This is a genomic window from Sphingobacterium pedocola (genome assembly GCF_015209965.1).
In the GTDB taxonomy this organism is placed as follows: Bacteria; Bacteroidota; Bacteroidia; order Sphingobacteriales; family Sphingobacteriaceae; genus Sphingobacterium; species Sphingobacterium pedocola.
Genome location: NZ_MU158689.1, coordinates 2142037 through 2257379 on the forward strand (window position 1 = coordinate 2142037; position 115343 = coordinate 2257379).

General features: G+C 45.1%; 91 protein-coding genes (2 of these 91 only partly in view). 40 read left to right on the forward strand and 51 right to left on the reverse strand.

The window, feature by feature from the left end; genetic code table 11:
- Positions 1 to 419 carry the beginning of a signal peptide peptidase SppA gene (sppA, locus tag C4F40_RS09080; protein ID WP_196939001.1) on the reverse strand. It extends 1345 nt beyond the left edge of the window, so only the first 419 of its 1764 coding nucleotides appear in the window; the start codon lies at positions 417 to 419; the stop codon falls past the left edge of the window.
- Between the two features lie 85 nt (positions 420 to 504).
- Here sppA and folK point away from each other — a divergent pair, with 85 nt between their 5' ends.
- Positions 505 to 984, forward strand: a complete 480-nt coding sequence (gene folK, locus C4F40_RS09085; RefSeq protein WP_196939002.1) for a 2-amino-4-hydroxy-6-hydroxymethyldihydropteridine diphosphokinase — start codon at positions 505 to 507, stop codon at positions 982 to 984.
- A gap of 2 nt (positions 985 to 986) precedes the next feature.
- Positions 987 to 1340 (forward strand): hypothetical protein, encoded by a 354-nt coding sequence (locus C4F40_RS09090; protein WP_196939003.1) that lies wholly within the window; start codon positions 987 to 989, stop codon positions 1338 to 1340.
- Between the two features lie 152 nt (positions 1341 to 1492).
- Here C4F40_RS09090 and C4F40_RS09095 read toward each other — a convergent pair whose 3' ends face one another.
- Positions 1493 to 1729 carry a hypothetical protein gene (locus C4F40_RS09095; protein ID WP_196939004.1) on the reverse strand — a complete coding sequence of 79 codons (237 nt, stop codon included), beginning with the start codon at positions 1727 to 1729 and terminating at the stop codon, positions 1493 to 1495.
- 50 nt (positions 1730 to 1779) lie between these two features.
- Between C4F40_RS09095 and C4F40_RS09100 the strand changes: the two genes are divergently transcribed.
- Positions 1780 to 1968 carry a hypothetical protein gene (locus C4F40_RS09100; protein WP_196939005.1) on the forward strand — a complete coding sequence of 63 codons (189 nt, stop codon included), beginning with the start codon at positions 1780 to 1782 and terminating at the stop codon, positions 1966 to 1968.
- Between the two features lie 90 nt (positions 1969 to 2058).
- Here C4F40_RS09100 and C4F40_RS09105 read toward each other — a convergent pair whose 3' ends face one another.
- Entirely contained in the window at positions 2059 to 2640 is a 582-nt protein-coding gene (locus C4F40_RS09105) for a helix-turn-helix domain-containing protein (protein WP_196939006.1), read from the reverse strand.
- Between the two features lie 292 nt (positions 2641 to 2932).
- On the opposite strand from C4F40_RS09105, the gene C4F40_RS09110 reads away from it, so the two are divergent.
- Positions 2933 to 3598 carry a phosphonatase-like hydrolase gene (locus tag C4F40_RS09110; protein ID WP_231389976.1) on the forward strand — a complete coding sequence of 222 codons (666 nt, stop codon included), beginning with the start codon at positions 2933 to 2935 and terminating at the stop codon, positions 3596 to 3598.
- 33 nt (positions 3599 to 3631) lie between these two features.
- The gene (locus C4F40_RS09115; protein ID WP_196939008.1) at positions 3632 to 4792 is read left to right on the forward strand and encodes a TIGR03364 family FAD-dependent oxidoreductase; all 1161 of its coding nucleotides are present in this window, start codon (positions 3632 to 3634) and stop codon (positions 4790 to 4792) included.
- Positions 4793 to 4872: 80 nt separating this feature from the next.
- Here the strand turns inward: C4F40_RS09115 and C4F40_RS09120 are convergent, their stop codons facing one another.
- From C4F40_RS09120 to C4F40_RS09225, 22 genes are all read right to left on the reverse strand, one after another.
- Positions 4873 to 6183: a DUF5690 family protein gene (locus tag C4F40_RS09120; protein WP_196939009.1), complete on the reverse strand. Its 1311-nt coding sequence runs from the start codon at positions 6181 to 6183 to the stop codon at positions 4873 to 4875.
- Between the two features lie 2 nt (positions 6184 to 6185).
- Complete coding sequence (pbfA, locus tag C4F40_RS09125; RefSeq protein ID WP_196939010.1) at positions 6186 to 7559, reverse strand: (R)-1-hydroxy-2-aminoethylphosphonate ammonia-lyase; 1374 nt, start codon at positions 7557 to 7559, stop codon at positions 6186 to 6188.
- Positions 7560 to 7718: 159 nt separating this feature from the next.
- Positions 7719 to 8888: a purple acid phosphatase family protein gene (locus C4F40_RS09130; protein WP_196939011.1), complete on the reverse strand. Its 1170-nt coding sequence runs from the start codon at positions 8886 to 8888 to the stop codon at positions 7719 to 7721.
- A 26-nt stretch (positions 8889 to 8914) separates the two neighbouring features.
- Complete coding sequence (locus C4F40_RS09135) at positions 8915 to 9379, reverse strand: hypothetical protein (protein WP_196939012.1); 465 nt, start codon at positions 9377 to 9379, stop codon at positions 8915 to 8917.
- Positions 9380 to 9406: 27 nt separating this feature from the next.
- Entirely contained in the window at positions 9407 to 11035 is a 1629-nt protein-coding gene (locus C4F40_RS09140; protein WP_196939013.1) for a LamG-like jellyroll fold domain-containing protein, read from the reverse strand.
- Positions 11036 to 11040: 5 nt separating this feature from the next.
- Positions 11041 to 11892 (reverse strand): DUF5007 domain-containing protein, encoded by an 852-nt coding sequence (locus C4F40_RS09145; RefSeq protein ID WP_196939014.1) that lies wholly within the window; start codon positions 11890 to 11892, stop codon positions 11041 to 11043.
- 22 nt (positions 11893 to 11914) lie between these two features.
- The gene (locus tag C4F40_RS09150) at positions 11915 to 12547 is read right to left on the reverse strand and encodes a fasciclin domain-containing protein (RefSeq protein WP_196939015.1); all 633 of its coding nucleotides are present in this window, start codon (positions 12545 to 12547) and stop codon (positions 11915 to 11917) included.
- Positions 12548 to 12564: 17 nt separating this feature from the next.
- Entirely contained in the window at positions 12565 to 14094 is a 1530-nt protein-coding gene (locus tag C4F40_RS09155) for a RagB/SusD family nutrient uptake outer membrane protein (protein ID WP_196939016.1), read from the reverse strand.
- 38 nt (positions 14095 to 14132) lie between these two features.
- Positions 14133 to 17201 (reverse strand): SusC/RagA family TonB-linked outer membrane protein, encoded by a 3069-nt coding sequence (locus C4F40_RS09160; protein ID WP_196939017.1) that lies wholly within the window; start codon positions 17199 to 17201, stop codon positions 14133 to 14135.
- A gap of 43 nt (positions 17202 to 17244) precedes the next feature.
- The gene (locus C4F40_RS09165; RefSeq protein ID WP_196939018.1) at positions 17245 to 18546 is read right to left on the reverse strand and encodes a RagB/SusD family nutrient uptake outer membrane protein; all 1302 of its coding nucleotides are present in this window, start codon (positions 18544 to 18546) and stop codon (positions 17245 to 17247) included.
- Positions 18547 to 18632: 86 nt separating this feature from the next.
- Positions 18633 to 21041: a TonB-dependent receptor plug domain-containing protein gene (locus C4F40_RS09170; RefSeq protein ID WP_196939019.1), complete on the reverse strand. Its 2409-nt coding sequence runs from the start codon at positions 21039 to 21041 to the stop codon at positions 18633 to 18635.
- Positions 21042 to 21471: 430 nt separating this feature from the next.
- Positions 21472 to 22632, reverse strand: coding sequence for an AGE family epimerase/isomerase (locus tag C4F40_RS09175; RefSeq protein ID WP_196939020.1), 1161 nt, complete (start codon positions 22630 to 22632; stop codon positions 21472 to 21474).
- Positions 22633 to 22662: 30 nt separating this feature from the next.
- Positions 22663 to 24060 carry an MFS transporter gene (locus tag C4F40_RS09180; protein ID WP_196939021.1) on the reverse strand — a complete coding sequence of 466 codons (1398 nt, stop codon included), beginning with the start codon at positions 24058 to 24060 and terminating at the stop codon, positions 22663 to 22665.
- A 25-nt stretch (positions 24061 to 24085) separates the two neighbouring features.
- The gene (locus C4F40_RS09185; RefSeq protein ID WP_196939022.1) at positions 24086 to 25255 is read right to left on the reverse strand and encodes a glycoside hydrolase family 130 protein; all 1170 of its coding nucleotides are present in this window, start codon (positions 25253 to 25255) and stop codon (positions 24086 to 24088) included.
- Positions 25256 to 25305: 50 nt separating this feature from the next.
- Complete coding sequence (locus C4F40_RS09190; RefSeq protein ID WP_196939023.1) at positions 25306 to 26460, reverse strand: esterase; 1155 nt, start codon at positions 26458 to 26460, stop codon at positions 25306 to 25308.
- Between the two features lie 10 nt (positions 26461 to 26470).
- A complete protein-coding gene (locus C4F40_RS09195) occupies positions 26471 to 27958 on the reverse strand; it encodes a glycoside hydrolase family 30 protein (RefSeq protein ID WP_196939024.1) in 1488 nt (495 codons plus the stop codon).
- Between the two features lie 477 nt (positions 27959 to 28435).
- A complete protein-coding gene (locus C4F40_RS09200) occupies positions 28436 to 29500 on the reverse strand; it encodes a glycoside hydrolase family 26 protein (protein ID WP_196939025.1) in 1065 nt (354 codons plus the stop codon).
- Positions 29501 to 29526: 26 nt separating this feature from the next.
- Positions 29527 to 30717 carry a glycoside hydrolase family 26 protein gene (locus C4F40_RS09205; protein ID WP_196939026.1) on the reverse strand — a complete coding sequence of 397 codons (1191 nt, stop codon included), beginning with the start codon at positions 30715 to 30717 and terminating at the stop codon, positions 29527 to 29529.
- A gap of 10 nt (positions 30718 to 30727) precedes the next feature.
- Positions 30728 to 31666, reverse strand: coding sequence for a hypothetical protein (locus tag C4F40_RS09210; protein WP_196939027.1), 939 nt, complete (start codon positions 31664 to 31666; stop codon positions 30728 to 30730).
- 11 nt (positions 31667 to 31677) lie between these two features.
- Entirely contained in the window at positions 31678 to 33204 is a 1527-nt protein-coding gene (locus C4F40_RS09215; RefSeq protein ID WP_196939028.1) for a RagB/SusD family nutrient uptake outer membrane protein, read from the reverse strand.
- A gap of 24 nt (positions 33205 to 33228) precedes the next feature.
- The gene (locus tag C4F40_RS09220; protein ID WP_196939029.1) at positions 33229 to 36291 is read right to left on the reverse strand and encodes a SusC/RagA family TonB-linked outer membrane protein; all 3063 of its coding nucleotides are present in this window, start codon (positions 36289 to 36291) and stop codon (positions 33229 to 33231) included.
- A gap of 226 nt (positions 36292 to 36517) precedes the next feature.
- Positions 36518 to 37396, reverse strand: coding sequence for an AraC family transcriptional regulator (locus C4F40_RS09225; RefSeq protein ID WP_196939030.1), 879 nt, complete (start codon positions 37394 to 37396; stop codon positions 36518 to 36520).
- Between the two features lie 273 nt (positions 37397 to 37669).
- Between C4F40_RS09225 and C4F40_RS09230 the strand changes: the two genes are divergently transcribed.
- The 9 genes from C4F40_RS09230 (at position 37670) to C4F40_RS09270 (ending at position 53691) form a co-directional block, all read left to right on the forward strand.
- Positions 37670 to 38260, forward strand: coding sequence for an RNA polymerase sigma factor (locus tag C4F40_RS09230; protein WP_196939031.1), 591 nt, complete (start codon positions 37670 to 37672; stop codon positions 38258 to 38260).
- A 113-nt stretch (positions 38261 to 38373) separates the two neighbouring features.
- On the forward strand, positions 38374 to 39603 hold the full coding sequence (locus tag C4F40_RS09235; RefSeq protein WP_196939032.1) for a FecR family protein: 1230 nt from the start codon (positions 38374 to 38376) through the stop codon (positions 39601 to 39603).
- Positions 39604 to 39853: 250 nt separating this feature from the next.
- A complete protein-coding gene (locus C4F40_RS09240) occupies positions 39854 to 43399 on the forward strand; it encodes a SusC/RagA family TonB-linked outer membrane protein (protein WP_196939033.1) in 3546 nt (1181 codons plus the stop codon).
- Positions 43400 to 43411: 12 nt separating this feature from the next.
- Positions 43412 to 44788: a RagB/SusD family nutrient uptake outer membrane protein gene (locus C4F40_RS09245; protein ID WP_196939034.1), complete on the forward strand. Its 1377-nt coding sequence runs from the start codon at positions 43412 to 43414 to the stop codon at positions 44786 to 44788.
- A 123-nt stretch (positions 44789 to 44911) separates the two neighbouring features.
- Positions 44912 to 45856, forward strand: a complete 945-nt coding sequence (locus tag C4F40_RS09250) for an ABC transporter ATP-binding protein (RefSeq protein WP_196939035.1) — start codon at positions 44912 to 44914, stop codon at positions 45854 to 45856.
- Between the two features lie 16 nt (positions 45857 to 45872).
- A complete protein-coding gene (locus tag C4F40_RS09255) occupies positions 45873 to 48170 on the forward strand; it encodes a Gldg family protein (RefSeq protein WP_196939036.1) in 2298 nt (765 codons plus the stop codon).
- Between the two features lie 2 nt (positions 48171 to 48172).
- On the forward strand, positions 48173 to 49513 hold the full coding sequence (locus C4F40_RS09260; protein WP_196939037.1) for a MutS-related protein: 1341 nt from the start codon (positions 48173 to 48175) through the stop codon (positions 49511 to 49513).
- On the forward strand, positions 49510 to 50856 hold the full coding sequence (locus C4F40_RS09265; RefSeq protein ID WP_196939038.1) for a MutS-related protein: 1347 nt from the start codon (positions 49510 to 49512) through the stop codon (positions 50854 to 50856). The genes C4F40_RS09260 and C4F40_RS09265 overlap by 4 nt, the downstream gene beginning before the upstream one ends.
- A gap of 3 nt (positions 50857 to 50859) precedes the next feature.
- Positions 50860 to 53691 carry a M16 family metallopeptidase gene (locus C4F40_RS09270; protein ID WP_196939039.1) on the forward strand — a complete coding sequence of 944 codons (2832 nt, stop codon included), beginning with the start codon at positions 50860 to 50862 and terminating at the stop codon, positions 53689 to 53691.
- Between the two features lie 59 nt (positions 53692 to 53750).
- Here C4F40_RS09270 and C4F40_RS09275 read toward each other — a convergent pair whose 3' ends face one another.
- The 4 genes from C4F40_RS09275 to C4F40_RS09290 form a co-directional block, all read right to left on the reverse strand.
- Positions 53751 to 55067, reverse strand: coding sequence for an acetylxylan esterase (locus tag C4F40_RS09275; protein WP_196939040.1), 1317 nt, complete (start codon positions 55065 to 55067; stop codon positions 53751 to 53753).
- Between the two features lie 68 nt (positions 55068 to 55135).
- The gene (locus C4F40_RS09280; RefSeq protein ID WP_196939041.1) at positions 55136 to 56140 is read right to left on the reverse strand and encodes an ABC transporter permease; all 1005 of its coding nucleotides are present in this window, start codon (positions 56138 to 56140) and stop codon (positions 55136 to 55138) included.
- Complete coding sequence (locus C4F40_RS09285; protein ID WP_231389978.1) at positions 56079 to 57107, reverse strand: ABC transporter ATP-binding protein; 1029 nt, start codon at positions 57105 to 57107, stop codon at positions 56079 to 56081. The genes C4F40_RS09280 and C4F40_RS09285 overlap by 62 nt, the downstream gene beginning before the upstream one ends.
- Positions 57108 to 57115: 8 nt before the next feature.
- Positions 57116 to 57973: a COG1470 family protein gene (locus tag C4F40_RS09290; RefSeq protein ID WP_196939042.1), complete on the reverse strand. Its 858-nt coding sequence runs from the start codon at positions 57971 to 57973 to the stop codon at positions 57116 to 57118.
- Positions 57974 to 58388: 415 nt separating this feature from the next.
- On the opposite strand from C4F40_RS09290, the gene C4F40_RS09295 reads away from it, so the two are divergent.
- Positions 58389 to 59144 carry an MBL fold metallo-hydrolase gene (locus C4F40_RS09295; protein WP_196939043.1) on the forward strand — a complete coding sequence of 252 codons (756 nt, stop codon included), beginning with the start codon at positions 58389 to 58391 and terminating at the stop codon, positions 59142 to 59144.
- A gap of 54 nt (positions 59145 to 59198) precedes the next feature.
- On the opposite strand, the gene C4F40_RS09300 is transcribed toward C4F40_RS09295, so the two are convergent.
- Positions 59199 to 59600, reverse strand: a complete 402-nt coding sequence (locus C4F40_RS09300; RefSeq protein ID WP_196939044.1) for a winged helix-turn-helix transcriptional regulator — start codon at positions 59598 to 59600, stop codon at positions 59199 to 59201.
- Positions 59601 to 59708: 108 nt separating this feature from the next.
- Between C4F40_RS09300 and C4F40_RS09305 the strand changes: the two genes are divergently transcribed.
- Positions 59709 to 60338 carry a nitroreductase family protein gene (locus C4F40_RS09305; RefSeq protein ID WP_196939045.1) on the forward strand — a complete coding sequence of 210 codons (630 nt, stop codon included), beginning with the start codon at positions 59709 to 59711 and terminating at the stop codon, positions 60336 to 60338.
- 347 nt (positions 60339 to 60685) lie between these two features.
- On the opposite strand, the gene C4F40_RS09310 is transcribed toward C4F40_RS09305, so the two are convergent.
- The 4 genes from C4F40_RS09310 to C4F40_RS09325 form a co-directional block, all read right to left on the reverse strand.
- The gene (locus C4F40_RS09310; protein ID WP_196939046.1) at positions 60686 to 61576 is read right to left on the reverse strand and encodes a PorP/SprF family type IX secretion system membrane protein; all 891 of its coding nucleotides are present in this window, start codon (positions 61574 to 61576) and stop codon (positions 60686 to 60688) included.
- Positions 61577 to 61601: 25 nt separating this feature from the next.
- Positions 61602 to 66920, reverse strand: coding sequence for a BspA family leucine-rich repeat surface protein (locus C4F40_RS09315; protein WP_196939047.1), 5319 nt, complete (start codon positions 66918 to 66920; stop codon positions 61602 to 61604).
- A 74-nt stretch (positions 66921 to 66994) separates the two neighbouring features.
- Positions 66995 to 67615 (reverse strand): response regulator transcription factor, encoded by a 621-nt coding sequence (locus C4F40_RS09320; protein ID WP_196939048.1) that lies wholly within the window; start codon positions 67613 to 67615, stop codon positions 66995 to 66997.
- A gap of 69 nt (positions 67616 to 67684) precedes the next feature.
- Positions 67685 to 70669 carry a ligand-binding sensor domain-containing protein gene (locus C4F40_RS09325; RefSeq protein WP_196939049.1) on the reverse strand — a complete coding sequence of 995 codons (2985 nt, stop codon included), beginning with the start codon at positions 70667 to 70669 and terminating at the stop codon, positions 67685 to 67687.
- A gap of 167 nt (positions 70670 to 70836) precedes the next feature.
- Here C4F40_RS09325 and C4F40_RS09330 point away from each other — a divergent pair, with 167 nt between their 5' ends.
- From C4F40_RS09330 to C4F40_RS09350, 5 genes are all read left to right on the forward strand, one after another.
- Complete coding sequence (locus C4F40_RS09330; RefSeq protein ID WP_196939050.1) at positions 70837 to 71493, forward strand: hypothetical protein; 657 nt, start codon at positions 70837 to 70839, stop codon at positions 71491 to 71493.
- Positions 71494 to 71520: 27 nt separating this feature from the next.
- Entirely contained in the window at positions 71521 to 72492 is a 972-nt protein-coding gene (locus tag C4F40_RS09335; protein WP_196939051.1) for a TolB family protein, read from the forward strand.
- 21 nt (positions 72493 to 72513) lie between these two features.
- Positions 72514 to 73125 carry a hypothetical protein gene (locus C4F40_RS09340; protein WP_196939052.1) on the forward strand — a complete coding sequence of 204 codons (612 nt, stop codon included), beginning with the start codon at positions 72514 to 72516 and terminating at the stop codon, positions 73123 to 73125.
- A gap of 373 nt (positions 73126 to 73498) precedes the next feature.
- Positions 73499 to 75202 carry a tetratricopeptide repeat-containing sensor histidine kinase gene (locus C4F40_RS09345; RefSeq protein ID WP_196939053.1) on the forward strand — a complete coding sequence of 568 codons (1704 nt, stop codon included), beginning with the start codon at positions 73499 to 73501 and terminating at the stop codon, positions 75200 to 75202.
- Between the two features lies 1 nt (position 75203).
- Positions 75204 to 75815 (forward strand): response regulator transcription factor, encoded by a 612-nt coding sequence (locus C4F40_RS09350; RefSeq protein WP_196939054.1) that lies wholly within the window; start codon positions 75204 to 75206, stop codon positions 75813 to 75815.
- 84 nt (positions 75816 to 75899) lie between these two features.
- On the opposite strand, the gene C4F40_RS09355 is transcribed toward C4F40_RS09350, so the two are convergent.
- Positions 75900 to 76823, reverse strand: coding sequence for a LysR family transcriptional regulator (locus tag C4F40_RS09355; RefSeq protein ID WP_196939055.1), 924 nt, complete (start codon positions 76821 to 76823; stop codon positions 75900 to 75902).
- Between the two features lie 98 nt (positions 76824 to 76921).
- Here C4F40_RS09355 and C4F40_RS09360 point away from each other — a divergent pair, with 98 nt between their 5' ends.
- Complete coding sequence (locus C4F40_RS09360; protein WP_196939056.1) at positions 76922 to 77536, forward strand: NAD(P)H-dependent oxidoreductase; 615 nt, start codon at positions 76922 to 76924, stop codon at positions 77534 to 77536.
- Between the two features lie 80 nt (positions 77537 to 77616).
- Here the strand turns inward: C4F40_RS09360 and C4F40_RS09365 are convergent, their stop codons facing one another.
- From C4F40_RS09365 to C4F40_RS09380, 4 genes are all read right to left on the reverse strand, one after another.
- Positions 77617 to 80241, reverse strand: coding sequence for a TonB-dependent receptor (locus tag C4F40_RS09365; RefSeq protein WP_196939057.1), 2625 nt, complete (start codon positions 80239 to 80241; stop codon positions 77617 to 77619).
- Between the two features lie 168 nt (positions 80242 to 80409).
- Entirely contained in the window at positions 80410 to 81351 is a 942-nt protein-coding gene (locus C4F40_RS09370; protein WP_196939058.1) for a FecR family protein, read from the reverse strand.
- A gap of 61 nt (positions 81352 to 81412) precedes the next feature.
- Positions 81413 to 81982, reverse strand: a complete 570-nt coding sequence (locus C4F40_RS09375; RefSeq protein WP_196939059.1) for an RNA polymerase sigma factor — start codon at positions 81980 to 81982, stop codon at positions 81413 to 81415.
- A 143-nt stretch (positions 81983 to 82125) separates the two neighbouring features.
- Positions 82126 to 83118, reverse strand: a complete 993-nt coding sequence (locus tag C4F40_RS09380) for an alpha/beta fold hydrolase (protein ID WP_196939060.1) — start codon at positions 83116 to 83118, stop codon at positions 82126 to 82128.
- A 528-nt stretch (positions 83119 to 83646) separates the two neighbouring features.
- Between C4F40_RS09380 and C4F40_RS09385 the strand changes: the two genes are divergently transcribed.
- Together C4F40_RS09385 and C4F40_RS09390 are read left to right on the forward strand one after the other, a co-directional pair.
- Positions 83647 to 83937 (forward strand): hypothetical protein, encoded by a 291-nt coding sequence (locus C4F40_RS09385; protein WP_196939061.1) that lies wholly within the window; start codon positions 83647 to 83649, stop codon positions 83935 to 83937.
- Positions 83934 to 85511 carry a PepSY-associated TM helix domain-containing protein gene (locus C4F40_RS09390; protein WP_196939062.1) on the forward strand — a complete coding sequence of 526 codons (1578 nt, stop codon included), beginning with the start codon at positions 83934 to 83936 and terminating at the stop codon, positions 85509 to 85511. The genes C4F40_RS09385 and C4F40_RS09390 overlap by 4 nt, the downstream gene beginning before the upstream one ends.
- Positions 85512 to 85521: 10 nt before the next feature.
- On the opposite strand, the gene C4F40_RS09395 is transcribed toward C4F40_RS09390, so the two are convergent.
- Positions 85522 to 86511, reverse strand: a complete 990-nt coding sequence (locus C4F40_RS09395) for a helix-turn-helix transcriptional regulator (protein WP_196939063.1) — start codon at positions 86509 to 86511, stop codon at positions 85522 to 85524.
- A gap of 151 nt (positions 86512 to 86662) precedes the next feature.
- Between C4F40_RS09395 and C4F40_RS09400 the strand changes: the two genes are divergently transcribed.
- The 3 genes from C4F40_RS09400 to C4F40_RS09410 all read left to right on the forward strand — a co-directional run bounded on the left by C4F40_RS09400 (position 86663) and on the right by C4F40_RS09410 (position 91807).
- The gene (locus tag C4F40_RS09400) at positions 86663 to 89038 is read left to right on the forward strand and encodes a TonB-dependent receptor (protein WP_196939064.1); all 2376 of its coding nucleotides are present in this window, start codon (positions 86663 to 86665) and stop codon (positions 89036 to 89038) included.
- A gap of 22 nt (positions 89039 to 89060) precedes the next feature.
- Positions 89061 to 90338, forward strand: coding sequence for a DUF4374 domain-containing protein (locus tag C4F40_RS09405; protein WP_196939065.1), 1278 nt, complete (start codon positions 89061 to 89063; stop codon positions 90336 to 90338).
- 329 nt (positions 90339 to 90667) lie between these two features.
- Positions 90668 to 91807 (forward strand): WG repeat-containing protein, encoded by a 1140-nt coding sequence (locus C4F40_RS09410; RefSeq protein ID WP_196939066.1) that lies wholly within the window; start codon positions 90668 to 90670, stop codon positions 91805 to 91807.
- A gap of 186 nt (positions 91808 to 91993) precedes the next feature.
- Here C4F40_RS09410 and C4F40_RS09415 read toward each other — a convergent pair whose 3' ends face one another.
- The 3 genes from C4F40_RS09415 to C4F40_RS09425 are packed head-to-tail and all read right to left on the reverse strand — an operon-like array spanning position 91994 to position 93425.
- The gene (locus tag C4F40_RS09415; RefSeq protein ID WP_196939067.1) at positions 91994 to 92650 is read right to left on the reverse strand and encodes a M949_RS01915 family surface polysaccharide biosynthesis protein; all 657 of its coding nucleotides are present in this window, start codon (positions 92648 to 92650) and stop codon (positions 91994 to 91996) included.
- A gap of 31 nt (positions 92651 to 92681) precedes the next feature.
- Positions 92682 to 93092: a DUF6157 family protein gene (locus C4F40_RS09420; RefSeq protein ID WP_196939068.1), complete on the reverse strand. Its 411-nt coding sequence runs from the start codon at positions 93090 to 93092 to the stop codon at positions 92682 to 92684.
- 12 nt (positions 93093 to 93104) lie between these two features.
- Complete coding sequence (locus C4F40_RS09425; protein WP_196939069.1) at positions 93105 to 93425, reverse strand: DUF4870 domain-containing protein; 321 nt, start codon at positions 93423 to 93425, stop codon at positions 93105 to 93107.
- 127 nt (positions 93426 to 93552) lie between these two features.
- Between C4F40_RS09425 and C4F40_RS09430 the strand changes: the two genes are divergently transcribed.
- The 5 genes from C4F40_RS09430 (at position 93553) to C4F40_RS09450 (ending at position 100429) form a co-directional block, all read left to right on the forward strand.
- Positions 93553 to 94161 carry a hypothetical protein gene (locus C4F40_RS09430; protein WP_196939070.1) on the forward strand — a complete coding sequence of 203 codons (609 nt, stop codon included), beginning with the start codon at positions 93553 to 93555 and terminating at the stop codon, positions 94159 to 94161.
- 11 nt (positions 94162 to 94172) lie between these two features.
- Positions 94173 to 94832: a hypothetical protein gene (locus tag C4F40_RS09435; protein ID WP_196939071.1), complete on the forward strand. Its 660-nt coding sequence runs from the start codon at positions 94173 to 94175 to the stop codon at positions 94830 to 94832.
- 481 nt (positions 94833 to 95313) lie between these two features.
- Positions 95314 to 97017: a hypothetical protein gene (locus C4F40_RS09440; RefSeq protein WP_196939072.1), complete on the forward strand. Its 1704-nt coding sequence runs from the start codon at positions 95314 to 95316 to the stop codon at positions 97015 to 97017.
- A 5-nt stretch (positions 97018 to 97022) separates the two neighbouring features.
- On the forward strand, positions 97023 to 98735 hold the full coding sequence (locus C4F40_RS09445; protein ID WP_196939073.1) for a hypothetical protein: 1713 nt from the start codon (positions 97023 to 97025) through the stop codon (positions 98733 to 98735).
- Between the two features lie 71 nt (positions 98736 to 98806).
- Positions 98807 to 100429 (forward strand): IPT/TIG domain-containing protein, encoded by a 1623-nt coding sequence (locus C4F40_RS09450; protein WP_196939074.1) that lies wholly within the window; start codon positions 98807 to 98809, stop codon positions 100427 to 100429.
- A gap of 59 nt (positions 100430 to 100488) precedes the next feature.
- Here the strand turns inward: C4F40_RS09450 and C4F40_RS09455 are convergent, their stop codons facing one another.
- From C4F40_RS09455 to C4F40_RS09470, 4 genes are all read right to left on the reverse strand, one after another.
- The gene (locus C4F40_RS09455; protein WP_196939075.1) at positions 100489 to 100665 is read right to left on the reverse strand and encodes a hypothetical protein; all 177 of its coding nucleotides are present in this window, start codon (positions 100663 to 100665) and stop codon (positions 100489 to 100491) included.
- Positions 100649 to 100987: a hypothetical protein gene (locus C4F40_RS09460; RefSeq protein WP_196939076.1), complete on the reverse strand. Its 339-nt coding sequence runs from the start codon at positions 100985 to 100987 to the stop codon at positions 100649 to 100651. Before C4F40_RS09460 ends, C4F40_RS09455 begins: the two co-directional genes overlap by 17 nt.
- Positions 100988 to 100989: 2 nt before the next feature.
- Complete coding sequence (locus C4F40_RS09465; protein ID WP_196939077.1) at positions 100990 to 101427, reverse strand: DUF5675 family protein; 438 nt, start codon at positions 101425 to 101427, stop codon at positions 100990 to 100992.
- Positions 101428 to 101750: 323 nt separating this feature from the next.
- The gene (locus C4F40_RS09470; protein ID WP_196939078.1) at positions 101751 to 102512 is read right to left on the reverse strand and encodes a hypothetical protein; all 762 of its coding nucleotides are present in this window, start codon (positions 102510 to 102512) and stop codon (positions 101751 to 101753) included.
- Positions 102513 to 102884: 372 nt separating this feature from the next.
- Between C4F40_RS09470 and C4F40_RS09475 the strand changes: the two genes are divergently transcribed.
- Positions 102885 to 103082 (forward strand): hypothetical protein, encoded by a 198-nt coding sequence (locus C4F40_RS09475; protein ID WP_196939079.1) that lies wholly within the window; start codon positions 102885 to 102887, stop codon positions 103080 to 103082.
- A gap of 99 nt (positions 103083 to 103181) precedes the next feature.
- Here the strand turns inward: C4F40_RS09475 and C4F40_RS09480 are convergent, their stop codons facing one another.
- Positions 103182 to 104093: a hypothetical protein gene (locus C4F40_RS09480; protein ID WP_196939080.1), complete on the reverse strand. Its 912-nt coding sequence runs from the start codon at positions 104091 to 104093 to the stop codon at positions 103182 to 103184.
- Between the two features lie 176 nt (positions 104094 to 104269).
- Between C4F40_RS09480 and C4F40_RS09485 the strand changes: the two genes are divergently transcribed.
- The 4 genes from C4F40_RS09485 to C4F40_RS09500 all read left to right on the forward strand — a co-directional run bounded on the left by C4F40_RS09485 (position 104270) and on the right by C4F40_RS09500 (position 105890).
- A complete protein-coding gene (locus C4F40_RS09485) occupies positions 104270 to 104644 on the forward strand; it encodes a hypothetical protein (protein WP_196939081.1) in 375 nt (124 codons plus the stop codon).
- A gap of 9 nt (positions 104645 to 104653) precedes the next feature.
- Positions 104654 to 105193 carry a cyclic nucleotide-binding domain-containing protein gene (locus tag C4F40_RS09490; RefSeq protein ID WP_196939082.1) on the forward strand — a complete coding sequence of 180 codons (540 nt, stop codon included), beginning with the start codon at positions 104654 to 104656 and terminating at the stop codon, positions 105191 to 105193.
- Positions 105194 to 105321: 128 nt separating this feature from the next.
- Positions 105322 to 105561: a hypothetical protein gene (locus tag C4F40_RS09495; RefSeq protein WP_196939083.1), complete on the forward strand. Its 240-nt coding sequence runs from the start codon at positions 105322 to 105324 to the stop codon at positions 105559 to 105561.
- Positions 105562 to 105665: 104 nt separating this feature from the next.
- The gene (locus tag C4F40_RS09500; RefSeq protein ID WP_196939084.1) at positions 105666 to 105890 is read left to right on the forward strand and encodes a hypothetical protein; all 225 of its coding nucleotides are present in this window, start codon (positions 105666 to 105668) and stop codon (positions 105888 to 105890) included.
- Between the two features lie 63 nt (positions 105891 to 105953).
- Here the strand turns inward: C4F40_RS09500 and C4F40_RS09505 are convergent, their stop codons facing one another.
- From C4F40_RS09505 to C4F40_RS09515, 3 genes are read right to left on the reverse strand one after another with little or no spacing between them, the layout of a single operon-like run.
- Positions 105954 to 107192, reverse strand: a complete 1239-nt coding sequence (locus C4F40_RS09505) for a TlpA family protein disulfide reductase (protein WP_196939085.1) — start codon at positions 107190 to 107192, stop codon at positions 105954 to 105956.
- Between the two features lie 43 nt (positions 107193 to 107235).
- Positions 107236 to 108582, reverse strand: a complete 1347-nt coding sequence (locus tag C4F40_RS09510; protein WP_196939086.1) for a RagB/SusD family nutrient uptake outer membrane protein — start codon at positions 108580 to 108582, stop codon at positions 107236 to 107238.
- A gap of 5 nt (positions 108583 to 108587) precedes the next feature.
- Entirely contained in the window at positions 108588 to 112184 is a 3597-nt protein-coding gene (locus C4F40_RS09515) for a SusC/RagA family TonB-linked outer membrane protein (protein ID WP_196939087.1), read from the reverse strand.
- A gap of 911 nt (positions 112185 to 113095) precedes the next feature.
- On the opposite strand from C4F40_RS09515, the gene C4F40_RS09520 reads away from it, so the two are divergent.
- The 3 genes from C4F40_RS09520 to drt3a form a co-directional block, all read left to right on the forward strand.
- Complete coding sequence (locus tag C4F40_RS09520; protein WP_196939088.1) at positions 113096 to 113350, forward strand: helix-turn-helix domain-containing protein; 255 nt, start codon at positions 113096 to 113098, stop codon at positions 113348 to 113350.
- Between the two features lie 233 nt (positions 113351 to 113583).
- Positions 113584 to 114567 carry a potassium channel family protein gene (locus tag C4F40_RS09525; protein ID WP_196939089.1) on the forward strand — a complete coding sequence of 328 codons (984 nt, stop codon included), beginning with the start codon at positions 113584 to 113586 and terminating at the stop codon, positions 114565 to 114567.
- A 32-nt stretch (positions 114568 to 114599) separates the two neighbouring features.
- Positions 114600 to 115343, forward strand: partial view of an antiviral reverse transcriptase Drt3a gene (gene drt3a / locus C4F40_RS09530; RefSeq protein WP_196939090.1) — the start only. 762 nt of this gene lie beyond the right edge of the window; 744 of the gene's 1506 nt are visible here — the first part of the coding sequence; its start codon is at positions 114600 to 114602; its stop codon lies off the right edge, out of view.

Here is a 115343-nt window from a genome sequence, read left to right on the forward strand (position 1 = left end):
TACCCTTCGCTATAAGCTACGATAAATTTCTTTGAAGTCTTAAAATCGACCAACGCATCACGTATTTCTTTCAAACTTGCAAATCCCACGTTAATCGTAGAGGGATTGAGGAATATCCCTTTGATATTATCATCTTCTTTTGCCGCCTTTACTCTGGTCAATATATCATTGAGTCCTATCGATTTCGCTGCTCCATATCCCGGAATATTTAAATCACCTAGCGGGTTGGATTCGGTTTTTTCCACTATATTATGGTTTAAACTCATGTAGAGTACCGAATTATCGGGCACTGCGGCGGTCGATTGAGAAGTCGATTGTTGTACCAATGCGCCAATAAACACCAGAACAACAAAGAAAATAATTACAAAAGTGATAAGCACACCAATTATGGTGGCAAATATGTGTTTTAAAAAATCCATTTTGAAAATATATTTTAATCCTATAAATTAAAGAAATATATTTGATTTTTACAGCATTTAGTGGCATATAATCAAATAATATTCTATGAACGTCGTATTTCTTCTATTGGGAGCTAATTTAGGATCCCCCTTAAAACAACTCGAACTAGCCCAAAAAATGCTGGTAGAAAACGTAGGCAAGCTTCATTCCGAATCTGGGGTATATGAATCAGAAGCGTGGGGAGTGGAAGACCAGCCGAAATTTTTAAATAAAGTTATACATTTGAGTACCCCTTTCGATCCGCACAAAACACTCGCCATCTGCCAAAATGTAGAAGATACATTAGGACGTGTTAGAAAAGAAAAATGGGGGAGCCGCATAATCGACATTGACATACTTTATTATAATTCAGAAGTGCTCGACGAACCCTTTTTAAAAATACCCCACCCTTATTTACATCTACGTAAGTTCACCTTGGTACCCTTGGTGGAAATAGCACCACACGGAATACACCCCGTATTGAAATATACGAACGAAGAATTATTGCTTCGTTGCAGCGACCCCTTAAACGTCAATAGGATATAACAATGACATATCGAATCATAAAACCCGAGATCATACAATCCTCGATGATGAACAATACAGCAATGATCAAGCAATTTCTGGAGCTCTACATCCTTCAGACACCTGTTGATTTCAAACATATTGCTATAGCCATGTCTAACAAAAACAAGGCAGAGATCGCACAGTATGCACACCATATCAAACCCACTATGGAATATATTGGCGCTTCTGATATACGGGCCAATTTTCAAGAACTTGAAACATTAGCAAAATCTGATGCACCTCTGATAGAGCTGGAGAATAGCTTTAATACAATTGATAGTCAATTCAGACGTTTAATGTCCGAATTGGAATCATATTTAGACAGTCTCAGCTAATATTTTGCTTGCGACCTGTCATAAGTGCATTCCAAATGTTATGGCATTGTCGATTAATAAGTTTACTGGGTCAATGATCAGATGCTACTATTTACATTTACAAATTCCACCCAGATTTGTTATTTATGTACAAAAAACAAAATTGGTCGTCTCTAAACAAAGTGACCAAAACTCTGTTGGACCAACCTAGCGAGTTCTTCAACTGGAACCTGAGGTTCCGGACCATCCTCCGTAGTCCACATGCGGGTGCTCATATTAAATTTTAGGTGATATGCTTCCTGCTGTCCCGACTCGAGTACGGTAAAAAAGTGTGTCTTTGGATCGTAGGTTACGTCGAATATAATGGTCCGTCCGTCCAGGTGATGTTCAAATTTTCTATTGAAGTCCATATGCTTTATTTATACTGCGTTCTTTCTTAACCTAGAACCAAATCCATGCCATGAAATATTTTTTTACTTTATTTTTGTATCGTAATCTGGAGTATGCCGAAGGTTTGCCCTATGGTCGGTTCGAAGCATCCACTTATGGATTTATGTCTTTCGCCATCAATCAAGAACAACTGCAGGCGCAATGCATTGATCATGAGGGAAAAACCGTGTATAGCACCCGTATTCTTATTAACCCCTAGCACAAGATGAGGCCGTCTCAAAACAAATGAGACAGCTTTTTTATGCACCGTCTTTTATTTCGTTGCAGACAAACCCCCACATTCCTCCAGTTATTTTCCTTTTCCGTCGAAAAAATAAACGATAAGCATGATGGCAGGCACAGTACCCGTATTTTTTGGTGTATGCGAAATTCTGCCGTCAAAGAAAATCGAATCCCCCGCCTCCAATGCAACCGTGCGGTCCGGAAAAATATATTCCACTTTCCCCGAGACCATATATTTATATTCAAACGCTTCCGTTTCTACCATAGGTCTTGTCGCATCCGGTGCCAGCTCCAATAAGACGATATCTAATGTAGAACTGTCAATTGTCGACGCAAGAATACGTTGGTATTGAAATCCGATTGCATGTTCTTTCTCGAAATTCTCATATTCCTGTTTCTTACGGACTATGATCGGCCCCCCATCGTTGTTTGTTTTAAAATCCTGAAAAAATTCATTCAGATCAACATCCAAAGCATTTACAATATTAATCAGCACAAAAAGGGATGGTACCGTACGGTTGTTTTCAATCTGAGAGATCAGTCCCTTACTCACACCGGCCTTATCCGCCAGTTCCTGTATGGTAATGGATTTATCTTTTCGGATCTCCTTTATTTTAGCACTTATTTTAAATACCGTGTTATCTTCCATAGCCTTTTGTTTGTAAGTTAGGCAAAAATAGCTATTTGTAAGTAGAAACAGCGCAAATAAACTGCAATAAGCGTTTAGCTAAAGTAAACAAATTGTTAATTATTATTTACCCTCCTCGAAAACAAGCGCACAGGCACACAATCAGTACAGTATTCTTACGTATTGCATTACATAATATTTATAAATACTAAACAAATGTTTATATTTGCAATATATACGTTTCACTTTATAACAGCGCAAGTTGAATACACATTAAAACATGATAGCAGTAGAAAAAAACGATAAAATTAAAATGGTGGTATGCGATATGGCGGGTACCACAGTTGACGAGGATAACCTCGTATATAAAACACTACATAAGGCAATCAATCACCACGGTTACCCTGTATCGCTGGAGGATGTATTGGCAAAAGGTGCCGGAAAAGAAAAAAAGCAAGCTATTGAGGCGATTTTAACAAGCGGTGCCGAGAAAGTCGATCCATCCGTTATCGAGCTGATGTTCCAAGATTTCTTACAGTTACTCGACCAGGCCTACAAAACAGCGGCTATATCCGCACAAGCTAATGCCTCAGATTTCTTTCAAGCATTACAGAAAAAAAACATCCGTATCGTGCTGAATACGGGCTACAACAAACACACCGCCGAAACCCTGCTCCAGCAGTTGGACTGGAAAGTGGGCCGTGATATCGATGCCTTGGTCACCGCAGACGATGTAGTTCGTAATCGCCCCCACCCCGACATGATTCTGTTTGCCATGGAGCAATTCGGTATTGACTCTGGTCAGGCCGTTGCAAAGATTGGAGATTCGGCAGTAGATATCGCAGAGGGGCAAAATGCGGGCTGTAGATTCAGCATCGGAATCACGACCGGTGCACACAGCGTCGAGCAATTAAGCCAGGCCAACCCCAGCCATATCGTTGACAACCTGCTCGAAGTCTTACCGCTACTAGAACAATAAAAAGCAGGTATTCGAATAAAAATCTCATAGCTTATGCTTTCTAAAAAATATGATTTAATTGTAGTAGGTGGTGGTATCCTAGGCACCTTCCACGCCTATCATGCCCTGTTAAGAGGACTTGAAGTTCTGCAGCTCGAGAAAGACAACTTTCCAGTCGGGTCCACAGCCCGCAATTTCGGCCAGGTCGTACCCTCCGGGATGGCTGGCGAATGGTTTGACTACGGCGTACGTGGTTTGGAGATATACCAATCTATTCAGCGGGAGTTCGACATCTCGGTGAGAAACAACGGCAGCTATTACATTGCGTCCGATCACGAAGAAACGCAGGTGATGCACGAACTAGCCGCACACTATAACCGCAAAGGCTACGCCCACGCCGTCTGGAATCAAGCACAGGTATGTGCCAAATTTCCAGACCTTCGGCCAGATTACGTGAAGGAAGCGATTGTGTTCGAGCAAGAACTCAGTGTCGAACCCGAAACCATGATCCGCCGTCTTCATCAGTACCTGAAACAAAAATTTGCAAAATATACCCTGCAATACGACACCACCGTATTAGCCTGTGAGAGCCATGCGAGCGGTGCCACCATCAGCACGACGAATCAGCAGGAATTCCAAGCCGAAAAAGTCATCATCTGTAATGGCTATGAATTTAAATTGCTCTATAGGGATTTATTCGACGACAGTGGGTTACAGATCAGCAAACTGCAAATGTTACGTACACAGCCCTTGCCCCACATTAAGCTACCGGGAAATATCTTAACCGGTTTAACGATCAGGCGATACGAAAGCTTCGAAGCCTATTGCCCTTCCTTTCAGCAACTGAGCATACCCGAACATTACGAAGAGCTAAAAAAATGGGGTATCCATATCCTGTTCAAACAAGCACTCGACGGAAGCATTATCATCGGAGATTCGCACGAGTACGCCTTGGGAACACAACTCGAAGAACTTGGATTTTCGATCAGTACGCACATTAATCAACTGATGTTGGAAGAAGCTAATCGGATCTTACCCATTGATCCGCGGCAGATCGCTACTTCTTGGGCAGGATTCTATGCACAGCATCAAGACCATATCGTAGAGAAGGATATTGACAATCGCATCCATATCCGTACCGGCATCGGAGGTAAAGGGATGACCGCCAGTGCAGGGTACGCGGAGCAAAGCATCGCGAACTTATATAATATCTAGCCACAGGCATCATAAACAAATGGTTCCACACAATGGCCTGTCTATTTAAAGGTAGACAGGCCATTGTGTGGAATCCCTTATTATCGCGCAAGTTCCATATCACCTACTAACACCTCATCCCTCACTTTCTTCCGTCTGAAATAGATGATTGAGAACACAACCGATATACAACCCAGCACGGCTGCCAACAGGATGGCCTGTTCAAAAAAGCCACCCCAGCTGGTCTCGACCAATCCGAGTTCGCGCACCAGCAATACACACACGCTTCCGAGGTATCCCACAGAATCGGCTACATACATCAGGAATCCGATATTACCCTTCACCTTGAAAGATGCCAGAAAACGCTCGAAAAAAATCGCATTAAACGGTATATACACCATGTATAACCCCAATCCCGTCATGACCATCCAGGTTACCCCACCGACCGCCTGTATCCGAAAGAGATACGTGAATATACCCGCTAAAAAGCAGCCCATAAAAAGCATCACATGAATATAGGTGAAAGCCTTGATGTTATTTTTAACGCAGATCAGTAAGCCCATGAGCGCGAGTACGACTAATGCAATGAGCGAATCGGTCTGCACATAGATCAGTGTCTCTGTTACGCCGATATCCGCCCAGATCTCTACTTCGAAGTTATCGCGTATATCCCGGAGCACACTGAATATCAAATATACGAAGACCACAACAACTAGTCCCGGCAAAAACATTTTCAAAAAAGCAATGCGCTCGCCATGTGTCATGGCTTTTCGTTCGTTGCGCAGCAGCTTATCTTTGGCATCTGGCGGCGGCATGGCCTCCAGCACCAGCGTGAAAACAAGCAGCGGAATGGCAAACAACAGGCCGGTAGCAAATGGCATCCATTGCTCCGTTACATGCAATTCTTCCATAAGAAATCGAGCCAGCGACTTAACGAATCCGGAAGCAAACACCAGACTCACACTCATGATTGCCGCCAAAAATTCCGTCGCACGACGACCCTCTAGGTACGAAAACACGATACCCCATATCATCCCTAAGGGCAAACCATTAATAAACATGCAGACGATGTTATACGGCGCCGGTATAAATGCAAATCCCAACAGCGCAAGCCAGGCAACGCCAATAAGCAGGAGCAATTTCGCACCACGCCTGTTTTGTCCAAGTTCGGAGACAAATTTAATCCCGTAGAACTTACTTAACATATACCCAAATACCTGAGCAATCACGAGCCAAACCTTGTAGTCCACTCCCCAGATAGGCAGCTCCGTAAATAAGGCCGCCGTAAATGCTTTTCGATACGCGTACATGCTGGTGTAGCATCCAAATGCAGCCAGCGCCAGCAGTATCATCTGTATGGTATACGAAGCGTTACCCAATCGCTGCATCAATACCTGAAACGGATACTTCATATTTAATACAATTGATCTGTTGTAACCGCAAGCAATACACTATCCAATATGGTCAAGGCCTGATCCAGCTCCATTTTCGAAATAACCAAGGGCGGATAGAGCGACAGTACATTCCCGTCAGACACTTTTAAACTAAGGCCCCTTTCCAGGCAGGCATACAGAACCAGCTCTGCGGCTGCGTTATTTTTTTCCTTCGTCTTTCGGTCCTTTACCAGCTCCACAGCCCACAATAGCCCCACACCCCTTACATCCCCTATAATCGCATAGTTGGCTTTTAGCTCTTCCAGCCGGCTTCCGAAATAGTCGCCCATGACATTCACATGCGCTAAGACGTCCTGTTCCTCCATATAATCAAGCGCGGCCAGAGCTGCTGCAGCCCCCAGCGGACTTTTTTCATGTGTAAAATGGCCCAAGGAAATCGAAGAGGCCACATTAAGCTCTTCGCGGCAGATTACCGCAGCGAGGGGCATGATACCTGCGCCCAAGCCCTTGCCCAATACCAGTATGTCCGGCTGTATATCCGCGTGCTGGTAGGCAAACATTTTCCCGGTCCGACCCATCCCGATCGGAATCTCATCGAGTACAAGCAGTACATTATATGTATCACAGATTTCGCGCACCCGCTTCCAGTATGCTTTAGAGTGAACATGTACAACTGTACTCCGCACCGTCTCCACCACGAGTACGCCAATATCTCCCTCCTTCTGGATCACATATTCCAAGTAATCGGCGTAGGCCATATCCCCATCCGCAGCTGCCCGATCATACCACATGCCCCTGTACGCGTCAACCGGGGGCACATGTACACTTCCCGACATCAGCGGCCCCAATCCCTGCTGAAAAACATACTCACCCCCAAGGGCAATACTATCCATAGATGCGCCATGAAACGAGTCGTACATCGCCAATGTCTTATACTTTCCGGTATAAAAGCGTGCTATCTTCAAGGCCATTCCGATTGCCGACGTTCCACCCGGTGCAAAAAGCACGCGCGTAAGGACATGGTCGGTTAAAGCGATCAGTCGCTCTGCCAATGCGATAGCCGGTCGATTTGTGAAGCGTCGCGGACAAAAAGCCAAAGTATCCAGTTGCGCTTTTACTCGCTCAATCACATAGCTATTGTTGTACCCCAGCTGGTGAACATTGTTTCCGTGAAAATCCAGATAAGGCTTCCCTTGCAAATTGTGGATGTAAACCCCTTCACTATGCTCCAGTACATCTAAGCAGGGTGAAGACAGCGCCTGATGCATAAAAAACTGCGCATCTCGTTCCAGCGCGGCCTGTGTATCCTCGTCGGTAATGCGTGCCGACCACCGCTTGCGTGCATCGCTCAGGTTGATATCCCCCTCGGTTTGTAAGTATTTTGGACTGCTCATTCAATTTGATCTATACGCTAAAATGTTTAACAATACTAAACAAAGTTTATTAACTAAAAGTCCGCTCCATGTTAAGAAATTATTAAAAAAGGGCAACTGAAAACAGCTGCCCTTTACCCAACGGAATGCGCCGCTGGTATGCCCTACTTCCAAAAGCAATTACTTCTTTAATACAAATTGATCAAAAACATTACCCCGGATATCGATGCCCTGGAAATGTAATTCCCCATTTACGATACGCACATATCCGTAATGGTGATCAAGAAATAATTTGTTGGTAAACCAGGATCTCCATGACGACGGTCTTTCCAATCCGCCACCGCAGCCACCCAGGGTCATGTAAATCGTTCCATTATCTAAGTTCACTTTATTGTCTCGCAAAGGCCAAGTCCGCTCGTATGTATGCACATGACCATAGAATACAAGATCCACGTTATATTTTTCATACAAAGGTGCTAGGTGCGCCAGTTTCGGGCTACCTAAAGTTGATTTCGCTACCCGTGTATTGCCATAATCGTCGTCATCCGAAGAATAAATAGGATGGTGGTGTGAAACAATCTTCCATTTAGCGGTAGATTTTGCCAGATCGGCTTCCAATTTCTTGTAGATTTCGGTGCCTTTTGAAACATCCTGATTCGAGTCGAACATAAAAAACTCTGTATTGCCATACACGAAACTGTAGCAACGTAATCCATCCGGATGGCCGAGGTAATTATGGTAATTCGGTGCGTCATTTTCATGGTTTCCAGGTACCGCGAACATGGCATATTTGCTCATAAATTGCTGGCCCTGCGGAAAGAATTGCCCTACCCAATTGCTCCTGTCGTGTCCATTATCGACCTGGTCTCCGCTGTGGATTGCAAAATTAGGTCTTTCCTTTTCCGCTATCTTCGCCATTTCGCCCCATACCGTAGGGTTAGGTACCCCTTGGGTGTCCGAGAAAACAGCAAAAGCAAATGGAGAGTCTGCACGTACCGCTGTTTTAAACGGATAAATCGGGCTCCGTAAGGTATCACCTGCTGTACTCACGCTCACCGCACGGTAAAAATACTCCGTTTCAGGCTCCAATCCATCCAAGTTTACGGTCTGCAAAAGCACGTTGTCCTTCCCCATCGCTTTTTTCGAAAGCGAAGGAGACTTCGCGTCAAACATCGCCTTACCATATTCCACAAAACCATTGGTTGGTGCGGAAGTTTCCCATTTAACGGTCATTTGGGTCTGGGTAGACCATTGCAAATACGGCTTCACGACGAAACTAGGACGTTCGGTCGCAAAAGCAAGTTGTTGGCATAGGATAATCAATCCGATGAAGTTGAATGTGTTTTTCATGTATTATTTATTTATTTTTAGCTTACTTATTGACGTGATAAAGTGACCTGAAAGTCACCTTTTCCTGTTTCCCCTGTTTCGGTATTTTCCCATCCCATGTAAAAAGACAGCGTCATGCTGTTTGCATTGACCTTTACATCGAGCTCATCAACCGGTGTCGTTCCCGATAGCGTGATCTTTGCCTGTTCCTCCGTACCCGATACGGACCAAGTGCTTTCGGTTGCGCTAAATACGATCGGACAGTCCTTTCCCAAAAAAGCTTTTGGATTACCGGATTCATCCATGGTAAATACCAGACGCATATCGCCAAAAACTTCCGCCGGTACTTCTGTTGGGGTGATGATCTGTACCGGCTTGGCCCAGGTACCGCTGATGCGGCCCGCCAGCAATTGCTCGGGATTCCCTACTGTTCCATTTATGAGATCTTTCTCGCAGGAACTGCCCCATAGCAACACGGTCAGCAGCAGTACGCGATTTAAAATATGTTTCATATGCCTAATCGATTAAAAATTACGTAATCAGTTCACTTTAAATAAGCGGAAGGGCACATTCGACTTCAATGTACTTCCTTCCAATCCCCATGTACCATCCATACGGATACCCATATGGCTCAGCACATTGACCGCCACGTCGGTAAGACCCACGGGGTAATAAGGGCGACGCTCCGTCGCCGGACCGACCAGTTCCGCATGGTTGTTTTTTCCGCTGTAATCCGTCAACACCGTGCCTCTTGCCTCATCCAGTTTTAGATAAAGGTTCAAAAAGGGCAATTGTGGATGGCTGCTTTTTTCAATGTGCTGCAGGTACATGTGGTCTTTAATAGTCTGTTGCGATAAGGCCGTCGACCATATACGGACTTCGTTAAACGAACCCGCCCAATTCGGCCCACCGTCATTATAGCCGCCCGTACCATCCTGTGAGAGGTAGATGTAATTAAATGGTGATGCCATCAGATCGGTCTCTTTATACGTCAGCGCTGCTCCGCCAACACGTTCCCCATCCTGGTACACAATACACTCTTTGGTTTTATCAAACGTGACGGCAATGTGATGCCATAGACCATCCTCGATCGACTTCGACGATCCGATATCATAACGTGCCCGTAGATTATTGGCAAAGTTGATCTTCCAAGACGAGCCACTCCGGCAGATTACAAATCCCGGATTGCCTCCCGAGCCCCAATCCTTATCGCCCATGATGACCGGGTCACTTGAATTTGCCCCCGCTTTGATCCACATCTCGATCGTAAATTTATCCATGCCCTGCAGCCTTGTACCGGCTATAGGAATGCGTCCGTAGGTACGTTCGCCGGCCGGCGCCTTGTTTATCGTCAGGAAATTATCGGCATTTTCCTTAGCGACCATATTTGCGGTCAGCAGTTCTTTGTTATCCAGATCTGCACCCGAGAATATCAGGGGTACCTTCAGTTCCGCTGCCGTACTGTTCATGGACAGACCGGTTTCCGAACCGCCATGTGTCGACACGACAAAAATAGCCCAGTTTTCACTCCCGTACGTCGCTCTGCTTTGTATCCCATCGACCAGTTGCGCGATATACGTATCCACCTGTTGGATGGCCAATACATAATCCGCTTTGCGCAGCTGGTAGCCCTGGAGCAAGCCAACTTCCTTGGGGCTGCTAAACTGTACGAATACCGCATCCGCTGCCTGTCCCGCCAGCACCTCTTTAGCCTGTTCGAATACCTTTTCATCCGATCCGTGGTTATATTTCAGGTCGGCGTCACTGTTTAATACCGTATTAATCTCCTGCTCGCGTAAAATAGAGGCGATACGGGTAGCCGGAAGCTGGCTTTTTATACGCTTCACCATCGAGGGGTACTGATCCAGTTTATTACCTGTAAAAGAGTTCGCTTGCCGTACACCATGCTTATCAACACCTACACCGGTCAATAAGGTTGACCAGCCCGTTGTCGAGTTAGCGGGCAGCCCACCATACCCTTCCTTACTGTAGGAAGCATCGGCAATCAATCTATCCAGACCGGGTGTGGTTGCGTAGTCTAGCGCGGTGTAGATCATACCGTCCACGCCTATCACCAATATTTTCTTCGTCTTTGCCGTTTGCGCAAACGAATATCCCGTTCCGATCATATAGAGCGCTATGGCCCAAAAAATCCATCTATAATTCATAACGATTATTTAAAAAGCTTGATAACATAACTTCCCGGTCTGCCCAGCACAAAATTCATATTCTCGGTAACGTAAGTGGTATTGACCATACCCCCCACCTCTTCTATGATCTGCCAGGAGCAGTAGGTCTCGGCAGATTTCACCGGAAAATTTACTTTCCAGATTTCGCCTTCGGGGGTATCGTTTACGAACGTACCCTTAAATCCTGAAGCCCTATTGGTCGTAAAATCAATGCGGTCGCCTGGCAAGGGCATACCATTTAAGTGTGCCACAAAGCGGATCTGGTTTGGCGCATCCGCCACGCGCTCAATTTCGGGCGCCTTCGTCATTCCAGTAGACCAACGCGCCACTTCATATTCTTTAAATTCGACAACTACCGCGTCCTGTAGCAAGGTGCTGCCCGAGGAGTTGGATACGCGGATATCAAAGTGGTATTCGCCAGCCGGAATACGGTTTCCTTCCAGGATTTCAACTTTCCCTGTAAATGGGTTTAGCGATACCGCCGGCTTCATGACGGTATCCGTCTTCAGGCGTAGTTCCTCTTCCGATTCGCCACCGACGATAGGTGCTTTATAAGTAACGACCGGGATTTCCTCATTAAATGAAGTTGTTTCGTGACCATTGGTCTCCCATACGTTGACCACTTCAAAGTTCAGTGGCAGCGTCGAGCTAGAAGACAAGAAATCGCCGATGTTCTGCTCCATACCGGATATAGCGTACTGCTTTCTGTTCTTGTACCGCACGTCGGGTGCTATACTTCCCAAACCCGGCACTTCTGTACATCCTATCGGTAGTAATGCTGTACCCATGATAAAAAGGATAAAATTTAGCGTCAGCTTTTGCATTTGAAATTTCATTAGACTGTAAGTTGCTTTTTTGTTAATTAAATCCGAAAACATGCGTATCTGCGACCAGTACATGCACTGTCCCCGTAGTCGTTGCCACATCCGTGACGACAACCTTTGCGGGCGAATAAAACTCCAGGGTCGCAGGCGGATTGAGGTTCACCGAATAGATGATGTAGGCAGCACCCATATTGACATTTCCGAGGTAATCTTCCCGCACCAAATTGAAGCGTGCCTTCTTCCCACTCATCGCCGTCGAATAGGAGTACACCGTCGAAAGCTTTGACCGCATAATCTGCTCGTTCGGAATGATGTAATCGGCAATATATCCTGCCATTTCTGCCATATCTTCGGCCGGTATGGCTTCCAGTGTCTTAGGTCTATTTTCCGGATCTGGATATTTCAGTAACAGGTAATTGTATATCGAATAATTTTGCGGTGCAAAAAAGGTACTGCCTTTGCGGTTTACCAGTTCCTCCAGCTTATTCAATTTAATCAATGTCGTTAACGTGTCGAATAGCGCCGGTTGGCTTTCCAGGTAACTCATTGTTGTACCTTCGTGTACCCCTGTCTGCTCGTCCAAAAGTCCGCCGTCGTTGTAATATGCATCATCGCATCCCGATAACAGGATACCGATGCAACAACATAGGGAGAGAAATAATTTCATAGCCTTATTTTTTGTGATTATTGATTAAACTGCCAGTAGTACGTCTGTTCCATATTCGGATTGTTGGCAAAGGCCTCGTCGCTTACGGGGAAGAAGCCAGCGCCTTCCTTCTCAGCCTGCTCGCTGACGAAAGGGTTGAATTCATGCAAGCGCCCCAGGCGTACCAGATCATATACCCTGTGGTACTCGCCTATCAGTTCGCGCCGGCGTTCGGCCAGGATCTCTTCGATTAGCAACGGCTGATCTTCCCGTGTAAAGCGCGGGATATCTGCGCGCTCCCTTATCAGGTTGAGATAATTAACAGCATCGCCAAGGCGGTTCAAGCGGGCGTCCGCTTCCGCTTTAAGCAGCAACAGATCCGCATACCGGAAAATCGGTACAGGCGAATCCATCCGGTTGTAGGAACGATCCTTCGCCTTTCTAAACTTGGCAAACATAATCTGGCGTTCGCCATTTTGTAAAGGATCATCAAAGATCGGACGCAGCTCGCTTGCGCTACCCGAAAAATCAATGCTTTGAAAAAACTCGGCTACCCGTTTATCCGAACCATCACGGGCGTAATCCGGGAATATCTCCAGAATTTTTGACTTCGGCACGGCTAACGACAGGTCCGAACGGTCGGTATACGGGTTTGTCAGGTAATAGGTCAGGATATGACCGTAGTAATCTGAAAACTCGCCAAACTGATTATCGTAATATAGCTGAAATACCACCTCGTTTGATTCCCCTTTATCAAAGAGGTTTCTAAATTCCGAAATCGGGGCCAACCCAAATTGCTTAGAATCGATGATCAGTTGTAATTTATCCGATGCCATGTCGTATTCCTTCAGCCACATGTAGGCGTGGGCCTGTAAAGCCAGTGCGGCGCCCTTAGTACCTCGCGAACTAGACAACTTACGCGTCATGCCCTTATATTCCCAAGGAAGATCCGGAAGCGCCATTTCCACCTCATCCACCACCATCTTCATCACCTCGTCCAGCGGCTCGCGCCCAAGTGGAGTTACATTACGTGCCTGTAAATTGACCGGTACATCACCCCATATGCGTGCCGCATAAAAGTGCGACATGGCCCTGAGAAAACGAGTTTCTGCGAGCAGTTCTGCTTTTCTATTGTCGGCAAAGCCCTCGTTGATCTCCGGCACGCGTTCCAATACAAGGTTACACTGCTCGATGGCGCGGTAAAAAAGACGCCAATTCGTCATCGGTTCTAGCTGCGTGCGGGCAATCAAGCGGTTTTCAAAACCTGCCTGCCAATCGCCGTCGTTATTCGGCGTGATCCAGTCGCCCGAACGGGCATCGCCCCAGAAATAATAATCACCCCAGGCCCCGTTGCGTGTGGTGGATGGGGTATCGTCTTTAGTCAGACCAGACAGTCCACGCCGGAAGATAGAGAATGCTGCTGCAACCGCTCCTTCCGCATCGCTGGCCTTTTGCCAGGCCTGGTCTTCGGTAACCGTATTAATTGGAAGCTCGTCTAGCCAGTCCTTACAGCTTGAAAGCGACAGGATCAAAACAGCTAGCGTTGCTAAAAGAATATTGTTCTTCATACCTGTATTGTTATTTGTATACATAAACCATCAATTTTTTAAAGTCCCAGGGAAAGGCCGAATAATACCATGCGCCGCATCGGGTAGCCACCCGAGTTATCAAACCCGTCGAGCGTAACCAATTCAGCATCCGGACCGCTGTAACGCTGGAAAGTCACCAGATTATCTACAGTGCAGTACAGGCGTACCCTATCAAACGGAATCCGTTTCAGCAGTGGTTTTGGCAACGTATAGGCCAAGGTTGCCGATTTGATCTTGAAATAAGATCCATCTTCCACATATTCCGAGTCGTAATCCACGATCTGAGAAGCATCACTCCATGGGTTTAGGGTCGGATAGCGGGCCTGGTCACCGCTTTTTTCCCAGATCGAATAGCGGTCGAAATCAGGTAGCGAAGTCGTTCCGGCGAAGTCCTTTCCAAATCGTAACCTATCCAGAAGTTCGGTATTGACAATGTCGCGGCCAATGACAAACGTAGACACCACATTAAACGAGAAGCCCTTATAATAAAAGTCGTTTGTCCAGCCCCCGGTCCATTTTGGGTTAGGGTCTCCCGCCAATACCCGGTCGTCCACGTCGATGCTAAAGTCATTGTTCTGATCTTTGAAATTTCGGTCACCGACGGCAAGCTTTTTGTTCTGCAGACCGATTAGGCGTCTGCCGGTTTTGGCATCGACCGGAATTTCGTTTTCACTTTGATAGATCCCTTGGGATTCGTAGAAAAAGAATCCGTTAAGCGGTGCACCGGAGCGCACGATCGAACCAAAATCCTGACCCGATGTACTGATCTTGATGATATCCGCATTTCCATCAGGAAGGGCTACCACGCGGTTTTTGTTGTATGCAAAATTAAGTCCCATATTCCAACTGAAATCCCTCATCGACCTCATGTTCGTGTTTAAGGTGAATTCCACCCCGCGATTCAGCACATCTGCCGCATTGCGATACACCTCATTATATCCCGACGTCGTCGGCAATGCGGTTGTCAACAGAAGCCCTTTCGTCAACTTCTCGTACACATCCACCACTACTTCTACCTTGTTATTAAAGAGGGACAGGTCCATTCCGATGTTGCCCATTTGGCTTTTCACCCAGGTGAGGTCTTCATTCTTAAAACCGTCATACCAGGTCGGTGTAAAACCGGCAATACCGCCGTATGTAATCTGCAAGAGGGATTGATACTGATCCAGCGAGCCGCCGTTCATGACGCCCAAGGCCAGGTAATTCTCATCCCAAGTGGTACCCGACAGACCGTAACTACCCCGTATCTTACCGTTGTTCAACCATTCCCAATCCGCAAATAAGCTTTCTTTGTTGAAGTTCCAACCTGCCGATACCGACGGGAAAAGCCCCCAGCGGTTAGCCTGTCCAAATTTTGAGGATCCATCCGTCCGGATAGAAGCCCCCAATAGGTATTTCTGATTAAAGGAATAATCCACCCGGCTGAAATACGACAGCAAGGTATTTGCGCCGTAGTTGCTCGTTCCGATATCGTTTTCTCCGGGCCATTTCACGTTGTTGGATAACAAGGGCGCACTGGCTACGCTGCTCACGTTGGTCACCTTTGATTCCATCTTTTCGGCACTCTGCCCTACCAAGATGCTTAGGCTATGGCCATCGCCAAAGCGGGGCGTATAATTAAGGGTATTTTGAAACAGCAGGTTTCGGTTCTCCCCTACACCGCTCTCATTCGTACCCCATAAGGTGCGGCGGGATTGGCTGAATGCGTCTCTCATGGCCCGCGTATATTCCAGGCTCAAACTCACCTTATACATCAGGTCGTTTAAAATCTTCCAAGATACGTCCGAACTGAAGCGGATACGGTCGTTTACGTTGGCATTCTTACCCAGTCCATACACTTCTGTACCGGCCACCATCGGATTGGTGGGCAAAGGCATTAAGGACGAAAAATTAGTAGACAGATTTCCAGGATTCCGTGTTTGATCCGTACGCGAAAGCGCTAAGGTATTGTTGATCACCAGTGCGTTGTTTAACGCGTTAAAGGTGGTATTGGTCATTGTACTATACCGTTTAAAGCCCGTATTAAATAAAATCCCTTCGTTATCCAGGTAGCCTAGACTTACGCTATACTGGCCAAAATCACCCGCACCGCGTACCGAGGCATTGTAATCCTGCGTTACGGCCGTATTGTACAGGTAATCCTGCCAATCGGATGAATTGTTGTAAAATGGATTGGTTACATCGGTGTACATGCTCGGCATGGCCACACCATAAGGTGCATAAAGCGCATAGAGGTGGGCCACTTGCTCCCGCTCCTTCTGCCCCCCTGCTACATCCAGCAAGCGCGGCACAAAATTAATACCTGTACGGCTGTTGATATTGATCTGCGGTTTGCCCCTTTTCCCTTTCTTGGTCGTAATTAAGATCACCCCGTTGGCCGCCCGTGAACCATATATGGCCGCAGCATAGGCATCCTTCAGTACCGTTACCTCCTCGATGTCGCTTGGGTTAAGATCCGCAAGTACATTGGTGCTGGTCACCGCAAATTCATCGCTCGTACGGGAAATGATTGGCACACCGTCTACCACATACAAGGGCTCCGATATGGCCGAGCCGTCGTCGCGGCTTACCGCAGCCAACCCACGGATTATCACATTGGGCGTAGCTCCCGGTTCACCGGAATTCAGCTGGATATTCACCCCCGCCACGCGGCCCTGCATCATCGATTCAAACGACTCGGCCACCTGGTTCTCCGTTATCTCTTCCATTTTAAGCGTGGACACCGCTCCCGTTAGTTCCTTTCGCGTCTGCGAACCGTAGCCAACCACCACGACATCGTCGATTCGGGATTGGTTTTCCTCCAGTTCGATCAGCAGCCTGTCCGTGGACGCATATACGCGTTCCGTAGCTTTAAAGCCCACCGAGCTCGTGACGATGATATCGCCTTGCTGAAGTCTCAGGGTAAACACCCCTGCATCATCTGTTTTCGCACTGCGCGTCGTACCTTTTACCTTGACGGTAACGCCCGCAATGGCGTTCCCCTGCTGATCCACGACCTTCCCTGACTTTACACCTTGCGCCATGAGGAGTACGGGAATTGTCATCATCAAGAAAAGAAAATACGTACCTTTTATTATTGCCTTCATTTGCATCTCTATTACATTCGTGTTTAACACCGTTGGTTATCTGTTATTTAGACCAGTACTTATTTTGTTCGAGTCCGTTCGTTCGTATGCTCTGTGCCGATAAGGGCCAGTAGGCCGCTCCTAGCGTTATATCGCTTTCCGTATAAGAAGGGAGAAACTGTCTGATCTTATCGAATCGGATCAGGTCAAAGAAACGCTGCCCCGACCCCATCAGTATTCGCTGCCGCTCACGCAGCAGGGCATCGGCGAATGTACCCGCAGTTAACAGCGCATAGTTTTCCGTAGCACCTATAGCCGCTGTCGTCAGATGCGATTTGGCTGTCTCCAGCTGTCCGGCGCGCCACGCCGCTTCCGCCATCAACAGGCTGATCTCCTTGGTCGAGTAGAGCAGCAGCATGTTCTGTTCTTCAATAATTAAGGAAGCCGTCGTTCCCGCTTCCGGGATGGTAAACATCGACCGTCGCGTATCCCCTACGGGATAGATAGCATCCAGCTTTTCCTTGGTTATAGTTATGGGGTTGCCCGTGTAGGGCTGCTGCGTGATATCGGGATCGCTATCCTTTCCCAGAGACAGGCCCAAGTTGGAAAGGCTGTCTGCACCTTGACCTTCAAAAACAGCGGTCAATCCGTCATACGCTTCCTGGCCTTTGCCCAACCACAGCTGTTGATGGGCCAGTAATAAACATACCGCCGTCTTGTTAAACCGCACCTCCGTTAAGGCTGTACTCACTATACCATCGTCGTTTAACAGGAGACGTGGCAATAAAGGTTTTGCTTCTGCCGCCCACTGTACACAGCGTGTCAGCACCTCTTGCTGGGTCAGCAACTTACCGCGATCCGTGGCCTCCGCAGAAGGCACCGTTCCCCAGATACGGGTCAGGTAGAAGTATGCCATGGACTTCAGTGCCAGCGCTTCGCCACGGTACAGGTTATATTGGTAGCTGCTCAACATTTCCCCTTTTGCGGAGCCTAATTTTTCCAGCAAATAATTCGCATCCTGTATGGCATCATAAAAGTAGCCCCAGTCTGTGAGCTGCCTCAATGGTAAGGTACCGTTCGTTAATCGCTGTGCCGCCATATCATCCATAAAATCTACTTCTAGGGTCAAATCACCGGCACGGCCTTCGCCGTACATCAACCAGGCATGGTTATGCAGCAGCGCCCGTCGCATATCCACATAGATGCCGACTACGGCCTGCTCGAGTTTCTGTGGCGAGTCGTAATAGTCAGTCGCTATGGTTCTATTCTCCACTTCGTCAATGGTGAGGTAATCCTCACAGGAAGAGAATATGAACAGTAACAAGGCTACGAGCGCACACCATGTTATAGGCTTTATTTTATTCATCACCGTATTTTTTATGTCGTTTATCTGGAGGAGGACCGTATTCCGGATACCGCAATCTCCTATTAAATTGATTCTCATATCGTGTATTAAAAAGTAAGTTTGATGCCCAAAACCACCGACGCCGGCAAGGCTGTGCCCGTGTAGCCGAGGTCGGCTTTACGGATACCCGTTATATTTTCCGCTGGGTTAAGTCCAGAGTAGCTAGAAAGCGTCCATAAGTTTTCGCCTGTCAAGGTCAGTGCGGCATCCCTAATTTTCCATTTCTGCAGGTAATCGCCAAATTGGTAGGAAACACCAACTCTGCCCAAGCGCACAAAATCAACGGATTCTATGTGCTGGATTCCCTGGTAACCGAAACCCGCGTTGCCGAGGTCGTTCCTAAAATAAAACGCCGTTTCACCGCTCGCCATGGGAAATCCGGCCTGTAACTGCTCTGCCACATACGCACTTTCGTATGATTCCAGCACCGCATCGGCACCCAGGCTATAGGTCAGCGTAAAACCGACGGCGATCTTTCCAAAACGCAAATCATTTGTAAAGCCACCAAACAGCTCCGGTTGGCTATTGCCTATGATGCGACTTTGGCTACCTTCATAAGCCATGAGCGAACTGATCCGATCTCCGGTCGTTAAAGCCGAAAGGTGGGCTAAGCTGGTTTGCTGCAGGTCCGCAGGAAGCTCCGTTACGCTATTTCGGTAGGCTGCAATATTCAGATTGCTGCCCCAGGAAAATGCACGACTACGTACCCACTGCCCCTGCACGTTCATTTCCAGTCCATGCAACTGCAGTGCCGCACCCGTTTCAAAGGTGTAGTCTAACCCCTGGATGTTCGGTAGGTAGCGCATGTAGGTAAAATCGCGGTACCGCTTATTGAAATACCCCAGGTCCATGCGCAGGTAAGACTGTATATCCACATCAACCTTTGCATTAAATTGATAAATCTCCACACTTTTTGCATCGGTAAAAGGTGCATAACGCTGCGTAATGCCAAGCTTATTGCCGCCGTAGTAATCTCCCAGACCTATGAGCTCTCCGCGATATTGTTCCGGTCCCGACCGTTGCCCGGTCTTACCGTATCCGACTTTAAGTCGAGCCGGCAGATCCGTATCTTCGCGCAGGTCGTAGGCGAGGCTTAGTGCGGGATAAAATGCCCACTTATCTTGGTACAGCGAGCTGCCATCTGCACGGGCGACCATATGTAGAAAGAGCTTCTGTTTATAATCCCAGTTGAGTGTACCGTAGAAGGAAAGCAACTTCTCCCGTTCGCTGTCGGAATAGGCCCTGGCCTGATTCGCGTTGTATCCTGTAACCACCTTCACATAGTCTGACCCGCCACTTTCCAAACCTTTCATGCCGTCCACGGCGGTTATGCGGTGGTCGGAATTAATAAACTGATTTCCGACGGTGACCTTTAGGTTCAGTATGTCTGAAAAACGATGCTGATAGTTCAGGCTCGTGTTTACGCTCACTATCTGCCGTTTGAAGGCCTCGCTACCTGCCATCACTTGTCCATCCAAGATATTAGACGGAATATACAGGTTCCTGCCGGCGGTTTCGTAAGATAGGCCAGCCACCGAGCGTACATCAAACCTAGGCGAAAAACGATAGTGGAGATCCATTGATGAAAGCAGGCCGACATTTTTATTATCGTCCATGAAAAAACTTTCGTCTGCTACTTCCGTACCCGATAGGTCGCGGTTGTACTGCCCTGCATACCGTCCGTTTCTATCGGCAAGCGCGAGGTTACTGTAAAACTGTATGGAAAACGGTTCGGCAATGTTATATTTCGCATTCACGAACAAATTCTGCCGCTGGAAACCCGCGTCCTTTATTGCGCCAGAAGCCATATAGTTATTCATTCCGAACAGGTATGACCCGTAATCGCCACCGCCATCCACCGAAATATGCTGCCGCTGAATGAGCGACTGTTTTGCATATACTGCAGCACGCGACGCCGAATGGTAATTGTAGAAGGCATCCTTTTCGGCATCGAACCCGGGTACATAATCTACCCCTGCAGCAGCTTGGGCGCGCACATGAAGTGGACCCGAAGTACCTTGTTTAATAATGAGGTTGATCGCACCATTCGGCGCCTGTACACCCAATGCAGCCAGCTGATCGATGTCTTTGATGATCTCTACGCGCTCGATCTGTTCGGCGCTGTAATACGTCAGTGGATTGATACCGGTCACCGCAGAGGGATTCGCGATGATGGGCACCCCGTTTACCATAAAAAGAGGCATGGTCGACTCATCGGTCGTGTTAAGATGTAGACCACGCAAATTAATGATCGACTGGCTCCCCGCTGTACCCGTCCAACTTTTAACCTGCAACCCAGCGGCCTGGCCCTGCAATAGATTTTCCAGACCAGCTGTGTTTGTTGCAGGCAGACTATCGAGTACTAAAATCTCCTGCGCGTGGATGCTCTGCAGCCCGGCGAACGAAGCAAATACAGCCACGGTAAATTTCCAAACATCTTTCGGTAATAATTTCATATGTATATTAATTGACTTTTAATGTTCATAGCATTCAGCAAGACCAAAGTCTGTACATTTGTCGCGCTGAAATGTTAAGCAATATTAAACATTGTTTATTAATACAATACTATCCCGAAATTAAGTTATCATTAAGTACAGCAGTGTGCAGCACGCGAAAGCATTGACTAACACGATCCAATTCCACGCTTGACCAAGGGGAAATACAAGTACATGAGTTATACAGGTGTTTTATTAACGAACTTGCTGTTGACAAAAGCTTAGAGGGGTAAAGCTGCAACAATTCGATTAAATCGTGAGGAGAGTGATAACACAGAATTTAAACAATACTATCTGTATATGAACTATACTATAGCATTACAATAGCGAATAAGTTTCGGGAAGTCATTTTAGATGAAACGTGGATCGCAAATACCAATTGCACCGTTTGTCATATCCCTTCCGCCATCATCTCCAAACACATTCTGCCATTATGGTAAGGGCATTTCCAAAAACCAGCCTTGTCGTCCTGATCATTAGCCGATCCATCCTCCAGACGGCTCCAGTACCATTCGCCATTTTCTTTATCCACAATATGCTGCTGGATGTAACCCCACAACGCTTCTGCCCGTTGTTTCGAGGTATTGTCTTCCAATATCGTTGCCATGTACTGATAACCCACTACGGCTTCAGCCTGCACCCACCAGTGTCGCTCTCTGTCCAAGTGGCCGTTTTTAAATTCATAGGCCATACTTCCATCAGGTAGTATGCCTTCTGCAGCTGCCTCGGCAATCTTGCCGATCATCAGACGAACCTCATCTTGGAGTTCAACATTACCCAGTACCGTTACTGCTTCCCACAACAACCAGGCAGCTTCGATATCATGTCCATAAGAAATCACGTCGCCTTTGGTGTTCCATTCACGATCAAAGAACAACTGCAAATGTCCCGTTTCCGTGTTCAAGATCTGATTCAGAAATACACGAATCAAGTCGTGCTGAGCAACGAGCAAACGTTCATCTGGCCACACCCGGATCAAGTTTGTATACGCTTCGAGGATATGTAAATGCGTATTCATAGTCTTGGCTTCATTTTCATCCTTTTCACTCAAGCGCATATCCGCTATAGGTTGCCAATCTTCCGTAAAAGCTTCCCAATATCCACCCAATTTTTCATCCTTACACGTCTCTATGGCATGGAACAAAGCGATCGCCAAATCCAGTGCTTCCTCCTCACCTGTCGCCCTGTAATATTCCGAAAAAGCATAGAGTGCAAAACCCTGCGCATAAGTTTGTTTCTTACGATTTACCGGCTTTCCCAGGTAATCCACTTCCCAAAATACCCCGCCCTGCTGTAGATCCAGAAAATATTTTTTGATGTACACGAAGGCACGTTTGGCCATGCTGAGATATCGTTTTTCCTGCAATACCCGATAAGCCGCCGAGAAAGTCCAAAGCACCCTGGCATTCATCACTGCACCCTTATTCGCCTTAGGCAACAGCTGGTTTTTCCCATCGATAGCGCCGTAAAACCCGTCATGTTCCTCATCCACCATCTTTTCTTCCCAAAAGCGTAGGATATTATTCTCCAGTTCTTTTTTAAATCCGTCCATCAATACTATATATTATTTACGTGTTATCGCCTAAATCCTTCTTTTTTCCAATTCTATAGTGATATCCAGCATCTTCTTCTCACTCAATGGATAAAGACTGATGAACAACACGGATAACACGGTACCAATCGCGGGGAAAAAGCTCAGGAACATACGTATTCCAGATAATGTTTCGGCACTCTGCACCTGGTTAGCCTGAAAACCGTAGTAGCCCAATAGCCATCCCGTTACCGCGGTACCAAAAGCCCAACCCAATTTCTGGCTCATCGACGACGAGCTAAAGATCAAGCCCGTAGCACGGTTTCCGGTCCGCAATTCCGAATAATCCGCACAGTCGGCATACATAGACCACAACAACGGAAAAATTGCCCCTGCACAAATGCTTATCAAGACCTGAAGTACGAAAATCAGGAGCAGCTCATCACGTTCTAACCAATAAAAAGAGATACTCGCTGCCGTCGCAATTAGCATTGCCCCCATATAGGTATTCTTCTTGCCAATCTTATTACTTAGCGGAGCTGCCGCAACCACACCGATAATGTTGGCGGCCTGCCCTAAGGCTAAATATAGACCGCTTAAAACAAAGGGAATATTGAGCAGCACGATATTGTCGAATTGGTCTTCACGTACATAATACTTGAAGTAATACAGGGTCGCTCCATCCCTAATTGAATTAAATACCAGCGCAGCTACACCTGCTCCCAACAGGATCCACCAAGGCCTATTGTTCAGTAGATCACGAATATCCTGTTTAAGTGTCGAACTCGTCGACGCGATAGGAATCACCCGTTCTTTCGTCCAATAGAAGCACAACAAAAACAGTAAGACCGAAAAAACAGCAATGACCGTAGCTGCCATAAACCATCCGTGCTGCTGATCGGTTATGTTCTGACTATTTTTGCTAAAATAGTTTACCAATGGATTGAACAGTAATAACGTCACAAAGCTTCCGATATAGGCAAAAGTCATCCTGAATGTGGCCAGCACATTGCGAACCTTTGGGGATGGGCTCATTACGCCCAATAATGAAGCATAAGGTACGTTAATTGCAGAGTATACCATCATCATTAACGAATACGTGAGATACGCATACACCATCTTCCCTACACAATCTAATGCGGGCGTAAAAAACGTAAACGCACCGATTACACCAAAAGGGATCGCGACATACAAAATATAAGGTCTAAACTTGCCCCATTTCGTCCGTGTGCGGTCGGCGAAAGCCCCCACAATAGGATCAAATAAAGAATCCCAAACCCGTGTGATCAAAAACATCGTACCTACAGCTTTTGCCTCCATGCCGAAGATATCGGTATAAAAAAACATTAAATACATACCAAACAGCTTCCAGAACATAGAAGATGCAGCATCTCCTAAGCCGTAACCGACTTTCTCCCGAAGGGTAACTTTATCTGATTTCAATTCCATAACAGGGGCTAAATTGACGCCTAAATTAATGATTTAAATTCTTTGAAATAATACGAGATAGCACATCTACAGATACCGCCGACCGAAAACCGTCTTCAGCAGTGTTTAAGCAGTAGTCCAAGAGCCTATCAACAGAAGAAACAGCTACATGCATACGTGTATCGCTTGATGCGTAATAGATAAAGACGGTTCCATCGTCATCCGCAATCCACCCGTTTGTAAACAATACATTCGAAACGTCCCCTACACGCTCTTCGCCCTGCGGAGCCATTAAATGTCCGGCCGGTTCAGCGATCAACCTGTCGGGTTGATTGCGATCGGTCAAGAACACATACAGGACGTAACGAAGCCCCGCCGCACAGGCGCGGACACCATGTGCCAGATGCAACCAACCTTTTTCGGTTTTAATGGGCGCTGGTCCCTGTCCATTTTTCAACTCTTTGATCGTATGATATTGGCGCGAATTCACAATTTTTTCCTCCAGAACGATGGCTTTTTCCATACTATCCACTACCGTCCAACCGATTCCCCCTCCGCTTCCCGCGTCGATGAAACCATCTTGCGGACGTGTGTACAATGCATATTTTCCGCCTACAAATTCCGGATGCAGGACCACATTCCGCTGCTGACTTGTTGACTGTAAATCGGGTAAGCGTTCCCATGTCTTTAAATCTTTTGTTCGTACAATACCCGCAGCGGCAACAGCAGACGATAAATCGCCGGGCGCAGCGTTAGGGTCTTTGCGTTCCGTACAAAAAACACCATAAATCCAACCGTCTTCATGCTGGGTAAGGCGCATATCATATACATTCGTATCCGGAGTCTCCGTTTCAGGAATAACGATGGGGTAATCCCAGAATCGAAAACCGTCAACTCCATTCGAGCTCTCTGCAATGGCAAAGAATGATTTTCTATCATTGCCTTCCACTCTGACTACCAAAATGTACTTCCCTTGCCACTTGATGGCACCTGCATTGAATGTACCGTTAATGCCAAAACGCTCCATCAAGTAGGGGTTACTCATTTCATCGAGATCAAAACGCCAGTGTAAAGGAGTATGATCTGCCGTTACTACCGGATTGATATACCGCTCGTAGATGCCATTTCCCGGCAACACCGCCTCATTCTTTTTATTCAACAATTGCTCATAAGCCTCCTTTACGGCGGCCAACCGGTTCTCAAATTTGCTATTCATTTCTTTTGCCAATGTATTTATGTGGTCTATGTGACTTGTGTTTTCTAATGTTAAAATAAGTGCACGGTAAATTTTGCCAATTGTTCGCGCCAAAATGCCCACTCGTGTCCGGCCGGTGCTTCGTCACTTTGATAGGCTATCCCTTCCTTGTCCAAGGCCTTTAAAAAATTCAAATGACCTTGGTAACGTGGATCTTTGGTTCCACAGCTCGTCCACAGGATCTTGATGAGCCCATTTATCTCTCGTTTTTTATACTCCCATTCCGGCACGTATTCCGAAAGATTTAACTTCTCATCGCTTAGCAGCCCCGAGCTGAACTGACCGATGTAGTTAAACTTATCCATATTTCGCAGCCCGATCACGAAAGCCTGTCCACCGCCCATCGATAAGCCGGCGATAGCCCTTCCTTTTTTGGATTTATGTACGTGAAACCGCTCTTCTACCAGCGGAATCACATCATTAAGCAGTTCATGTTCCAAGATGTCCATCCCTTCTTTTGAACTCCCTCCCGCCCAAGAACCGTCTGTATGTCCGTTGGTCATGACCACCAACATGGGTTTCGCCTTACGCTCTGCAAGGAGATTGTCAAGCACATCCGCTACGCGTCCGTCACGTATCCAGCTCCCCTCATCGTCTCCACCACCATGCCGCAGGTATAAAACCGGAAAAGCCTCCCCCTCTTCGTTATATCCGGGTGGCACGTAGACATATACCGTTCTATTCTTTTGTAGCGTTGTTGCACGATAGCGCAGTATACGTACCTCACCATGTGGCACATCTTTGGTCTGGTCAAAAAGAGGGGCTCCTCCTCTGGTCTCGAGGATATTTCCATATATAGAGGTACCATGCTTAACCCGAGGATTTTCTAAATCCAACATCGTGAGTCCATCCACTTTAAAATGGTATTGATATATACCGGGGGATAGGGAATCCACGACAACAGACCAGATACCCTGCTCGTCCTTCTTCATTTTCCATTCCTGAATATCCCAATCGCCTAATTCGACGAAAACGGTCTTTGCATGAGGCGCCTTAAGACGAAACGTTACCTTTCCATCTTTCCCGACCTGCGGCGAAAAAGTAGTCGTACTCGGATTCCACCATCCATCCGTGCTGAAATTGCTTCCGCCGATAGTTTGCGCGGTGACAGCGCACAGGCAGAACATCAACAGTAAACTCGTTAATATTATTTTTATAGATTTCATATCCAAAGCATTAAATAGGCCAAACATAGGTTGCAATAGCTCCGGCAGCTAAAGAAAGATTAACAAAACGCCCCCTGTACTGAATCTTTACACTCCGGTCAGTAAACGAACTGTTTGCTACAATGAGGACAATCTTTCCCTCAGGTGTCTTAAATGCAACATTTGGCAATACATTGCCCTGCGCGATGTGAGTCGTCCTTGTAATTTCAGCATTTTCCTCATCTGTCGTTAAATTGACCACCCCATCAAACGGGCCATTCGATTGGATGCGCACAGAACCCGTAGGAACGAATTTAGAAGCTTGCGCTATAACATGAAAAGCTACATTTTTGGAGACCGCGTCGCCATCAAGTGTAAGTGCACCTTGACAGATAGAACAGCCCCCATTATCGGTATGTGGATCATTATGAGGATCTGCAGCAAGATTCCATAAAATCAGGTTCTTACTCCAATTGCGCATCGTCCCAATCACCAAACGTTCTACTTGATAGGCAATATTCATGATGGGCACATCAGTGTTCTGGGTAACCATCTGCTCTGTAAAATAAATATTCTTATCCGGTCGTGCCTGATGAACGAGGGACATGGTACTTATATCGCCACCGTAATGATGAAACCCCGATCCATCCACATACCTGTCCAGTTCCATATCATTTAATAAAGCCAAAGGATAATCCGGCCGGTCGCAGTTATGATCAAAAAGCACAATCTTTGTTTCCGGTACGTTTTTGTAAAAAAGAGGCCCTAAGTGATCCCTCAAAAACACACGCATCTCGGGTACTGTAATAGGCATACTAGGTGTGTTTCTTGAATTCAGCGGCTCATTTTGTACCGTAATAGCATCGATCACAATCCCCTCCTTTTTCATTTCCTGCACATAACGCAGTAGGTATTTTGCATATACCGCATAGTATTCCGGTTTTAGCGAACCTCCCTGCACCTTTCCGTTGGTTTTCATCCATGTCGGTGCCGACCACGGGGAAGCCATTATTTTTAGCGTAGGATTAATGGCTAAAATTTCCTTTAGCACGGGGATGATATCATCGTAATCATGTCCCAAACTAAATTTTCTCAACGCTACATCCGTTTCACCATCCTTTAAATCGTTATAGGAATACACAAACCGATTGAGGTCAGAAGCGCCGATACTTAAGCGGAGGTAATTGATCGAAACATCATTCGTTCCTTTGCCGAATAACTCTTTTAATAAAGCAGAACGCGACGATGGGCTCATCTCATGAAGCAGCTCTGCGCTTCCCCCCGTCAACGCAAAACCAAAGCCATCAATCTCCTGAAATGTTTGCCGTTCGTCTACTACAATTGGAAAATGTCTGCCGTCATTTTTCCCAAAGAGCTGAATAGGCTGCTCTTCCAGAAGTGCCGAACCGTCAGCTTTCGTAATCCAGCTTCTTACGCCAGGTTGCTGCGCAAAACCAGAAGACAGCCATACTAGGGCTAGCAAATGGAGCAAGACAGGCAGTATATTCCATATTTTCATGCTATCATTATTTGAATGTTATACAAGGTCTATTATCTATAAAAGTGGCTAGTTATAACCCATTACAAAGATAGCGGTGGGTGCAAATCAAGACTAGTATTATTTTATCCGTTAATAATGCAAATCATACAAAAAACACCTTAAAAGCACGATAGAACATCTTTTTAGATGTACTATTTTATCCTTCCTTCTGCTGTTGCCCGCTGTCAACTCGTATATGCATAAAGGAAAACTTTCATGATCCACTGAATCACCAACAGGCATGAAAATTCTTGATGGCCTTTGGGAATAGACACTTTCAGAAAAAAAGGAAGGGCAACGTACATTACCCCTCCTTTTTTGTTTGCTGAAATCACTACATCACTATGGATATACCAAATTTGGATAGTGGTAATGGAAATCATTGGTCGCATTCTTTATCGTCACTACTTTCTTAACCAAACAAAATACCAATATGCTTACTTACAGATATTTAAACTACAAACCATTCACTTCCTTCAACAGCAACACCCGATCAGAACCATATACTTCTTTGATTGTCTCGATGCTATTGTGTTCGAATACAAGCTCAGACCAGCCCATAAAGAAAATCCAATCTTTTTGTTCCTGCAATACAGTTACAGAAGGTAATTTTTGACATTCGCCTATTCCCATAGGTTTGCCATTTGCGACCCGTTTTATAGTCTCATATTTTTCTTTTGAAAATCCAGAAGCATCATCATAGACATCAAGGGAGACGATATCCCAATACTTATCACCCGGGTTGTACAAATCGGCATCCTTATCCAGGGATGGAAAGTCCTGAATATTCCATACCCATATTAAATTGTCGAGCCCCTTTTCTTTTACCATGTAATCATGCACCCAACGGTACAGTTTAACGGTACCCTCTTCACCCGGACGGCCACCCCACCAAAACTTTCCTTGATTCATCTCGTGAAACGGCCTGAACATAGCCACCACCTTATTGTCTTTTAATCGCCGAAGATGGACGGCTACTTCCTCCATCATCGTAACGAATTGCGTATGGATGCTTGTTCCCTCGGTAAAAAGTTCCTCCCATTGTTTATCCGTTAATGTGCTCAACACCCCTTTACCATCATCCCAGGCACAAGGCTGCCCGTTTGCAGGATTACAGGCGTGCCACATGATATTAACGATTGCACCGTTTTTAAACTGCTCAATCGCTTCGCTAATCATGGTTTCGCGGTGTTCAATATTTTCCTTTTGAAACAAGAAATCGCCGCTCCACAATGCAGGATAATCACCTACCGTTTTATGTACCGCATCGGTCCACTGTGCCGGCTTACTGTTCGGTTCCCGATTGTGAATGCCACCGAGCACATACTTCGATTTAATATCGGATAAGAATTTCAGTATACGACTTTTCTCCGCCTCGATCACACCCGAAGCCGAGTCGACCGTTTGCGTCATCGTCGTATCACGTTGTTTTGCGGTCGATCCATTTTCGCCCCCGCAGCCCGACAGCATTATTAAAGCCGCCGCGACCAGTCCTTGATAGTACAGTTTCCCTTTCACCATGCAAATATTTTTAATTTAAAAATGCGTTAATTAACCGTGACCTCTTCCGCCATTACATACATATTAGGCAAATCTTTGGAGAATAAGCTCACCGAACTCCGATACAGTACCTTGAAATCTTCCACCGAACTATGCCCTTTCCACGGACCATAGAAGTGAAACCCCTCCTTCAGGGGATCGTACGCGTTCCGCCACAGCACCACCATGCTTATCTTTTTACCGATCAACGGTGTCAGTATTTCCTTCGTCCAATACTCGGTATACGGCGCACCTCCATTTCTTATCCCTTCTATTCCTACTTCCGTTACACCAGAGGGTTTAAGCTTTTCTTTCGACAGCTCCTGCAACGCTTTAAGATTAGACTGGAAAGCCTGCGTATTGGCGCCGTGATAACAATCCATTCCAATAAAATCCACGAAGCTATCTCCCGGCCAACGAAACAACAGCTCCTCCCGGCCGCCTACGTTATCCCGTTGCGGCGAGATCGCATAAATAAAGTTGTTTACACCCTTCACCTCTTTTAAATAGTTCAAGGTAAATTTCCAAAGTTGAATAAATTCATCGTTTGTTGTACACTTGCTTCCCCACCACGACCATTGTTGTGTGTGTTCGTGAAAAGGCCGGTAAATAATGGGGATCAGTTTTCCCTGCTCGTCTTTAAGCGACAGGGCAAATTCCGCTAAGTTATCCAGCCACTGCTTAAATTTTACATTTGTGGCGCTTCCGTCCTGTAGAATCTGTTTGGCCACATCGTTGGATGAGTTGTCCCAAGAATCTCCTCCCGTAAGGGGATTATTCAGGTGGCACACCGCCGTAATTACTTCACCACGCTTGCGTGCTTCCAGAATGGTCCTTTTCCGTACGGCATTTAGGGTAGATGTCGCCTTGCGGTCGTCCATCACCTCGGCAAAATCGACACTGAATACAGCCGGATAATCCTCCACGATTTCGTAGACATCCGACCGACCAGGTTCGTTCATCCATTCACGTCCATAGATCAACGCGTCATGGTGCCCAAACATAAATCCTTTGCTCTGTATTCGCCAGAGCTGCGAATAAAGCGCTTTCGTTTCCGCCGTAGCAGATTTATCGTATAAGCTCAATGACACCGCCTCATCCTTGCCCTTGTCATCATCGATGCTATCGTCTTTCGATTTCCCACATCCTACGGTAACCATCAAAAGAAAGGCAAAACTTAAAATCGTATTTTTGTTCATAACCCGTTATTTAGTTCTTTTTAACTTCGACCCAATATCTTCTCGGCTTTTTAACGAACTTATCGTAGTCCGAGTAAATAGCCGACCAATCATCCGTACCGTTCAACGCAAAGGCAAAAGCATTATGCTGTATCGTCTTGGTGAAACCGTTACCCAAATCTTCTGCCGTAGCTCCTAAGAAAGAGCAATTTACACGCGTTCCATCCGCAAAAATTAAGGTGAGTACATCCGTAGTATAATCCCTTTCCCATGTACCTTCACCCTTTGGCAGCTTGCGATAAAAATGATTCACATCGGTACGCGGATCAAGGATATAGGTAAAATCCGCATAGAGACCATCCGCTCCGGCATCATTTATAAAATCCCCTGTCGTTCGGCCTGTAGGCGTCACACCGGTCAGGGTAAATGTCAACTTGTTATCCAGCTCTACTTGCGGGCCGTCCGTAGCCGGCCAAATCCAAGGCTTGCTCGTTAACGATAGTACAGCACCACCTCCATATTCAGGCCCCGTTCCGCCGTATACCACTAGGTCCGTGATATCGTATGTTCCGGTTATGGTTTCTTCAAACGGCTCCACCTCTACCTCCCATTCCCTCAATTCGCCCGTCTCGGCTGTTACCTCGTATTTAAACGTATAGTCATTTGCCAAAAAATCAACCTGCTCGCCCGAATTCGGAAAAACTGAAGCCCGATATGACTGCTGGATAATGGGCCTCACCTTCGAAAAATCCGTATGCTCTTCCACCAGCACCTTTACCTTTACTTTTCCTGCTGTGCGATCTACTACCGCAGCACCGATCTGGGTAAAACCCTCGCCCATCGTAAAGTTCTCAATAGACTTTTCGTTGCTTTTAACGCCGTCGTAAGGATCTTTCTGGCATCCCACAAATAGTCCAAGCATCAGCAGCACCGCTAGCGCCGCTTCTATTTTCAATATTTTCGATTTCATGGTTAACATACTTAAGGTTTTATTAAAGGGTTTGAATCAATTTCACGTTGTGGGATAGGGAAGAAATAAGCGCCAGATGTAATGCTTTTCCCATACTTCACCACCAATACCTTTTCCATGCTATTGGTACGGCGAAGGTCGAATAACCTATTTCCTTCAAAAGCCAATTCGAGTGCGCGCTCCTCCACAACAGCCTCTCTAAACGCAGCTGGCGCTAGATTCGGCGTCAATGGTCCTAACCCCGCGCGGTTGCGAATTCTATTCACGGCAGCATAGGCTTCCGTAGTCGGCCCAGCAGCTTCGGCATATACCAGCAAGATATCCGAATAACGGATTACCGGCGAGTTTGTACTCATCTTATCCGCATCCCGTAAGGGGTCTATAAACTTTCGGGTAAAGGGGCGTGAAAAATCGTTTATTCCCAACGGAATAACGTTGCCGTCGGGGTTCACCACTTCCGACACAATCAGATCAGTTTTTCGTTTATCGCTCGCATTATAACTGTTATAATGATGCGCCTCCATCTGGAAATGGTTCCATCCACGGCCAATATTGATCGATTCCGTATTCGGATCACTGGGATTATAGGGGATTGTCATGACGAAGCCCGGATCCGGCAAAAACATATTGGGCAATTTGGAGTAGTTACCTTCCCGTTCACCGGAACGATCTACCGCTGCATCGAAAATATGCTCCGAGATCGCTGCATTTTTATACACTTCCGTATTCCAGATATCCGGAAGTACATCCGTAAAATTAAACACCTGTTGATCGTTGATGACTTTACCTGCATAATTCCTTGCCTCATCATACATCTCATCGCTATTCGTTACGAAATCATAGCCAGCCGAGCCCGAAGCCTTAGCAGTGGCCAAGTGCAAATACACTTTTGATAGTAAGGCCTGTGCCGCCACGCGGTTTGCACGACCTTCAAAATTCTTCACCGCAGACATCAATTCTTCGCCCTGTTTCAAATCGGCAATAATCACATCATACAGATCGGATATGCTGGACTTCGCCACCGGTATCTGCCCCGCCTCTACCAGCGGCTCCAAACGAAGGGGTACCTCGCCAAATAAACGAACCAAGTTAAAATTGTGCAGCGCACGCAAGAAATACCCTTCCCCCACAATTTGATTGCGGTCTGCATCCGGCATATTCGGTACGTTAGGCACATTGGTAATGACCGCGTTGGCCCTTGCAATGCCTCGGTACATATAAGTCCAAAGGTTATCTAAATCAGAATTGGTCGAGGTCGTCCGCAGCTGCTCCAGTTCAAAATTCGCCTGTCCCGCATCCGATTTTGCTGTTAGGTTTTCCGTCGGCAGCTCCGTAATGAGGTAATAACCCCGCGAATAGTATCCCACTTCGGGCAATATTGCATACGCATAGACCAGGCCCGATAAGGCATCCTCTGCGGTTTTATAAAACGAATTAGAATTCACGATACCATAGGGTTCTTCTGTCAATTTCGAGCACGACAGAAAAGTGCTACTTGCTATTCCCGCTAGGCAAATGCCTGCAATAATCTTATTCATCTTCATGTCTTTTTGAAATTTAGGTTAAAATCCTACCGATACACCAAAAGAGTAAGCCCGAGGACGGGGGTAGTTACCCCAATTTATCCCGTCCAAACCCACCTCCGGATCAAATCCCTTATTAAATTTGGTAATCGTCAACAAATTATTTCCCGATGCATACAACCTGATATTGCTGATCCCTTTAATCATTCCCGGTCTAAAGCTATAACCGAGTGTTACATTCTGAAGGCGTAAAAACGATCCATCTTCCACAAAGAAATCAGACGCTTTATACCCCCGTGTATTATTCGCGCGTGGATAGAGATTGCTTGAGTTATCCGGGGTCCAGCGCTGCACCTGCCGACTAGGTGTCATCTTCTGCAAATCGAACACATCGTTGCCATATACGCCATAAAACTGTGCGTTTAAATCAAAGCGCTTATACGAAACCGAGGTGTTAAAACTGTAAATAAAATTCGGGGTCGGATCGCCTATAACGACGCGATCGTATGTCGGATCGATCGTACCATCGGGGCTACCATCCGCACCGGCTATATCCGTATACTTAATCTCACCCGGGATAGCTTCCGCTCCTGTAAGCCCCGCTTCTATCCCCTCTTCGAGCGATTGGATAATACCGTCGGAGCGATACCCGTAAAAGGTATACATCGGCTGCCCGATAATAAAGTGGTTCACATTCTGACGCACCATTTCGATCAACGATCCCGTCACCACGCGGTCGCTTTCGCCCATGGCGACCACCTTGTTTCTATTCAAGGCGAAGTTACCGCCTACAGACCAGCTTAAGTCTTCCCGTTGGATAATCCCCGCGTTGAAGCCCATTTCGAAGCCGCGATTACTGATCTCTCCATCATTAACCCATTGTTGGTCAAAACCTGATGACGGCGAGATGGTACGTGTGCGTAATAAATCTTTCGTATGCTTATCGTAATAATCTAGGGTTAACGTAAAGCGCTGGTTCATAAAGCCGATGTCTAATCCCAGGTCGTATGAAGTCGTTGTCTCCCATTTTAGGCTTTTGTTTCCTAAGCCGCCAACAATGGTTAGCCCCTGTTCATTGTTGGCACCTGCCAACCCAGGACCAAAGCCCGTCATAAAGCCGTTTTGTGCGCCAACATAGTAGCGTTCCGAGCCAAATCTGTCTAAGGTTTGATAAGGTGAAATACCTTGGTTACCCGTCAGACCGTAGCTTGCACGTAATTTCAGTTCGGAGAATGCGTTCAGATCTTTGATAAAAGATTCTTCATTTAATTTCCAGGCTACCGCAGCCGAGGGAAAGAAGGCCCATTTGTTATTTTCACCAAATTTGGTCGATCCATCTGCACGCCCCGTAACCGTAAATAAATACTTATCCAGCAAGGCATAGTTAGCCCTACCAAACCAGGAGTGTAAGGTAGACGCAGATAGACCATTGCTGAGCACCTTAGTCTTGGCGCTGTTTAAATTTTCGTTCTGCAAGTTGTCGTTCACGAAGTTCATCCCCATGAGGTTGCTTGTGCGCGTCCGGGAATTCTGGAGGGAAAAACCACCCACGACGTTCAAGCGATGGATATCGTTGAATGTCTTATCGATCGTTAAGTAGTTCTCATTGACCAGTTCATTGTTATTATAGTTGTTGATCGCACCATACCCTGTATTTTCATATCCACGGAATGTAACATTTGCCGGTTCGTATACATCGCCGATCGAATTCCCATACTTGGTACTTAATTGCGTTCTAAATTGCAACCAGTTAGTAAGTTTTGCGCTGACGAATATCGTCCCCAGTACGTCGATCGTTTTCGACTTGTTAAGTACCTGGTTTGCGATCGCAATGGGGTTACCAAAATCCATGGCCGATGTACGGAAGTAATTTCCATTTTCATCATAAACCGGAAATATCCGTGAGCGGCCAGCACTTAGGTTTTGCCCGGTATTATTGGTATAGGTTAATATGATATTTGTTCCCGCAGAGATTGCGTTCGTTAATTTTTGGTCCAGGTTAAGCCTACCCGTGTATTTGTCATACGCATTTTTAATGGCTAGACCTTCCTCTTTATAGTAATTGCCCGACATGGAATATTTTGTATTGTCCGAGCCACCATCTACTCCCAGCGTATAGTTTTGCGAAAATGGATTGCGGTATACCAGATCGGCCCAGTCTGTATTTGTGTTCCATTGCGGTTTGTTGGGATCCAGGCCGCGTAATTCGGCGATGGATGGGAAATACACTCCGCTTCTCACTTCACCAAGATACGGCAATTGGCTCAGCGGTGTGCCACCGTTAAGCGCAGCCTCATTCGCATACACAGCCTCTTCAATACCATCTCGCCAAAGATCAGGCTTCACGGACAGCGTAGAAATGGTATTCAACGTATTTAATGATATCCGTGGCGTGCCTGCACGTGCTTTTTTGGTTGTTACCATAATCACACCATTCGCCCCTCTTGATCCATAAATCGCGGCTGATGATGCATCCTTTAATACCTCTATAGATTCAATATCCTCCGGATTGATTTGTTTCAGATCCCCTGCATCCCCCCAGGGAAAACCATCCACCACCACAAGAGGTGCATTCGATCCACTTAACGAGCTATTTCCGCGGATACGTACCGTGGCACCGGCGCCCGGCTGTCCACTGGATATCGCTACCTGCACACCGGGAATCTTACCCTGCAGCAGCTGATCGACCGACGAGGCCGGTGTTTTATTTAAATCACTTCCTTTTAATGTAGCGACAGCCCCCGTTAGGTCGCTCTTTTTAACCCCTCCATATCCCACTACGACAACATCATCCAGATCCACCGTTGTACTTAAGAGGACGGCGTCAATGGTAGATCTATTGTTGAGGGAAATCTGCTGAGATTGCAATCCCACCGAACTAAAAGACAACACATTCTCCTTATCGGCGACGGTTACCTGATAGCTCCCCTCTTCATTCGTGGTAACGGTATACGTACCCGATTTCACCGTGACACCAGAGAGCGGCTTTCCCTCGCTGTCTCTTACCACACCAGACACCGAACGGCTTTGTGCCATCGTGAACTGGACCGCGAAAAGTACACTACAAAAAATAGCGCAGGTTCTTAATAAACTTCTTCTCATTATACTTAACATTTAGATTTATACATCGCTTATTTAGGCAACTTGTCATCCGTTTCGATGTACGATCCGAATTCCTCAAATTGGTTAGCCATCAGCGTTAGACAAAGATATTCTAAAGCAGGTCAATCAGAGCAATACTATTTTAACCAAATATTATACTCAAAATAGTTAAAAGGCTATTTGGAAAACAGATAACACGAAAAAAGATATATATTATTTTAACTATTTATATGAAAATACGGCTACCGCTAAAGTTTATACGGTATTCAGAAGGGGTACAATTCTTCTTTCGTTTAAACGCCCTGTTAAAGTTGGATATATTATTAAACCCACATAAGTAGCATATTTCAGCTACCGTATTGCTCGTTTCGATCAACATGCGGGTGGCATGCCCGAGTCTGATTTCATTCAGGTTGTCGATAAAGGTTTTTCCAGTTCTTTTTTTGATAAAACGGGAAAATGAAACTTCAGACATATTCACCTGATCCGCAACTTCTTTGAGCGATACCGAAGAACCAAAATTTTTATTCATAAACTCAAAGGCCGCATCCAGCCTCCTGCTCCGGAAATTCAGACTTTTATCCAGTAGCATATCACCTTCCACCAGTGTCTTGGAATCTGTGCTGACCGATAACTCGCGCAAAATAAGCATGAGTTTAATCACGGAATCAAAACCGATCGTTTTATGAAGTGTGAGGATTTCGGGGGCTATTTTTTCAACAGTTTCCTTCGAAAACTGAATGCCAAAGCGGCTCAGTTCAAACATCCGTTTTATAAAGTTCAGCTGGTTTTTATGGAGAAAATTATCGCTAAATAGGTCCTTGTTCCACTGTATGGTCACTTCTGTGATTTTGGTTGACCGACAATGATGATTAAACCAACCATGGGGCAGATTGGGTCCGGTGAGCACCAATTCCAAATCATCGATTTCTTCCATTTTGTCACCCACTACGCGCTGCGCACCTTTTGCGTACAAAATCATGTTTAATTCGTATTCCTCATGATAATGATAGGGAAAATCGAACTTCTCTTTCTCTCTATGGAATACGGTAAAACATTCTGTTTCCCGTAAGGGCGTCACTTCTTTGATAGCGTTGTGGTTCATATTAGTCAAAATACTATCAACTAAAATAGGGATTGCAACATTAAAATCATAGCGCAATCCCTAATAATTGTAAAAAATCGTCGTATTTTAACAATTTAGATTCATATATGGATAAAATAGTATCAGTCGAAACTCACCTAAAAGCAAAAACATGGCAACATATGGGCTACTTTTTTATAAAAAAATTATATTTGTCAAATAAATCTTAGTGAACGGGGCAAAATCCTGATAAAATGGCAATCCAATACACCGGGATTATGAATAACATACAGCATGCGGCAAGACAACTACAGCATACTATCCGACGAAATATTAGTTGACCTTATTCGACAACATGACGAAAAGGCCTTTGCTGTAATTTATCAACGGTACAGTGCACCGCTGTATGCCCACGCCTATGGATTTGTCCACGATCGCGAAGAAATCAAAGATATCCTTCAGAAAGTATTTGCTAAAATTTGGGATTTGAGAACCCAGCTTCCAGATCAAGTCAAGCTCTCCTCCTACCTCTATCAAACGGTTAAAAACACGATCATTAATCATATTGCGCACAGCAAGGTAGTAGACAGTTACCTTGCCAACATTTCCCATTATGCTAAAAATTACATCGCAGACACCGACCATCATGTTCGCGAGAAGCAGCTTCAGGAAATAATTGATTATGAAATTAGCCAACTTCCAATAAAAATGAGGGAGGTTTTTGAGCTAAGCCGATCTCAACACCTCACGCATAAACAAATCGCCGAAAAACTAGGCATTACGGAAAAAACTGTGAAGAATCAGATTACAAATGCATTAAAGCTCCTGCGATCAAAACTGCCTCTATTGCTATTTATCCTTGCAATAATACCCAATGAGTCCTAGTTTTCAAGAGATGAAATGAATTTTTTAATTTTTCTTTTAAAAAAAACACTTTTTTATGGGACCAAGGCACGAGGTAACTGTCTTACCCAATAGAACAACACAATGAAAGCAACGTGGAAGAACCGAATCATCGTATAGATAGCTATTTACTAAAACGATATGCTACAGGACAATGTACCGAGGAAGAAGAGGCCTTTATCGATTCCTGGTACGTCGCCCACAAGCGTAGTTCATCCATCGGCGACATTCCGCAACAGCAGCTGGAAAAAGATCTGGCTAACGTGTGGAACCATTTGGAGGCACATATACAGGAAGATCGTCCGATCACAAATTGGAAAAAGTGGCTATCTGCGGCAGCAGCCGTTTTGATCATTGGTGCGTCAACGTACCTATATTGGCCGTCGCCCGATCGGTCGATATCTGTCGAACATTCCGAAACTGTCTACGAACCCGTCGACATCGGCGAGGTACATTCGGTCAGATACGCTAAAGTGGATGTTGAGCCAGCGCAAAGCCAAGCCATTCTAATTTTATCCAATGGAGAGCGGGTACACATCAATAAAAACATGCCCAGAATAAGCCGTACAGATCATACAGTCGGCATAGATTTAAGCCACAGTGACCACATTGTTTATCAATCAGAAGCAGACGAAACCAGCTCGACCCAAGCACTAACCAATACCCTTGTCGTACCCAAAGGAAGTGTATATACGCTCGTACTGGCCGACGGCACCAAAGTATCGCTGAATGCTGACAGTAAACTCGTATTTCCGATCCAGTTTAATAGAAAGAAACGCGAAGTCTACCTCGAAGGCGAAGCCTATTTCGAAGTGAGTAAAAAATCGATAACCGACGGCGACACAGCCTTAAGGCAAGAATTTATTGTGCATGCCGGTCCATCTAGCGTACACGTATTGGGTACCAAGTTTAATGTTAAGGCCTATAAAGGAGATAACACCAGCAGCATTACGCTCGAAGAAGGAGCGATTGCCCTTACAACACCCCGCACCGCAAGCCCACTACGCTTAAAACCCGGACAGCGCGCCACCAATCACCCCAACGAACTGGTTGTAGAAGAAATTGCGTTACACAAGGAACTTTCCTGGAAGAATGGTGACTTCTATTTCGAAGCAGCCACCATACAAGACATCATGCGTCAGATCTCGCGCTGGTATAATGTGGAAATACAATATTTAAGCGAACCCGACCAACAACAATATATCAGTACAATCTCGCGTACCAAAACACTTAAAGAAGTACTTGAAATTCTGGAAACGACTACCGGATCCAGATTCGACATTCAACAAAAAGGAAACGAAAGGAGGGTGATGGTAATACCTTAAACACAACATATATAGGTGTTTTCGGAAAAAACTAGGAGCGCAGCCACGCCCCTAGCGCCAATTTCCGGAATCACGATCAGTAGTTACGACAAATTATGAATAACATGACATACCTCTTCGTTAGATGGGATGCTTATGTCCAAAAATCGGTAAACAAATGTATCAATATTTTTCAGTTAATGAAAAGCAAAGCACGTTTCAATCAACCTCAGAAACCACTGTCTTTTCAACATTATTTTTTAAATTGCTTATGCGGTTTCACCTCTTCTTCATTTTGTTTTTGGTTTTGTTTTTACAAACAGCAACAGCGCTGCATGGCCAAAATAAAATCAATTTACATGTAAAAGCTGCTACACTCGAAGAAGTATTGCAGCACGTAAGGGCTCAAAGCGGCTATGACTACGTTATCCGTCCGGAGCACAACAAAAAGTTTACACCTGTTACGTTCCGTCTTTCGGATATGGAACTGTCTACTATGCTACAGCTTTGTTTTCAAGGACAGCCTTTGGGCTTTGTCATCCAAAACAAGACCATCATCGTTACAGATAGCCAGCAGGAAAGAACCATTACCGGAGTAGTTGCCGACAACCAGCAAGTTCCACTTGCAGGCGCAACCGTACGTATAAAAAACACAACTCTCGAAACTAGAACCGACGACAAAGGCGTATTTACATTGGATAACGTACCACCCAAAGCTATTTTAGAAATTAGCTATGTAGGTTACGAAGTCCGCCAAATCGACCTTAGTGCTACCGACGCCAAAAATCTGGGGCCACTTTTTATACTCAAGCAACAAATCGCATCACTCGATGAGATCACCGTGCTTGCCAATACGGGATACCAGAAATTAGACCCAAGCAAAGCAACGGGGTCGATGGTCGTCATCGACGCAAAGAAAATTCAAGAAAGTCCGGCGCTGAGCTTAATGCAGCGTCTTGAGGGACAGATATCCGGTGTACAGTTTAACATGAAAGACAATAGACTCATGGTGCGCTCACCAAATAATTTTTCGTCTAGCTCTTATGATCAACGTTCCTACAGTAGCCCCCTGATTATCATTGACGGCTTTCCCGCGATGGAACAGCAACTCAGTGCCAACCCAACCGGGGCGGGTCGCTTGTACGCAACAAACTCCAGTGCCAGTATCTTAAACAACTTCAACCCCGATGATATCGCCAGCATTACGGTATTAAAGGATGCTGCTGCAGCCTCTATCTGGGGATCCAGAGCAGCCAATGGCGTCATCGTTATCGAAACGAAGGCAGGAAGAGGCGGAAGGAATACAATTAACTTTTCATCCACCTTCGGGACTACCGCCCCACCCGATCTGAATAATCTGCGCACCATGAATGCCGCAGAATATATTGAATTTGAGAAAGAACTTTACGACAACAAGTTCTTTCCCGATCCCACTACAGGCTGGCGCTATGGTAACCTTACCGACGCGCTCAATACGATGTTCCAAGCCGAACGCGGCGAAATAAGCATGCTTGAGCGCGATGCCATACTGACAGAGATGGGTACACGAAATAACCGAAATCAAATCCGGGATAACCTTTTACAGCATGCTCAGACACAGCAATACAACCTGTCTTTCAATGGCGCGGTTGGAGGTGCACAATATTATGCCTCTGCGGTGCATGCCAAAGACCGTCCTATTTATAAAGAGAACAGTGCGAGCAATACTTCGCTTACGTTCAATATCAACAACGCATATTTCAATAACAAGCTAAAGGTATCACTTGGATTAAACCAGACCATCCAAAAAAGCACCGTTAATGATGCGGCTATAAACGCCATTAAGCCCGGCACTTACGGATTGAGACCCTACGATATGCTACTCGACGCCAACGGTAATAGCAAAGCACGTTATTACACGTTTACGCCGGCAGTTACACAAGAGCGTTTCGAAAGCCAAGGCTACCTACCCTGGACCTACAATCACATCGACGAGCTGCAGTACAATAACGACCAGTACGACAATAACCTAACACGTATCACAGGTAGTTTGAACTACAAAGCACTTTCTTGGCTTAATGCATCACTTTCTGGCTCTTATCAACGTGGCTTACGCAACATGGAAAGCCTACGCGATAAAGAAAGTCATGAAATGCGGAGCCTGATTAACACCGGAACCACCATAAAAGATGGAAAGCTCGTTTACGGCGTTCCGATGGGCGGCAAATTTGTAACATCCAACAACAAATCAGACGAGTATTCCGTACGCTTTCAGTTAGATGCCGCAAAAACATGGAATGAAATCCATCAGTTAGACTTGTTTGCCGGAAGTGAAATCCGTCAAACGGAGGGAATGGGCTATTTACAAACCCGATATGGGTTTGACAGCGATACGTACCAGTCCGTGGCGGTCAATCCGATCGGTGAATACCTTACGATATATGGATCCAACCAGCGATTCAATATACAAGATGCACCTATTAACATCTCGCGTCAACGCTTTCTAAGCTATTACGCGAATGGAGGATACACCTTGATGAACAGGTATTACCTTACTGGAAGTATACGTTTTGATGATGCAACCCTCATCGGGGTCGATCGTGCTAAGCGGGCCAAACCATTCTGGTCTACAGGTATACGCTGGGATATCCATCAAGAAGCATTTATGTCCGATCTCACCTGGCTGGATCAGTTGTCTATCCGTTCCAGTATCGGAACAGGCGGCTCGGTACCGACTCAGGGTACATCGTTCACCGTTTATCAGTCCGCTACCCCCGATCCGTATACACAACTTCCAAATGGATACTTTACCGTACCTGCAAATCAGATGTTAGGATGGGAAACCACCCGGTCATTCAATACCGGACTCGACTTTTCCCTATTCAAGAGCCGGTTCGGTGCCAGTGTAGATGTATATAGCAAACGTTCCTATGGCATTGTTGCCAATGTCCCTTACAATTCGACCTACGGCTGGTCTTTCCTGAGCTTCAACACGTCTAATATGAAAAGTAGCGGTATCGATGTACAGCTACATGGTGATATCGTACGCACTCCACAATGGAAATGGAACAGCAGCATCAATTTTGCCTACACCACTAACGAAGTGACCGATAACCGCTTTCCAAACACCTCGAACACGCCGGGCACCGCGTCATCTGCTATCGAAGGCTATCCAATCGACCAGATTTTTGCTTACCGATGGGCCGGACTCGATAACAAAGGACGCTCGCAGGTTCAAGACCAAAATGGTAATATCATCGATGCCGATGGTTCCACATTTAACTTCACGCCCGAAGACTTACGTTATATGGGCCGTTTAACAGCACCGTATTTTGGTGGATGGAGCAACAATGTGTCCTATAAAAATTTCACTTTTACCGCACGTGTTACGGCCAATTTCGGACACAAAGTGCGCTGGAGAGAAGTTAATTCTTCACATTACCCCAATAATACAGGTGGCTTCAGTGGCTTCCTTTCTAATAGCAAGGCGCTCGTAGACCGGTGGCGCCAGCCCGGCGACGAAGCGAGAACGCATATTCCGGGTGTAGTCAACACCAATTTCAATAGTATCAACCGATTTGCGTTTGCCGACATCAATGTCATCAATGCGAGCCATATACGTTTACAGCAGCTTTCATTAAACTATGATTTCCCGGCGCAGCTCCTCAACCAGAATAAAGTAATAAAGTCGATGTCTATCGGCGTCACTGCCGCTAACCTGGGTATATTGTGGAAAAAATCCGATCTGGATATCGATCCAGAGTATATGTTTGATGGGCAATATCAGAGCATGCCGCCCGTAGCGAGCTATTTATTCCGTCTCAATGTTGGATTTTAATTTGTCAAAATCATGAAAAAAGCCTTAAGAACCCTAAGTTTTGTTGTTCTCGCCCTCGCTACTGCAAGTTGTAGAGAATATGTCGAGATCGACCTTGTCGGACAACGCGAACTAAAATATACCGACGACTACCAAAGTATACTCAACACCAGCTTGCAAGTGGAGCAATCTTTTTATTATCCTATTTTAGCGAGCGACGACATCTACTCAACGGATGAAACCTATCTAAACCGGCTGCTCGTAGCAGACGCGAATGCCTATACCTGGCGTAGTGACATCGTTGGAGACAATGCCGAGGATACGGATTGGTCAAAGCTCTACAATCAGATTTATAAATTCAATTTGATAGTAGCAGAAGTGACCGATAGCCAAAATGGCACTGAAAGTCAAAAGAAAAATATTTTGGCCCAGGCGAAGGTACATCGGGCACTTAACTATTTCTACCTGGTCAATATCTATGCGAAACAGTATGATTCAAACACCGCTGCTGGTGACCTGGGTGTACCGCTATTGACCAAACCAGATCTATATGCCCGTTTGGACAGAAAGTCGGTGCAGGCGATCTATGAACAAATCATCAGCGACCTCACCAGCGCTATGCCCGATCTATCTATAAAAGCGAATGTCAATATTTTAGCTTCCCAGGTTGCTGCAAAAGCCCTATTAGCCCGGGTGTACTTACAGATGCGAAATTACGACGCGGCCCTACAGTATGCGGAAGAAACACTTGGCATTCAAAGTGGACTCGTTAACCTTAATCAGTACATTGCGGCACCCAACACGTATCCGGCAACCTTCAATGACCCGGAGGAAATCTTGATCAAGACGCCGGGAAACAGCTCTCCTACATTAGCCCTTAACCCTGCGCTATTAGCCCTCTTTGAAGAAGGCGATTTACGTGGCGAGCTATTTACTGCAGAAGGTTCAGCCTTTGGTACGTGGAATGCATTTGCCGGGAAGGGTTATTGGAAACACCGTATTATCAGTCAGAACGGAAAAGTAACCAACGGACCAAATGTTCCCGAGATGATGCTGATCAAGGCCGAAGCGCTAGCACGTAGTGCTAACCGAGCTACCGAAGCCGTTACGGTACTTGATGATCTACGTCGCACACGCTTCCGGCCTGAAGACTTTACCGAATTGTCGTTAAGCGATCCCTCCGAAATTCTGCATCAAGTGATTGCAGAGCGTCGCAAGGAACTTATGGCTAAAGGTCTTCGCTGGTTCGACCAAAAACGTCTGGCCAATGAACCCGGGTTTGTTACCACGCAGACGCGTACTTACAAGGGAGAGACCTACACGTTGGAACCCAATAGTAACCGATATGTTTTGCCTATAGCAAGCAAGTATATCGTGCTTAATCCAGAAATCGAACAAAATCCGAGGTAGTCTACCATCTAAATCTCATCAGAACGGTGCATCCTGATTTGCACCGTTCTTTCCTAGGCAATGCATCTATTTATCCAATAGAATCACTGTCCTTGGAAGCTATATCTTAAAAATACAGAACGAATGACAACAAATGAAGATACCCCTATCGTACAGGTAGTCAATCTGTCACACCGGTACAATGTTCAATGGGCCATCAGAGATATCAATTTCGAATTGCGAAAAAATGGCATCTATGGATTACTAGGAGCAAATGGGGCCGGCAAATCGACCACGATGAATATCATGTGCGGTGTATTGAATCAATCCGGAGGCGAGGTGCTGATCCGTGGGATCAATATGGCCGAGCATCCCGTACAAGCAAAAAAACACATCGGTTTTTTGCCACAACAGCCGCCATTACTCCCCGAACTGACGGTAGAAGAATACCTGATCCATACCGCCAACCTGCGGTTAATGCCCGCTGAAAAGATTCCTGAGGCATTAGATAAGGTCTTGGCAAAATGCAATATTGCCCATTTTCGAAAACGCCTCTTAAAAAATCTATCTGGAGGTTATCAGCAGCGTGTCGGCATTGCGCAGGCCATTATCCATGAGCCGGATTTTGTCGTACTCGATGAACCCACCAACGGGCTCGACCCCAATCAAATACTTGATGTAAGGCATCTGATCAGGGAAATTGCACAAGAACGCACGGTAGTTCTTTCCACGCACATCCTACAGGAGGTACAGGCACTTTGCGACCATATCTGGATGATACATGAAGGACGGATGGTGTTCTCCGGGTCGCTCGAACAGTTTGACAGTCAAGTCGCACCAAACAGTGTGGTGGTAAGTATGATCTCTCCACCATTAACCGAAGAGCTGCATAAGCTACCGGGCGTGGTCGATGTCGAACCCCTGGGCAGTGTCAAATTCCGTATACGGTCCACCAATACACAAGAGCTCGTTCAGCAACTGGTCGAGCGCAGTGTACAAGAAAAATGGAATCTGATTGAAATATATTCTGAGAAAAGCTCATTGGAAACCGTATTCGCTGAGATGACAAAAAAGAAGAGAAAAGCATAAACCCCCTGTTCAAAACATGAAAACAACATTAAAAATTGCAAAAACTGAGCTACAGGTTCTTTTTTATTCCCCTGTCGCCTGGCTTATCTTAATGATATTCACCTTTCAGATCGGATTTTTATTTACCCAATCGTTTGACGGTATGGTGCGTACACAGGCCATGAGAATAGATCTTAATAACGCTACACACAGCCTATTCTCTTCCGCTTGGGGCGGTATATACCCCAAAGTACAAAGCTACCTGTACCTCTACATGCCGCTGTTAACCATGAGTATCATGAGCCGTGAGTACAGTAGCGGTTCCATTAAGCTTCTTTATTCATCTCCCGTTACCAACAGCCAGATTATTCTGGGTAAATATATCGCCCTACTCCTATTCGGGCTTACCCTCACCCTGTCGATTGCATTGCTCGCTATTTTCACCACGTCTACCCTGGTTAATACCGATATAGCTCCCATATTAACGGGTTTACTTGGGCTGTTCCTTCTGCTATCTGCCTACGCAGCGGTTGGCCTCTTCATGTCATCACTCACCAGTTACAATATCGTTGCCGCCATCGGTACGCTTTGTGTATTTGCCATGATGAATTTTGCACGCGGTCTATGGCAGGATATTCCTTTTGTACGCGAGATCACGTACTGGTTGGCCATCAATGGCCGGGCAGACACCTTCATCGCGGGGCTGGTCACCACCGAAGACCTACTTTATTTCCTACTGGTCGATCTACTGTTTGTATCTTTTACCATATTTCGGTTGCAGTCGGTACGCAAAAAGCAATCCGGCACACAGAATTTTATTAAATTCGGTGGTATTACATTGGTTGTATTCCTTTTAGGCTACTTCACCACCCTACCTTCCTTCAAAGGTTACTACGACAGCACCTATCAAAAACGCAATACGCTCACCGCGAGCAGTCAGGCTATTATGGCAAAACTCGATGGCGACTTTACCATTACGACCTATGTCAACATGTTAGAAGGCAACAACTTTATTGGTCTGCCCTCTTCATACAAATCCGATGTAGGCTCATTTGAAAAGTACATCCGTTTTAAGCCGGAGACCAAGATGAAATACGTATATTACTATCACGATGCAGACAACCCCGTGCTCGACCGTCAGTTTCCAAACCTGAATACCGAGCAGCGTCTAGATACCCTTAAAAAGTTCAACAAATGGAATTTTGACATCCTTCCCTACAGTGCCATTCAAGATCAGGTTGATCTATCAACAGAAGATTACCGTTTTGTACGCGTACTAGAACGTGAAAATGGTCAAAAAACCTTCCTGCGTGTATACAACGATAGGATCAGGGTACCCTCCGAGTCCGAAATCAGTGCTGCCATCAAGCGCTTGGTTATGGACGAACTTCCAGTAGTAGGCTTTGTCACCGGCCATGGCGAGCGCGACAGCAAATCCACACAAGACCGTGGTTACAAGACCATAACACAGGAAAAAACATTTCGTTATTCGATGATCAATCAGGGGTTTGATTTCAAGGAGATCGATCTATCCACCGAAATTCCCCGCGACGTTAACATCCTAATCATTGCCGAACCGCGGCAAGCATACGGTACCGAAGAGCTGGCTATCCTACACCAATACATTGCACGAGGAGGCAACATGATGCTGGCTGCCGAGCCCGGACAGGAAGAAATATTTAACCATCTGGCCCAGCCCCTGGGTGTTCAGCTGCAACCCGGTGTACTGGTCAAAAATCAAGAAGCCTTACAACCCGATTTGTTAACACTTAGCCCCACGGCTGCAGGAGCAGATTTTTCGTACTACTTAAAACCCATGACCCGCCGACAAGAAGTGATTACCATGCCAACCGCCGTGGGACTTTCCATTGTAGACAGTTCGCTATTCACAGCCACCGTCCTTTTCGCAACAGATAGTACCGGTACCTGGAATGAATTAGAAAGCACAAATTTTATCGACGACAAGCCCGTGCTAACGCAAGAGGCCGGGGAAGAAGAAAGAGCACATACAACGGTGCTTGCCCTTTCGCGAAAAGTTTCCGATAAAGAACAAAAAATATTGATTACCGGCGATACCGACTGGATCAGCAACAGTGAGCTTTTTATTTCCCGCAATGAGGTCAATGCCAGCAATTTTTCACTGGTAAGTGCTGCATTTTCGTGGCTCAGTGATGGTGAAGTTCCAGTAGACATGCGTCTTCCAGATCCCATAGACACCACCTTACGCATTGGAGAAGGCTCCTGGAAATATTTTGAGATACTATTTAAGTTAATCATTCCATTGATGATGCTCGGCACGGGGCTTGTCATCTGGATCAGAAGGAGAGGGCGCTAATCATGAGTTTATTAATCGATAAGCAAACACGGGATGATCTCGGTATCTTTGCCCAACGTGGCAAAGAATCGATCTTCAGTATCTACAACAAAACAGCTACGTCCGGCGGATCCGAGCTATTAGAAGAGTGGTTTACCTATCCACTATCCGACGGCATCGCTATTCAGGAACGGATTGATACCATTCGGTATTTTATGATCAACCCATCGCCATTTCCATTTCAATCCACCTGGTTTGATCAGGCACTTTTTTATCTTGATATGGCCGATGAAAGAAGTCGGTTACAACAAGATGGGCGATCGTTTAAGCAGCTGGTGCAGTCTCTATTAGGTGCCGATACCGACTATAAAAAGATCGTCGCAGGCATTATCGCCTGTAGCGCCATCCTTCACAGTTGGAAAGAAATACTACAACAGTCGAATACCGTTGCAAACAGTATCTATGCCAAACAATTGCACAAGCTTGCTGAAAAAATGGAAGGCAGTGCGCTAGCATCCTTTCCGCATCTAAGCGAAAAACAAAAGCTAAGCCGCGAGCAGGTTGTTCAATTTGACAACGTGCTTCGGTTTGAGGAGAGAGATCTCTTTCTGCGTATGCTGCGCGATATCTACACGTTGGATGTCTACCTCTGTGCGGCAGGTGTCGCTCGCGAACAAAATTTCAATCTACCCGAAGTCAACACATCCAATGACGAGAAGTTAGCCTACGAAAAGGTGTGGCATCCACTGGTACAAGGAGCACGTGGTAATGACCTGCTGATGGATAAATCAACAAACATCACCTTTCTTACCGGTGCAAATATGGCAGGTAAATCCACCTTTATGAAATCATTAGGCATTGCCCTCTTTTTGGCACATATCGGATTTCCCGTACCGGCCCATAAATTGGTTTTTACCCCGCGCGACGCTATTTACACCTCCATCAACCTGCCTGATAATATACAGATGGGCTATAGCCATTTCTACGCCGAAGTGCTACGCATCAAGAAAGTCGCACAGCAACTCGCCGAGGGCAAGAAACTATTCGTTGTGTTTGACGAAATGTTCAGAGGTACAAATGTCAAAGATGCGTTCGAAGGCACCGTAGCCGTCGTGTCGCAGTTGTACCAGCATCCCGGGTGTCAGTTTGTAATCTCAACCCATATTCTCGAGGCAGGAGAACAACTGGCGAGCCAGTTTACCGATATCCAGTTCGTTTATCTGCCTACCGTTATGCAGGGCGGCACGCCGACCTATACGTATGCCCTTCAACAGGGCATTACTGCCGATCGGCACGGTATGATCATCATTGAAAACGAGGGTATAATTGATTTGTTAACCCCTCAAAAATCTACACAAGCATGAGCTTCATTACGGATACCCAAACCTTAAAGGACCTCAACATCCTTGGAAAATATAGGCGGGATTCCATATTTTCCCTTTACAATCAAACCAGTACATTTGGCGGCGAGCGACTATTGGAAGATATGTTTCAAAATCCGATGGCTAACCTTGCAGACATCAAGCACCGCGGAGCCGTTATCGCATTTTTTCGCCAACAAGAGAAGCCTTTCACGATCGATCTGGATGATTTAGAACGCGCGCAAGGTTTCGCCAATAGTTATGCCAACAATTCATACCTCGGTAGCGTATTGACGGTAGGCCGACAAACCGTGTTGGCAAAGTTGGGGCTTAACGAAGAGCAGAAACATTATGAATCCGGTGTAAGGGCCTTACTGCGTTTACTGGTTGCCCTTGGCGACTATCTTTCCGTTCTTCGTGCGGGCGATCGGGAGCAGGTGCTGCAGTACACCCCCCTTCACGATTCCTGGTTGAACAATACGGCAGAGGTTGCACGTTTGCAACTGGAAGTAGCACAAAATGAAGACTTCATTCCACTTCAGGTCGCGGCCAAATGCGATTACTATCTACGCAATAAATGGGCTACAGCAATACAAGATAGCCTCGCCATGCTCTACTACATCGACGCTTACCAGGCAATAGCCGCTGTGGCTAATGCGCGTAATTTTGTCGCGGCAGTTCCCTGTGAAACCCATCTGCAGCACATCGAGATCAAGAATGTCTATCACCCGACCGTTCCAAATGCGGTAGGCAACGACCTGTGTTACCGCAAAGATGAAAACCTGATCTTCCTCACGGGAGCCAATATGGCCGGAAAATCGACCTATATGAAAAGCCTGGGTATAGCCATTTACCTCGCCCATATGGGGCTTCCAGTAGCTGCAGATGCGATGTACTTCTCTGTAAAGGATGGGTTATATTCTTCCATCAACGTGGAAGACAATATTGATTTAGGGCATAGCCATTATTATGCAGAGGTGCTACGCGTAAAAAAAATAGCAACTGCTGTGCACGCAGGCAACAGCCTGCTCATCATCTTCGATGAACTCTTTAAAGGTACAAACGTCAAGGATGCTTTCGAAGCCACCCTTGCCGTCACCAGCGCATTTCAGCGGCATACCAATTGCCAATATCTAATCTCTACCCACATTGTAGAAGTCGGTGAAAAGTTGCAGGAAAATACACCCCAAGTACAATTCATTTATATGCCCACGGTGATGAAGGCGCAGGTACCCACTTACACCTATAAATCCAAGATAGGCATCAGCAGCGATAAGCACGGTATGGTACTCATACAAAAAGAAAACGTGCTTGAATTATTAGAAAAAAGTAGAACAAAATTTTAGAACATGCGATACACCCCACTATTTTTCACGTTACTGGCACTCTTGCCAGCAACAACAAATTACACCTATGCTACGGCGGTGGCCCCGAGCCAACAGGTGGCCAATCACCCTAACGACGAAATACCGTTAAATCCCAAGGTCAAAGTAGGCAAGCTCGCCAATGGCTTCCAGTATTTCATTATGCAGAATACCGAGCCTAAGGAACGCGTGCTGTTCTATCTGGCCAACAAGATAGGTTCCTTACAAGAAACCGATAAGCAGCAGGGATTGGCCCACTTTCTGGAACACATGAATTTTAACGGCACCGAACATTTCCCGAAGAATGCACTAATCGACTACCTACAAAAGGCAGGCATACGCTTCGGTGCAGATCTAAATGCGTACACTGGCTTCGAAGAAACCGTATACCAACTTCCGCTTCCCACTACAGATCCTGAGCTCTTGAAGCAAGGCCTCTTGATCATGCGCGATTGGGCTGCGGGCGCTTTATTAGAAAGTGAAGAAATCGATCAGGAACGAGGCGTTATCTTAGAAGAGAAGAGGCAACGCGACGGCTTATCCAATCGCCTGCAGGAAAAGACTTTTCCAATGCTAACGAATAATTCGCGCTATGCACACCGCATGCCCATTGGCACCGAAGAGGTGCTTAAGAATTTCAAACACGCCGAGATCCGTAAGTTTCATCAAGACTGGTACCGTCCCGAGCTCCAGGCACTCATCGTCGTTGGCGATATCCAGCCAGCGGAAATTGAAAAAGCCATCATCGAACAGTTTTCGGGTCTTAAAAATCCACGGAAAGCGCCGAAACTACAGCACTATCCTATTGCGCTTACCGGTAAAAATCAATTCCTTGCTTTTACAGACGAAGAGGTTACGCAAACATCACTACAGATACTGTATAAACAAGAAGCCGAGAAGACTACCCGTGTAAAAGATTACAAGACTTCTTTGGCAAAGAATCTCTTTATTCAACTCACCAATACCCGATTGGCCGAGCAGACACGTCGGGCAGCCACACCGTATCTCAATGCCGCACTCAGCAACAGTGCAATGGTAAGCAACCTTGAAACCAACGGCATACAGATTATGCCCAAACCCGGCGAGCTACAAGCTAGCATCGACTCGGTGTACTACATACTGGCTCAAATCAAACAATACGGGTTTACCGAAACCGAAATCGAACGACTCAAAACAAGCTATCATTCCAGCCTGGATCAAAGTCTAAAAGAATATGACAAAGCCGATTCCAAGTCGTTTATGGATCAGATTCTGGCATATTACCTAAAAAACGAACCAGCACCATCCTTTGATTACCTTTATCCAATTTTAAAAGATGCCGTTAACGGGGTTACGCTCCAAGATATACAGCAGTACGCGACAGATTTTGATGGACTCAAGAATCGGGATATGATTCTCGTTCATACCAAAGAGACCGAAAAAGTACCCGCAGAACAGGAAATCAACAGCTGGTTAATTGCTGCACAGCAGCAGCAGGTACGTCCTTATGAAGAAGAGCAGGTCGCTAACACCTTGTTGCCAAACTTGCCGGCACCGGGGAGCATCTTAAGCGAAAGCCGGGATACAACAGTACACACACAAACATTACTTCTGAGCAACGGCGTCAAGGTAATTCTAAAGCCTACTTCGTTCAAGAATGATGAGATCCAGATTACGTCTTTCAGTCCCGGAGGATATTCGCTTTACGACCTAGCGGATTACCAATCGGCTGTAAATGCAACAAGTATTGTATCCAATAGTGGATTGGGGCCATTTAATTCACTTCAGCTTTCACGCTACCTTACCGGAAAAAACGCGTCCGCATCGCCATTCATCAACGAGATTGGCGAAGGAATAAAGGGCTATGCTACAAAAGAAGATCTCAAAACCACTTTCGAGCTAATCTACGGTTACTTTAATGCCACGCGCCTGGATAAAGACCTCAACGAAGCCAATCTCGAAAAGAGCAAGCTCGCACTACAGAACCGACACTTGCAGCCCAGCAACGTCTTTTCCGATTCGATAGCTACCATTCTTTACAATCACGATCCACGCAAAACTGCACCTACCGCAGCCAAGATCGACCAGATCGATTTAGAAAGATCGCTACAGATTTTTCAAGAACGCTTTGCCGATGCGTCAGACTTTACGTTTGTTATTGTGGGCAACTTTGATCGCGAACTCATTGATCCCTATATCGAGCAGTATCTTGCTACATTGCCAAACTTGCAGCGCAAAGAACAATTCCGGGATAATGGAGCCTATCCTCCGGCAAAAGGGATGGCCGTCGATATTCGTAAAGGACATGATGATAAATCCACGGTAGCTATGGCGTATTTAGGAGCATACGAAGGGTACAGTGAATACAACAACCTTTTGATAGGCGCCTTATCCAGCTGTTTAACGGTCAAGCTCACCGAGCGTCTACGCGAAAAAGAAGGCGGCGTATATTCGATCAGTGTATCACCTTCCCTCGCAAAAAATCCACGTAAGCGATTTGGCATGAACATCTCTTTTACGACTGGTCCCGAGCAGGTCGAAAAACTCACATCAGCTGTTGTTGAAGAGATCGAGCTGATCCGGAAAAATGGTCCGATTCAGGAAGACATTGATAAATACATTGCGGAAAAGCTCTTGAGCAGCGATCAACAATTGCAGGCGAACGGATTTTGGCTTTCCTATCTATTGAGCAGCGCAGTCGATCAGCTTGATCCGGCACGTATCTTTAATGAAAAAGAAGCTATAAAATCGATTACCCCGGCCAAAGTTCAGGAAATCGCACAGCGGTACCTTGATCCATCCAGTCTGTTTAAATTTGTGCTGTATCCAGAGAAATAAATAGGCAGACAGTTGCAAACATTACCAGGGCATTCCAAGCGCCCTGGTAATTTTACATATTATTTTTTATTCAGCCTTTCCAAAAGCCAGTCCGTTACTTTCAGATTCTGCTCAGCGTGCGTCCAGTGTCCTGTTTCCTGCAGAAGGTAAAGCTCTTTCGGCGCATTTATCAGATTGTATGCCGCGTAATACGATGTGGGAGGACATACCTCATCGTTATATCCCCAGGTATAAAATCCAGGTACGGTAACATAACGCGCAAAATTAACCACATCGTAATACGCAGAGACTTTGATCTTTTGGGCCGTTGCCGCATCAGATACATCAGCTGTGTTAAACATATGTGGCCATCCTCCTGCCCTACCATGCACGTAGCCTGTAAGATCGCATAAAGCGGGGTAATTTGAGACAAGACCTTTTACCCGCTTATCCAGAGCCGCCGTGACAATGGACAATGCCCCGCCTTGGCTTCCACCTGCCACCAGCATGTTCTCTCCATCAAAATCGGCGAGCGAAGTCAGAAAATCAACAGCTCTTACACAGCCCAGATATACCCTTTTGTAGTAATATTGATCACGGTTATCGAGGTTAAAAAATGGATAATCTTTTAACGCACCGGAAGCAAGCGTGTTATACAGTTCCGCCGGATACGTAACCGGAATACCATGAATACCAAGCTGCAGCGCGATAATTCCCTTCTCGGCCAGTTGTGTGGATCCATCATACGGACGAATCCCTGCACCAGGTACGTGCAATACGGCTGGATATTGACCTGCTTTTTTTGGTCTGCTCAGGATGCCGTACATTCTGCTTCCCGTCTGATAGTTCTGAAAACTGACCTGATATACATCTACCGTTTCCGTACCACGTTCGGGCAGCAACACCATCTTTGCATCCAGCGGTAGCTGCTGCGCCTTCTCTTTCTCTCTGCTCCAAAAGGCCATAAAATCATCCGGTAAAACCTGTGTCGGCGAAATAGCTTCCGGAGCGAAAGCAGCGGTAGCGATTCCCCGATAAGAACGACCATCCACTTCGACGGAGACTTCACAGCGCAAAAATCCGGGCTTCTTTAAGTCCGCCGCTGATCCTACCGTACTTACTTTTGACTTGAGCAAAGATTTGCCGGTCTGTAGTGGTTTCATCTTTTCCGGTCCTATACTGTACGAGATTTCCACATCTGTCATCGGTACCTGGTTGCGGATCACCCGCACTTCAAAGGAAGCCTTCTCACCAAGGGCATACGTCCAGTCGGACTTATCCGGACTTACCAAGACCTGGATTAATTGATTATTTCTAGATTGTGCAAAACCAGAAAATATAAAAATGCAAAGAAAAAGTACAGCAAATAGATTTCTTAAAAAACAACTTTTGTTCATGGATAAGGTCAATAAAGGTTTACATATCATTTCCCGTTAAAGCTAGCCAAAATTTCATAAAATTGCAATCAGCTCCGTATTTCCTTTCGCATAAAGATATAGTATGAAATCGCAAAGCATACGACCGTCGCCGCAATAAGTGCACTTAGTTGTGGCCATACGATCAGGAGACTGTCGCGAACGCCAAGGGGTGAGGGGATTGCTCCGATCATCTGTTCCATTGATACCGGGCCAAGACTGCGGACCGAAGGGGTCAACAGCGTGGTGGTTGCATCGGTATAAAGCTGCCCGGGAGAAAGTCGCAGTAGATTCAATATCACCTCATTGTATTTGATCAACTGCGCTTCCGACAGGTAATTTGGATTGGGTAGCACAGCATGTACAAGCAGATTGATCACGATCGGAAAAAAAACCGTAAAAAACAACCAAATACCAATAGCGGTGAGCGCAGACGTCGCGGCCTGTTTAAACCGGATGGAAAGCAAGATGGAAAGACTAAGCCAAAAGCCGATGTAGATCACGCTTAGGATCACAAATCCAAAAATCCGCAAAAACTCCTGCGGCTCCATCCGCACACCCGTTGCGATGAGACCACCACCGATCAGGAATAGAATAAGAGCGCTCAGCAGTGTACCCACGATAATGAGTGGCCCTAGAAATTTAGCAATTAACAGGTTGTCCCTATAAATAGGTTGCGCCATTAAACGGGTAAGCGTTCCGCCATTCCGTTCGGAGTTAATGGCATCAAAACCCAGGGCAATACCGAGCAGTGGGGCCAAAAAATTCAGAAACACATGGAATGCCGGCACCGAATTATCGGTATTGGTCAATAGCTTTAAGTATAAAAAAGCTTGATCCGGATCCTGTGCATTATTAATCACGTTTCGTAAGTTAGCCGATGACACATACGTCGAGGCGACAAATGTTAATAGCACCAGCAAAATCAATACGATGAAACGCCAGCTCCGGATATGGGCAGCCACCTCTTTATTAATTAATACCGTAAGGGGGTCAGATCCTGTCTCTGTGTTTCTTGAAAAAAGACCTTTGAAAGAAACCGTTAAATTTTTCATTGGTATGAAGTGTATTTTTATTCTCTTGAAAATATTTCTCGTAGATATCGTCTAAGCTATACTCTTTACGCTGCACGCCTATGATATCAGCACGATGTGTTACCAGTGTACGTACGATATCCGGCGTCAGATCAGCGGTCGTCTGGATCTCCAGCACGCTGCCTTTAACAGACATCGTTTGAAAGCCCGGCAATTGCTCCAGATCTGCCGTAACCGCTTGAAGTACTAAATCATCTGCACTCTGCAGCATTACCGTAGTCGTATACCCCTCTTTGTTGAGTAAGTCCTTAGCGAGTGTTTGGATATTACCCTCGACCAAAAGCTTCCCCCCTACAAATATGCCCACCCGATCACATACGCGCTGCACTTGCTGCAAATGGTGTGAGGAGAGCAGCACCGTTAACCCTTGTTCCCTACTAAGCTGTTTAATCAGCAACAAAAATTCGTTAACACCGCTCGGATCAATACCCAGAGTAGGTTCATCCAGGATGATGACATCGGGTTGCTTAATCAATACATCGGCAAGCCCCAGCCGCTGTTTCATCCCCCGCGAGTAGGTTGCCGTTTTCTTATGCGCTACGTGTGCCAATCCCACGGTTTGCAACATATCCACCGAGCGTGTCTGCGCATCGGTTTCCGACAAGCCGTTGAGGCGGGCAATAAAACTTAAATTTTCGAGCGCGGTCATGTTGTCGTAGAAGCCTACACTGTCTGGCAGATAGCCCACTTTTTTCTTAACGGCTAGGGGATTTCGCGTAGCATTATGCCCACAAACGTAAGCTGTGCCGTGGTTAGGTTCGGTTAAGCCAAGCATCATTAATATGCTCGTAGTCTTTCCCGCGCCATTCGGCCCGAGTAAGCCAAATATTTCGCCTTTCGCAATAGACAGGTTCAGGTTATCGACTGCCGTCAGCGCCCCGTACCGTTTCGTCAGACCGGATAATTGTATTATCGAATCGTTCATCATTCATCCTCCTATCTTCGTCCGTATTTCCGGATGAGATAATAGACCAACCCAATGGCAATTAAAATAATAAGTACACCGATCCAGCCTGAAAGCATGGATGTCTTCACCACGGCGCGGAAAGACACTTCTGCTGATCCATTTGGATTTTTCGCGGTAAATTTCGCGACATAGTCGCCAGCAATCGTCTTGTCGGGCACTTTAAGATTAATCTTTACATCAACGGTTTTTCCCGGTTCGATCTGTTTGATGTTGGCTGGCTCGAAGGCAGCTTCCCATTTGGTCGGGAGCTGTGAGGTAAGCTCTACATCATTGAGCGGCAGCGTACCGGTATTCTTTAACACCACCTGTATTTCTTTACTGCTTCCGGCCACCACTTCATCACTCAACAGACCTGTCGGTGTTGTCATCTCAATACTGTAAGAACCCTTTACCACCGCCTCGAGATTCAGCGTTAGCGTATCCTGCTTGGATACAGCCCGCACGGGTACGTTATATTTATTCGGTTTAGAAGAATGCGTTGCGCTAACCTCTATGCTGATATCTTGCATCTGCCCAGCTTCCAAGCGGATCGATTTCACAAAACTGCCCTGTACCCTGTAGCTGATCTGCCAACCCGCAGGCAACTGGGCATCAAGGTCGTACAGGGTAGCTTCTCCGGCTGCATTCCGTAGGGTGGCATTATACCGGAAAGGTTCGTTAGCAGCCGCTTCGATGTTAATTAACTGTGCTTCGAAAGCAGATTTGGCATTGCTTTGTGTTGCGGGCTGCTGCGCATAAGCCTGACGACTGCAGCTAAAGAATAGCGCGAAAAAAAGCGCAAAAAAAGTAAAACGTTGTACGTGTGTAGATTGTAATTGTGTTAACATAATCCAATAACTAAAATTTATATAATGTATAGAATAATAGTCTTAAAAAATGCCTGGTAAATATACCGGTCGCTAAGTTTAAAATTTCGGTTACAAATTAAAATATTCGATTTCAAAAAGTCAAGTGTCTTTTTAAAAAAAATAAAAATAGCTACCGCTTAACAACTTCTTTCATTTCATTTGAAAGATATCTACTGCGTGGAAACATCTATGGGAATAACGGCAAAAATCTCCACGTTTAATTATTATAATCGAATGTACAAAAAAAACAAATATAGCGGAATGCTGGGGGTCGATACAGTCATGCCAAACAATCGCTGCTGTACGCTGTTTTAATAAATAGGCGCCAGTACGCCGATACAAGGATCTGTCGTCAATGTAACGACCATGTCCATCCAAAAACAAAATTATTCGAATGCAAGGTCAAGAAAATTCCAAGACACATACGCTCACCGTGATCGGTTGCGGCGATGCCTTTTCCAGTGGGGGCAATGCCCAAACCTGTTTTCATGTCCAATCGCCATCAGGTGCCTTTTTAATCGACTGCGGTGCGGGGGCACTGGCCGGACTGAAGAAAAATGGTTTACCCCTGGCCGACATTGATACGATCATTATTTCGCATTTTCATGGCGACCATTACGGCGGTTTACCGTACTTATTATTGGAGGCCGCAAAAGAAAAAAGAACCCAACTACTGACGATTATCAGTCCACCGGGATGCGAAGAAAAAATCGAACAACTGCTTGAACTGCTTTACCCTGGCACCGCAGTACTAGACAAACTGAACCTGCAATTTATTTCGTTTCAGGCCGGCGAAGACGTTGCGTTGTCCCACCTTACCGTAACCCCCATTCGAGTGGCCCATAAGCCCGAAAGCCTACCGCATGGTTTACGTATACATACTGCAGAGAAAACGATCGGCTATTCGGGCGATACGAGTTGGACGGAGCGTTTGGTCGATATCGCTGCAGACACCGATTTATTTATCTGCGAATGCTGTTTCTACAATACGGAAGTAGATGGTCACCTCAATTACCTGGAATTGTCGAAACATATCGATCGTTTTAGCGCAAAAAAGATAATGCTCACCCACTTTGATGAAGAAATGATAGCGCATATGGACAATGTCGCATTACCACGTGCAAATGATGGTTTACGCTTAGCGCTGTAACGATCTACCTATGCCATCTCGGCTTTTGCGAGCTACCGGTTTATCAAAGCATCCCTATCCCATTTCCAAAACGGGCTCGCCTTTAATCTGCTGCACGATCACCTGCCGGTGCTTCGTCCCCCATTCGGCGAGGCTATGGATAATGGGCAGTAGGTCTACGCAGTAATCCGTCAAACTATACGCTACGGCAATAGGTTGCTCCGATACGACGGTGCGTTTCACCAATAGGTTTAGCTCCATATCCTTGAGCTCCCGGCTCAGCATCTTGCCCGAAATGCCTTCTACCTCCTTCAGAATTTCGGAATAGCGCCGCGTTCCAAAACCCAGTAAAGAGATAATGGCAATCTTCCACTTCCCATTTAATACATCCATCGTATCGTGTACCGCTGCAATCCGTTTGCTGCAGGCACTAAAATCATGGCCTACGCAAGGCGCATTATCCTGTTGATTTTCCATAAAATGTCACTTAGTTACTCCAATGTTACTATTACTTTTTGTCACCTAATGACAAAAGTAAACTAAATAGTTGGATATTTGTATCGGTTTAACATATATAATTAGCATATGAATTTACAAGACACCTTATCATGGCGTTACGCTGTGAAGAAGTATAGCGACCGACGGGTCGAAGACGACAAAATACGCCGGATCCTAGAAGCGACGAACCTAAGCGCATCTTCGGTGGGCATACAGCCTTACCGGGTAATCGTGGTTGAAAACAAAGAGCTGCGCCAACAACTTGGGGAGGGTTCATTCAATACACAGATCGCCGAAGCCTCTCACCTCTTGGTATTCGCCGCATACGCCAATATCGACCAAGCGATGATCGATGATTATATGGCGCGTACAGCCGCTATACGGTCTATGCCACTGGAGCAATTGACGGATTTCAAAAACAAACTGGAATCTTTTTTACTAGCCCGTCCGGCGGAAGATAACTTCACTTGGGCAGCGCGGCAGACGTATATCGCATTAGGTACTGCGTTGATTGCAGCCGCCGACGAAAAAGTGGATACTACTCCTATGGAGGGTTTTGATCCCGCACAGGTGGATCGTATCCTTGGTTTAACGGAGAAAGGCTTACGAAGTGTTGTCCTACTATCATTGGGCTATCGCGACGAAGCAGGCGATTGGCTGGCATCCCTTCCGAAAGTACGATTGGACGTCGAAGAATTTGCACCGCTGGTAGGGTAAATCAGTCGCATCGAGTTACGTTGTCTTTATCAGAAGGTATCCAAAAAGGTCGCTACTTACAAGAAAAACGCGTCATTGCGAGGAAGAATGACGAAGCAACCGAACGCAGTGAGCTCATGATTACCATTGAAGGTAAACTCGAATGAATAATCTGCGTTTTAACATCGTCAGATTGCTTTTTATCAGCCCCACAACCCCATACACAGCCCTGATAGAGAAAAATTCCTTCGGAGCTGCTTCGCGGTCACCATCGTCCCTCCGGTTCGCAATGACGACGATGGTGTGCTTTTTAGACAGCCTTATAGTTAGTTATTCACTTCAATAATACTGTTAACACTTCTTGTCCCCTATAACAGTCCAATACCGCCTACTCGGTATCGCAGTCCGATTTCGTGTGTATTGGTTGATATCCGCTGGTTCAATGTGCTACTTTTCGGACTAAGTTGGTAACTGTATCCCACACCGAAGTTACCGAAATTCAGTTGCATCATCGCCGAAATATCGCCTTGGTTTTGAACGCCCAGTCCTATACCTATTTTCTTTGCCATAAATACCATGGCGTTGATGTCGTATCGCGCAGGCTGGCTTTGCATATGACCCACCAAGAACGAAGGTCTGATATGGAACATGTCATCCAGCTTAAAAATTGCACCTCCGGTGATGTAGTAAATTCTCGAAAACTCATAATCTTGATTATCTTCCCGCAGTAAGGAAAAACGTGGCATGGAAACGCCGACATAATACCGCTCTGGGCTATAATAGGAGGTACTTATACTTAATATCGCATCCGTTTCACGAATGTTCTGACTAAAGGACGGATCTTGATCATCCAACTGACTATAATCCCCTGAGAAGTGAAGAAAACCTCCACCCATGGAAAGGCTCAAAAACTCGTTATCCGAGAGCCGCACTGATTTTGCAAAATAGGCGGCGAATTCCGTCTCCTTAACAACACCTAATGTAGCATGTTTAATATCCACACCCACTGATCCGCCAATCTTTTCAAACCCTACATTACCTGTTGCCCACAGCGATTTTGGCGCGCCATCCACGCCCATCCACTGACTCCTACCCAATATAGAAACACTGCCTCTGCTATCCATCGTGCTTAACGAATTGTTAAAGGCATTCCGAAGCTGTCCGAATTGATTGTATGCAACACCATGTTGGGCGTGGCTCTGTAAGCAAGCCACTAACCCACATAGTATCATCATAGGTAGTATGATATTTTTTTTCATGTTATACAAATTGTCCATTAATGCGCTAGTTCGTTTGTCTTCTAATTACGAAAAATCCTTTTTCTCTTTTTACCTCTCCGTTAACCATAACATCGAGGTAATAATAATACGTCGCATCGATTTGATACGCTCCGGTAAAGACACGGTCGCGATTATTGTAGCTTTCTATCACATCTAATACTTTTCCCGACTTGTCAAAAATGGTAATTTTATTATCCGGATAATCGCCGATCCCTTCGATCATTAAAAATTCATTGATACCATCCCCATTCGGTGATACCGCTTGATGTACACGGATAGGAAGTTTTGCACCTGGATCCGCGACTACTTTTATCTCCACCGTAACGGGGTCTGCAGCTTCATAGTTGGCATTACCATCTTGGATAGCCGTAACGGTTACCGTCCCGAGACGATGAACGTGCAGTGTGGTACCGGTTACGGTTGCGATGAAATTATCATCCACGGTAAGCGTGACAGGTAAATTGCTATTTGCACTGACATCTAGGTCAACATCGCCTGCATTTCTTAACAGCGGCCCGGGTGATGTAAAGCTAATTTGCTGTGCCGCTTTCTTGATCTCCAAGACCGCAGCTAACGCGATGCCTTCATAATTCTGTGATGGTTCAATAGTTGCCGTCACCTGGTAAATCCCTGCATTTGTCTGCACATTATTTGTGTAATTCACGACAAGTCCAGTCGGAAGATTACCTTGAATTTCGATTGATTTTCCCGTTCCATCATACACAAAAATTTCGTCTTCCAATGTTATACCTGTTATAGCCGCTCTGGTAACGGTCAGGTCAGCGGTTAAGATCAGGTCGTTATAATTCGCACCTGATACCGTTGCCGCTACCTCCTGTGTACCCGCATCTGTACGGCTGTTGTTCGCGTAGCGCACTGTTGTACCCACCGGAAGCGTACCTGCGATTGCCAGTGACTTCGCTGTACCGTCGTAAACAAACGATGCGTCAGCAAATGTAATATCCGACACATCGGCGATATCTGCTCTGGTGATGGTCAGGTCAGCGGTTAAGATCAGGTCGTTATAATTGCTACCACTGACCGTAGCCGTTACCACTTGTGTACCCGCATCTGTGCGGCTGTTGTTTTCGTAGCTCACTGTGGTGCCTGATGGAAGCGTACCCGCGATCGCCAGTGACTTCGCTGTACCGTCGTAAACAAACGATGCATCAGCAAATGTAATATCCGACACATCGGCAATATCTGCTCTGGTGATGGTCAGATCAGCGGTTAAGATCAGGTCGTTATAATTACTGCCACTGACCGTAGCCGTTACCTCCTGTGTGCCCGCATCTGTACGGCTGTTGTTCGCGTAGCGCACTGTTGTACCCACCGGAAGCGTACCTGCGATTGCCAGTGACTTCGCTGTACCATCGTAGACAAACGACGCGTCAGCAAATGTAATATCCGACACATCGGCAATATCTGCTTTGGTGATGGTCAGGTCAGCGGTTAAGATCAGGTCGTTATAATTGCTGCCACTGACCGTAGCCGTTACCACTTGTGTACCCGCATCTGTGCGGCTGTTGTTCGCGTAGCCAACTGTTGTACCCACAGGAAGCGTACCCGCGATTGCCAGTGACTTCGCTGTACCGTCGTAAACAAACGATGCGTCAGCAAATGTAATATCCGACACATCGGCAATATCTGCTTTGGTGATGGTCAGATCAGCGGTTAAGATCAGGTCGTTATAATTGCTGCCACTGACCGTAGCCGTTACCTCCTGTGTACCCGCATCTGTGCGGCTGTTGTTCGCGTATCCAACTGTTGTACCCACAGGAAGCGTACCTGCGATTGCCAGTGACTTCGCTGTACCGTCGTAGACAAACGATGCATCAGCAAATGTAATATTCGCCACATCGGCAATATCTGCTCTGGTAATGGTCAGATCAGCAGTTAAGATCAGGTCGTTATAATTACTGCCACTAACTGTTGCCGTTACCTCCTGTGTGCCCGCATCTGTACGGCTGTTGTTCGCGTAGCGCACTGTTGTGCCTGTTGGTAGTGTACCTGCGATTGCCAGTGACTTCGCTGTACCATCGTAGACAAACGATGCGTCAGTAAACGTGATATCCGACACATCGGCAATATCTGCTTTGGTGATGGTCAGGTCAGCGGTTAAGATCAGGTCGTTATAATTACTGCCACTAACCGTTGCCGTTACCTCCTGTGTACCCGCATCTGTACGGCTGTTGTTTTCGTAGCGCACTGTGGTGCCTGATGGAAGCGTACCCGCGATCGCCAGTAACTTCGCTGTACCATCGTAGACAAACGACGCGTCAGTAAACGTAATATCCGACACATCGGCGATATCTGCTTTGGTGATGGTCAGGTCAGCGGTTAAAACCAGGTCGTTATAATTCGCACCTGATACCGTTGCCGTAACCTCCTGTGTACCCGCATCTGTACGGCTGTTGTTCGCGTAGCGCACTGTTGTACCCACCGGAAGCGTACCTGCGATTGCCAGTGACTTCGCTGTACCATCGTATACGAACGATGCATCAACAAATGTAATATCCGACACATCGGCGATATCCGCTTTGGTGATGGTCAGGTCAGCAGTTAAGATCAGGTCGTTATAATTCGCACCTGATACCGTTGCAGTAACCTCCTGTGTACCCGCATCTGTACGGCTGTTGTTCGCGTAGCGCACTGTTGTGCCTGCCGGAAGCGTACCTGCGATTGCGAGTGACTTCGCTGTACCGTCGTAAACAAACGATGCATCAGCAAATGTAATATCCGACACATCGGCAATATCTGCTCTGGTGATGGTCAGATCAGCGGTTAAGAACAGGTCGTTATAATTACTGCCACTGACCGTAGCCGTTACCTCCTGTGTGCCCGCATCTGTACGGCTGTTGTTCGCGTAGCGCACTGTTGTACCCACCGGAAGCGTACCTGCGATTGCCAGTGACTTCGCTGTACCATCGTAGACAAACGACGCGTCAGCAAACGCAATGTCCGACACATCGGCAATATCTGCTTTGGTGATGGTCAGGTCAGCGGTTAAGATCAGGTCATTGTAATTGGCACCGGATACCGTTGCCGTTACCTGCTGTGTGCCCACATCCGTGCGGCTGTTGTTCGCGTAGCGCACTGTTGTGCCTGCCGGTAGCGTACCTGCAATTGCCAGTGACTTCGCTGTACCGTCGTAGACAAACGATGCATCAGCAAATGTAATATCCGCCACATCGGCAATATCTGCTCTGGTAATGGTCAGATCAGCAGTTAAGATCAGGTCGTTATAATTACCACCACTGATCGTTGCCGTTACCTCCTGTGTACCCGCATCTGTACGGCTGTTGTCTTCGTAGCGCACTGTTGTGCCCGGCGGAAGCGTACCCGCAATTGCCAGTGATTTCGCTGTACCATCGTAGACAAATGATGCATCAGCAAAGGTTACACCAGTGATAGTTGTTGCGTACTGCACACTAAGTAAGTCAGAACCACTATTACCATTATTACCAATATTAACCACTGCATCATTCGGTATAGAAACATGTACGAATCCACCTGCGGTAGGAGCCACTGTAAACGTGTATGTAATATTGTCGCTTGTTTTTAAGTCGCTCGGCACTCCATTATCTACGGTTATATCGCCTATTACAAACCCTGTTACCGCCTCACTAAACGTCGCCGTTACCGTGAACGGCCCGGAGACAGGCGAAATTGCAGACGTCGAAAGTACGACAGAAGGAACCGATGTATTAACGCGTATATTTTCCGTACTAGGTATATTATTTAATAGTGTCTCCGCCTCATTCCCTGCCGCATCTGTGATAGCCAGACTATTGCGGATCGTGTTATGTAATACGATACCGTCCATGTCCTGTTCGCCCGGCGCAACGGTGTAGCTAAAAAATATTTCGTCCGAACCAGATCCGTCAACATACGAGGCATGTACCTCTGTATCACCGATTACGACCGTCAAACTAGGCGTATATGCGAAGGTGGACACTGTGACGATTTCGTTAAACTTTACACCAAAGCGCAATACATCTCCACCTTTATAGTAACCATTTGCAGGTAATACAACACCGATTGAAACGGGAGCTGTATTGGCACAGAATTCCGCATCTCCGACAATGGTCCAGCCATAGTCTGTTATTAATTTTTGTCGGGCATCTTTTCCCGTACAATATTTTAACCCTGATGCGCCCAACGGCATACCAGCTTTGAAACCTCCAGCAGCAGCCCAACCCTCCAATGTAGCATCGTAATTTTGTTGCGATAATCCGGAGCCATTCAGCATATCCTTGAGACCTCCATATATCAAATCATTCAGCATATCGTCGACGTACGTCATTTTCGCAAGATCCCAGCCACCAAGATTTTGATCAAAAGCAGACGCACCTAGAAACATCGCCTCCATACCGGTTACGTTCGATACATTCCAATTTTCGAGAGAGTGGTTAAAAGCCGAAGCATTCCGAAACATCGACCTCATATCCATTACCTTTGATACATTCCAATTCCCAATAGGCTGGTTAAATGCGGCCGCACCATCGAACATTTCTATCATTGAAACCACATTCGACACATTCCAATTGGCGAGCGGTTGATTAAAAGCCGAAGCACCGCTAAATAAACAAACCATATTCGTCACATTTGCCACATTCCAATTTCCAATAGGTTGGTTAAAAGCAATGGCTCTATTAAACATAGCATACATATTTGTTACGTTAGATACATCCCAGTTTGTCAGACTGTGGTTAAACGAAGTCGTTTGCGTGAACATATTGTTCATATCGACCACCCGGGACACATCCCAATCGTTCAGATCCGAATCGAAGGAGCTACATTCTATAAACATTTGATCCAATCTCATATTCGGGGCAAATACCGGCGCATCCGTATCCGATTCTGTGGTCAGATTAACACATCCTCGAAAGGCCCTATCCATAGTAGTCCACACCTGCGTACCCCATTGCGCTATCGTTAATAATTTAGCATCATTCGTACTACTACTACTTCCACTCGCAAACTGAATAGCTGGAAAACTTCCCGTAATCGAAACGGTATGTACGCCGGGGGTCGTGTAGGTATGTGTCGCATTACCTGTATGAGCGGTAGCTGTACTTCCGTCTCCCCAATTTACCGTGTAGTTATAACCAGACACCTGCGAATTTATGGGAATAAGAATACTTTCGTTGGCTGAAGTTGTTCTCCAAGTGGTTACAAATGCACCAGCAGGATAAGCCTGTGCCAATACGTGCGCATCGTGCGCACAAATAAGAGCAAGCAGGATGGATAACCGAAAAAGAAATTGTTTAACCGACAGCGAGGTCAATCTAGTTAAAAAGTTGGGTAGGTATCTTTTCATAACGGTACAAAAAGACAATTTTTAACGGTTTCATTTCACCCCTCTTTTGGGGGGGTAGCCGTTAAAAAAACAGCCTACTTGTATTTTCGGCTGATTAGTCCATGCCGGCTATTAACTTCCAATTTTTTATAGATGTTCTTGATATGGTATTTTACTGTTTCAAGCGCAATATCCAGACGAATAGCTACCTCCTTGTTCGTCAGCCCCTCTTCAATCGCCGCCACAATTTGCTCTTCACGGGGAGTTAGATTCTCGGCCGCATCCTGGCTATTTTTCGGGTTAAAGTACTCGACGACCAGACGTGCGATACCGGGAGACATCGGTGCGCCGCCATCATAAAGCGAAATAACAGATTCTTTAATTTTCTGTAAGGGCGTCTGTTTCAATAGGTACCCTGATGCCCCATTGCACAGCGCTTGGAATACCCGTTTAGCATCGTCATATACCGTAAGCATAATCACCTGGCACTTAGGCGATTTCTTTTTTATCCGAGAAATCCCTCTAATCCCGGATTCTCCGGGCAGACCAATATCCGACAAGACCACATCCAAAAATAAATGGTCTTCCCATTGCGCCATAAACCGTTCCACCGAATCTGCCACCACCAAACATTCAAATCCTTGCTGTTCATTAAAAAAATTGAGCAATGCAGCACGTATCTGTTCGTCGTCTTCTATTATGCCAAGCCTTATCATATGCTAAAAGTAATGTATAACGTCCATCCCGTATATCCCTCTTTGGGGTAGTATCCCTTACGGGCTTCCTTAACGGATGTGAACAACCAATCTGAACGTACCCTGCTCATCGATAACAGTGAGCTGCGCGTTCATTTTTTCTGCCCGAAGCCTCATGTTCTCCACACCACGCCCGCCTTGGCCATAGGTTAACTTATTCCCTTGATCGGTATAGTTATTTCGTATTGTTAGACAGATCGAATCATCGAAAAGGAGTTCGATCATAACTTCCGAACCATCGCCGTACTTGATGACATTTGTTATCGCCTCTTTAAAAATTAGAAAAAGATTTTGCCGCACGATCTGTGATACCGTCAACGTTTCGTAGGCTCCTTTGACGTTTAAACGATAGCTAAATCCACACTCCTCCCGTAGCTTATACACATAATCTTTCATGCGAAATACCAGGTCTTTCACGGTGTCGAAGCGCGAATCGATAGACCATACCATATCACTCATGGTCGACAGGGCATGCCTACTGGTATCGGCAATCTGCCGTAGTTTCAGGTGCCCTTCAGTTGCACTGCGCCCGTTCAGCGTTAAGTTATCGGCTTGGTAATAGATACGGGTAAGCGAACTACCTACCTCATCGTGTAGATCGCTCGCAATACTGATCCGCAGGCGTCTTTCCTTGTGTAAGGTATATTCCCTATATCGAAAGATAGCCCAGATAATCGCTCCTAAAATCAATACCAGTATCCCTTTAAACCATATGGTTTGATAAAACGTAGGTTTGACAACCAACTGGACAAGTAATTCCGAATCTGTAAATTGGCCATCGGGAAAACGGGAGGTAAGTTGAAGATTATAATTCCCTGGGGGCATTTCAACAAAAGTAATTTCCTGTTTATTCCCCAGGGGCAGCCATTCCGATTGTTCCTTTAGGCGATAGAAAAACTGCATGTCCTCTGCCAGCTCGCTCTGTCCTCCAAATCCGATGGTAAAATAGCGTGTACCCGGTTCAATTACCAGGCGGCTGTCGGTTTCATACGGAAAAGTGTACCTCCGCTGCACCCCCGTCTTTACGTGTTCGGTTGTCAAACTCGTCACATAAAGCGGCATAGCATGGGGGGCGCTCCTTTCCCGGGGCGTATTCACTAAGTCCATATCGTATCGCAGCAATCCGTTTACGGTGCCCAAATAAACGACATTATCACGCTGATAAGCGGCTGCGTGGTTGAATTCATTGGCCGGGAGCTGATCCAAGCGCGAGTAGTTGCGTATATATTTACTTGTTTCGTCTACTATACTCAGTCCATTGTGCGTAGCAGCGACCACCTGCCTTCCATTGGTCATAATGCTATACACAATATCATCCGCTAACCCGTCTGCATTGGCCAGCGTCTGCAACACCCCTCCTTCCTGATCCAATATCCGTATACCGCTACCATGCGTTCCTACCCAGAGGGTATTCCCCACGGGTGTAATGCAATAGACCGGATCAATATTCCTATCCGATTTCAGCGTATTTGTGCTTTTATTCCATATCAATAATCCGCTCGGCGTTCCTATCCAGATGTCATTGCCCACTTCCACCACACTCAGTATTTTGGCCTGTTCCAGCCTACGCTGTCGCACCGGCTCGTACGTTTCCATGTACGGATCGACCAAAATTAAGCCGGCATACGTGCCCACCCACACGGTATTTCGCGCTGCACGCGTTAGCGTCGTTATGTACTTCGCCGCCGGCCTGTCACGCTTATTGCGCGGGAGGAGTTTAATTGGAGAGAGCCGCTTTTTCGTCATCTCGTACCAGTACAGACCATCACCTTCGGTCCCCAGCAACAAGGTATCTTTGTTCCAGGGCAGTATACTATACACAAAGGGTTTACCGAGCACCTCCTTCTCCCCTGTCTTTTCATCAAAAGATATAAACCTATCCTTATACGAGCCGATATACAGTTTGCCGTCGTCATGTTTATACACGCCGCGAATGCTATTGATAGCCGCCGCATCGTTAAGCATGCTTTTGAACATATTCTTTCGGGGCACCAATTCCAAAACGTGGTTATTAAATGCCATGAGCAACGTGTTACCCGGATTCTTAAACCATTCAATATGACTATCCTTAAGGTTTTCTGGGTACGCGACACGCTTCGTGCTCGTTGTATTCGTTGCAAAATTGTAAATGAACATGTGTTCTTTACCGATACCGGGCTGATTGGTAAAAATTAGCACTTCATTTTCTTTGTAGGCAGATAAGAATACAATACCATCCGTTCCCAATTTATTCCGTTCAAATGCTGGAATCTTTTCAAAAGCTCCGCTCCGGGTATCAAACAGATAGAGGCCATGCCCTGTGATATTCAACAGGCACTTGCCCGTGCTGTGAAAATAGACCTCACGGATGTCGGCCTGGTCAAATTCTGGAAGACCGAAATACTCCGGAGGTGCGAAAGATCCATCTTTGATCCGTATCCTTATCATCTTACCGATCTCCGTGCGTAGCCAAAGCTCACCTGGATAAGGTTCTTGTACAGAGGCAATAGCAGGCATAGTATATAAATCCGGAAAGTCCTTATTGATATCAAATATCATATTTAAGCTATCCTTCTGTACAATATAAAGTTTACCATCTAGCGAACCGACGTAGATATTGCCATTTCGTCCCTCTCCGATGCTCTCGATATTGAGGCCCAGTGCCTTCAGGTCATTCGCGACAGCATGTTTTATTTCAACAGTTTTCCAATTCTGGAGGTCAAAACGTGTCAGACCATTTTCCGTACCAATCCACATATTATCTTCTGCATCCGCAAAAATGGATTTGATCTTGCTGTTGGGGATATCAGGATGGCTTTTATTATTGAAGAAAATTACTTCGTTACCATCATATCGACACAAACCACTGTTTGTGGATAACCACAGGAGCCCCGCACGATCCCTTTCTACATCCGTAATAATCCGGTTTTTCAAACGTTCGGGCATCCGCAGGTCACGAAAAATAAAATCGGTCTCTTGCGACAATGCAGCGCAAGTGTGTATTAACAAGGCAATAAGAAACAGCAGTTTTTTCATCGGCAGGCGTAAAAGTAATAAAAAACTACTAAAGGTTATGTTGATATAATCTGGGGACGCCAAACATGTCTTTAAGTTTAAGCTGTCAAACAAAATCCCTGTTTTCGTGGATTGCCCGGTAAGCATATAGCGGTTAACTTTGTTATAGTAAAGATAAATATGCACGTATGAAGAGACTATTGATCCATTTATCTAGCGCAAGCCTACTGTTGTTCGCACTATGCTTACAGCTAAGTTGCGGCAAGGACACGGCTAATGACGGAGATCCGGACCGAAAGGATTTTATCAGCGCCATGAAAGACGAGGCTTATCTGGGCGACGCGAAGTCTACCCTATACGTTGGAGGGAGTGATGCATTACCTTCTTTATCCGGCACCTCCTCCTTAAGTGTGGACAAAATAGCTGGAGATAGTGTCACGGTAGCGCTAATCGTTAATCTACCCGATGGCGATGGCTTTACGCTCGGTATACCTGGAAAACAGCAAGGAAAAAATTGGCGCGCGACCTTTGACGGCAGCACATTTTCCATCAAAGAAAACGGTAAAATGGAAGGGACCGTTGCTGCGGGCGACAAGGAATTTACCTGGGATGGGTATCTTGCTGATGATGGCACCATCCTAACCGTACGGATGAAGTATCTGACCGCAGACGGTAACATACCAGCAGCGTCGATCCTCAGTACCGAAATGACGTTAAAACGTTCGGGAAGCGATGCCCCCGGGAATGCGAATGGATGTACCAACGTGGTATGGGAGACACGCCCGGTATTCAACCTGTATAGCGGCGGTGTCGACCTAATACGGGTTCCGGTATGCCACCCTTAAGTGAACAAACATATAAAATCAGAAACGATGAAAAAGACAAACTTATCACTAATAGCGGTATTTCTTATGCTGCTATCCGCCTGCTCAAAAGACAATGACGGCGGCCCTGATGGTGGCAACAATGGCTATCCATCTGCTGTAAAAGGAACCATCTATTACGATTGGGCAACCGAGGGAATCCTTAAAGTGAGTCTGCCCGAGGGGGTGGGTTCGGCTTTTATTCCCGACGATTCAAAACTCAATAATTTTGATGTTTCCCGGGATGGCAAATACAAGCTTACTGTCGTGAACGAGCAGACCTTGGGCGATTACCCCATCCGCTTTACCCTCAGCGATATTTCGAACGGCAGCATTGTGGAGGAATTCATTTACCGTAGCCCAGCGCTAAGTGCCTATTCCAAAGGCTATCTATCGTACGATAACAGCCATATTCTCGTCCTTTCGAACGATCAGGAAGATGGTATCACCATCCTGAAGCGAAATGGGGAGTTTGTCGGGCGTATCCACGATATCAACGGCGAAGAGCTGGGTTTCAACGACCAGCGCTTATGGCTACCCGGCAATGCACTGCTAATTGTGCACAACAATTATATCATTCGTCTAGATCCACCCTATACCTCGGGAAAATTGTTAAAAGAAATGACGTATGAAGACTGGGGCGACTTAGCCGTTAATCCAGCAGGCAACCAACTTGCTGTGCGCATTGCCAACCATGTGTACACCATGGACATGGATGGCTCGAACCTCAAACAGGTTACCACCAGTAATTTTAAAGAATCTGTGCCCGAGTTTTCGCCCGATGGGAAATACCTATTGGTCGGCACCGAGTACAGGCAAACGGGTCCATTTGGCTGGATGTGGTCCTTAAAGATCATCCCTAACGACGGGAAAGAATATAACGTGGATCCGATTGCGCCAAACTCGCCCGATGTGATCCCGGTTTTTGTAAAAGGTAAAAACAAGATTGAAACCGCAGGCGGCCAGATGATCTGGCGCTAGTTATCATCAAAATTAAGCGATATGAAAACGATACATTTATCACTTGTAATCGCATGCCTCCTGCTGCTATCGGGCTGTACGAAGGATGACGACGGACAGGATGCCAACCAAAATTTCAACGAGGTATTTGGAGGCAAACCCTACAAAGGCACGGCCATAGGCATCCGTTCCCAAGATGGGGTCGAGAATTACACCTGGAACGGTGAAGGTCGGGTGGCGTTGATCGAAGCAACGGCAGACTCCGTTTCCATCGTATTTATGGCCGATTTTGGTGAGCTTGGAGAAATGAATTTCAAAGTGCGCGGCAAATACGACCATTCCACATACCGTATGGACACCACAGATCCGAATATTTTCTTCCGCATCACCGACGAAAAGATTACGGGCGCGATCGACAATGCACAGCAAGAGATGGCATTCGAGGGCACCATGAAGAGAGAAATGACGACAATGCGCATGCGCGTCAGCTTTAAGGAAGCAAACGGCCCTTTTCCGAAGGGATCGGCCTTGGATCTCACATTTGATACCCACCGTACAACCGATGATAACGACAATGGCGAAGGCTGCCAGATGCGCTTGGTACCCATCTGGAGCCCGTCGGGTGTCACCATGGGTATGGTGCCGGATTGTTAGTCTGCAAATTAATCTGTAATTTCAGCATGAATCAATAAACGCAATAATGTATAAACTGGGGATCCTTATCGCTTCTGTACTGCTATCCATAACGCAGCTCTTCGCTCAGACCAAAGAGGAGCTGCAGCACTATGGCGACAGCCTTTACCGGCAACTGCAGCACATCGACGATCGGGAAGAAAAGGCCTTAGCGCTATTGGACCTGAGCTTCTTCTGGTCGGACTACGACGCGGAAAAAGCACGGCAATACGTCGCTGAAAGTGAAAAGCAACTGGGGGATAAGAGCAGCACCAACTATTATCAGGGGTTACTGCATTTCTATCGGGCAGCGATTCATTTCGATATCGACCCCACAACGTCGAAGCAACAGTACATGCAGGCCGACAGCTTGCTCCGCAAAGATATACCTGCAAAAAATAGCGTTTCGGCCACCCGGTACCGCGCCCGTCTTTGGGGGAGCTATGGCGCCCTAGTGCAACGGGAAGGCAAAGCCCATGAATATGTACAGGTACTGCTGGAGAAAGTAATCCCCATGGCCAGACAGATCGGAGACTCGACACTCATGGGCAATAACTACCAGAATGTGGCGATGGCACTCATGAACCTGGAAGAGTACGATAAAGCAAACACCTATTACCAGAATGCCCTGGATCTGCTCAAAGGAAGAGCGGGGGCCGAAGAACAACGGCTTACCCTATTTGTCAATGCTGCCCGCAATGCCTTATTCAGCAAGCAGTACAGCTATGCGCGTAGCTTGCTAGACAGTGCCGACAACACGGTGAAGTCTATCCCCACCTCTTCTTACCTTCCGATCTATCATAACGTAGCAGGAAGCTATTGGGAAACGCAGCGAAATTTCGATCTCGCAAACTTCCATTTTGAAAAAGCACTGGCCGGCGCCAAAGAGCAGCACAATAACGATATGGCAGCATCCATTCTTTTCAGCCAGTTCGAGGCCTTCCAGACACGTAACCAACCCGCAAAGGCCATGGCCAAACTGCGCGAGGTACTGCCCTATGTGCAGCAACAAGCTTCGCTAAAGAACAAGCAGATGGTGTACTATAATCTTGCCCATACCGCATCACAACTAGGCAAACACGAGGAAGCTGCGAAGTGGTATAAAGAACATAAACTTATTGTCGACACGCTGCTCACCGATAAGGGCGAAGCCCTCACACTCGAATTGGAAAAGAAATACCAGACCGCCGAGAAGGAAAACGAGCTGCTACGGGTAAAAGCAGCCAATCAACAGCAACAGCTCGCGATCCAGCGCACACGCCTGTTTGCAGGTATCTTTCTGCTTACAACGGTTCTACTCGCCATGCTCAGTTACATGTGGTACACCGCATTAAAAAACAGAAAGCGACTAGCGGCGCAGAAAGAACGCCTGCTTCAGGAGGAAATTAAAAACAGTAAGCAGCAGGAGAAGTTAAAACTCTTTAATGCCATGCTGCAAGGGCAGGAACGGGAGCGTAGCCGTATTGCCCGCGACCTGCACGACGGTCTGGGCGGTATGCTGGCCGGCGTGAAGCTCAAATTATCGGCTGTTGCCAACAGAGAAGCGAAGGCACAGCCACAAACAGCATCATCGATGGATTTATATACGATTATCAACCAAATGGACCATTCGGTCAACGAACTACGGCGAATAGCCCGTAATATGATGCCCGAGTCTTTGTTGTACATGGGCCTGGAAGCCTCTTTACAGGATCTGTGCAACGCGATGGCACAACCGCAGACGCAGATCGATTTTCAAGCCGCCAATCTGCGGACAGATTACGACCAATCATTTTTAATAGCTGTATATCGGATTGTGCAGGAACTGCTGACCAATGCCGTCAAGCATAGCGATGCGTCTCAGATCTGGGTGCAGTGCTCTGAGGGCGATGGACATTTTTACATTTCCGTAGAAGATAATGGCAAGGGATTTGATCCACATGGGGAAGAAACGAAGCGGGAAGGGATCGGACTATCCAATATCCGTAACCGGGTAGAAATTTTAAATGGACACCTCGAGGTGGATACCGCCATAGGAAAAGGCGCCTCGTTTCATATTCAATTTAAGTTAGCCGAGTAATATGATCTCAGTAATTATAATCGATGACCATCCGCTGGTGTTGAATGGCTTCGAGTTTATCTTAAAAAATACGTCGACGATCGAGCTACGCGGTTCGTTTAGCAATGCAAAAGACGCATTCGATTTTCTGGCTGTCGAACCGGTGGATGTCGTACTTGTCGACATCAATATGCCCGATATGAATGGTATCGATGCGACCGCAATCATCAAAAAAGAATATCCCCATACGCAGGTCATTGCAATCAGCAATTTAAACGAAGGCAGCATTGCCCTCCGGATGTTAAAGGCCGGTGCAATGGGCTACCTGCTCAAGAATGTCTCCGCGGATGAACTGATCGAAGGCATAGAGGCCGTGATGCAGGGCGAGCAGGTGCTGAGCAAGGAGATGAGGTTTATCTTAACGAGCAAGCAGGATAATATACCGACTGTGAGTCAGCGGGAACGTGAAGTACTGGTTTTGATGGCGCAGGGGCATACCACCCCCAAAATAGGCGAACTGATGTTTATCAGCCCCCTGACTGTCGAAAGCCATCGCCGCAACCTGCTGCAAAAATTTGGCGTGGCCAATTCGGCCTCCCTGATCCATAAAGCCACCGAGATGAAGTTTATCTAGCTCGCCGTACCTGGATGATGCGCTCCCTTCATCCATTCCCACTTTTTTCTGAAAGGGTCTATTTCTCAAAGGCCATCAAGAACTTCATGCCTGTTGCTGATGCAATGGATCATGAAAGTGTTGTTGGAAGAGCTGCTCCAAACGTTCTATCTCTGGTTGATACATGGTCTTTTTCCGGGTACCGAAATACAGGGTATTCTCCAGCGGCGTGTTGCCTTCCCACAGCAGTTTTACCTTACCCTCGGCGATGGCTTCGCAACACAGGAAATCAGGCACCACGGAAAATCCGACGCAGTCGCTAAGGCAACGGATGATCGAGCTAATATTCGGGACGATATAATTGGGGCTGAAATCCGGATGTTGTCCAAAATTCTTGATCCAGAATTTTTTCAGGTGTTCCATATCTGCCGCCGTGCTGTACCACAGCTCCCTTTTCAACAGTTGTACCACGTTTTTCAGATCATTTGCCTTCAACAGCTTTTCAATCTCTGCTGTGTTGGTATTACTCCCCGCAATAAGCACGATCCGTTCCTTCGAAAATGGCCGGTATTCCAGATTTTGCTGGGTTCCTTTTTGCGGCGTCACGATCAGATCGAGCAACCCATTATCGAGGTCCTGCTGCATCTGTGGATATTCTCCAAATTTGATGATCAGGTTGAAGGGTAGTTCGTTGATGTGTTCTTCCAACGTATATTGAAACGTTTCGAAACACATCCCCACACTAATGGTAGCGCGGTCGGGCAGTGTCCGTTTATGAAAATGCTGTTCTGCTGCTTCCATCTTTTTTAGCGGCTCCAGTACACAATTGTACAACATCTTTCCCTTCTCGGTGGGTACCATACGCCGCGCCGAGCGATCAAACAGTTTATCTCCCGTAAAAGCTTCCAACGAGCTCAAATGAAGGCTCACGCCCGGTTGGGAAATAAACAGCTCCTGCGCCGCAGCAGATAATGTACCGGTATCATATATCGCCCTAAAGGTGCGTAACCATTCTAGATTCCATCGCATAACTATCAGTATTATGATACAAATATACAATTTAAGTTATTTTAAATATATATAAATATACAGGAACTTTGTATAGACAATAAAAAAACACTAGCGACATGAATATATTTATCATCAATGCCGGACAGACATTCGCCCACTCGGGCGGTCTATTTAACAACAGCGTTACCGAATGGACGCAAACGGTTCTGGACAAAAACCAGGTTGCATACCGCACCACGAACATCAATGATGACTATAATGCCTTTGCCGAAGTAGAGAACTTTAAATGGGCCGACATCATTATCTACCATACGCCGATCTGGTGGTTTCAGGTGCCCTACAGGCTGAAGCAATACATCGACGAGGTGTTTACGGCGGGGCATCAGAATGGAATGTATGCCAGTGACGGCAGAAGCCGCAAAAATCCGGCAATCAACTACGGTACCGGTGGTTTGATGCACGGCAAACGGTATATGGTTACCACGTCGTGGAACGCTCCGGATACCGCATTTACTTTACCTGGTGAATTCTTCGAACAGCATTCGGTCGACGATGGTGTATTGTTTGGCTTCCATAAGATGAATCAATTTACAGGTATGGACCGCATACCGGGCTTTCATTTTCATGACGTCGAAAAGAATGCGACAGAAGAACGTATTGCAAATTACCGCCAAGCGTATATGGAGCACGTTGCGAATACGGTACTTACTGTTGAAAAGGAAGCGGTATAAAGAAAAAATAGAGCCAGCCAAACATAGGCAAAGGCCAGTTGTCCACAACTGGCCTTTGCCCTTATATTGTATGTTATACTTTAGAATCGATAAGCCAGACTAGCCAAGAAATTAGCCGGTCTTTGGGGGCGGGCATAGTAGCCGTCACTAACCCAGTATTGCACATCGAGTAGATTGTTCCCTTTTACGCTCACCCGGAATTTGGGATGATTGTAATAAAGTGTCGCATCCAACAGATTATAGCCGTTCAACACGAAATTATTTGATGCATCCAGGAAAGAATCCGAAACATAGCTGAAACCACTACCTACTCCCAAACCCTTAAGCGGGCCATTGAGTAAAGCATACGTCGCCCACAGGTTGACCACATGTTCGGGTGTACCGAGTGCGCGTTTCCCTTCTACGTTGGCATTGGCCTTCACGAACCGGTTATGATTGTAACCGTAGCTACCCAGTATATTTAAACCCGCTAGCGGATTACTCATCAATTCAACTTCAAAACCTTCACTTTTTTGCTTCCCTTCCTGAAAATAGAAGTTCATGTTATCGACCAATCGGTTCATCACACTATTGGACACTTCAATATTATAATAGGTTAGCGTTGCATTCAATTTCGTTCCTAAGGCGATCTTCGTACCGCCCTCCAGTTGGTTTGCAAGCTGTGCTTTGAAGACCGATACACTCTGATCCGGCTGGATCTGGTTACCTATATTTTTAAATCCGTTTATATAATTTCCGAAAACGGATATCTTCTCGGGAAGTACCTCCCAGGAGAATCCCAAACGAGGAGAGAGCGTATTCTGCGTATATTCGCCTGTAGTTACCCGGGTCTGTGTATTATAGGTTCCTCCATTTACAAAGTGGTCAAACCGAAGACCCAATGAAATATGTAACTGGTTTGACAGGGAGATGACGTCGGCAATGTAAGCTCCGTAGGTATCCTGACTGGTCTGGTTGAAACCTGTATTTCTACCAGCTAGAATGGTATTTACCTGTTCGATACGGATCGGCGGAGCATCTGCAATGTGGTTCAGATCTACCGATTGAAATACCTTTGCGCCGTAGCCCAGTCCGTCGTAACGCGTGTATCTAAAATTGCCGACCCAATCTACGCCAATAACGGGCCGATTAAGTACATTACCGATTTTAAAATTCCCTTTTACATTTTGTTGAAAGTTGTGCCGTGCTGTAGTTTCGTCGGTAAAGGCACGCAGGATCCGGTCTACCGAATCTGTTTTGTACCATATCATATCAAAAATGTACAGGTCGTCATAGGCGCCGTTTCCCCAGGCATATTTAGTTTCCGATGTCCACTGATCTGATATTTTATAGTTTGCCTGCAGGAATATGTTACTTGATTGCTGCTGGCTAACTAGCGAATTATCGTTCAACGATTCGCGATAGGAAAGGTTAAGATCCTTGAAACTTGTTTGATCCAGGCTATTCGATATAAACCAGCCAGCAGGCGTAATCCCCTTGTTACTGGAAAAATCGGCATCCAACGTTAGCTCCAGTTTATCGTTTACGCGGTAAAAGATACTCGGTGCAAAGATCATAGATGTATTCCCTCCCTGGTATTGAAAGGAATTTTCCTGTTGACGGGCAGCATTGAACCTGAAGAGCAGGTCGTTATTCTGCGTAAGAGGTATATTGACATCGGCCGCTAAACGGTTCAAATTCCAGCTACCTACGGTATAGCCGACCTCACCGGTGAATTTATCCAGAGGTTTCTTGGTCACATAATTGATTATCCCACCAAAGGAAGTCATCTGTGCACCAAAAAAAGTAGAACTTGGCCCTTTGATCGCTTCGACACGCTCCACATTGGCAAGATCTATTCCCGTCCGGAGATAAGTTGCCATACCATTTCGGAAATTTTCTGAAGTTTGAAACCCACGTGAAAAGAATGCAGGCATACCGGCACCGGTCTTTGAAGGAGCAGCACCCGGTACATTACGAAAAGCCTCGTCCAATGATACCGCCATCTGTTCCTTGATCAGCTCCTTATCAATTACACTGTATACCTGCGGATTCTGTAAATAGGGTATTTCGGTACGTGCTACACTTTCACTTTCCTTCTTGGACGAAATCTGGTATTTATTTCCGACCACCAGTACCTCGCTCAGTTGTTGAGCCGAAGAAGAAAGTGCGAAATTCTGCGTATTTACCCCATTTTTAAGACGGATTTCATGACGTTGAAGATCCGCTCCCAACAATTTAACATGCACGGTCTGCGTTCCGATAGCTAGCTGATCGATGGAATAATATCCCTCTTCGTTAGACATAGCAGATCTCCCCTTTACAACGCTGACGGTTACGTACGAAGCCGGCCTGCCCTCCTGTGTAGTGATGCGCCCCTGCAAGACAGCCGTCTGGGGTTGCGCCCGGATGCTAATGTGCCTGCCGTCGATACGGTAGCTTTGCGGATCCAGTCCCAGCTCGTCTTCCAACACATCCACCAGCGGCTTATCGCTGACCTGGATATTGATCCTTTTTGTATTATCAAACTGGTTAGAAAAATAGGAAAAACTTACACCCGTTTGTTTCTCTATCGCTTGGAGCAGACCCTCAGCAGATATATTTTTAAGCGACAACGTGATACGTGGCTGGCCGGAAACCGATTGGCTGTAGCCATTTTGTGGCGTAATAATGGTAAATAAGAAAAGGAGATGGATAATCCCAATGAGTTTTATGATTCTTTGCATATGTTTGTATAGAATTAATAGCGTAATAGTTGTTAATACATTTTTCCGGCACAACGTTTGGCGATGGGGTGCCGGATCTTTTTGTTTCTTTATATTATACTTAAGGGGGCATCTTTACTATTTTATTTAATGAAAAATATTGGGTTAAATTCGTTGTGCATTATTCTTTTAATTATAGATATATATATCATTCTTCGTTATCTTATATTTCAGATCGAGGCTAAAGCATAGACTTTGCATCACATCTTTAAGCGTAGGATTTATAAATTTAGCCCTAAAGGCCCCGCCTAGATTTTCCGTTGGCGAGTCCAGGTGCACCCTCACTCCGAACCATCTTTCGAGTTCACCTATCACTTCAGAAAATGTTTGCCCTTTAAAAGCAAGTATATCCTTAGTCCAGGGAGCTATATCCTCATCAGCTATAGTGGATTTGTTGTCCATTGCTTTCGAATTGAAGCGTACAGATTCCCCTTTTTGTAACCTCACCGAAAAATCAGCCTTTTTTGTAGAGCAGGCAACAAGCCCCCGCAGTACCGAGATTTCTGTTGCTTCCGATTCCCGATAAGATTTTACGGCAAAGGAAGTCCCTAACACCCTCACCTTTCCCTTGGATGTCTTCACCGTAAAAGGGTGTGCAGGATCGTGCACAATATCAAACAACCCCTCCCCTTCAATCACCAGCGTACGTTCATCGAAGGGTAAATTATACCATATCCGTGTACCCGCGTTTAACCGGACCGTACTTCCATCGGGGAGTGTAGCCGTAAGCCGTTGTCCAGGTTTTGCTTCGAAAGTTTGCATGCTATGCTTCATCTCATGTACGGAATTTGCATCTGGTGTTAAGAACCAGATCGAAAAAGCAGATACCATAATAGCAGCGGCAGCCCACCACCAAATTCGGGGTCTCCTCTCCACCTTTTCAACTGGCGCAATCGCATCCCATAAACGGTCCCTCAATGCCTCCTGATCTACTGCGTAAAATGCTTCGGAGTGTTCTGCATCAGGCGCTCCATTTTGCAGCCATTCTTCCACCACCTGGCATTCCGAAGCATCGCAGCTACCGTCTACGTATCGCTTCAAGAGCGCTGGAGTCACTTGCTTTTCGTTCATGTATATCTATGCTTTTATACAGAGGTAGACACATCCACAAGAAAGAACCCTAAAAACTATTTTATAAAAATTCTGTTTTTCTGATCAGTGCACTTCGAATGGCTTTTTTGGCCTGCTGCAAATGGTATTCTACGGTCTTCACGCTAATTCCCATCTGGTCAGCGACGGATTGGTTGGTAAGGGCCCCATGATATTTCAGTTCATATATTTCCCTGCATTTGGGCGAAAGAAGTGAAATAAGTTCCTGATGATGTTTTTCCGCCTGCAGGAGAAAGTCTATGCCAAGCATCGGTTCAGATTGGTCTTTGGTGTTTGCTACATTATTTTCATGATGCTGCTTGGTCTGTCTAGCCCTAAAATAATTTAGGATACGGTTTTTAGCGCTGCGAATAAGATAGTGTTCAAAATTGGTATGAATGTCTAGTACATCTCTTTTCTCCCAAATGGCCTTAAAAACCTCCTGGCTCACGTCTTCCGCATCCGAATGGCATCTTGTGTATTTAAAGCAAACGCTATACACTGTCTTCCAGTATCGGTTAAATAGCAGTGCAAAAGCATCTCTATCACCATCGACAAACCTGCTGATAATATGCTGTTCGGTACTTGATTTAGAAGTTTTAGCTGTCCGCATTTTCGAACTGTTTCCGCAAACCTAAGTTTTATTTGGAATTAATCCAAATAAAAAATACTACAGAGGACAACCGCCTATTTATCGGTCCCTTTTCCTATCTAACCAACAAGCAAGCTTCAGGTTGTTAAACTCGCCAGTTGCAGTTATTTTGATTCGCCCCTAAAAGGTAATAGGCTCTCTACACAATTAATAATCAAATCAGCATCATGGATCTGGACGAGATGTCCACTCTTACTCGCTTCTATAAAGCGGCTATCCGTTGATAGGGCCAGCTGAGCATATTGATGTTCGATAACCCACCTTTTATACTCTGCTGCGAGCTGTTTGTCCTTAATCCCGGCGTAACGTATATCCGATGTGCCCGCTAACACCATCAATGGAATATCTCCAAAATCCGGCCGCTGCAACGCATCCTTAAAATTAAAGCTATCCTGCTGGAGTTCATCCAATGTGGTCTCCACAGATCGGTAGAAAAAGTCTCGTTCCCTCACATGCAAAGGATGACCAAAGGGAATCTCCTGCGAGATGGGAAGGAAGGAGAACATGCATCGGTAAAGTCCCGAGTGCACCGCAAAACGAATTAACCAAGGTGAAGGCGTACGCAATAAAGTTTTCAACTGGGCCGAAGCATGGATCTTCTGTAAAGGGTGCGCACCTTCAACCAACAAAATTCCAGCAATATCGTCTCTATGCTGCGCAACAAAAGGCCGCATATATATCGCTGCCATAGAGTGTGCGACTAAGATGAACGGCTTCGGACAATCTATCTTTTCCAACAAATCATGTAATTCATTTGAGACTTGAAGATTAGTAACCCGTTCCTTCGCACCATCACTAAACTGAATACCACTGCGGTCATAGGATAAGGTCACAGCAGATTCCGCAACACGATCTTGAATATCATGCCAAATAGCATGACTACTTCCCATGCCCGAAAGAAAAACGACAGTCCCCTTTCCTTGCCCCTTTTTGACATAATGGATGGCATGTCCATTCCGCTCAATGTAGGTCAGATCTCTATCCATCAATCGCTCCAGTCTCCATCGGCAAAACTGTTCAATCAGTACGCCGATAAGGATAAGCGCTACTATTATTATACCAGACCACTTCAACATACTCAACAAAAAATCAATCATACGCAATAGAAAACATGCCCTTCGTTGTAAAAACCAGCAGCCCCGGTATCAACTGCCATTACAGTAGAACCAACAAAAAATAAAACTAGCATAAATATAGGGACAGATGGCTTACCTGCAGCAAAAAACTTCTGTATTCATAATAAAAATTTCCATATCCATAAATGTGTGTGATCTGAAAAAGATAGCTTTGGCCAAACAGCAAACGATGACTATACTAGGCATATATATCTATTTTATCGCAATCTTAGCCGGCTACCGTTCGTCAAAATACTGGCCTAGAGAATTGGCGTTATTCGGCTTTCTAAAAAGTCGGTGGCTGGGTATATCGTTCCTTATTATCGGCAGTATCGTATTTATAGTGAACAAAGGCTGGACGATAGGCCTACTTACAGCCCTCTGCATATATATGGCGACCGCATCTTGCCTGCTATTCATACTAAATTGTAATAATAAGATCCGACTAGCCGCATGCGGCATATTTCATCTTATCCTTTTAGTCGGATTAATCTCTGGTTTTTAAAAATTATGCCTGCAAATACAAAATACCTCAGCTCGCCGGGACAACGCATACTCAAAGTCAGTGCGGCCATACTTGGCGGATATCTTCTCTCAGGCGCTATACATCTTGCTGCGGCACGCATACCCTATTTCGGGATGAATCTGTTGATCACTGGTACGCTGACTATGTTCCTGCTTTGGGCAGTCTTTATGATTATCTCATTTTTGTCCAAGAATGGCTGGAAGATCTGGGGTATCTATATCGGTTTTACATTGCTATTTGGCTTGATCGCTTTTTACGGAGGAGGGCCATTATGAAAGGATTAGGACCTAGAGCATACAATATTTTATTTCATACACATACCGTGAGCGGTATCGTGATCAGTTTTGTGCTGTTTATCATATTCTTTGCTGGTGCGGTATCACTCTATAAGCACGAAATCTATCAGTGGGAAAATCCACAGGCGCGGGTTACAGCTGTCACTACTTTAGACTACGAACGACAGATTGCACGTATGGATTCCATACAATACGGAGCCAGTGAAAGCCACGAGATACGGGCAGTAATGCCCACCACCACCCGTCCAGTCTATACACTCTACGTTCCCGTAGAAGACTCTACAGGTGCCCGCTTTTTGACGTTCCTATATAATGCGCACAACGACCAGCTCACGGAGACAGCTTCAGGAGAATGGTCTACGACGGGCGAGACCCTGTACCGCTTACACTACCTCGATCAGATCCCGCTATATATCGGTCGTTATATTGCCGGCCTCGTATCGCTGTTTTTCGCGTTTGCCGTAGTTACGGGTTTGCTGATACACTGGAAAAATATAGTAGCTAAGTTTTATGCATTTTCGTTCAAGAAAGTAAGCAAACAATTTTGGACCAATGCCCATACCGCATTTGGCGTGATCGGTCTTCCGTTTCAAATGATGTACGCGATCACCGGAGCATTCTATATGCTCAGTCTCCTGGTCCTTGCGCCTACCGTATTGGTTCTATTCGACGGTGACGACCACAAACTCATTACGCAGCTCTACCCCACGGAGGAATTTCATGATCATCATGACGACAAGGGAGATCATCAACAAGCACCTGTTGCGCATATGTCAGTAGCAGAAGGCTTAGCAGTTATCCAGCAGGATTATAAGACATATCGTATCGCCCACATTGACATCATCAATAATGGGCATGACAATGCCGTACTAGGAGCCGAACTGATAGACGACCTGGCCTACAACAAAAATGGAACAGTAGTACTAGATCTGCATTCAGGCGAATATAAAATGCGCATTGAGCCAGGACAAAAGAGCTACACACAATCTATCCTACAGGGTATCAACGCGATACACTTCGGAAACTATGGAGGTTGGCTGACCAAAGCATTATACTTTGTGCTATCAATTTTCACCTGCTTCGTCATTATTAGCGGCGTATTGATGTGGAAAGAAGCACGCAATAAAGCTTCGTACACAGACCAGCAACGTAGGTTTCACCATCGTGTGACCAAAATCTATCTCAGTATCTGTTTCAGTCTGTTCCCTGCTACAGCTTTACTGTTTATCAGCGAGCAAGTGGTTGCCCCGTTTACAGGTCGAGTCGATATTGTCAATATTATTTTCTTTGGAAGCTGGCTGCTCCTTTCGGCGATAGCCTATATGTTGCCAACAGAAAAAAAGATTACACAATTTTGCCTTGTTACAGGAGGGATTTTCTCTTGTGCTGTCCCACTGGCCAATGGTATAGCGACAGGAGACTGGCTCTGGAAAACGGCCACAAGCCTTCGCTACGTATTCCTTACGGATATCACGTGGTTGATCACGGGGGTATTCGTCCTACTTATTGCTTATGCGATGCCCGGCAAGAAGGCCGTGAGAATACGGGGCTAATACAAAAGGTCTATGCCCCCTGCTTTTCTCGCAGCTTCATGGGAGAATAGCCTTGCGTCTTCTTGAAAGCGGCACTAAAATTTGATGTATTCTGATATCCCACCAGCAATGCTATTTCCTGTACGGAGAGCGTGGTATCCAACAGGTATTTTTTTGCCTGATGCATTCTAATATCCTGCAAGTACTCGAAAATAGTATTTCCATAAACCAGCTTAAATCCATTTTTTAGCTTAGTTTGGTTAATCCCCACAAAACGGGAAAGTTCCAGGATAGTGAGCGGCCTTTCCAGATTCGTACGAATCGTATCAGCGGCAAGGTGTATCTTTTGCTGATCAGCAACAGATAATGGTATGTATTCCGACTTATTTTCGGACTGTTCATATAAGAGTGCGATCAGTTCAAAAGCCTTTGACTCTAAGTATATCTTTCGCGTTAGACCATCAAATGTACAGTTTTTGATATCCTGAATGATATGGTAAATATTGGGACAAATACGCAACTGATGCGGGACGAGCGATGTACTGATTCCCCGATGGATGCTTTCGATAAAATCATCCATCAACCTCGATTCGCCGGCATAGCGATCCAAGAGTGTAACCGGCAAATGTATATCAAATGTTTGGTAGGCTGTATCCTTTTGGAACAGGATATTCGCTTGATTCTCATCAGCAGACAAAAATTTGATGTTCGCTGACTTTGCTGCTGTCGTTTGTCCCTTATTCGCTTTCCCTGTATAGAAGATGTCTTTATCCGATAAGTTTATTTGTATCTCCAGCAACGCATTATCACCTCTTCCATTTATATTGACATCCTCCTGCATGGCATAGTTGGCATTGACGATCGACATCTCCTTGCGAAGTACATACTCATCAAAAGTAATATCTCCCTTCGGCAACTTGAGATTAAAACGACTCGCTCGTATCTCATCCAACGACGAGCCAGGCAGCTCCTCGACAGACATAAAATCATTCAAATCGTCAGCTACTAACTGAATACCCATAATACGTGGTTAACTCTGATATAAACTTCTGCAATCATAATAAATACGTCCAAATTCATAACACCCAGCGTGTCGGAATAAATACATTTGCACCACAAATGTAATTTATAATTATTATAAATAAAAACTATTGTCACAGATTATAAAACACATGTCGTCTATCAGAATAATCTCTATACTATTGATCTGGGGATACTGCAGCATATTGTCTGCTCAGACGACGTCAATTGTATCTGGCATCGTATCAGATATCGACAATCGGCCTATTGATCATGTATCGGTGCACATCCAGGAGCTATCCCTCGTTGCAAATAGCAATAAGACTGGACAATTTTCCTTTTCCAACATACCATCAGGGACGTACTCGATTCAGGTCAGCAAAATCGGATACGATAGTCAAGTCAACGTGATCAACACCGCAACGCAGTCCGATAAGTTGCATTTTACCTTGCTAAAGGACACGTCTCAGATTGACGAAGTAACGATTTTTGGTTTTTCGCCAACGCAACTGGCAAACCGGCAGGCGTACAACATTACAGCAATAGACGCGACCAAACTACACAATACAACCACGGACATCGCGCATGTGCTGGATCGCGTACCGGGAGTCCGATTACGTGAGTCGGGCGGAGTCGGTTCAGACTACGAATTTTCTATACATGGTTTTTCAGGAAAGCGAATCCGGTTTTTCTTGGATGGCGTACCCATGGAGCATTTTGGCCCCGCTTTTCAGATCAACAATATCCCTATCAATCTGGCCGAACGCATTGAAGTATATAAAGGTGTGGTGCCTATATGGCTGGGCAGCGATGTACTGGGCGGTGCGGTCAATATCATTAGTGGCAGACAATGGCGTGACTATCTAGATGTCGCCTATTCTTTTGGTTCTTTCAACACACACCGTAGCAGCATCAATGCGGGCAAAACTTTTAAAAATGGATTTACGGTACAGCTCAGTGCCTTCCAGAATTACGCCGACAACAACTATCCTGTCACCGTTGATGCTTCGGATATACGAACGGGACAATATTTCCCCAACAGTCGCGTAAAACGCTTCCACGATCAATACCGTAATGAGACGGCGATCGTCAAACTGGGATTTGTAGATAGACCCTGGGCCGATCAATTGATCGCGAGCTTTACATTGGGTCAATATTATAAAGAAATACAGACCGGTGCCAGGATGGTAACCGTATATGGAGCTTGGCACACCCGCGGTAATATGCAGATGCCCGCGCTTCAATACCAAAAGAAGGATGCTTTTGTAAAAGGACTGACGATCCGTGCAAACGCTAACTACAACTTCGGAAGAGATCAAAGCATAGACACCGTGCACGCACGCTACGGGTGGATGGCAGACTCGATCCGTTTACGTGGCAATGGTGGCGAACTACAGTACAATCACTATATCTATAGAAATAATGCGGCCAATGCATCGGCAACAGTTACCTATGCTAGGGATGATCATTTCTTCGCATTTAACCATGTTTACAACCATTTCGACAGAAAAGGATTCAACGATATTGCTCCCCACGAACAGCAATACCGCATCCCACAGAAAACAGAAAAAAACATTACCGCATTAAGTTATCAATATAGTCCTTCAACAAAATGGAGCACGACGCTTTTTGGAAAGTACAACCAGCAAAATGCAAGAACAACGTTGCTCGAACTAGATCCAGCAAACACAGGGGATACACTATATCATTCTGTAGATTTTAACCGGAGCAACTTTGGATACGGCCTTGCTACCACCTACTTTATCACATCCCAACTACAATTGAAGGCTTCGTACGAAAAAACAAATAGGCTGCCCGAGAGCGAAGATCTCTTTGGGGATGTGATCAATAAGGAGGGAAACTGGGCCATTAAGCCCGAGCGCAGCGACAATTTTAATCTTGGACTAGACTATACCCTTCCTATCAACGCGAATCGCATTTTTTTCAGTGGAGCTGCTATCTACTACCACGCCAAAAATTACATCTATTACACATTTAACAACATCCAAAACCGGACGACCGCAAAGAATCTTGAAGGCGTATCCAATATGGGATTCGAATCGTCAATACGTTACTCCTATAAGCAAACTTTTGCTGCGGGCATCAACCTGACCTATCAAAATATCCGCAACATGCAACGCTATATTGAGTTCGGAGGTGTCCGTTTTGAAAGTAAGGATTACAAATTTAGATTACCCAATATACCCTACCTCTTTGGCCATGCAGATGCATCGCTATTTCTCAAAAACCTCTTTAGGCCAGCCGATCAGTTGACGATCTCTTACAATATGCTATATGTCAAAGATTTCTATCTGTATTGGGCCGATTCTGGACGCGACGATTCGAAACACGTCATCCCACAACAACTCGCACATGATTTGAATATTGTCTACACGCTGGCCAATGGGCGCTACAATGTAGGTCTCGAAGGCAAGAATATCAGCGACCAGATATTGTATGACAATTTTAGTCTACAAAAACCGGGAAGAGCCTTCTACCTCAAGTTGAGGTATTTCATTAAAAACTAATTTATCACTCAAATAAAAAAAAATGAAAGTAAATCATCTCATTCTTTGTGCTACTGCAGGTCTTCTTGTTTTTGGAGCCTGTGACAAAAAAGACACACCGACAATCGAAGAACCTATTGTCGAGATCCCAGAAGAAGGCAATTTTATCGTTGCCGCGCTCCCCTACAGGTCTACTATTTTTGGAGGAGCAGACATACTCTACACGAGCAGTACCTTGGACGAAGGAACAATAGCAACCGAAAACAATGGCTTAGAGCAAGATGGCAGCAACCGCAATTACCTGACTGCGAACGGCAAATTTTTCAGCTTTCTATTTGGCCAGACGGGCGCCGGCGCCGTTACCGTATATAATTTTAATGCCCAAGGGGTTCTCCACAAACTATCAAATTTCCAATCGGAAACGATGACCGCTCGGGGTACCGTTGGAGAAGATGTGCTCATGATCAAAAATGCCTGGGAACCTGCTCAAGACTACTCGCAATGGTATCGCGCGAATACCAATACGATGCAAATCGTAGGACAAGGCGAAATCAACACCAACAAACTATCCGGAAATGGCGAAATGGCACTCTTTACAGGTATCACACAAGTGGGCGACAAGGTATTTGCTCCTTTTTTAAGCATGAAGACCGGACGCTCATTTGCGACCAGCTACCGTGATAGCTCATGGATAGCCGTGTATAGTTATCCTGGTATGCAATTAGAAAAAATCATTCGTGACAACCGTACAGGATTTATCGGTTCTTATTTTGGCAATGGTCTAGACGTCGATGAAAATGGAGATGTTTACGTTATGGCTACCTCACTTGGTGCCGATGGTGCTGCACGCTCTACAAAACCTGCAGGATTTATGAAAATAAAAAAAGGAACAACCGAATATGACAAGTCATACTTCTTCGATATTACGGCGGCATCCGAGGGGCACTTCTTGTTTCGAAAGCTCTACCTCGGTAAAGGAAACTTTTTGTTAATGCTATCCCAAACATTTAGCACATATGCCACCAACCCCAATAAATTTGCAATTGTTAATGTAAACGACAAGTCCTTCAAATGGGTAACGGGACTTCCAGCACAGGTAGTCAATGTATCACAATACAGCACCAATTACGCGCCATTGGATGGAAAAACCGGATATGTAGGCATTACAGGAACTTCAGATGGTACAACCATTATTTCTGGTGTGTATAAATTCGATGCGGAGACCGCAACGGCCACTATAGGTCTGCAATTTGCACCCACCACTGATCTGATGAGTGCAAATATTATCTCATCGGTAAACTGGGCTCCTATTCGAAAATAGAAATAAGCGTTCCTATACCTCGGTTTAGTCCTTATTCCGTTATTTTTTGAGATAACGGAATAAAGACTAAATTTCGTTGACATTATAAAAATGCTATCGAGGCGTGTATATCACGCGTTACCTTCAATTTTTCATGGATCATTTAGCGCATGAAATTCAAAACTCCTACATAAAAGTGTAGCACTACCACAAAAAGTCGTACCTATTTTCGTATTTTTCTTTTATGAAACGGGATTTTTAAAAGAAGCTAGAGCCATTCTTTGCCTTGCAACTGTGTCTTGTTTTAGTATTAAATTAGGTAGATTTGGTTAGGCATAACTGATATATACATGTGTACATTCTTAAATAAATCCATACACCTTTTCCTACTGGCCATTTTGCCGACAGTATGGCTGAGCTGCAGCAATCCCAGATCTACTGATGGACAGCAGAAAGATCTGGGGGACATTGGCGCTTCAACTACGGGCCGCTGGTTTACATACTGGAATGCGGATAGTACTCAATTTGGTTTTAAAGATGCCGCCGGAAATATCATGGTCGAGCCTAAATTTGTCGGCGTATCATACCTTTATGTATTGGATCATATCACAGCCGTCACCGAAGAAGTAGATAATAAGTGGTCAAGTTATTATTTGACCAAAACCGGAAAACAATTTGGCCGGGATAGTCTATATTTTTTCGACAATACCCCAGATTGTGAGCATGAGGGCTTTATCCGCTTCAAGAATCATACGACTGACAAAGTAGGCTTATTAAATAGAAATGGTGACGTGGTTATTCCTGCCGAGTATAATGATTTAACACAGGCTAGAAATGGAATGATCATGGCGTTGAAGGGTGCCGAGAAAAAATATTACATGGGAAGAGAGCATTACAGTTGGGAAGGTGGCAAAGAGTTCCTGATCGATACGAACGGCCATATACTGATTGAAAATTTCAAACGCGACGATGACTTAAATTTCTATTCCTTAGCAATATCGAACAAAGCAAGTCGCGATACCACACGAAAAAGCTTCAAAGCGACCAATAATAAGTATTACGTCTTCGTTGACTTTGATAGCGAATTTAAAGCTTGGTTCAAAAACGATTTATTGTCCAACTTTACAAAAGAAAACCTGCAGAATAGTGCACATGATTCGATCAGCTTTTGGAAAAAAGATACGGGTTGGATTACCCAAGAAAAACGACTTTTTATAGACCGCAACTTTGATCTCATTCAATCAAAATTAATGTCGCTGAAGGATGACAAACCTGATTATCATATTTTCACCGACGGGATTCGCTCCTACAGTTATGAATCGGATTTTTTTACCAAATTCTATAACAACTGTGGTGACCCCCTAACTTGGAAGTATCCCGTAAAACAGATCGTAATCTCGTATAACATTAAAACGGACTTACAACAGGATCACTTTGAATTTTTGAGAACAGATGATGGCTACAAACTTATAAGTGTCTCGATACCGTAGGTATGCAACGGATCAAAAACACATTGTCAGAACAATATGAATTGCACAGCTATATAAAATGCCGAACAAAATATATCTTCCAAATGAAACGAAAGATATCTTTTGTTTCAAACAAAAGATATGTTACTTTTGTAATGAAAGATAAATTGATATGATACGGCAAGAAAACGGATACGTGTTGCAAATTTAAAGCGGATCTTCCGTTACATGGCGATCCCACAACCAAATAGCATATTGGCTAAAAATCTCCGGAAGCCCCTCAAATTCGGCATCGAGCACATATATGCCTCCAATTTCTTCCCCATCGGGTAGCAACAGCCTGCGTTCGCCTTTCATCTCCAACCGATCGCTATGTGCCTTATACATCACAATATGCAATTCCGAGGGGCTAATATCACCACTACAGGCCAATTGATAAACCAGCCATATTTCGGCATGGCCATCCTTGTCCAGATCGGTAATGCGTACAGCAGGTTTTATAAATTCAGCCACAATATCTAGCGGACAGTCGTCGACAAAATCGGTAAATGTCCATATTTTTTTTAATCCCGCTTCCGTCTTGAGGTAATGATGCCCCCATACAAATGCATTGCGGTACCCCTCCTCGTCTGATTCCTCTTCACCCGTTTCGGTAAGCAGCAGATAATGTTCCCCTGCTTTATCCTTCCAGCTGATGGCTTCCACATACTCACCACGGTATTCTATATCGTGGAATTGGCTTGGATCCAGGGAATCTACCGATACCTTAAAATCAGCGAAAGTGTCAGGGTTTACCCTATCCTGCCCATATGCAATGCCTCCTAGGGAAAGCAGTACGATAAACGTAATATTCCTTATGCCCATAGTATATGTATCTTTAAATAATCAACCCGCCTTACCGCGCCGACTTCATCGCTTTCACTTTCTTGACGCTGTTATCAGACAGGAAGCGTTGGTATTCTTCAGTCTCCATACCGACGAGGGCAATCCGGCCGTCTTTGTCTGCATGGATGCCGAAACCGTACGTTTTTGACAGTGGCGATGCCCGGAGGCAGGCCTGCCCTTTAGCGAAGAAATGTGCTCTCGCCTCTTCGTATTCGTCTTCACGCAACTCGCTTCTTTCAGCAAACACCTTAAAGAGCACATCGTCCGAGGTGAATACATAGGGATTTTTATCGATCAGCTGGAACTGCATTTCCGCTACGGTCCGCTTGTCCTTTACGGGAGGTACTGTGCCGCCTGTAGCTTTTGTATCTTCCGCTACCTCGATAAATGTGTTGTAATAATTTGTACTGTGGACTTTCATAGCTGCATCTGCTTAAAGCTTAATCTTGTCGGCAATTAGGTTGCCAATAATAGGAAGCGGCGTAAACTGTTCCTTTGATGCATTGATAATACCTAATATGATAAAGACAAGTGGAACGAACGATAATATACCACCCACCGGTGCTAAAGGTGGAATAACGAAAAATAGAATACGTAAAATTACGGACCAACAAAATGAGAATATAAATACGCCCAATGCCTGTTCCAGATGAAACTTGACCAAGGGGGTCCGTGTGTTGCGGCTCTGAAAAAAGGCAATCAACCAACCGATTATCGTGATGTAGGCAATCATAGAAATCGTTTTACTGCTCATTGTATTATTCTTTTAGTGTACACAAAGGTAATCTCTTCCGCACAATATATATCCACGAAAACCAGTATTTTCATTTTTTATACCGAAAATAAACTCGAAAATACCGATTTTGCATAAAAACACAAATATGATATTCTGCTTTACACGTACACTTATTATCACCTTATTCTTATCATCCACGTTGCTTTTATTTTCATGTTCGGATAAGAAAGACCCCCTTACAATTGATGAAACGTCGTCCACGTTTCGGTTAAAACATCTTACTACGAAAGAAGCCGTTGTAGAAGCGCTTGGCAACTTTACGTCCGGGTGGGACCTCGGAGCGCTCAGCATTACCAATATGGGGCCGTACCCGAAGTTCCCTTATATCTATTATTACACGCTGCTTATGAGTAGGGACAATGGGGGCAGCAGTAACAAAGAAACCATCCGTTTACACGTGCAAGCCGGAGGTCCTGTCGATTCAGACGTTACGTTGCAAGCATTTTTAGAAGAACACAAGGATATGGCTGCTGTACATGTTGAACGGTTAAGAAATTACCCTGGTGTATATGTGGTAAAAGGAAAAGAAAATGATAACGATCAATGGCTAATCGAATTGTATACGCCCCATATTGCCAAAGACGGCAATCACACCATGCACTCCGTCCACCTTACCGGTCTCCAAACGCCTCCCGTAGCGGATGAAGTAGCTGTAACAGCCATGCTGGCGTTATTGGAAGAAAATAAAGAATAAAAAACCTATAAATGAATTCCCAAATGATTTTGCTTGAAAAACCACCTATGCTATTCCGACTTGTTCTTACATTTATCACCACCGGCTGTTTATTATTATCGATTTCCTGCGGAAAAGATCAAGGCGCTGACGAAGATATCGTTACTGGTCAGGGAGCTCGTTTAAAACACATTACGCAAGGTACTGAGGGACATGGATTAATTGAATCGCTCATGCAGGATTATAGTTTGAGCAGCGAATCATTTACCAATGTCGGCAGTTATCCTATCCCGGTGTATACCTATTATTACACCCTTAACTGGGAATGGAATCAGAATAGTGATCAAGTAACCGCGCATCGCGTGCTAAGCTGTTCGGCGGGAATGGGTATAGACAGTAAAGAAGAAATTTTAAAAAAAGCCCACGGGTTTATCGAAATACAAGACGATCGGCTGGGCAAGCCCCCCTATCAAAATGTATTTGCCATCCGCTACCAAGATCAGAAAAAGGAAGATTGGCGTTACGAGATACATATCCTCAAGGTTATGAATAATATGCGGAATCAAAACATCACCTTAACAGGCTCATACGGCCCTGTACAGCGTGATGACATTGCTGCATTGGCTCCCAATCCTCCCGACGAAAAGACAGTTATTACCGAGCTCTTGAAACTTCTTGAACCTATTCAGTAATAACGACATGTTACGCTTACAAAGAGAGTAGAAGACTTGGGATTTGGCATACTTAGCGGCCTAAATCCTGTTCAGGACGGTGAAATCCAGTGAGCGGATTACCAAGCAGTAAATAGAGTTTAATATATACCGCCGCCGTCGTCGTTTGCCCTCCAACAGCCGGCTTACTAAGTAACTGGCCGCAGCACCGATCGCGGCAATTAGCGCGGTATGCAGCATATTAGACCAATCGAAGCTATTCCAGATGCAGCACCCTCTAAGATTGCCGCGTCGCTATGCTCCTCGCAATGACGAGGATAACAGTTCTGCCCACTAGTCACCAATCACTAACCTCGCTAAGATTGCCGCGTCGCCGTTTCCCCGCTAACAGCCGGCTTACTAGCTAACCAACGGCAGCATCGATCAGAACAATTTCAATGTAAAAAAACGAAATATCAATAAATTATTTATATTTACACCACAAACTTATTAGCTTAATTTTATGAACAAAATAACACTTGTTCTATGCTTTGTAATTATATTCCTTTTTCAATATAGTTGTAAACAAGAAGAAACCATACCCTATAAAGACGAAAAGCCAACGCAAGTAGAAACGCTAGCTGTCGAAATTATAAATTCAGAACAAGTTGTATTAACTGCAGCGGTAACCTATCTCAATGCGCAAGCAAAAGTTGTTGATCACGGCTTCGATGTCGAATACTATGATGTTAGTGGAAAAAGAGGCGTGCACAATTTCTCCCTCGGCAAAGACGCACAACCTGGAAAGATACGCTTTCCCCTTACCGGCGAGTGGAAAGTTACGGCCGATAGGGGTATCAACTATACATACTACCTTCGAACAGAACAAGATACCACTCGAGGCAATATACAGAATTACAGCAAAGACTACGCTAATCCGTTCTCTATACATCCAAACCAAGAATTCAAGGTCTATGGCGGAGAAAAAATCACTCTAAAAGGTAGTTTTGAGGATATTAAAGGCAAGTACAACCTGGTTATAGACATCAATACCAATTCCAGTGTAACTGTTCCATTCGATATCACGGATAATAACACGAGTCTACAACTCACTTTACCTCTGAGCATTAGCGCCAATAAAGTTGCATTATATTTGACACCAATAACAAACAACGGAAGCTATCCCCATAAGCATTATTTAATAGAAGTCGACATCCTCGGAAAGTTAAACCCACCGTCAAATTACACATTATCATGGGCAGGTTTTTTACAGCTACAACCAAGCGCTGATAGCCCTACCTATCCTTCCTTTCAAGTTATCGTAGGTAATAGGATGGTACGTTATGAATCGTATATTTTCATACGTGATCACATCAATGCATCAGAAGGAGACAGTTATCGCTTGGGTTATTACAACGGTAGAGACACCGTTATTTTCCCCAATAAATTGCAGATCCGACGGCCAGATCCGACGAAGATTGAATTTGTAGAAAACCGGATCCATCCTTACGGATTTGCACAAATCAAAAATCTAACTACAGAGGATATCTTCGGTGGCGTAACCTACCAATTTGGCTCGCAGGAAGTACAAGTAGGAAGTAACAACCAAGGTACAATGAGTTTTTCTATCGGAGATATGGCGGAGGGTAAATATCCATTGACGATTAAGAGCAATAACTATACGGTAAGCAGCCAAGCTACGCTCGGTGTCGAAAAACTAGTAACTACCCGCCTACATCAACAAAATACGGCCATGGGAAGCGAGGTGATAGTCTATGGCAATTTTATCAGCGGGAAGTACTACAGCGCTGTATTTGAACAAAATACAGTCTATGGAATACTAGCTACAGAAGGGCAAATTCGTTTTACTATCCCGCTGTTGAGCGCTGGTAAGCAGAAATTGTCTATCGGCTACAGCAACTACAATAGTGAACAGCATATTGTACCCACTACGCTGAGTATTGATGTAGCTCCCGCGCAGTATACCGGATTTTCTCCCCATAAGGGAGAACCTGGATCTATGATTACGTTAAAAGGAAAATCACTTGCGTTTGCAACTGTATTTTTTGGAGACACCTTTGTATATGCTTATCGAATGAATCCATCAGGAGATGAGGTGCAAATTGAAGTTCCACGGTATGCACAACCCGGCAAGTATAAAATCAGCGCCCGTGTATTTACGCATTGGATGCAAGTAGATGAAGTCTTTGAAGTTGTCAATCCCTAAATAATATGAATATTTTTCGAAGATACAAACCGTTACCATTTATAGGAATCTCCCTATTGTTACTGACTCTCTTTCAGGGATGCAAAGAAGAAACCATTGTAACGACCGTAGACGTTACCCCTATTAGCTTTTTTGTTGAAGGGATCAACGTAATCAATTCAGAGCAGATTAAACTAGAAGTTACCATCCAATACCTTAACGATGAGGAAGTCATAGATTATGGCTTTTCGTTCAAAAAGTCGGGCTACAATTATACCGAACAACTCGTTAGCTTAGGTAAGAGCCCTTCGATCGGTCTTTTAGCATACGATTATAAACCCAAAGAAAAATTAGAACTTGGTCTGTATTACGAGTATTATTTTTACATCAAAACCAATAGGGGGTACTATAAAAGCTATACCAATTCCTTTTCGTATTCTGGCCTAAAAACTATTTTAGAAACGATGCCTTACGGCTCTGGCGAGACGGTAACCCTAAGCGGGGATTTTAGCATGCTAGATGAGAGCTATAAGGTACAGATACTCGATATCAATACGCGGCAGTTACCGATCAAATTAAATGATGCCCGTACCACATTGTCTTTTACACTACCGGCCAATTACAGCGCCCACAATAAGATTGTTCAGGCAGTGCTTGTCCATTATGAGAGCAGCAGATTTTTCAGTCAAAATCTCGTACGAATCAAGCTCTTAGGAAAAGTATCGCCCCCTATACGAAAGAGTTACTACTACTATGAAAGCTTAGTTTTCAGCGGCATCAACAATAATGAAATTTACAATTACGATGGCAGTCTGCGTTTAATTATTGGTGATAAAGTTGTTCCTTATCGATCTGAAATTAAGATCTCAGATATTGGTGATCTCGAAGGGTCGAGCTTCCGTATTGGATACGCCAACGGCCGTGACTCCGTCATATTTCCCGACCCAATCACAATTCTGCTTCCAACAGCAGAGATGTTACAGCTCCGGGAACACAGAGTACACCCCTTTTCACAATTGCACCTTGTACAGCGCGATATGATGTTAAATTATTTCATCTACGCGGGTATGCCCATCCTAAAAATTGGCACTCACGACGCCGTATATTATGACGACAATCAGGGCAACACCCCCTCGTTCCGAATTGGCGATGTTCCAAACGGAAATTATCCCATTGGGCTTAGCCACAAATTGGGAGAAATAGAAAGTCCATATTTCTTAGAAGTAGAAGAATTCGACTGGCATGTACTTCCAGACCAAAAGGTCCATTATGGTGACAAAATCACGTTTAAAGGCACTTTTATCAATGGCAGGGAGTACGGCATACAACCGTTAGAAATTCCACACTATCGGATGGGGGCCATAGCGAATAACAACGAGATTACCGTTGAGATCCCTTTTAATGTGGGGAGCCGTACGAGCTGGAAAATTGGCTACAATATCGGTGGTAATCAAACACGATTTGCTGATAAAGTCCAGATCATCGACGTGCTACCGATCACCTTTGATGGCGTCTCGCCATTACGAGGTACCACCGGAGAGATAATCACGTTAACCGGAAAAGGTATTAAACACGCACAACGATACTATATCGGCGACAGAGAGATCATCCCTTATACTATAAGTACGGATGAAGTGAGGTTTGCCATCCCCTTCAACATTCCGCGTGGCACCACCCGACTTTCCATATTAAGTAACAATGAATTAATTTTATCACCAGTCTATTTAGAAATTTTTTAATGCGAATCTTACTGTATATCATCCCGTCTATATGCGTGTTTTTGTCTTCGTGTCGCAAGGTCGAAAATATCATGCAAGCAGAAGAAACAAAGCCTATCGTGCTCGAAGCAGCTATTCTTGAACACTTGGATGCAAAATCTGCGCGTTTCTCCTGCCGAATAACATCTTTAAACAACGAGGAAGTTAAAGAACATGGAATCATTTTGTACTCCGGAATTTTTCCGAATGTGAAAGAAGAACAAGTGTCCATTGGTGGTAAAGTTGAGATAGGAAAGATCAGCTACAACTATACGCCCTCGTTGCCGTTCGAAATTGGCAAAAATTATATGGTTGCCTTTTATGTTCAGAGCGAAAAAAGCTTTTACCGAAGTGGGCTAATTAGCTTTAAGTGGAACAATGTTCAAGTTAATCCACAAAATGATCTAAGCGCTACGGCTGGAGAGACGATCACGATAACAGGTAATTTTGAAGGGATCGACGAAAAGTTCATCATCACAGATTGGAATACAAGCGCCACGACACCTTTTACATTGAGCGGTGATAAAAAATCCCTATCTTTTGTTGTCCCAAAGACAACCATCCCACATGGTTCTATATTGAATTTCAATCTATCTAAGCGTACAACAGAAGGTGGCAATGAATTCAGCACGATCGCACTTTGTCGTGTGAAGATATTAGCCACAATCAGTCCGCTAGAACGATCGCAATTACACCTATCTGATGCCATCCCATTAAAGGGCAACAACCTACCCAATATATACGAAATTCCGGCCGATCTTATGCTTATCATCGGGGACCAAAAAATCAGATACCAAAATCCGCTTCGGTTAACAAGTATAGAGGGGCTCAAAGGCAACAACTTAAAGATCGGGTATTCCAACGGCAGGGATGAGATCATTTTTCCCGAACCTATCCAGCTAATTATCCCTAATAAGAATGACATACGATTCAATGAAAAAGTAGTACATCCAGGTAGTCAACTACGGTTACAAGGTTTAGAATTCGCTAAGTTTTTCAATTACGGTAGCACCAGCTTTAAGGTCGGCGGTGCTCCGCTTACACAAGCAATAAATCCGTTTCCATATAACCTGGATATAATAGTTCCCCAAGTAGCGGATGGTCATCACGCTGTGGAAATTATTAGTCCTTTTTACAATGGAATTGTCAGTACCGAAAAAATAGAAGTTAAGGCGCTCAAGTTGAGCGGCCCGAGTCAAGTTAATGCGCACGTGGGCAGCACAATACAGATAAAAGGTAGTTTTATTAATGGCAAGATCTATGAAGTTCATATAGGAGGCCACACCATCTATAATATCATTCCACAAAATGGCGAAATCAGTTTTGAAGTACCCAATCTCAAAAGCGGAAAAAACGAGGTTAAGATAAGCTATCGTCACGAGAGCTGGGATAGCCATTTCTCAACAAGCCCGTTTACCGTATTCGTTGAGAAAAGTACCATAACTAGTGTTAGTCCTTTGGTAGCATACGCAGGAGACGTCATTACCGTTACTGGCCGAGGTTTAAATACAGGTTCTTCCTATACCCTCGGCGGGCATTATATCAATGTCGTTAATAAAACGGCCGATGGCTTTAAGTTTCTAATTCCTTCCGGATTTCAGAAAGGGAAAGCACGCCTAACGATAGAAATTAACGACGATATCATCCAATCGGAGGATTACATCGAAGTGAAGTAAATCGAGATTAGTAAGAAGATATATTAAACTCCCGAGGCATTACGCCCCGGGAGTTTGTTTTAGTACCGCCGCCGTCGCCGTCTGCCCTGCAACAGGCGACTCACTAGGTAACTTACCGCAGCTCCGATAGCGGCCATTAGCGCGGTATGCAACATATTAGACCAGTCGAAACTATTCCAGATGGAACACAGCGTTCCACCTAGGGTACCTGCCTGTACATTATTCAGTGGCCTCATCACCTCCCTCCTTTCTTTCTGCAATATCAACCTCCGCTTGTTCGTCGTCATCAATATAACCGATGATGACCTTGCCTTCTTCGCTATTCTTCTGATCCCGGATTCCTGCTTCCTGTTTCCCGTCATCCGATCCCTGATCCCCGGTTCCCGACCCCTGCTTCCCGATCCCCGATTCCTGGTCCCCCTTACCCAGTACCGATTCAATAACGCCCAGCCCGACGGCTACGTATTTTAGAATGTTCAATGCCTTTCCCGGCAATTTGATTGGAGCCAGCAGTACCACCTGTACCGCTTGGCTTATTTTGTTTATAATGTTTTTCATTTCTACTTTGCGGATTCGCGAATTTGCCTATCTGCGTATTCGCCTATTACCAAAAACACTTCTGCTTCCATATCCCAGAGGCTGTACACCAGTGCTTTGAGCTTTTCCAACGCTTTACGGCTGTGGTCGCCTGTGCCTTCCCCGGTGAGCGTCGTAACCGGAGCGATGCAGCCGCGCAGATCACGCTCGGCATTATTAGCCGCATGGATCAGGATTGCTTCGCGGCCGAGTACATTCGGGATGCCGATCTGCTCCCCGTTCTTCGGGTAGATTTTTTTCTCTAGTTTGTACCGTCCTTCCAGTATGCAGCTCAGCCGCCGCAGGTTGTTCCGATCCGGTAGTTCTATGGTATGACAAATATGTTCACCTTTATAGGTGATGGTTCCGTTTGTTCCCTTCTCTCCGTATTTCCGTCGGAGATAGAGTGTTGCTGTATTCATTAGTATTGAGTATTGAGTATTAAGTAGTGAGTATTAAGCAGTGGGTATTAAGACCTAAACCGTCATTGCGAACCGAAGCTTGGGGATATGTCGTGGAGTGAAGCAATCTATAAAGATCGCCGCGTCGTTCCTCCTCGCGATGACGGACATCAAACCTGTCGTCATTGCGAACCGAAGCTTGGGGATATGAGGTGGAGTGAAGCAATCCATAAAAAGATTGCTTCGTCGTTCCTCCTCGCAAAGACGAGAAGAAACATCTCCCGACCTCTAACTCCTTCCACCTAACCCCTAGTCACCAATCACTAGTCACCGGTCACCGATCACTACGGCACATCCACCTGCACAACCGTTAATGCATTGTACATACCGTTTGAAAGCGGATAGTACCCTCCATTTACATGTTGCAAATAGCTGATCCCCATCAATAGGATTACCCCACTTTCTGCCTGCGGCAATAGCTGTACGCTAAGCGTTTCGGCTGCGGATACTTCGCTTTTTCCGATGTCCAGGTAGGTTGACCGTGCGATGGATATCTCATCCGCATCGGGATTCTGCGCATCGAATTCTGCCGCGACAAGCTGGATCTGTACGTGGGTAGCGCCTTCTAAAGCTTTGATCACTTTTTTCGCAGTCATTTCGGGCAGTTCGAAAATGCCCTCACCACTGCTTCGGTCGTAGACCGGCCGCGCTTTCATAAAAAAGACTTCGCCTAGCTGTGCTCTGAGGTTGCACTCTACCCCCACCAGCTGCGGTAGATTGGCAACCAGTACCTTCCGCTCGCCCCGCGCATTTTCATCATCCAATTTTAAGACGCGGTGCATGCGGCCAGTAAGCCTTCGGCTAAACTGCGGGTCAGCACCCTGTGCCAGCAACTCGCGAAGCTGGTTACGAAACTGTTTGGAACCATTTGCGGCACGGCCGAACTCCTGGCCGTTTTCTTTGGTTCGTTGGAAACGCGGATCGTTGTTGATCTGATCTTTGGTAGGCCCGGTCTTCATACGAGCCTGATAACCGCGTTTGTCTTTGTAGAAGGAAAGATCCCCGATCTTACCGTTCAACTTGATTAAACTTTCTTGTCTTGCCATGATATTATATCGTAAATGACATCACAAAGGTGTGGTATCAAAAAGTAGGCGCTGTCCCAAATGTCCCCTTTTGGGTATAAATAGGGTCGGATGTATCCATATGGGGTCAAATGGGGTCAAATGTCCTTCGGAATATCAATAAATGGTTTGTAACTTTAGGTTAACAAAAAAGGCATAACTTATTATAAACAATCTGCAGTTATTCGCCTAGTACTCGCTCCGTATTCGTTAAGTATACGCTAAGTATAGATATAGTATTAGAAATGAAGATGGAAAAAAGTACTTTAAACACGCTTTATCACTATTGAACCTATATGGAAACAACAAAAAAACACATCGTAAATATTAACCATTAGTCAAAAACAGATCATTATGAATGAACGCGTTTGCATTTATGCAAAAGACATCAGTGTCCTCTTGGGGAAGAGTTACAAACAGTCCGTACGGATCCTTCGTACGATGAAAGATGCGTATGGAAAAGATGCCCAACAGTACCTTACGCTCGAAGAGTTTTCGGATTACACGGGTATTGATATGGAGATCATCCGGGCTAAGTGCCTAAAAAGGTAAGCTCAATGTATACCTGATGTCGACATCCAACTTTGGTTATTTTTCTTTTTCTACATTTTATATCAATATCCGAAGGATTGTTTACATCATCACCGTATCCTACCTATCTCCCCTAATTTCGCTTGGACGAGCATTGTACCAGTCCAGAAATTTTTTCACGTAGGTTTTATTCAGTTTCAAGTTTCCCGAAAATGGAGCGTGAAGATAAATAAGCCGCGTACGGCTTTCACCTTTTTCTACTCGGTCTATGATATTGTACCGCACGATAAAGGACGAGGTACAAAAAAAGCGAGGATCATTGATCAACCTTTCTTTGACATCTTTGAGTGCTCTAAATTCAAAATTATAATCATCCGCACTTTTATCATATCCCTTTACGCGCTTCCCGACCATATCAAAGAGATAAAAATCGTTGAGTACCAGTTCGTATTCTGTCCTGTTGCGATAGGCTTTCACCAACGTAGAAGCAGGCAAGTCTTCTTTCTGTTCTTCTTCCGATTGGACATAGATTTTAAGCTGCATGGACTGCGCACGCAGCAGCCGTATCCTGTAGGCTCTAAAGATTACCACGGCGGCTTCTAAAGTGTATAATACCACTTCCACAAGCAATACGATCAGCAGTGCGCCTATCACGATCGGCAGAACAAGTTTTATATATCCGCTGAGCGAAAACGCCCGTTGGTGGCTGACGAAATAAAGCCATCCAAATAGTATGGAAGCGAATGTGGGGACGACAAGGCCCTTCAGAATAAACAAGGCTAATACAGATTTACTCGAGCTAAATTGCGATAGCCTAGGCTTTTTATAGCGTAGCAATGCGCCTGTTGCCCAGAACAGTAAAAAGAAGCCCACGAGGTGTAAAAAAAATTGTATTGGAAATCCGTCGACGCCAAATATCTCAAAAAATCCTTCCGGTTCACCATAAGAAAGCACGATGTGAGCGGCTAAAATGGCAACGCCGGTGCGGCATGAAAATATGACGGCTTTTCGTCGGTTGTACAGGTTCTGCATAAGTATAAATTTGGGTTGAGCATGTAGTAGGTCAGTATAGTAACTGTCCAGAATATCGCCTTTGCGTCTAAAATGTCGCCATAAGCAATCACGAACTTACGAATAAAATCGGGTTTTTTCTACTTTAGAATTCGATTTAAATTATTTAATCATTTAATACTATAACAATTTAAACAATGAGCAATGTAATGTATTCGTTCGACACGCAAGGCGTGGACGCGAAAATGAAAGATCTTTATGCAAAACCTGATGCAGCAATCGAGGCCGAAGCGGTATCGGTATCCAGCGACTTTGTTGCCTGGATCGTCCTGAATTTTTATTTAACCGAAGAGCAGGTGATCTACCTCAAATCCTTGGGACCAGCATTTGCCGAATCGAATGGCAATGACCTGGCATTTGCTTTTCGAAACCGGTTAGATGTGACGCTTACCAAAGGAGATATCAGTGCCCGTACCATCAAGTTCATCCGAAAAGAACAAAATGTTACGACCGTCTCGGAACCTGAGCAAGCAAGCGACATAGCGGGCAGCATTGATTACTACATTAGTTAAGCAAATAGTATGGTCCAAAACACAGATGCAAAAAACAGTTTAATCCAAACACTGCGATCGTATATAGATATATCTGAAACACTCGAACGGCAGCTCCGTGAGCGAACAGCCGTGAGAAAGATAGGGAACAACAGAAATTTGTCATTATATGAGGACGCGCATTTCTTCGTCGATACCGGTTTAGTGAAGAAACAGCATACAGAGCACGATGACGTAACCCATTTCATAGCAGATCATGATTTCGGGATCTTCCATTCAGCAGGGCTGAGTTACGAACTGCTGACACTCGAACCGACTACTCTGGTAACGATTCATGCCGAAGATTTGACGAGTATACTCGCACAAAATCCAGGACTGCTGGCGGCATATCAAAAACTGTTACTGTTTTGGGCCATGCAACGCTTAGCGCGCAACGAGTTATTAAACCTGGGTGCCAGCGAACGCAAACAACATTTCATCCGTCATAACCGGAAAATCGTAAATCGCGTACCGAACAAGGATATCGCTTCATATTTAAAGATGACGCCCAATTACTACAGTTCGCTATGAGCAGGCAGGGTGCATTCAATCAACTACTACAAAATTGTAGTTTGAGTCCTACGATTTTGTAAAAGGATGATACGCCATCGCCCGTAATTTAGCCAATAGAAAAAGAAAGAAATAACCGAAGTACAGACATGAACGCACGAAGCAACAGTTTAAGATTTCTACCGCAGCAGCTACCAACACCAGATGATAGCTCCAACATCGGCCTCTTGCCGATGAGCTACTTCTCTATGAGAGACAGGCAAGCGCTAGCGGATAGCAGTTTTAATGAGCTTGCTTTTTGCACAGGCCCTGCGCTATGGCGTTGGCGTAAGTTTGCGCTCTTCCCCCGCGGGCGGGGCGGGGAAAATATTCAAGACCGCTTGCTATAAAAAAAGCAATGCCCCCGGAAGCCGGAGGCACAGCGGCCAACATGCGAGTAACATGTTGTAACCTTATAAATCTAAGTAAAGATAGTTAAAAAACGGAGGTCATTATGGCTTGGTTTTCATTGAATCCAGGTGGTGATCCTACGCAACCGAACGACTATACATTACAATCTAGCGAACCTACTTGTAGTGGACAAAATCAAATCTGCGCAGTGCAGGCAAATCCTGACGGGTCAAATAACCCGCAGTTGACAGCAGCACTCAAAGATGAAATGATTGATGCACTACACAATAGAACAGCTACTGATAATGTAAGTCTTAGGAATGCGTAAGGATTAATCACCATCAGCGAACGTTTAGGAAGGGGTTAGCGACGAGCTAACCCCTATTGTTTTTTAATCTTCCTCCTCAACGACCAACACCTTAACTTCTGTTTCCTTCTCTACCAACTTTAAGCCATATGTGCTCAAAATTTTATCAAGCTGCTTTCTGTCCTGATAATCAGGGAGCACAAAAAATGTGGACGATTGTACAGCATCGATTACGGGAGGGTACTTCCCGGAGAAATCCAGCATGAATGCCAACACACCCGTACCCTCAATACTTTGCCCATGGCGAGGAGGGTTTGCAGGTTCTTTGAATGCCCCTTCGATCACGAGCGCATTCATTTTCTGCGTCGACCAATACACCTTTATTCCCAATAAACTGTTCAGATCATCAACGACAACCTTCGCCTGCTTCGCTAATTCTCTGGATTTTGTATCGTACCGTTCATAACAGATACCATGCTCGGACAGCCACACCTGGCTTTGTCCATCTTTTCCAAAATAATCGTATAATGTAGAATCTTTAACCTTCCATACGATTCGTTCCGGCCTTAGAATAAATGTCGGTTTTTCAACCTTGGCAAAAAGGGATGTATAACTACCCAAGATCGGCATATTGTAAAATGATGTTTTGTACATGCCGGTGATACTATCCTGCTCATACTTGAATGAAGAGGTAGGCATCCCGTCCTGAAAATCTTGTAGCGATACCGACCCCATTTTACCGTTGTTACCCAAATTATTTTCTTGCGAAAGCTTACCGTAGTCATTTTTAAACGGCAGCTCAACATGTCCATTTTCAATAAGCTCATCAATTAAAGAACTCTTCACGAAGTCGGCATGTGTAACGGCTTTCACCGTGTCCATATAGAGCCACGCTACATGTGGAATGGTGCGGTGTGGAAAATATTTCCGCAACAAAGAATCGCTGTAGATCACGGGCAAGTGGATCTTATGCTCCAGTACGAATTTATTCGATGACCAAAATTTTTCGATGGTTTCCCTATCCTGCCAGGTAACCATTACGATCTGTAACTGGTCTCCCATTTCATCTTGCAGCTTTTGCAATTTTGGAAGAGATGCGATACAGCTCACGCAGTATGTATCAAAGAAATCCAATATCACGACTTTGTCTTCGTAATCGCTCAGCATGATCTTATTCTGCTTATAGAACAGAACCTGTTGCGGATCCAACCGAGGCATCGCTTCCCCTACCCCCAGCTGCTTACTCAAATCCACCTGCTTGTGTTGAGCATAGCCGACCGCCGCTACGCTCCACAAAATAATATATGCTATAATCTTCTTCATGTTTTATATTCTTATTTATTAACGTTCGGTACGAAGGACACAACTACCTCCTATTCTGCTCCATACCAGACTGTTCTATAACGACCAATGGAATTTTGATGGCGTATTTCGGAGAGTTTGGTTCCAACTGGAACTGTTTACCATCCACCTCACGTACGAGTGTTTTCGCAAATCTGCTGTCCTGATTAAGCCGTTTCAGATCCGACCATCTTCGGCCGCGAAAAACAAGTTCCTTCCTTCGTTCTTCCAATATGATGGTCAACAGCTTATCGGCATTCGATTCCGTTACGGGTGTAAAAGTGTCACGCGCAAAGCGGTTTTCCAAGAGTTTATTTAGATCGCTCAAGGCATTGCTAACGCTTCCGGTCCGTACCGCTGCTTCTGCCCGGATAAGATACAGTTCGGAAGTGGTTAGCCCAACAAATAATCCTCCCGGTGTATTATCGTACGATCCCTTGAACGCATAGGTTCCCGGATCAGAGGAATTATGACGGAAGAAGGCTTCCTTGCGAATATCAGATTCATCATAAGAACTATACAATGCCGTAGCAATACGCCCGAAACCTTGCGATAGCGGATCTGAAATAACACTAACCGCCGGGAATAAAACCTCTGCATTGAATCGCGGGAAAGGTAAAGCTATGGCCGGACTGATGCTATTATAATCCAACAGCGCGGACTTGAGCGATAAGCACGAATCGGCATAGAGAAACGCGTCGTGATAGTTACCCATATCTAGCAATACGCGTGCTAATCCCGCATAAGCTGCAGCTTTGGACGGTCGGCCCAGTAATGGTTCGTCATTCGGCAATACCTGTACAGCACGTTTATAGTCGTTAACGATCTGATCATAAGATTGTGCCAGGGAAGCCCTTACCGATTGATAATCCAGTGCGGGGCTCAGCCGTAATGGAATACCCCATTCCGCTGCTGCTGTTGCTGTAGAATACGCAGGCGCAAACACCGATGCGAGCTGGTGAAAGGCAAAAGCGCGAAAGAAATATGCGTGACCAGCGACACGCTTGTACCGTTGCTCCTCTTTCCTCCTATCCAAATCCGCCAACAGCGTTAGCACCTCATTACTACGGTACACTACACGATAACTATTTTGCCACTGCACACTGTTAACGATATCCTCATTGGACCAGATATGCGCATTGCGCTCATCCACATCGTAAATGGATTGCCAGTCGGCCGATCGCACAAAATAATCATCTGCCGCTATCTCGCCATACGTTGGATAGCCCATGTTCATGGTTCCATAATCGTTGAGCAGCAGATCAGCATGGTCCAGTGTTTTGGGGATGGCCATTTTCTGGTCGGGTTTAACATCCAAAAAACCGGAACAGGAGGCCAAAAGAGCTGTGATTAAGAGATATATTAATTTCATAGCATTTACATATTAAAATTTAAACCAATGGAAACTCTTAGCGGATCAGGAAGTGCATCACCAAATTCAGGATCGATACCATGCTTATTTTCACGCCATAGGATTCCGATATTTTGGGCATAGGCATAAATACGTACATTCTTAAAGCCCGGATACAACTTATTCTGTAAAGCGTAACTCAATTGAATGTCGCGTAACTTAATCTGACTCGCCGATTCCACCAGTGCAGAAGACAGGTAGTACAATTGGCTTGCGTTTATATTATTCGGATAGGTAAACGCGGGGACATCTGTAAGCGACTCATCTCCACTCTGCTGCCACCGATGGGCATAATCCGCATGACCGATCCCCTGGTCGATAAAGAAACGGTTATCGAACGAACGTCGCATAAATTTATGCCCCAACTGGTAGGAAATATTAAACGAAAACTCGATCCCTTTAAAACTTAACGCATTCCGAAACGAGCCAAAGTATCGGGGTTGGGTCGTTCCGTGGTTATCCAGATCTTCTACCGTTGATGCATTGACCAGCGCCGAGTAATTGGAAGAGATCTCTCCATCCAGATAACCTCTAGGTGTACCGTTTTGAGGATCAAGACCTGCCCATTTGTAAGCCAATTGGCTGTACAGATCCATCCCTTCAATCGGTGTCATCAGCATTCCACCGGGCCCACTGATAAAATTTCGTGCTTTATTATCACTCACATATGATTTAGCTACCCTTGTACGGCTATATGCAAACACCCAGTGGGAAGACCAGCGGAATGATTTACTACGCCAGTTTAGGGTGTTCAATGCTATATCTACCCCCTTACCTTCCAGATCAGCACTGTTCACATTCATTGAACCGAAGCCCGTTGTAGGATCTACTAAGGTACTTGCGATCAAATCTTTCGGCCGCTTAATATAATATTCCACAGCTCCAGATACCCGCTGATCTTTGATCGCGAAGTCAAGTCCGAGATTCATCATGCCCACGCGCTCCCACCGTAAAGAAGGGTTGGGAGGTGACTGCATCATCGCATACGGCTGTCCGGTGATGTAATGGGCTGCCGAAGAAATATTGATTATCGGATAGGCCGCTGTACTGTTATTTACATTCCCGTTGTATCCGTAAGTTGCTCGAAATTTTAGCAACGGAAACCAGTCGCTATTAATGAAATCCTCATTTGAAAGTAACCAGGCTCCTCCTACCGACCAAAACGGTTGCCCGCGATCATTAGAGGCTACACCGAAGAGGTTCGATGCATCTTTGCGAACACTCCCGCTCAGGGTATATCTGCCCCGATACGTATACGAAGCATTTCCAAAGTATGCCACAAAGCGGTTCACGAACTTAGCGGTCTGCGCGTAGTCAACGAGGTTGACCGTTCCGGCGATACCATTTAACGCCGGAACCCGAAGCCCGTACTTGACTGGCTGAAAACTCATCGTTTCCCTATCATAGCCAAAGTATATCGAGGTCATTAAGTCGCTATTAATATCCCTTACTTCCGATCCCGCGAGGGCATTAAGCTCGTGATCTGCCCATTTCTGGTTAAAATCCAATTGGACTCTACCTTGGTTGGTGCTGTTGTTGCGATGCTGCATATTCATATAATCTCCTACCGGCAGATTCCATGTTACAGCGCTATTGGTCCATGAAGACCGGAAGTTGATCATTTCACGGAGATGCACCGATCCGATACCCTGCCAGGTCTCAGTAGGCTGTACGGCGCGCTGGTAGGCGTATACTGCAGACAGCCGAAGTGAGGGCAACAGTTGGTAAGCTCCGTTCAGATTGATAAAAGTCTCCCTGATATTGGTAATGGCGTGTGTTTGATCCAGTTCATCCAATGGGCGGTATTTCCAGTCCAATAACCTTCCACCTGCTACGGTATCCCTGAAAATAGGATTGTTTGGAATGGCGTCTACCACCAACGCATTACCTTGCGCATCGGCGAGCTGCATATAGGGGAAATTCCCCCTTCCCCGGCCTAATAGATTATACCCCACGGGTTGCTGGCTATCCTTATCTCTGGACTCCGTATAGGTGACACCAACATCAAAGGTCAAGTTTTTAAGCGGGCGAAGCTGTGTATTATTTTTGGCGGTAAAGCGTCGATATGACGAGGTAACCACTGAATTCGCCTTATTATCATATCCCACAGAAAACGAGGTATTGATTTTATCGTTACCGCCCCGCAACTGGACATTATATTGCTGATCCACGGCTTCCCTATAGATATACTTTTTAAAATCATTGCGCATATCGATAGGCCGTAGCCTGTCCAACTCCCGTTCCACCTCGTTATCGTCCAATGCACCTTCTTTATGCTTTTTCAATAATTGGATCACGGGCGTTAGATTAGCATAATATTCGTTCATCCGGCTGTTCCAGTATCCTTTGTTAAACAGTTCTCTTTCGAGATCTATATAGTCGGACGTATTCATCTGCGGATAATATTCTAAGTCCGGCTTTTGCCCTACTGTTACATTGCTATTGACCGAGAGTTGAAAAGGCTGGTTAAACTTACCCCGTTTGGTGGTGATGACAATTACCCCATTTCCCGACTGCGCTCCCCAGATCGAGGCGGCGGCAGCGTCTTTCAATACAGTGATATTCTCTATATCATTGGGATTTATATTATTGAAATATCCATTCAGCAGATCAAAGTTATTGGGGTAAGCAATGCCATCAATAACGACCAAAGGCCAAATGTTACTGTTCATACTGCTTATGCCCCTGATATTGATATTAAGAAGGTTGCCCCTATTTTGCTGAAAAAGCTTGGAAGAAGATATACTCGGCACCACATCCTCTAGCCGACTTACAAAGTCGGTGGATACCTTACGGTTAAACAAGGCCGAATCTACAAACTCGAACGATCCTGTAGCTCTTTCTTTTGGGATGCGCTGGTATCCCGTACTTACTACGTCGACTTCTTCGATCTGGTTCTCCGAGGGTTGCAGCGTGATGTCTACGGATGTAGTTGTTTCATCATAGGCGACAGTCTGCGCCGCATATCCAATGTGGTAGATCTTTAGCGTTCCTTTGGGTTGGGTTACCGTCATACTGAACCTCCCCTCATTATCCGTTAAGGTGTATTTGTTACCCGCCTGTACGGATACCCCTTCAATAGTCTGCCCTTCGGCAGCCGAGCGTACTTCTCCTCCGAGTGTACGACCCGACTGCGCCTGGGCATCACTAAACAACAATATGAACCATATCAATCCCGTAACGGAAAGGATTGATATGCTCTTCATCGGCATGTTAAAACATACTCTCCGATGAAAAAAACCTAATATCAGGAATATACATTTAAAACTATGGGCCATTGGTAGCAAACACTGCTTGCCTACCGACGTAATATATGGCACAAAGCTCGTATGGGTTTGCGGGAGTATAGATAGCGAGTTTTCCTTTACCTGCATATCCCGCCCCACTGGCACGTCATCATGAGGAGCGCAGCGACGTGATGATCTGTCACTATAAAGCGCTACCCGCTTCTTATACTCGTCATCGCGATGAGCGGAGCGAAGTGGCGATCTTTTTATTCTATTTAGGGTGTTGTCTATTGTTGGCAATAGTGCATAGCTTTCCCCTTTGCGTAATTTTCGCATTCTTTTAATGGTTAGTGTAAAGACCAAAATCTTTACAAATCAATAAATCTGGTGATTTATTCGGAACGCGTTGAAGCTCTTCATATCAGGTTAATCGGTATTGATTTACGCTCTTTCCGGAATAAAAAATAAAAGACCGACCTTCTTCTTATTGAAAAACAATACAAATTGTATAGAAATAATTTGTTCGGAATAAAAAAAGACTCTATCTTTAATGTGCGAGAAAAAAGAAAGGAACCAATTCTTAACCCAATAAACTAGCATTTGCTTTTATATTGCGTTGAAGGTCGGTTTTACAAACTCTCTCGGAAAAGGACATGGCTCGTGCCTTTAGTAAGATTGTTGAACAAGCTTACCTCCCTTTTCTATTGAAGTCTGTTTTCTTTTCTAGCTATTCGGGCGATCGAATAACGTTCTTATAAAGGTGTTTAATCGAAAACCACGACCGAGAATCTTGGATTCTGGTGGGGTCATTGGGGGTGTTTGTTAGTTTCGCTCTGTTCATAATCTTTTTAGTTTATGTGAACGAATCTCAAAAAAACGAAGGAATGAAACCTTGCCTTTTCCCACTCTTTCGCTATTGCTCGAAAGCTTTAGCTAGGCCTTACGCAAAGCATAAGGTGGTACCCGGAAGCGGCTACTCAGCAAGGCTCATTCCCGCGCGTATATGCAAAGATATAATATTCGCAGGAAATGAGCTAACCTTACCGCCTCCTTCCCAGGTACCAAGTGGAAAGTTGGAGACTCGTAAATATCTACAAGTGCTAAAACACTTGATAAATAAAAGTTAAACTCTAAGTCTAAATATTAGATATATGTAATCATAAAATGTGACACATCTATAAATACTTAGTTATCACTAAGCAAATATAAACACTTAGCCTGAACTAAGCAAATAATAATTAAAATAAATGTCAAAAAGAAAAAGCATTCCTAAAACGCAATTTGAATGGGCAATAGTAAAGCTAGTGCGAACCAAAAGAGATACAGAAAAAATAAGTCAAGCAAAAATTGCGACCCTTTTAGGTGTCACTCCTGGTTATATTGGGCAAATTGAAACTGAATCATCAGGTAGTATGTATACATATGAACAACTAAACAAACTTGCGAAGTATTTCAATTGTAGTCCGAAAGATTTCATGCCGGAAAAGGCTATTGAAGATTAAATAACGGAAGCCACAGATTGTGACCTCCAAGTAAAACTATTATTAACCAAATGAACCAAGAAAGACTAATGACCCTGAATCCTGCACTTCTACTTTGTAAAGGCTAAAGCTTTTACGGGAAGCCGTAGGGAGGTTTGAGGAGAATTGGGTAGGTTTGGAACTAAGAAAACCGATTAGACATCATATAGAAGTTGGCAAATACTATAAGATTCATACTATCTAAAAAATAATCCATGACTGGTAAATGCAATTCTTACGCTTTTGCAAATAGCAAGAAAAAACTAAAGCCCAAAATAAATACAACCATTGGAGGGTTAGTGGACAAGCTTTCTTATTGGTCAATCTTGCTCTTGATATTCCTTACAATATTTTTATATGCTATATTATATTTTTTTCTGGATACGTATTTTGAAGGACATGGCATAAATAGTCCATTGCCAAACTTCACAGATTGTCTTTACTTTAGTGCCGTTACATTTACAACTTTAGGTTATGGTGATCTTCTACCCGAAGGATTTAGTAAGCTTCTATCGATAATTGAGGTTTGTACAGGAATGCTTCTTGCTGCGATTTTTATTGGCAAAATTTCATCGGAGAGACAATCAAGTAAGTTAGCTCTAATTTATGCGAGCATGAATCATCAAAAAATACTAGAACTCATCAATGATGTAAATAATGCAGTTGAAGAAACAACGCGTTGGTATAATGCACACGACAACAAACGTTTATTAGACACCTCGAAGAATCTCTATGACCTTGTTTCTGTTATAAGGAAGTATTTAACAGTACAGTCATTAGAGGGAGAGTTAGCTAAACAAGGGAATGACTCTACTTTAAAAAGACTCTATGTTTCTTTAGAAAAGACACAAAAGCAATCGTATATCATTATTAAAACTTCAGGCATCAATCAGAATATCATCACTACGCACATTAGAATCGTAAATAGTGTCGCTAGAATTGGTAATAGCATGAAGCAATTCTATAATCAAAACGACAAAGTAACGAATATATTAGATGAGTTGATTCGTGAACAAAGAAGATGCACAACTTCAATTCAAAAGCAGAATATCGTATATAGAACAGAGATTACAGATGATCTAATAGATAATATAAATAAATGTAAAGGAGAGACTTTTGATCCGAAAAAAGACTTTGAACGAATTGCCAACGAAATAGGCATTTCTAAAAGATTACTAAGAAAATGTATCAAGCTATAAATAAAATCACTTAAAAATCTGTAAAAATAAACATGATAGATCAATCATTTTCGCCACAAAATATCGGAGCAGTATTTGATGCCGAGAACAAAAGAGGAACCAATATCGAGAGACTATTTGAAGCCTCTTTTAAGTCGTCGCTAGACTTAGCTGGCGAAATGAAGGATTTAAGAAATCAAATAAAATACGAAACAGACGCCTCAACAAGAAGAGGATTAATAGACGTACTAAATGAACAAGAACAATTAAGAAAAGATGAGCTTAATTATATTTTTGAAGTTATATCTGATAACATTAAGTCCTATAAACCAACTATCGGTATAAAATCAATAAAGTCGATGAGATGTTATACTCTTGACTCTACAGTTGAAAGTTATTTCTACTCAAAAATTTTACAACGAAATTTAAGAGAAACCTATAAGATAAAACAACAATCTCGGTATCATATTTTAAAATCTGTTATTCATCTTGTAGCTGATAAATTCCCGAAAATTGTTGTTAGAACCGATATTAAGAAGTTCTATGAAAGTATCCCTCAAAAACAACTACTTGCGAAGCTAGATTCTGATCACTTAATTACTATAAATACAAAAAGAGGAATAAGTTCTATTTTAGAGAGCTTCAATACTATCATTCCAAGTAGTAAGTGTGTAGGACTTCCAAGGGGGATCGGAATAAGTGCCTACTTATCAGAAATATACATGAGATCGATTGATTCCGAAGTAAACAAGCTAGAAGACCTTGTATATTACGCAAGATATGTAGACGATATCATA

Coding starts and splice junctions, on each gene's coding strand:
- folK (WP_196939002.1), top strand. CDS start 505: ATGAACGTCGTATTTCTTCTATTGGGAGCTAATTTAGGATCCCCCTTA.
- C4F40_RS09090 (WP_196939003.1), top strand. CDS start 987: ATGACATATCGAATCATAAAACCCGAGATCATACAATCCTCGATGATG.
- C4F40_RS09095 (WP_196939004.1), bottom strand. CDS start 1,729: ATGGACTTCAATAGAAAATTTGAACATCACCTGGACGGACGGACCATT.
- C4F40_RS09100 (WP_196939005.1), top strand. CDS start 1,780: ATGAAATATTTTTTTACTTTATTTTTGTATCGTAATCTGGAGTATGCC.
- C4F40_RS09105 (WP_196939006.1), bottom strand. CDS start 2,640: ATGGAAGATAACACGGTATTTAAAATAAGTGCTAAAATAAAGGAGATC.
- C4F40_RS09110 (WP_231389976.1), top strand. CDS start 2,933: ATGGTGGTATGCGATATGGCGGGTACCACAGTTGACGAGGATAACCTC.
- C4F40_RS09115 (WP_196939008.1), top strand. CDS start 3,632: ATGCTTTCTAAAAAATATGATTTAATTGTAGTAGGTGGTGGTATCCTA.
- C4F40_RS09120 (WP_196939009.1), bottom strand. CDS start 6,183: ATGAAGTATCCGTTTCAGGTATTGATGCAGCGATTGGGTAACGCTTCG.
- pbfA (WP_196939010.1), bottom strand. CDS start 7,559: ATGAGCAGTCCAAAATACTTACAAACCGAGGGGGATATCAACCTGAGC.
- C4F40_RS09130 (WP_196939011.1), bottom strand. CDS start 8,888: ATGAAAAACACATTCAACTTCATCGGATTGATTATCCTATGCCAACAA.
- C4F40_RS09135 (WP_196939012.1), bottom strand. CDS start 9,379: ATGAAACATATTTTAAATCGCGTACTGCTGCTGACCGTGTTGCTATGG.
- C4F40_RS09140 (WP_196939013.1), bottom strand. CDS start 11,035: ATGAATTATAGATGGATTTTTTGGGCCATAGCGCTCTATATGATCGGA.
- C4F40_RS09145 (WP_196939014.1), bottom strand. CDS start 11,892: ATGAAATTTCAAATGCAAAAGCTGACGCTAAATTTTATCCTTTTTATC.
- C4F40_RS09150 (WP_196939015.1), bottom strand. CDS start 12,547: ATGAAATTATTTCTCTCCCTATGTTGTTGCATCGGTATCCTGTTATCG.
- C4F40_RS09155 (WP_196939016.1), bottom strand. CDS start 14,094: ATGAAGAACAATATTCTTTTAGCAACGCTAGCTGTTTTGATCCTGTCG.
- C4F40_RS09160 (WP_196939017.1), bottom strand. CDS start 17,201: ATGAAGGCAATAATAAAAGGTACGTATTTTCTTTTCTTGATGATGACA.
- C4F40_RS09165 (WP_196939018.1), bottom strand. CDS start 18,546: ATGAATAAAATAAAGCCTATAACATGGTGTGCGCTCGTAGCCTTGTTA.
- C4F40_RS09170 (WP_196939019.1), bottom strand. CDS start 21,041: ATGAAATTATTACCGAAAGATGTTTGGAAATTTACCGTGGCTGTATTT.
- C4F40_RS09175 (WP_196939020.1), bottom strand. CDS start 22,632: ATGGACGGATTTAAAAAAGAACTGGAGAATAATATCCTACGCTTTTGG.
- C4F40_RS09180 (WP_196939021.1), bottom strand. CDS start 24,060: ATGGAATTGAAATCAGATAAAGTTACCCTTCGGGAGAAAGTCGGTTAC.
- C4F40_RS09185 (WP_196939022.1), bottom strand. CDS start 25,255: ATGAATAGCAAATTTGAGAACCGGTTGGCCGCCGTAAAGGAGGCTTAT.
- C4F40_RS09190 (WP_196939023.1), bottom strand. CDS start 26,460: ATGAAATCTATAAAAATAATATTAACGAGTTTACTGTTGATGTTCTGC.
- C4F40_RS09195 (WP_196939024.1), bottom strand. CDS start 27,958: ATGAAAATATGGAATATACTGCCTGTCTTGCTCCATTTGCTAGCCCTA.
- C4F40_RS09200 (WP_196939025.1), bottom strand. CDS start 29,500: ATGGTGAAAGGGAAACTGTACTATCAAGGACTGGTCGCGGCGGCTTTA.
- C4F40_RS09205 (WP_196939026.1), bottom strand. CDS start 30,717: ATGAACAAAAATACGATTTTAAGTTTTGCCTTTCTTTTGATGGTTACC.
- C4F40_RS09210 (WP_196939027.1), bottom strand. CDS start 31,666: ATGAAATCGAAAATATTGAAAATAGAAGCGGCGCTAGCGGTGCTGCTG.
- C4F40_RS09215 (WP_196939028.1), bottom strand. CDS start 33,204: ATGAATAAGATTATTGCAGGCATTTGCCTAGCGGGAATAGCAAGTAGC.
- C4F40_RS09220 (WP_196939029.1), bottom strand. CDS start 36,291: ATGAGAAGAAGTTTATTAAGAACCTGCGCTATTTTTTGTAGTGTACTT.
- C4F40_RS09225 (WP_196939030.1), bottom strand. CDS start 37,396: ATGAACCACAACGCTATCAAAGAAGTGACGCCCTTACGGGAAACAGAA.
- C4F40_RS09230 (WP_196939031.1), top strand. CDS start 37,670: ATGCGGCAAGACAACTACAGCATACTATCCGACGAAATATTAGTTGAC.
- C4F40_RS09240 (WP_196939033.1), top strand. CDS start 39,854: ATGCGGTTTCACCTCTTCTTCATTTTGTTTTTGGTTTTGTTTTTACAA.
- C4F40_RS09245 (WP_196939034.1), top strand. CDS start 43,412: ATGAAAAAAGCCTTAAGAACCCTAAGTTTTGTTGTTCTCGCCCTCGCT.
- C4F40_RS09250 (WP_196939035.1), top strand. CDS start 44,912: ATGACAACAAATGAAGATACCCCTATCGTACAGGTAGTCAATCTGTCA.
- C4F40_RS09255 (WP_196939036.1), top strand. CDS start 45,873: ATGAAAACAACATTAAAAATTGCAAAAACTGAGCTACAGGTTCTTTTT.
- C4F40_RS09260 (WP_196939037.1), top strand. CDS start 48,173: ATGAGTTTATTAATCGATAAGCAAACACGGGATGATCTCGGTATCTTT.
- C4F40_RS09265 (WP_196939038.1), top strand. CDS start 49,510: ATGAGCTTCATTACGGATACCCAAACCTTAAAGGACCTCAACATCCTT.
- C4F40_RS09270 (WP_196939039.1), top strand. CDS start 50,860: ATGCGATACACCCCACTATTTTTCACGTTACTGGCACTCTTGCCAGCA.
- C4F40_RS09275 (WP_196939040.1), bottom strand. CDS start 55,067: ATGAACAAAAGTTGTTTTTTAAGAAATCTATTTGCTGTACTTTTTCTT.
- C4F40_RS09280 (WP_196939041.1), bottom strand. CDS start 56,140: ATGAAAAATTTAACGGTTTCTTTCAAAGGTCTTTTTTCAAGAAACACA.
- C4F40_RS09285 (WP_231389978.1), bottom strand. CDS start 57,107: ATGATGAACGATTCGATAATACAATTATCCGGTCTGACGAAACGGTAC.
- C4F40_RS09290 (WP_196939042.1), bottom strand. CDS start 57,973: ATGTTAACACAATTACAATCTACACACGTACAACGTTTTACTTTTTTT.
- C4F40_RS09295 (WP_196939043.1), top strand. CDS start 58,389: ATGCAAGGTCAAGAAAATTCCAAGACACATACGCTCACCGTGATCGGT.
- C4F40_RS09300 (WP_196939044.1), bottom strand. CDS start 59,600: ATGGAAAATCAACAGGATAATGCGCCTTGCGTAGGCCATGATTTTAGT.
- C4F40_RS09305 (WP_196939045.1), top strand. CDS start 59,709: ATGAATTTACAAGACACCTTATCATGGCGTTACGCTGTGAAGAAGTAT.
- C4F40_RS09310 (WP_196939046.1), bottom strand. CDS start 61,576: ATGAAAAAAAATATCATACTACCTATGATGATACTATGTGGGTTAGTG.
- C4F40_RS09315 (WP_196939047.1), bottom strand. CDS start 66,920: ATGAAAAGATACCTACCCAACTTTTTAACTAGATTGACCTCGCTGTCG.
- C4F40_RS09320 (WP_196939048.1), bottom strand. CDS start 67,615: ATGATAAGGCTTGGCATAATAGAAGACGACGAACAGATACGTGCTGCA.
- C4F40_RS09325 (WP_196939049.1), bottom strand. CDS start 70,669: ATGAAAAAACTGCTGTTTCTTATTGCCTTGTTAATACACACTTGCGCT.
- C4F40_RS09330 (WP_196939050.1), top strand. CDS start 70,837: ATGAAGAGACTATTGATCCATTTATCTAGCGCAAGCCTACTGTTGTTC.
- C4F40_RS09335 (WP_196939051.1), top strand. CDS start 71,521: ATGAAAAAGACAAACTTATCACTAATAGCGGTATTTCTTATGCTGCTA.
- C4F40_RS09340 (WP_196939052.1), top strand. CDS start 72,514: ATGAAAACGATACATTTATCACTTGTAATCGCATGCCTCCTGCTGCTA.
- C4F40_RS09345 (WP_196939053.1), top strand. CDS start 73,499: ATGCAGGCCGACAGCTTGCTCCGCAAAGATATACCTGCAAAAAATAGC.
- C4F40_RS09350 (WP_196939054.1), top strand. CDS start 75,204: ATGATCTCAGTAATTATAATCGATGACCATCCGCTGGTGTTGAATGGC.
- C4F40_RS09355 (WP_196939055.1), bottom strand. CDS start 76,823: ATGCGATGGAATCTAGAATGGTTACGCACCTTTAGGGCGATATATGAT.
- C4F40_RS09360 (WP_196939056.1), top strand. CDS start 76,922: ATGAATATATTTATCATCAATGCCGGACAGACATTCGCCCACTCGGGC.
- C4F40_RS09365 (WP_196939057.1), bottom strand. CDS start 80,241: ATGCAAAGAATCATAAAACTCATTGGGATTATCCATCTCCTTTTCTTA.
- C4F40_RS09370 (WP_196939058.1), bottom strand. CDS start 81,351: ATGAACGAAAAGCAAGTGACTCCAGCGCTCTTGAAGCGATACGTAGAC.
- C4F40_RS09375 (WP_196939059.1), bottom strand. CDS start 81,982: ATGCGGACAGCTAAAACTTCTAAATCAAGTACCGAACAGCATATTATC.
- C4F40_RS09380 (WP_196939060.1), bottom strand. CDS start 83,118: ATGATTGATTTTTTGTTGAGTATGTTGAAGTGGTCTGGTATAATAATA.
- C4F40_RS09385 (WP_196939061.1), top strand. CDS start 83,647: ATGCCTGCAAATACAAAATACCTCAGCTCGCCGGGACAACGCATACTC.
- C4F40_RS09390 (WP_196939062.1), top strand. CDS start 83,934: ATGAAAGGATTAGGACCTAGAGCATACAATATTTTATTTCATACACAT.
- C4F40_RS09395 (WP_196939063.1), bottom strand. CDS start 86,511: ATGGGTATTCAGTTAGTAGCTGACGATTTGAATGATTTTATGTCTGTC.
- C4F40_RS09400 (WP_196939064.1), top strand. CDS start 86,663: ATGTCGTCTATCAGAATAATCTCTATACTATTGATCTGGGGATACTGC.
- C4F40_RS09405 (WP_196939065.1), top strand. CDS start 89,061: ATGAAAGTAAATCATCTCATTCTTTGTGCTACTGCAGGTCTTCTTGTT.
- C4F40_RS09410 (WP_196939066.1), top strand. CDS start 90,668: ATGTGTACATTCTTAAATAAATCCATACACCTTTTCCTACTGGCCATT.
- C4F40_RS09415 (WP_196939067.1), bottom strand. CDS start 92,650: ATGGGCATAAGGAATATTACGTTTATCGTACTGCTTTCCCTAGGAGGC.
- C4F40_RS09420 (WP_196939068.1), bottom strand. CDS start 93,092: ATGAAAGTCCACAGTACAAATTATTACAACACATTTATCGAGGTAGCG.
- C4F40_RS09425 (WP_196939069.1), bottom strand. CDS start 93,425: ATGAGCAGTAAAACGATTTCTATGATTGCCTACATCACGATAATCGGT.
- C4F40_RS09430 (WP_196939070.1), top strand. CDS start 93,553: ATGATATTCTGCTTTACACGTACACTTATTATCACCTTATTCTTATCA.
- C4F40_RS09435 (WP_196939071.1), top strand. CDS start 94,173: ATGAATTCCCAAATGATTTTGCTTGAAAAACCACCTATGCTATTCCGA.
- C4F40_RS09440 (WP_196939072.1), top strand. CDS start 95,314: ATGAACAAAATAACACTTGTTCTATGCTTTGTAATTATATTCCTTTTT.
- C4F40_RS09445 (WP_196939073.1), top strand. CDS start 97,023: ATGAATATTTTTCGAAGATACAAACCGTTACCATTTATAGGAATCTCC.
- C4F40_RS09450 (WP_196939074.1), top strand. CDS start 98,807: ATGCAAGCAGAAGAAACAAAGCCTATCGTGCTCGAAGCAGCTATTCTT.
- C4F40_RS09455 (WP_196939075.1), bottom strand. CDS start 100,665: ATGAGGCCACTGAATAATGTACAGGCAGGTACCCTAGGTGGAACGCTG.
- C4F40_RS09460 (WP_196939076.1), bottom strand. CDS start 100,987: ATGAAAAACATTATAAACAAAATAAGCCAAGCGGTACAGGTGGTACTG.
- C4F40_RS09465 (WP_196939077.1), bottom strand. CDS start 101,427: ATGAATACAGCAACACTCTATCTCCGACGGAAATACGGAGAGAAGGGA.
- C4F40_RS09470 (WP_196939078.1), bottom strand. CDS start 102,512: ATGGCAAGACAAGAAAGTTTAATCAAGTTGAACGGTAAGATCGGGGAT.
- C4F40_RS09475 (WP_196939079.1), top strand. CDS start 102,885: ATGAATGAACGCGTTTGCATTTATGCAAAAGACATCAGTGTCCTCTTG.
- C4F40_RS09480 (WP_196939080.1), bottom strand. CDS start 104,093: ATGCAGAACCTGTACAACCGACGAAAAGCCGTCATATTTTCATGCCGC.
- C4F40_RS09485 (WP_196939081.1), top strand. CDS start 104,270: ATGAGCAATGTAATGTATTCGTTCGACACGCAAGGCGTGGACGCGAAA.
- C4F40_RS09490 (WP_196939082.1), top strand. CDS start 104,654: ATGGTCCAAAACACAGATGCAAAAAACAGTTTAATCCAAACACTGCGA.
- C4F40_RS09495 (WP_196939083.1), top strand. CDS start 105,322: ATGAACGCACGAAGCAACAGTTTAAGATTTCTACCGCAGCAGCTACCA.
- C4F40_RS09500 (WP_196939084.1), top strand. CDS start 105,666: ATGGCTTGGTTTTCATTGAATCCAGGTGGTGATCCTACGCAACCGAAC.
- C4F40_RS09505 (WP_196939085.1), bottom strand. CDS start 107,192: ATGAAGAAGATTATAGCATATATTATTTTGTGGAGCGTAGCGGCGGTC.
- C4F40_RS09510 (WP_196939086.1), bottom strand. CDS start 108,582: ATGAAATTAATATATCTCTTAATCACAGCTCTTTTGGCCTCCTGTTCC.
- C4F40_RS09515 (WP_196939087.1), bottom strand. CDS start 112,184: ATGCGAAAATTACGCAAAGGGGAAAGCTATGCACTATTGCCAACAATA.
- C4F40_RS09520 (WP_196939088.1), top strand. CDS start 113,096: ATGTCAAAAAGAAAAAGCATTCCTAAAACGCAATTTGAATGGGCAATA.
- C4F40_RS09525 (WP_196939089.1), top strand. CDS start 113,584: ATGACTGGTAAATGCAATTCTTACGCTTTTGCAAATAGCAAGAAAAAA.